This window comes from Acutalibacter sp. 1XD8-36 (assembly GCF_009917525.1).
In the GTDB taxonomy this organism is placed as follows: Bacteria; Bacillota; Clostridia; order Oscillospirales; family Acutalibacteraceae; genus Acutalibacter.
Genome location: NZ_QZDU01000008.1, coordinates 1 through 115,343, shown reverse-complemented (window position 1 = coordinate 115,343; position 115,343 = coordinate 1). Strand labels below are relative to the sequence as shown.

Genomic DNA, 115,343 nt, shown 5'->3' with positions numbered 1-115,343 from the left:
GCCGCCTGCTAACTACCATTGACGAGCTTCTGGATAAGCTGATTAACGGCACCGGCGTTGCCGGACGCTGATTTATATAAATTTTATAAGGAAAGAAGTGACTTAATATGATACAGCGCATTACAACTAATGGGATGATGAACCGCTATAAGACCAACCTCATGAAGTCCTATAACACTTTAGCAACCGCCAGCGAGCGGGTTACCACCGAGCGCAATTTCAATTCCTATGCCGAGAATCCCACCAAGGCTGCCCAGGCCTTCCAGCTTAGGCGTAACCGCTGGAACGTGGAGAACCAGATAGCCAATACCAAGCAGGTTGTTCACAAGTTCCAGCAGGCCTGGGACTGCCTGGACGACACCTATCAGGACCTGGGTGTGAAGCTGGGCAAATACTCGGCCCTTCGCGCCAGCAACGACGCGGACGCCGGCGGGCGCACCGCTCTGGGCCAGGTTTTGAAGGGCGCGGCTGAGTCCGTAATGCAGACAATGAACGCCAAGTACGGTCAGAACTTCGTTTTCTCAGGCGCGGACGGCGAGAGGGTTCCATTTGAGTGGGGGCCCAACGGCGAGGTCATGTATCGTGGTATGCCGGTGGACGTGGCTGTTCCGACAGAGGCTGAGCTTGCGGACGGTTCTTGGAAGACAGCGCTGAACGACCCGAACGACCCAAATTCCGGACTGAAGTACCAGGGCTATATGGATATCGTCAATTCCATTGAGAACGAGCATACATTTGTGGACCTGGGCATGGGCATGAAGGAGGATAACGGTCAGCTTATCGAGGCTAGCGCCTTTGACACGGCCCTCAACGGAGCAGACTTCATCGGCTACGGCCACCGCACTGTCACGCTGAACAGCGGCAAAGAGGTTATGGTGCCAAAGAATATCATCTCTATCCTGAACCAGATGGGGGAGGTTTTCTCCGCCTGCAGCCCGGAAGACGGCTCATACAGTGACACGCCTATTACCACAGCAGACGGCAAGCAGGTCTCCCAGGAGGAGATGGCGGAGGCGCTGGAGAAGGCACTGGAGGCTTCCCTGGACGATGTGCACTCCAAGTGGATAGCCCACGATACCAGGAGCACATTTATCGAGACTAACGCCGACCGTCTGGACTCCCTGGACGATTCATTGAACGAGCAGATAACAACTATCGAGGATATCGACCCCGCCGACGCCATCACCGCGCTGATGTGGGCCCAGTATTCCTATAACGCCGCGCTGCGTATTGGTACCAATCTATTATCACAGTCGCTGATAGATTATATGAATTAAGCAAATTTTTTAGCCATATTCACTGAAAGAGGGGTTTATTGTGGGACCGTTGATTGAGATAACTACTGTGCCTATTGAGATTGAGATGAAGACGACAAACGCCCATCTGGTCTATTCCAGGGGCACAGCTGAGGTGGAAATCTCCCGGGAAAAAGGCGGCCTGAACATTAAGAGCAGGCCTGTCAAGCTGAATATTGACTCATTCCAGGCGCGCAGCTCCATCCGCCCGACCACCGCCCAGAGCGTGAAGCAGGCAGCAGAGGCCGGCAAGCAGGCGGCGTATCAGGCCACGGCTACCTATGCCAAGCGCGGGCAGTTGGTGATGGACGCACAGCTGGGACAGGAGCTTATCACCCAATTTGCCCAGGAGACCCAGGACGCCCACCTTGGGCGCAACCTTAATGACTTCGGGCTGGGCTTCCTGCCTGAGGCGGGTATCAACCTGAACTGGGAGCCGGGCCAGATGCAGATTCGCTACGAGATGGATAAGCTGAATTTCAACTGGAAGACCGGCGGCCAGGGCTTTGAGTTTGTACCCGGGGACATTGAGTTCTCTGTGACCCAGAGGCCCGAGGTTATAATCAAGTACGTTGGCGGGGCCCTGTACGTACCGCCTTCGTCTGACCCCAACCACGAGCCTGTGGACGTAAGGGCCTAAGGCCGGGAGGAGCAGTTTGAAGCTAACAACAAAATATTTTGGCGAGATAGACTATAGCGCAGAAGACGTGCTGCACTTTCCCCGGGGCATATTCGCCTTCGAGGAGGAGCGGGAGTTCCTGCTGCTGCCCTTCTCCGGCAGCGACGGTACCCTGCTGTGCCTGCAGAGCCTCGCGACCCCACAGCTTGCCTTTGTGGTGATGAATCCCTTCACCATGAACCCTGCTTACGCGCCGGTGCTTCAGCCGGAGGAGCTGAGCGAGATGGGAGTTGAAGAGAGCACCGAGCTCTGCTACTATGTCCTATGCGTAGTGAAAAACCCCGTGTCCACAAGCACTGTAAATATGAAATGCCCGGTGGTGATAAACGACCAGACCCGGATTGCAACCCAGGTGATACTGGAGGGCGGGGAATACGGAATGCGGCACCTTCTGTCGGAGTTCCAGGCAGAGGAGGGGTCCTCATGCTGATTCTGCGCAGGAAAGCAGGTGAGTCCTTCCTCATTGGGGAGGACGTAAAGGTGACTATCATTGCCACAAAGGACAAAGAGGTGCAGATAGCCATAGACGCGCCTAAGACGGTGTCGGTGCTGCGCCTGGAGTTGGCGAATGCCATGCGCGAGAATATTGACGCGGCAGACGAGCAGAGCCTGCCTCAGGATTTGCTTGCGGCATTCTCAATGCTTGCGGGCGGCGAGAAATCCGAGGGGGACAAAAAGTAAGAGATTTGCCAGCCTTCGGAGGTTTTCAACAAAAAAAAACGCGGAGCATATGCTCCGCATTCTTTTTATACCGGCATAGGGATTACTCGTCGTTTCTGGGAGCTCCCAGCCGCAGCCGCCCGTCGTGACCGTCAGAATGCCGGGGATGCTCGGCTACTTTCTGGCAGGCCGCAATAAGCTGGGCCGTAACTGCAGCGCTGTACCTGCTTTCATAAATAGACAGCATGGGCACGCTCTCATGCTCAGGCACCACAATATATTTGGCGGGCAGACTGGTAAGCGCCAGGGCAACCACATCGGTGCGGCAGCGATGGCAGTCGCACATCTTAAACTGCTTCATATACTTATCTACACGGTCCTCAACCAGCGCCTGCAGCACGTTCACGTAGGTGATATCATCAATGGGGTCGGGCTCCTGTACCGGCTCCGATTCCAGGGCAGGCTCCGGCTCTGGAGCCTGCTCAGCCTCCAGCACAGGCTCGGGCTCCGGGACAGGCTCCGGAATTGGCTCAGGCTCGGGCTGGGGGACAGGCTTGGCGGCTTGGTGGACAGGTTCCGGCTCGGGAGCAGGCTCAGGCTCAACCTCCTGGGCGGGCTGGGGTACAGGCTCCGGCTCAGGCTGCTGCACGGCGGGCTCGTCCTCGGTGAGCTCGGCAAGCAGGTCCTCCTCAAGGGCGTCGCGGATTGCGCTGGCAACCTCCTCGGAGTTGTCGGGTGTAGGGGTGGGCGCGGAGGCGGGACGCTCGGAGCGGGAGGATTCCTTGGAGGCCTCGCCGGGCTCGGTGAGGAGGTTTAAAACGTGGGCAGTTTTGTTGGAGCGGGAATTTTTGGAATTAGCCATAGTATGGTCTCCTTTCGGTAGTTTTTATATAAAGCTGTGCTTATAGGCTCATGAGCTCGTCCAAGAGCGCCTGGAAGTCCATGGATGGGTTGGAGCGGGGTGCATAGGACAGGACGCTCTCACCATGGGCGGGGGCCTCGGCGACAACTACGCTCGTGCGGATTTTGGTGTCGAGCACCTTGGTATCAAGCTTGCGGGCGATTTCACTGGAGAGCTCCAGCACCTCGCGGTTGAGAGTGAGCCGCTGGTTGTACTTGTTGAGGAGTATGCCCAGCACCCTAAGGTCGGGGTTGTAATATTTCTTCACTGTATTTATGGTGTCCCGAATCTGGGAAATACCAAGAAGGCTCAGTATCTCAGGGGCCATAGGAATAATCAGCGCGCCGGAGGCCACATAGGCGTTGATGGTGAGGACGTTAAGGGCGGGCGGCGTGTCGATGATGATATAGTCGTAGTTACGCTCAACCTTGTCCAGCTCGTTTTTCAGAAGATACTCCCGGCCGGGAGCGTTAAACTCCAGCTCCGCTGTGGACAGCAGGATGTTTGAGGGCAGCACGTCCCCCAGGTCTGTGGACATAATTGTGTCGCGGATATCGGCCGAGCCCTTCATCACCTCATAGACCGTGTCTGCATTCTCAATGTCCAGCCCCGCCGAAAAGCCCAGGCTTCCCTGGGGGTCGAGGTCCACGCCGAGGACCCGGTAATTTCTGAGGCGCAGGGCGTTGATAAGGGAAAGAGCGGTGGTAGTTTTGCCGACCCCGCCTTTCTGGTTGGTAATTGCAATAATCTTTTCCATAGGAAGGCTCCTCTCCAGAAGCAAAATTTTCGCGGAAAGCTCTTATCTTTCCAATACTAGTGTCGATATAAATATAGAAGAAATAATGGCTTCTCTGGGTTTTACCCTTTTTGAGGGCGATTTTCCCGGGGAAACTGCCCCAGAAAACAGTCTATCCATCCCCTCTAGGGATATGTTACCACAAAAAAGGAGTGAATGCAATGGCTTCTATCACAAGTTTGATGAACAGTTCCAGCGGCACCAACAGTTTATACGGCAACCGCAACGTAATCAGCGGCCTTGCCAGCGGTATGGACACTGAGTCCATGATTGAAAACAGCATTTCGGGGTACAAGTCTAAGATAACCTCCCTGCAGCAGAAAATGACAAAAATGCAGTGGAAACAGGACGCATACCGCAGCCTTATCGTCCAGATGAACAATATCCTGGATAAGTACACCTCCTACTCCAGCAGCACAAACCTTTTCAGCTCCAGCTTCTTCACCAAGGCGGTGAACACCATCGCCAACGGCGCCAATGCCGCGGCGGTGAGTGCCATCGGCAAGAGCAGCAGCAATGTGGCTATCAACCGCATTAAGCAGCTGGCCCAGGCCGCAAGCTATACCGTCGGCACCGACCATCTGGTGAGCGAGGGCTCCGAAACCGAGGCTATTGACTGGGATGAAAAGATTGAGACCAGCAACGTTTCCGGTTCAATCTCCCTGAAATACGGCGGCGGCAAGGATGGTAAGGGCAGCACCTTTACCCTGCGCTTCTCTGAGGATGAGGTCTACAAAACTCCCCAGGAGCTGGCCGACGCTATCAATAAGAAGCTAAAGGACAGCAACATCACCACCAGCAGCGGGGCTGTCTCCGCTGATAAGTACATTGAGGCCAGGGTGGGCGAGGACGGAAGGATACAGCTGGTTGACAAGAAGGGCAACTATTTTGCCGTTACTGGCTCTACAGGCAAGATGGGCGAATTGTTTAAGAAGTCCGAGGCTGCCGGTTCTATCATTGCTTCCGAGAAGCCGATAACTGAAGACGACCTGATAGTGAAAAATGACCGTGCCAGCTACCTTGGGGACAAATACATCAATGTGACCCTGGACGGCAAGACCAAGAAAATCCAGCTCAAGGATATCGTTGAAAGCGACGCTTTCAAAAATGCCAATTCAGATGAGGATAAAACCAAAGCTTTGGCCGAGGGCATAAATAAGCAGCTCAAAGAGGAGTTTGGCGGTAAGGTCACCGCTTCTGTGGACGCTACTACCGGCGGCCTGAAGTTTACAGGGCCAAGCGGCAACGGCTCTACCCTGAAGGTTTCAGGCAGCAGTGATGTGGTCAATAAGGCTCTTGGCCTTGGCGAGGGCGGCTTCAGCAATACCCTGCAGACCAGCTGGACTCTTGAGAAGGCGCTGGGCGAAAACTTTAATTGGCAAACAAAAAAAGACGATGACGGCAACGACATAAAGTACTCCACCATCAAGATTAACGGCAAGGAGTTTGAGTTCAAGTCCACCGATACCATCAAGAATCTGATGGATAAGGTCAACGGCGACGATGAGGCTGGCGTTGAAATTAAGTATTCCAGCCTGACCGGGAACTTTGCCATTACTGCAAAGGAAACTGGTTCACAGAGCAGGGTCGATATACGTGGGGATTTGGGTGCAAAGCTGTTTGGCGCACCGCCTAAGGAAATCACTGAAACTACCACATTTAACGATGTTTATGGTGGTAAGATTGCTCCGGGAGATAAGCAGTGGACCACATTTAAATTTAGATTGGGAAATACAAACTATACTCAAAGCTTCAATATCGCTGACAATCAAACGATGGAAGATGTCATTAAGGAATTGAACAAGAATGCAAATCCTGGACAATCTTTCTCTTTCAACAAAGATACGAGTCAATTTGAGGTCACAAACAGTAGTGGTGAGAAGGCTAGTATCAGGGTTCTTACTCCTGAATCGGTTGAAATAGAAGTTGATAAGGCATATTCTGAGTCTAAGGGTAAATTCACCGCCGGGCAGGACGCTATCTTGAGCGTGAACATCAACGGTGAGGATATGGAGCTGACCCGCTCCTCCAACACCGTTGACCTTGACGGTATGCAGGTTACACTGAAGAACACCTTCGGCTATAAGGAAGACGGAAGCATTGACACTTCCGCAGAGAAGATAACCTTTACCAACACTTCAGACTCCGACAAGATAGTGGACGCTGTCAAGAGCTTTATTGAGGATTATAATAAGCTCGTCACAGAAATGCACAACGCCTATAAGACTGAAACGCTGAAGAACTCCAGCGGCAAGCCATATGAGCCGCTGACCGACGACGATATGTCCGGCATGAGCGAGAGCTCCATTGAGGCCTACGAGAAGAAGGCGAAGACCGGCATACTCTTTGGGGACCAAGACATTTCCAACCTTTACAGCAAGCTGACCGAGGCGGTTCAGGGCTCAGGCGAGGTTGGCGCGGCTCTTAGGAGCATTGGACTTACTGTGGACTTCTCCAACGGCCTTTCCACCCTGAGCCTGGACGAGGATAAGCTGCGCAATATGCTGGAAACCGACCCGGACAGGGTAAAGAACGCCTTCACTCAGTCCACGGCCAACGGCGCCTCCCAGGACGGCCTGATGGCAGGGCTGAAGACCACCCTTGAGATGTACGGCAAAACTTCCATCGGCAGCCCCGGCATACTGGTAAGCAAGGCGGGCACAGAGCTCTCCAGCTACTCACTGAGCCATAACGAGATACAGGACCAGATGGACAATCTACAGGAGCAGATAGAGCGCTGGCAGGATAAGATGGGTGATAGGGTGGACTTCTACACCAACAAGTTTACCCAGCTTGAAATGCTCATAAACCAGATGAACTCCCAGAGCTCCATGCTGGCGGGCATGATGGGCGGCTGATAATTATAGAAAAAGAGGTACCTAATGGAACACCACAATCCGATACAGCAGTATAAGGAACAGTCCATAAGCACCATGACGCCAAATGAATTGCTGCTGCTGCTGTACGATGAGCTGGTCAAAAACCTGGTGCGCTGTGAGCTGGCCCTGGACCAGCAGCAGTACGAGCTGCTGGAGGCCTCCGCGGACAAGAGCATGGATATAATCGGATACCTGGACGACACCCTGGACGACAAATACCCTATCAGCCAAAACCTGCATAAGCTGTATGACTACTTTAGCTATCAGCTTACGCGGGTGAAGATAGGGCGTAACAGGAAGGTATTGAATGAGGTCCATGGGATGGTAGCGGACCTGCGGGACAGCTTTAGGCAGGCGGAGAAAAACTGCGCGGAAGAAGCTGACAAAAAGGCCGCCGAGGCGCACGGTTAGGAGGCGGCCGATGGACGGGAAAGTGCTGGATGAGCTGCTTTTAAAGGAAAGGCTCATATATGTAAAGCTGTCTGAGTTTGAAGACCTGACCCGCCAGCTGGGAGAGGCTCTTGACCGCAGGGACGAGGTATCGGTACAGATGCTTCTGAATATGCGGGGCGAGCCGGCTAACCGTATGCAGGAGGTGGACCAGCAGGTGCGCCACCGCATACTGGAGCTGCCGGAGGACGACGCAATCCGCGCCAGGGAGATACTGGAGGGCGGGGAGCAGCGGGGCCCTGAGGAGGGCGCGCTCTGTGGGCAGGTGCTGCAAAACCGCAGGCTGCTTGAGAGATGCCGGACCTTGGATAAGCAGCTGAGCATGAGGATGGGAGGGCCGAGGTCCTTCTATACGAAATTCCGATAGAATGCAGAGGAACGCCGCCAGGAGGAATCCGGGCGGCGTTTTTGCGAAAATCATGTTGTCTAGCGCAGAAAAAAGTGCTATAATAAAAAAGCGCAAAAAAAGCGCGAAACGAGAGGGGAGTCCAGAGGGACAGGTCCCTCTGGCAGGGTCAGGGGCAGAGCCCCTGTTTTAAAGAACACCCCCCTACCCAATCAACCAAACACAAACCCCATCCCCATTGCTGGCCCGGGCCTCACTAAGAATAACCCGGGGGTCCCAAAGAGCCAAGCTATTATCCCTGCTGTTAGGGTCCGCAACCAAAACCTCCCCGCTAAGGGAATACCCGTGGATAAGGATAAAATGCCCGCTGTCAGTAAAATGCCCGGGCCCGACTAAGGCCACAGCCAACCCCCCGCTACGGAGGTGCGCCCGCAAAGCGCCGGGGTCACAATCCTTGGCCTCCCGGCAGTCTATCCCAAAGGCCTTTGAGGTCCCCGCTATAATAGATGGGAAAGACCCGCTTCCCGAGCACCAGTATCCATGCTCATACGCCCAAACTGCCATTTTAGCCGGGTCGGTGTCCGTATCGGTGAGAGTAGCCACGACCATAGCCATAACAGTGGGTCCGCAGGCATATTTGCCTATGTAGTCCGTGCCGAAGGGCTTGTCGCGCCAGGCGGGGTCACCCTGGTTAAAATACACCACCGGGTTGGTGCCTGTAAGTATAATGCGGCCGTCTTCCTCAATGAACTCGGTAATCGCCGGCTCAGCGGGCTCGGGCGGAGGCTCAAGCAGCTCGGGGTGCAGGATGTACTGGGGCCGCTCGGGGAAATATACCGGGCGGGGCTGCCTATATTCAGAGGACAACTCCACTACTTCGGCAAGCACCCTGTTTAAGCGCAGCTCAAACTCCCACTGGCGCAGCTGGGCCTTGGCTGAGTTGACAGCCCGCACCACAGGCTGTACCACCGGGTCGGTTATTTTATGATAGAGCTCCGGAGAGAAATGGGCGCAGAAAGCGAGCTCCATGCCCCCGACGCATAGCAGCGCCAGGAGCATGACAAAGATTATGGGGCTTCTTGGATTTCTCCGAGAGGGGTTTTTCACTGGGGCCTCCTTGGGGCAGGGACTGAACGATTTTAGATTCGACACGATTATACCAAAAAAATATGGTTTTGTAAAGAAGCGCCGCAGCGCTGAAAGCATAGCTGAAAGGAGCCGGACCGGGGATGCCCACTATACGCTTGGAGAATGTTTCAAAAATATATAAGGGTGCAAAAAGGGGCCAGGGTCCGCAGGGCGGGCATAGGGGCTTCGAGACGCTCTCGAAAATAAACCTGCAGATAGGGCAGGGGGAGTTTGCCTTCTTCGTCGGCAGCCGGGGGGCAGGGAGCAGCACACTGCTGAACCTTATCTCCGGAGTGCTCCAGCCGGACGAGGGCGCGGTCTACCTGGACCAGACAAACCTCTCCAAGCTTGGGCGCAGGCAAGAGAAGAAGCTGAAATACATTTTCGGCAGGGTGCCCCAGGAGTCGAGCCTTGTGCGCACGGCGACGGTATTTGAAAATCTCTGCCCACCCGGGCGCTTTGGCAAGATGGGAGGGACGCTTACCGACGGCCCGCTTATAGAAAAGGCTCTGGGTCTGGTGGGCATGGCAGGCAGCGAGGAGAAGTACCCGGGGGAGCTGGGCACCTCGGAGTGCCGGAAGGTGGAGCTGGCGAAGGCCATACTCTACAGCCCGCCCATACTGATACTTGACAGGATAACCGACCATATGGATGACGACAGCATCTGGGATATGATGCACCTTTTGGAGGAGATGAACCGCCGGGGCACGACAGTGTTGATGGCTACCCAGTCAAGGCAGTTTGTGAACATAATGCGCAGGCGGGTCATAACCCTTGTGGATGGGCGCATAGTGGGTGATGTTGCCAAAGGGCGCTTCGGGGATATTGTGTGAAAAAAATTCCCCTCACCGGATTACCCCATATAGTATAGTCCTGTAAGTATACATAAATCTTGTGGTCGGCATAAAAACATCCGATTGACATTTTACGCGCCCGGGTTTATAATGATACGAAAGGCAACTACTGAAAATGCCGGGGATAATTTTAGTCATATGTACTGGTGAAAGCTTATTGACAAACGCAGTACAAAGGCTTATAATTATATGGCAGTTTCAATGCCGCGCATGATGGCCTGCGTACCTGCGGAGAGACGTCTGTTCCCCGCGGCATACGAGTCAATCAAGTTCAATACAGAGAAGGAGGAGCAGTCATGCTCAAAAACATGAAGGTTAAGATGAGCCTCATTATGGGGTTCGGAGTCACAGTCCTGGTCAGCGTTCTTATCGTTATCATATCGCTGGTCATCATGAATGTACAGTCATCAAGTTATCAGGGAATTATCAACACAGAAGTCCGCGGAAGCGCACTTGTAAGGACCTGCCGTCTTCAGGTCAATATGACTGCGCGCTACCTGCGTGACGTAGTTCTGGACCCTGAAGGTGAGAACGCACAGAAGTCCGCAACTAAGACCACCGAGAGCCTTACACCCCTCAGCGACTACATCACGGAGCTGAGAGGGCTGAAAATACTGGAAGGGTCTACCCTCATAGACGATTACATATCTGCCGTTGAGGTCTGGGGCCAGGCAGTACCGGGAATCATGGAGACTGCCTTGGGCGGAGACCAGGAGGCAGCCATAACTATGCTGCAGAATGAGTGTACACCGGCACTCACCAAGGTTGACGAAGTGGCCAACTCTCTGCAGGCCGCTATCACTGCCGAGCAGGATGACATTGTCAAGAGGCAGGAAAATTTGGTTACGATTTCAATTATAGGAATAATTGCAGCGCTGGTTCTGGGAACAATTCTTGTGATGCTGCTGGAGCTGCGCATTATCAGGAGCATAACCGGCCCTGTGGAAGAGGTCCGCACAGCCCTGATTGGCTACAGCGAGGGCAAGCTGGATATTCCGGTTCACTTTGAGAGCAAAAACGAGCTGGGCGATATGTGCCATGCTCTGCGTACCAGTCAGGCCGTTCTGAGCGATGTTATCACCGATACAAACCGCCTGCTGGAGGCCATGGCGGAGGGCGACTTCGATGTCCGTACCCGTGTAGAGGAGTCTTTTGTTGGAGAGCTGACTGGCCTGCTTAAGTCCATCCGCGGAATCAACCGCAGCCTGTCTACCACTCTGCTTCAGATTCAGTCCTCTGCCGACCAGGTATCTTCCGGCGCGGACCAGGTTTCCAACAGTGCACAGACTCTGGCCCAGGGCGCTACCCAGCAGGCCAGCGCTGTTGAGGAGCTGTCCGCTACCATCACCGAGATTGCCCAGGGTGCCGAGGAAGGCGTTTCCCTGGCCCGGGATTCCAGCCAGCTGTCTAACGACGCTTCCGCTCAGATTACCGTGTGCAGCGACCTGATGCAGAGCACAGTTGGCGCTATGAACGACATTAAGGCCGCCGCCGAAGAGGTTGGCACCATTATCGATACTATCTCCAACATCGCCTTCCAGACGAATATCCTGGCTCTGAACGCCGCAGTTGAGGCTGCCAGGGCAGGCGTTGCCGGCAAGGGCTTCGCGGTTGTTGCCGACGAGGTGCGTGTACTGGCGTCCAAGTCCGACGAGGCCAGCCGTGCCACTAAGGAGCGCATTGAGCACGCTATAAGCGCTGTACAGAAGGGCAGCGAGTATGTGGCTGACGTTTCCGAGGCTCTGGATAAGACCGTTGGCATGGTAAACGGCGCCGTTGCCAAGATGGGCGATGTGGCTGACACTACCGAGCACCAGGCCGAGTCCATTGAGCAGATTCGCGAGGGTATCAGCCAGATTTCCGCAGTTGTGCAGAGCAACTCCGCTACCAGCGAGGAGAGCGCTGCCGCCAGCGAGCAGCTGTCCTCTCAGGCTCAGATTATGAATCAGCTCATGGCCAAGTTCCGCCTGCGGGATTACAGCGGCGAGGGCCCCGTGGTCACCGCTCCTGTGAACACCAGCGGCAGCAGCGTGAGTTCCAGCGACAGCTTCAGCGGTGGGGCAGGGTACGACAAGTATTAAGGACTTGCCGCAGGCTGCTGTTAAATAGAGAACATAGCCGGACGGCCTATACTTATTGGGCCGTCCGGTTTCGTTTAGAGAGGTGAGGTTCATGATGAAAGAACAGGACTCAGGTGTAGTATTTGCCCTGGACATCGGCACCCGCAGCATTATCGGTATGCTGGGCCGGGTGGAGAACGGCCGGTTTTATGTGACAGCCATAGAGAAAGAGGAGCATGACCGCCGGGCCATGCTTGACGGACAGATTGTGGAGATAGAGCAGGTGGCCTCAGTAGCCGGAGAGGTCATAAAGAGGCTTGAGGAGAAGTCCGGCATGAAGCTCAGCCGGGTCTGTGTGGCTGCGGCAGGAAGGGCCCTTAGGTCCCAGAGCGCCAGCTTTACGCTGAAGTTTGACGAGCTGAGAAAGGCCGACGCGGACCTTATAGGCCAGCTGGAGGCCGGGGCTGTCACCGAGGCCGAGCGGCTTATAGCCGGGGACAGCGCCGGGCAGGGGCGCTTTTATATGGTGGGATATACCGCCAGGCAGTATGTTTTGGACGGATACCCGATGACAAATCTGATGGACCACCGGGGCCAGGTCTTTGAGGCGGACGTAGTCTCGACTTTCCTGCCAAGCGGCGTGGTGGAGAGCCTGTACGCCGTAACTAACCGCCTGGGACTAGAGGTCTCCAGTCTGACCCTTGAGCCCATCGCAGCGCTGAATGCGGCTATACCCGCCGACATCCGGCTGCTGAACCTGGTGCTTGTAGATATAGGGGCCGGCACTTCGGACATAGCTGTCTGCCGGGAGGGGAGCGTGGTGGGCTACACCATGGCTACCGTGGCTGGAGATGAGATAACCGAGCTGCTAATGCGCAGCCTGCTGGTGGACTTTAAGACAGGCGAGCGTCTAAAGCTGGCCCTGGGCTCGATGGAGCCGATACAGTACCCGGATATCCTGGGGATAAAGCACGAGATAAGTCCGGCAAACCTCAGCGAAGTGATACAGCCTGCCGCCCAGAAGCTGGCGAAGGAGATAGCCGCTCAGATACTTGAGCTCAACGGCGGGGCGCCCTCGGCGGTGTTCCTGGCGGGAGGCGGCAGCAAGCTCCAGGGCCTGACGGCGATGATAGCCGGTGAGCTAGACATGAGCGAGGCAAGGGTTGCACTGGCAGGAAATCACTTTGCCAACAGCGCCTTCTCCGACGAGTATCAGCTGGCGGACCCGGAGTACGCCACGCCACTGGGCATCGGGGCCTCGGCGGCGCTGGGGATGATAAACGACAGCTATATGGTGACCCTGAACGGCTACCCTGCCAAGCTCTTCCGCAACGGCACCCTGAATCTTCGGGATGTGCTGCTGATGAACGGCTTCCACTATGGGGACATGATGGGGCGCACCGGAGCAAATCTCAGCTTTACTCTCAATGACCAGAGGGAGTTCCTGCGTGGAATGCCTGGAGTTGAGTCCAGATTGAGCATAAACGGTGAGGAGGCCCAGTTCAGCACGGTGGTCCAGGCCGGGGACCGGATTGAGTTTATCCCAGCCAGGGCGGGCCAGCCTGCCACAATGACCCTGGGCGAGCTGCTGGGTCAGGGATACCCGGGGACAGTCCTGGTAAACGGTCAGCCCCAGCCTATGGATTACTCTATCCATCAGGGGGACGACGTGACTGCCGAGGGCGCTCCGATACCGCCCCGACCCCAGCGGCGCATCAGGCCAGTTGAGCCTCCAAAGCCGCAGAAGGAGACTCCGCCACCGCCGGTACTTGAAAAAAAGCTTGAAAGGCAGCCGAAAACTACCGAAATAGAAATAAAAGAGGTAAAAAGCGAGCCTGAAATCAAGCCGGAGCCAGCTCCCGCGCCTGAGGCGGAGGAGAAACCAAAGACAGAGCCTGAGGCTGAGCCGAAGGCGAAACCTGAAGCGCAGCCAATTACTGAACAGCCGAAGGAACCTCAGGCGAGGAAGCGCCGGACCACAAAGGAGGAGCCCCAGGAGAAGGCCCAGCCTGAGGAGCCGCTGCCGGGACAGCTGAGCTTTGGGGGGCTGCAGGTTGTGCTCAACGGCGCGCCCCTGCGCCTGGAGGCAAAGCAGGGCGGAGGGGACTACTACCTGATGGACCTGCTGGAGCGTTCCGGGCTGGACTTTTCAAAGCTTGACAGGCCGGTGGAATTGCTTGTAAATGGTGCTGAGGGCCAGTTCAGCCAGGTGCTGAGGGCTAACGACCAGGTGACGATACGTTATCGGGACGAGTGATAGATAAAACAAATATATTATTATAGTAATAGCCATAGGAAAGGAAGATTAGGATGAAATTAGAGAGCCTTGCCTTAGCCGCCTGCACGGTGGCATTAGGACTTATGCTGGCCGGGTGCGGAGGCGGGGGGAACTCCTCCTCGTCGTCCATCACACTGGCCCAGGGCTCAGACCCGGCGGTAAATGGAAGCAGCTCCCAGATAAGCTCCTCTTCCACGGTGGAAACGGATAAGGGCGACGAGCTGCTTATGATGACTGTAGACGAGGCGCTGTCACGATTCAAGCAGCTGAGCCCTGAGGTGCTGGGGCTGCCAGGGAAGGAGATGTCCGAGTATGAGATGTATCCATCGGAGAAAGCAGTGCCGGTTGACGGCATACCCTGCCTGAAAATAATAGTATATAACGAGAGTAAGTCAGGCACAAATGAGCCTGCGGGTGTTTTCCTGCTGGCGAGGGACGGCACGGCGCTATATAAACTGGAGGGCAATCAGGTCACACAGCTTGAGATGGGCTGAGTCGACAGATTTGTGAAAATATTTTACGGCAGTCCTTCATACAATTTCCCATGCCCGGACAGCCCCGGAGTTTAGGGGGAGAGAGGGGTAAAGTTTTCCAAATTAAAAATACTGTATGGGACTTGAAGTTCACACGAAAATATGGTATACTATCTCAGATAGATTTTATAATAGGGAAGAATTTCGAGAAGACTCAGGAGGGAACCCTATGGAAGGTATAACCAATAATAGTATGCGCATGATGGAGCGGTCCATGGAATTTCTCTGGACCAAGCAGACGGCGCTGCTGGACAATATCTCCAATGCGGAGACGCCAAACTACCGGGCAAAGCTCGTTACCTTTGAGGAGGACTTTCAGCGCCAGCTGGAGGCCGCGGACCACGGGCGCAACAAAATCACAAAGCGCACCATGCGGGAGACCATTGAGAACGCGTCCTGGGAGGTTCAGAAGCTCGATGAAATCACCCGCCGGGACGAAAACGGCGTAAACGTCACCGAGCAGATGACCGAGCTTGTGCGCAACGCCTACCAGATGCAGTACGTCTTCCAAAGCCTCACCAGCGACATCACAGCCCTGCGCACAGCCATAAGCGGCTAAAAAGTTTCGTCCACCTTTACAAAGGTGGCAGGGTTTCAGGGGCAGCGCCCCTGAGGTCTCAAACGCGCAGGCAAAGCCAGCGCGGCAAACCAACAGAAAGGCAGTGCACAAAACATGGCATTCCTAGGCACAATAAACATCGTAGGCTCCGGCCTGACCGCCCAGCAGCTACGCCTGGACGTAATTTCCGAAAACATCACAAACCTGAGCACGACCCGCACAGAAAACGGCGAAGGCCCCTACCGCCGCAAAATGGTAGTCTTCGAGGCCGAGGGAGGCCGCAATACCTTCCGCCAGGCCATGGCAAACGCTGCGGTTGGAGCCTCAAACAGAGGGGCGGAGAAGGCCGGCGGCGTAAAGGTCACCGACATTGTCGAGGACCAAAGCGACTTCCCAATCAGCTATGACCCGACACATCCCGACGCAAACGAACAGGGCTATCTTGAAATGCCCAATGTAATACTTGTCAAGGAAATCACCGACGCCATGGCTGCTACCCAGGCGTACTCAGCCAACGTGACGGCATTCTCTACATTAAAAACAGTTATTGCCAGGGGCCTGGAGCTGGGCAAGTAAAGCTAACTACACTTTTTGGCTGAAAACCAGGAGAGAAAAAACTCGAATTTTGTATAAATTTGGGCTTGCCAAGGCCTTGCATTGGTGGGTCCAAAGGATTATAATATAATTGCCTACATACACAAATATACAAGGAACCATACAGGAGGCTTGTTTTATGCTTATAAATGAGATTACCCCTTTGACCCCGCTATGGGGGGACGAGAAGCCCGAGGCCGCCAAAGGGGCCGGCTTTGAGAATATGTTCGGGGGAATTTTCCGCTCTGCCATAGATAATGTGAAGGAGACCGACGCAGATAAGACCCAGCTGCAGTACCTGATGGCGACTGGCCAGCTGGATAACCCAGCGGAGCTTTCCCTGGCGAGCTCAAAATATGAGATGTCCGTGAGCCTCTTGGTGCAGCTGCGCAACCGCGCCGTTGAGGCATATAACGAGATAATGCGCATCAGCCTGTAAAGCTGGAAAATCACCCGCTGCCGGGCTGAGGAGGTCACGGAAAATTGGAAGAAAAGGCAAAAGATATATGGCAAAAGATTAAGGGGACCGTTGGCGGCCTGAGCAAGACCGTGAAGGGTATTGTCATCGCGGGCATTGTTATCACATTGGTAGTGATTGCCATAGTGCTGGCGAACGGCTCCAAGACGGAATACAGAGAGCTCTTCACCGGGCTGACCGATGACGACATGGCGAAGGTATGCGCCTATCTGAATGAAAACCAGGCCACCTTTGAGGTCAAGGGTGAGAACACGATTATGGTGCCTGCGGACCAGGAGGCGAAGCTGAAGGCCGGGGTCATCGCCGGGGGATACCTTACCTCCGGGTCGGGCTATTCGCTGTATCTTGACAATATCAGTTCCCTGTCTACAGAGTCGGACCGGGCACAGCTGAATCTATATCAGCTGCAAGACAGGCTGGAGGAGACTATTCGCAATTTTGTAGGCGTACACGACGCCACGGTGAACATCGCCCTGGGCGAGGACCGCAGGTACGTGCTCAGCCAGGAGAATACTATTGAGGCCAGCGCCTCGGTGGTGGTGACGATGGCTGACGAGGCCCCTATAAACGCAAAGCTGGCTGAGTCGATACGCAACACGGTGGGCTATGCCGTGAAGGGCCTTATTATCGATAATGTGGACATCAGGGATTCCCTGGGAAATCATTATGACGGCACAGACGGCGGGGACATAAGCGATGTTGCCGCCAAGCGTATGGAGATAGAGGATTCCGTGAATAAGCGCCTGACAAAGCAGGTGCTTGGCGTGCTGGAGCCGATTTATGGCGTGGGAAATGTAACTGTCGCGGTAAATACCACCGTGAGCATGAGCAGCGAGTTCTCGGAGAGCACCAAGTACGACCAGCCGGACTGGGCAAAGGAGAATGCCGACGGCGAGGGCATAATCGGCCGCATGGAGTGGAACGGCTTTATCGGCTACGGAGATGAAGCCGAAGGCGGCACGGTTGGCACTGAGACCAACGCTGACTTGAACGAGTATGTTCAGAATCCTGACTTGAACGGCAATGAGCAGGAGCTGCAGGCCAGCGGGAAGAAGGAATTTGAAAACGACAAGACCGTTACACAGTCCCAGCGTATGGCTGGATATATTGAGGATGTTACGGTGTCTGTGACTATAAACAGCAATGTGTCAAACCAGGTGTCCATAGACGCGCTGGTGGACCATGTTGCAAATGCTGTCGGCCTTACAGGGGCTAATGATGCGGATAAGATATCCGTATTGACGGCACCCTTCTGGGCGCCTGAACCCAGTGCCGAGCCGACTATTATCAACCCAATCGAGCAGATATTTGGAGGCATGCCGCTTTGGGTGTACTTAGCACTGCTTGCCGGACTGTTCCTGTTCATGACGCTGTTTGCGGTGTTCGTGCTTTTGGGACGGCGGCGCACCCGCGGCCAGGTACAGCTGGAGCCTGCAGTGGATATGGGCCCGGAGCTTGAATCCATCGTAGAGGAGCTGCCGGAGCCTGCCGGGGCCGACATTATGGATGTACATACAGAAAAGAGCATGGAGCTGCGCCGCAGCGTGCGCGAGCTGGCCGAGAACAACCCTGAGATTGCTGCTCAGGCCATTAAGGCGCTGCTGAGGGGAGATGAAGAAGCCAATGCCTGATAAGGTGAAGACAGAGAAGCCTAAAAAGCTGAAGAAGGGGGAGCAGCCCCCTGAGGAGCCAGCCGCAGAAACGCCTTCGGAGCCGGCAATACCGCCGGGGGTATCCCTGCTGGACGCCATGAGCGGAGCTCAGAAGGCGGCGGCGGTGATTGTCTCCCTGGGTGTAGACAAGGCCTCACAGCTGTACCAGTATATGGACCCCGAGGACGTGGAGATGATAACCCTGGAGGTAGCCAAGCTTGGCTATCTCGACGCGGACGCCACCGAGGCGGTTCTGAACGAGTATTACCAGATGTGCATGACAAACAAGGCCGTTACAGAGGGCGGCCTTGAGTATGCACGGACTGTTTTGGAGAAGGCCTTCGGCGCCCAGACCGCCAACGAGCTGCTGGGCAAGGTGACAAAGTCCCTGAAGAACAGGGAGTTTGCCTTCATGAACAAGGCCGGCGAGAAGGATTTGTTCACCGCCCTGCAGAACGAGCGGCCCCAGACCATCGCGCTGGTGCTCTCATACATAGAGCCGGACAAGGCGGCGGCTGTGATAGCCCAGCTTGAGCCGGACGCGCAGATAAAGGTGGTGGAGCGCATTGCCATGATGGACAGCGCCTCGCCTGCCGCAGTTAAGATAATAGAAAACGAGATGAGCAATAAGTTTGCAAATATCTTCAGCAGCAGCAATGTCCAGGTGGGCGGCATAGACTTCGTAGCCGACGTGATGAACAACGTGGACCGTGTCAGCGAGAAGAGTATTTTCGACGGCCTCACCATGTACGACGCGACCCTTGCCGACGAAATCCGCAAGCGCATGTTCGTATTCGAGGATATCCTTACCATGGACGACCGCTCTGTGCAGCGCTTTGTGCGTGACTGCGACACCCACGACCTGGTGCTGGCGCTCAAGTCCGCAACGGCGGAGCTGTCCAACAAGCTCTACAAGAACATGTCCACCCGTATGGCCGAGAGCATCAGGGACGACCTGGAAATCACCACCAATGTGCGCATGAAGGACGTGGACGACGCCCAGCAGCGCATTGTGGGTATCATCCGCGACCTGGAGGCCAAGAACGAAATCATTATCCTCAAGGGCGGCAAGGACGACATTATCGCGTAATCAAAAGTTTCGCCAGCCTTTACAAAGGCTGCAGGGTGTGGGACAGAGTCCCGCGGCCTTGCAGGCGCGAAGCAGCCTGAAAAAAGTAAACACACTACAACTTCAAGCATAAAGGAGGTCTTCTGTATGCCGGGCATTTTCAAGCGTTTCACCAGCGTGAGCGCGGACAAATACGTTTTCCCGGACGCGGAAGACCTTAATATTCCCGGGGAAACCGCTGCTGAGCCTTTAACTCTGGAGGAGTTCACAGACAGCGAGCTCCCTGCTGACACAGATACCCCTGAGCCCAGGCCCAAGCCGGAGGAGCCTGTAAAGAAGAAGGACCCAAGCCCCATTGACTTTGCCCAAATCCAGGCCGATGCAATACTTGCCGAGGCCCAGCAGGAGGCCAATGAGCTGCGGGAGAAGGCTATGGCTGACCTGGAGGCGGAGCTGGGGGAGCTGAGGAATCAGGCCCATACAGAGGGCTATCAGGCCGGGTTTGCGGAGGGGATGGCTGAGGGCCGCCAGGAGGCCAGGCTCCAGCTGGAGCAGATGGCTGCCGAGCAGGAGAAGGAAGTGGCTGCCTTTCTAAAGGACGCCGTGAGGGTCAGGGACCAGCTTCTTGAGGACAGCAAGCAGGATTTGAAGGAGCTGGCGCTGGCAATCGCCGAGAAGGTCATTCACGTGAGCCTGAAAAGCAGCGGGGACATACTTATAAGAATGATAGAATCAGCCACAGCCAAGAGAAGGCGCTGCGAGTGGGTGCAGGTGTACATTGCCGACAGGGACGCAAGGGCTTCGGCCAACACTGTGCCGGAGCTTACTGAGGCGCTCTCGAGGCTGTCGGACCGGGTGCGGGTGATACCCATGACCGGGGATGAATCCGGCACCTGCATAATCGAAATGCCCGACGAGATAATCGACGCCAGCGTTTCAACCCAGCTGGACAACCTGCGCGGGCTCATCTCCGATGAGCCGGACCGCCAGGGCAGACCTTAGGAGGCGCGCATGTTCCAGGATACCATAAAGCGCGTGCGGCAGGCTGAGACCATCGGCCATACCGGGAAAATAGAGAACATCGTGGGAATGTCCATAGAGGCCAGCGGCGGCAGGGCCGCAGTTGGCGATATCTGCCGCATTTACAGCGGAGAGTCAGGGGGGCAGATACCCGCGGAGGTCGTGGGCTTCAAGAACGACCGGATGCTTTTAATGCCCTATGGGGAGATGACAGGAATTTCCTCGGGGAATTTTGTAAGGAATACAGGCAGGCAGCTCCAGCTAAAGGTGGGCCAGTTCCTAAAGGGGCGCATTATAAATGCGCTGGGGCAGCCGATTGACGATAAAGGGCCCTTTGAGGGCGGCGAAGACTACTATCTGGGGAGCAGCTACATAAACCCGCTGACCCGCCCACCTATCCGGGAGCGTATGGAGTTCGGGGTAAAGGCCATAGACGGGCTGCTCACAATAGGCAAGGGCCAGCGTATGGGAATCTTTGCAGGTTCCGGCGTTGGCAAGAGCACCCTGATGGGTATGATTGCCAAGAATGTGAAGGCCGATATCAACGTGATAGCCCTGGTGGGCGAGCGCGGCCGAGAGGTTTTGGAGTTCGTTGAAAAAGATTTGGGCGAGGAGGGCATGGCAAGGTCGGTGCTGGTGGTGGCTACCTCAGACCAGCCTGCAATGCTAAGAAAGAAGTGCCCCACAGTGGCTACAGGGATTGCCGAGTACTTCAGGGACCAGGGCCTGGATGTGCTGCTAATGATGGACTCCCTGACACGTTTTGCAATGGCCCAGCGTGAGGTGGGGCTTGCAATCGGTGAGCCGCCGGTGGCGAGGGGATATACCCCCTCAATCTATGCGGAGCTCCCAAAGCTGCTGGAGCGCAGCGGCAACTTTAAGAAGGGCTCTATTACCGGCATATATACGGTGCTGGTAGAGGGCGACGACACAAACGAGCCAATAGCGGATACGGTACGCGGAATCCTGGACGGGCATATAGTATTAACGAGAAGCCTTGCCGCCGCAAACCATTATCCAGCTATCGACATCGGGGCCAGCATTTCCCGACTGATGGTGGAGCTGGTGGACGAAAACCACCGGCAGATGGCCTCAAGGCTCAGGGACATTCTGAGCACATATAATCAGAACGCGGATTTGGTGTCCATCGGCGCATACAAGGCTGGGACCAACCCCAAGCTGGATTTCGCGCTGACAAAGATAGACAAAATAAACGAGTTCCTGATGCAGGGCACGCGGGAGGCTTTCACCTATGAAGAATGCCTGGAGCAGCTGAATTTAATCTTAACCAGGTAGCTGTAAGTTTTGGCAGGGTTTTAAGAGGTTGAAGAACTATACGTTGTATAAGTCAATGTGAGGGGCATGGCCCCACGGTCTTAGGAGGTAGGTGCCGATGAAAAAGTTTAAGTTTCAGCTGGATACCGTGCTGAGGTATAAGACCCAGGTGCTGGATATCCGGCTGGCAGAGCACGGGACCGCGCTTGCAAATGTGCGCAGGCAGGAGGGAGTGCTGGAGCAGGCTGTAAAAAACAGGACTGCCTGTGAGGACGAGTACAGGGAGATGAAGGCACTTGGGCTGACAATAGCCGATGCCATGAAGTATGAGACCGGCATTCAGGTGCTGCAGCGCACTGTACTCAGGGAGACAGAGAAGCTCAAGGAGCTCAGAAAGATAGAGGAGCAGAAGCGCGCCGCCCTGGTGGAGGCCAAGCAGGAGACCCAGTCCCTGGAGAAGCTCAAGGAGATGAAGCGCGGGGAGTACGACAGCATGATTGCCAAGGCCGAGGAGAAGGAGATAGACGACCTGGTGATGGCAAGAAGGTCCGCCAGCCTCAGGGAGGCGGAGGAGCTGGCCTAAGTGAATAAAGATAACAAGGCCCGAGGCTTCGGGCATATTATACAGCATATACATTGAAAGGAGGTGAATCAAAATGAACATCGATATGCTATTCCCAACCCTGACCGGAGACATGACTAAGCTGGCGCCGGCGGACCCTATGAGCTCTGACGGCAATGCCCAGGAGTTCGAGGATATGCTTGTGCAGCAGAGCAAGTCCCAGCAGGAGAACAGCCGTCCCCAGAAGAAGACGGAGGATAAGGAAGCCCCGGAGAAGCCGGAGCAGAAGAGCACCCAGGAGGATGAGGCAGCAGAGAAGGGCGGAGAACTTGCCGCGACTCTGGTTACCTCCCAGCCCGTGGTGCCCATTACTGTTTTCGAGGAGGCCGAGGTAAAGGTAGCCGAGGACGGCACAGTTATCCTTGAGCCCGTCAGCATGGAGGGCGTGGCTGTGGAGCAGCCTGTGGAAGGTATAGTTGAGGCCGTAGAGGTCCAGCCCGAGGAAGCTGCCCAGCAGGAGCAGACGGTCGAGGGCCAGTTCCAGGAGGCCGCCGGGACCGTAGTTGAGGCGCCGAAGGAGGAGCAGCCCAAGGCTGAGGGCCAGAAGGTCCAGCCGGAGACAGTGGCAGAGGGCAGGGATAAGCCCGAGGTTACTGTGCAGAAGGCCCAGCCGGACAGCAAGCCCCAGGACGAGGAAATGGACTCAAATGTAGAGCAGGAGAGCCAGCCGGTGTTCCAGGATGTAAAGGCTGCGCCTGTGAAGGTGGGTGACGCCCATCTTGTACACTTTGCACAGGAGCCTGTAGAGCCTGAGAACTCCCAGCAGCTGGCAGGGCTTTTGTCCCGCGCCATGCAGGAGGGAGCCGATGTGGTGCGGGTACAGCTGAACCCCATAGAGCTGGGCAATGTGACCATCGAGCTCAGCCGCACAGCGGCAGGGGAGCTTACCATCGTCATGAATCCGGAAAACGTGCGGGCCGCCAATATCCTGAACGCCCACGCGGAGAACCTTATCGCCAGCCTTGCCGAGAAGGGCGAGAATGTCGTAAGCGTCCAGGTGAACATGCCCGAGGACACTGAGAATGCCGGGATGATGATGAATCCCGACGGGCACAACGGGCAGAACCGCGAGGACGAGGACGACGGGAAGAAAAAGAAGCAGGAGAGCCGTACCGAGGGCGTCAGCGCCGCAGATTTCCTGTCACAGCTGAGGCTTGGCCTCGTTGGGAACGTGGAGTGAGCCCAAGAGAATTTTTTACAGAAAGGCAGTGATATAATGGCAAATGCTGGTATGAACGACCTTGCCAATATTCTGGGTACTGCGCCGCCGGTAAAGAACGCTACCCAGAGCACCAACAAGAAGGCCGGCTCAAGCCTGGATATGACCGACTTCCTGACTTTGATGGTGGCAATGTTCCAGAACCAGGACATCGACAACGCAGCATCTACCACAGACATGATGAACCAGTTTGTCCAGATGTCCGTGGTCCAGGCCATCACAAACATCAGCACCCTTATAGACGACTCCACCGTGCTGACCTATGCCGCGTCCCTTGTGGGCAAGGAGGTCACCATAGGCGAGGTGGTAAATAAGGAAATGGTGGAAACCGTGGGCACGGTTATAGGCACCGGCACCCTGAACGGTCAGCAGGTCATTTTCCTGGATAACGACAAGAGCTATTACCTAAACCAGATTCTGGCTGTGGGACGCCTGCCCGAGATAAAGGACGACGTGGTTCCCGACGAGGGCGAAGGTGAAGGCGAGGACGACAAGGTTGAAGGCGGTGAAAATACCGGCGATACCGGTAAGCCAGAGGCTCCGGACCCGGACACAGACCCGGGGGATAAGCCGGAGGGCGGAGAGAGCACAACACCCTAAAAAGCAGAGAGGATGAGGGGTATGATTGACCGCGTACAGGGCATAGAGGGAGCGGTCCGGCAGCAGCAGAGCCAAAAGGGCGCGTCCCCGGCTTCAGGCTTCGGCCAGATGATGCTGCAGGCCCAGAGCGCTGTTCCCAAGCCCCAGATTCCGCCGGAGCCGCCAGAAGAGGAGGCCCCGGAGCAGTCGGTACAATCGGTTATAAACTTCTCCAAGCACGCAATGAGCCGTGCCCAGGAGCGGGGAATAGAGTTGACCCCGGCTCTAATGGAGGCGCTTTCCGGCTCTGTGGAAAAGGCACAGGAGAAGGGCGCAAAGAACATCCTGGCGTTTAACGCCACCCAGGCCTTCATCATCAACGTCCCTTTCGGCAGGGTGATAACCACCATGAACCAGGACGAGATGAAGGAGAATATCTTTACAAACATTGACGGCGCGGTTTTAATCTGAACCGGACCCACCTGCCCGGAGCACCGGGCGCGGGAGGTTTGGGCGGCAGGCCCGACTGGTCTGCCGCCGTACCCCGCCGTTAAAGAAAAGGAGCATGAACTAATGACAGGAGCTATGTATGCGGCCGTGTCGGGTCTGAAGGCTCATATGAGCGCTTTGAACGTCATCGGCCAGAACATCTCAAACGTAAACACCAACGCCTATAAGGCTACCCGCTACACCTTCCTGGAGGCTCTCTATACCAGCGTACGCGGCGGCAGCGACGGCTCAAATCAGTTGGGCGGTAAGAACCCCGCGCAGGTTGGATATGGCTCTTCTATAGGTACGATAGACCTTGATATGAGTACCAAGAACTATACTCCGACTGGTCATGCAACCGATGTTATGATTGATGGCGACGGTATGTTGATTGTGGGTGACAAAGGCTCGACATTTGGTACAACGACAGGAAATAAAGAGCTGTCAGATATGTACTTGACTCGTCTTGGCAACCTGGAGTTTGACAATCAGGGTTATCTAGTTGATGGGCAAGGGCAGGTTGTATATGGATTTCTGGCAGTCGAAAGTCCGGCATATAAGGCAGCTGTGGCATTTGGTAATAAAAATGCTGCTGACCCAGACAACCCGAAGGGTGTTGACGAACTTAAACGGCTTGACAAGCTTACAGCGGATGAAATAAAAGATGCTTATACTGCTGCTGCAACTGAGCCACAGTTCTTTGTCAACGATAAAGACCAGGTTGTTATGCTGACACCGAAGCCATTAGCAGATGGAGCGACAGCACCAGCAGACCAGACACTGGCTGACTTTACAGTAACGGTGGTGGAGCAGTATGTTGAAGCACCGGCACTTACAGCCATACGTATACCCATGGCTAATGCTGATGGCGGCGCGTCATATCCTAAGTGGGATATGGACCCCGGAAGTGCGACATACGGACAAATCATTGATTCAGATGAAGGATTCGGCCGTATTGTGAAGGACAGTGTCAGCATTGATGAAAATACAGGGCGTATTACCTGTACAACAGAGAGTGGCGAGGCGGTTGTTGTCGGTTCCATCGCCATTGCTAAGGTGGAAAATCCTAACGGTCTTACACATGTTGATGGGCATTACTATCAGGCATTGGGCGGCGCAGGAAGAGTTAGCTTAACTTCCGTCGGGCACGCAGTTGTAAATAGCAGCGACCCGACAAGTATGTTCTATATGTTTGACAAAGATGGTGTCCTCATTCCTGAAGACCAGAGAGGCAAAACCATTGAGGGTGAAACAGCAATCCGTTCTGCCGGCAGTACAAAACTTATCAGCAACGGCCTCGAGAGCTCGGGTACTGACCTTGCTACCGAGATAAGCAATATGATTATGGTACAGCGCGGCTACCAGGCCAACACGCGTATCGTTACCGTTACCGACAGTATGCTCGAAGAACTGGTGAACATGAAGCGCTAAGCTTAATAAGCTGTTAATATGATGTAAAGGGACAAATGCCGGGCCGGGGAGGGCGCAGAGGACGCCCTTCCGGCGGGCCGGCTGATATAAGGAGGAGTTATCTATGATAATGCTCACGAAGACCAGCGGCGAGCGGTTTTTGGTGAACCACCTGCAGATTGAGTGTATCGAGCTGATACCCGAGACGAAGATAGTCATGATGAACCGGGACTTCTACCTGGTGCTCGAGACTGTGCAGGACATCACTGCGCGCATTGCCGACTATAACGCCAAGGTCATGGACGTGCACCGCACTGTGACAATCAATGAAAACCCAAATTCCGGGGCCCCCGCGGCACGGAGTTCTACCCAGCGGCCGGGTTTCAGACGATAAAGCCCTGGGAATAAGGAAATGAAGGTGAAGGACCAATGAATATAGCTTATCTCATAGGCCTTGTGGTCGCCATTATAGTTATGGTGCTGGGCATGGCAAACGGATTCCCGCCATACGAGTTTGGGAAGCTCGGAAACTTCGTTGACGGCCCCAGCGTTATGATAGTTATCGGCTGCTCCGTCGCCATCGTGCTGGCAAGCTTCCCGCTGAAGACTTTCCTGAGCATACCAAAGCACTTTGCCGTTATGCTCAAGAACCCCAAGCAGAAGCCCGAGACCATTATAGACGCACTGGTGGACCTTGCACAGATAGCCCGTAAGGACGGACTGCTTGCCCTTGAGGAGAAGGCCGGCGAGCAGGAGGACCCCTTCTTCAAGCAGGCAATCATGCTCATAGTGGACGCCAACGACCCAGACCGTGTGCGCGCAACCCTGGAAAACGACATAGAGTGCATGTCCGACCGGCATAACGCCGCGGCGGCCCTTTATGATAAGGCGTCGGCAGTATCCCCGGCCTTTGGTATGGTGGGCACGCTGATAGGCCTTATAAACATGCTCAAGAACATGGACCCCACCTCCTCCGACAGCAACATCGGCGCGGACATGAGCGTGGCCCTTGTCACCACCCTGTACGGCTGTATCCTGGCCCATATGGTGTTCGGCCCGGTCGCCAACAACCTGCGTATCAGGGACAGCGAGGAGGTCCTCAATAAAATGATAATCGTTGAGGGCATAACCTGTATCCAGGCCGGTGAAAACCCCAAAATGCTGCGTGAGAAGCTCCTCACCTTCGTTGCCCAGAAGCAGAGGGAGAAGCTGGCAAACAGCGCGGGCGGCTCCGGCGAGGCCTGATATTCAGCCGGAATATACAGCCTCTTGTGTATGCGGTAATATACGTAACAAAAGTTTCCTTCAAAAGCTTCCCCGTGGTACTTGACGCGAGGGGGGTATGTTTGGTATAATAACACGATGGAACGCTCCCTGCGGCCCAGGCCTGGCGGCTTCGAGTGCCGCTTCGCCGGACATGGGCAGGCCCATGTACAGCGAAGCGGTATTGAACGGCGTTTAAATGGGAGCAAGCTAGAAGTCTTAGAAGAAACGGAGGTGTCACGTCAACATGAAAAAGAAGAGCGGCGGCGGCGAAGGCGGCGGCGCGAACTGGATGGACACCTATGGCGACATGGTTACCCTGCTGCTGTGTTTCTTTGTACTGCTCTACTCTATGTCCACAGTTGATGAAAACAAGTGGAAGGCCCTGGTACAGAGCTTCAACCCCAACGCTACTCCGGCGGAGACAGAGATTGAGGCCGGCGACAGCCATGGCCCCTTTGCAGAGGCCAATGACAAGGAGCCGGGCGTTGCCGACCCGGATGTGATAAAGGAAGCTCTTGAGGCAGCTCAGGAGGCGATGCAGGAGCAGATAAACCAGCAGGTGGACCAGCTCTATGACCAGTTGAAGCAGTACATAGAGGAGTCCGGCAAGAATATTGAAATAACAAAAGGCGACGGGTATGTGTTCCTGTCACTGGTGGACACGGTGTTCTTCTACCCGGATAAATACGATATGCTGCCTGAGGGCAAGGCGCTCCTTGACAATATGGGACCTGTGCTTAAAGCGGCAGCCCCGGCCATAGACGAGATACGCATATCCGGCCATACAGCCCAGGCCGACCCCAATGAGGAAAACGACCCTGAGGGGGATAGGATGCTCTCTGCTGAACGTGCGGCACAGGTGACTTATTACCTGCAGCAGCTGTGCCGGCCTACCGGCGACGGCAAGCCCGGTATAGAGCCCGCCCGGATTGTCGGGCAGTCCTACGGACAGCATAGGCCTATAGCGGTGAATGATGACGAGCACCGCAAGGAGAACCGTCGCGTTGAGATGACCATAACAGGCAAGGACCTTGGGAATAAGCTGGGCGATGCGGTGGAGCAGTATTATACCCAGCGCGAGGGCGGCTCACTGAAAGAGGATGACGCCGGGAGCTCCGCCCCCACTGAGGACGACTCCGGCAGCGCGCCGAGTTCAAGCGGTCAGGAGGGTTAATCGGATGCCAGAGGTATTATCCCAAAGCCAGATAGACGCCCTGCTGAACTCCATGAACGGCGGCGGGGGAGGTTCGTCCCCGGCAGAGGAGGAACCGCAGGAAAAGAAATATAGGAAATATGACTTCAGCAGCCCACGGAAGTTTACAAAGGATAGGCTGAAGATGCTGAGCAGTATCTTCGACAACTACTCCCGGGTGCTGACTACCAGGATAAACGGCCTTGTTCACGCCACCTGCGAGATAAGTGTGGAGTCCGTGGAGGAGCAGAGGTACTTCGAGTTCTCCAACGCCCTGAGTGACAGCGCCGTGCTCACAACGGCACACCTGATACTCAAGGAGGAGATGGAGGAGACTCCGGTGCTCTTCTATGCCGCAGCCCCGATTATGGTGAGCATGATGGACCGTATGACAGGCGGCAACGGCGACGTAGACAGCCTGCCGGACGACTACACCTACACTGAGCTGGACCTTAAGCTCTTTGAGGTGCTGATGAAGGACTTTGTCAGCATGATGGGTATTACGTGGGAGAACTACATACAGCTTGAGTTCGAGTTCGGCCGTGTGGAGAACAACCCGACCCTCGTGCAGCTTATCGGCCTTGAGGAGACAGTGGTGCTGATTGACATGAAGGTGGCTTTCTCCAACGTGGAGGGCAGTATCAGCATAGTGTTGCCTGAGGCGGTGCTTATGGAGATATTTACACAGATAAACGCGGGTAGCGCCAGCAAGAAGAGCAACAGCGAGGACCATTCAGACGAGATATTTGACAATCTGCGTGAGTCTACACTGGAGATACGGGCAGAGCTTGCTAGGACCACTTTACGGCTGGACGACGTGTACAGGCTCAATGTAGGCGACGTGATAGACTTAAACCAGAAGAAGGACAGCACCCTAAACCTCTATGTAGGCGGGCAGCGGTGGTTTAACGGATTGATGGGGGTCAGCGATAAAAAGCTGGCCGTGAAGATAAAAGAGGTGTACCATAACGCCGGAAGAAGGGACAGAGTAGTAAATGAGCAATAGTGTTTTTAAACCTATGGAGATTGATGCCATCGGTGAGATCATGAATATCAGTCTCGGATCTTCGGCGACGGCAGTTTCCAACATGTTAGACCACCGGGTCGATATCACTACGCCCTCGGTCGAGGTGGTTGATGTAAAGGATTTTGAGCTGGGCGATATTGAGCCTGCGGTGGGCGTGGAAATCAAGTATGTTTCAGGTCTGGACGGCAGCAATATTATGCTGCTGCGCATGAGCGATATCAAGGTAATAGTTGATATCCTAATGGGTACCGACACACCGCTGGAGGAGTTCGAGCTGGATGAGCTGACTCTCAGCGCCGTATGCGAGGTCATGAACCAGATGATGGGCGCGGCTTCCACGGCCCTTTCGGACTTTTTAGGACGCGTGGTAAACATCTCCACTCCTGAGACCTTTGATGTGTACGACCAGGAGGCCATGAAGCGGGACAGGATGCCCGTGAAGGAGGGCCCGATAGTTGTAGTGCGCTTCGCTCTCAGCATAGAGGACCAGCTGCAGAGCGAGTTTATGAATGTCATATCAGTTGAGCTTGCGAAAGAGCTGGTAAAGGGCTTTGGCCTTGACGACGAGGATATGGAACCTCTGCCGGCCCCAGCTCCAGCAGCACCCGCCCCGGCTCCGGCACCTGCTCCTGCCGCACCGTCAGAGGGCGGCAAGCTCAGCCAGGAAGAGATAGAGAAGCTCCTGGCTGGCGGCGGAGCGGGCACACCTGCTCCGGCACCGGCCCCCGCCCCTGCAGACAGCGGCGGAAAGATGAGTCAGGAGGAGATAGAGAAGCTTCTGGCGGGAGGAGCTGGGGCTTCCGCCCCAGCCGCTACACCGGCGCCGCAGGTTCCGGCAGCACCGGCAACGCCTGCCGGAGTGCAGCAGCCACCAATGGCTCAGCCAGGGGCACAGGCACAGATGCCTGTGATGCCGCCCATGATGCCCATGCCGGGCCAGGAGGGCCAGCAGGCCTATCCGGGCTATCCATACTACCCGCCCTATCCGGGCTATCCATATTACCCGCCCCAGCCGCCTGAGCCAAAGGTGATTGCCACGACCCAGCCCTCCATGCCGAGGCTGGAAAACGGCGAGGAGCTGTCCCAGGAGCAGAGCCAGAACCTGGACCTGATTATGGGCGTGCCCCTAGAGGTCACTGTGGAAATCGGGCGCACCAGGAAGCGTGTGCAGGAGATACTCTCCTTCTCAAAGGGTTCACTGGTGGTGCTCGACAAGCTGGCGGGGGACCAGGTGGATTTGTTCGTAAACGGCAAGTGCATTGCCCGGGGAGACGTGGTGGTGATAGACGACAACTTCGGCATTAGGGTCACTGAGATAATCAAGCGGCCCGAAATCGAGGATATCACCGGCAAGTAAAATGTGAAACCGCTGACAAATCATGTCGCAAAAACATATGAAAAGAGGATGAAACATTATGGCAAAGATTTTACTGGTTGACGACGCTGCTTTCATGCGCAAGGTCATCAAGGACACCCTGACGAAGAACGGCTATACGGACCTCTATGAGGCGGTTGACGGCGCTGACGCTGTGGAGAAGTTCTCCGAAATCAACCCGGACCTGGTGATAATGGATATCACCATGCCCAATATGGACGGTCTGGAGGCCCTCAAGGCCATGCGTGCCAAGAACGGCTCAGCCAACATCGTCATGTGCTCCGCAATGGGCCAGGAGGCCATGGTTATCGAGGCCATCCAGTCCGGGGCCAAGGACTTTATCGTCAAGCCCTTTAAGTCCGACCGAATCATGAAGACAGTCACCTCTATCGTCGGCGCGCCCTGATGTGTGCCGCGGTCCGGCCTTCTGCAGCCTTCAGGACCCTTACCCTTGACCGCAACGCCTTCTCCCTTATAGGGATGCTCGTGACGGTCATACTAATACTGTTCCTGGCCTATTGGGTGACAAAGTTCATCGGTCAGAGGGGACTGCCCGGCTGGGCCAGGGGGATACAGGGCCAGGGTGAGCTGCAGATACTATGGCAGCTGAGCCTGGGCAAGGGGGAGAGGCTGGTGCTGGTACGCCTGCACCGGCGCTGCCTGTTACTTGGCGTGACCGGGGGAGGCATAACCGTACTGACCGAGCTTGAGGAAGAGGAGGCGGCCGAATGGCTGCAAAAACAGGAGAGGGTCACTGAGGTGCCAAGCTTTCTTGAGGTGCTGAAGAGTAACCTGCCCAAAAAGAAATGAGCGTGATAGATTGCCTGAAACTATGGATGGAATAGTCAATATAAATGGGGACAGCGTGCAGGCGCTGGAAATCATTATCCTTACCACCCTTATCACACTGCTCCCATCGCTGGTGATAATGTGTTCCTCCTTCACCAGGTATGTTATCGCGCTCTCATTTTTGCGCAACGCCATGGGCACCCAGCAGACGCCGCCTAATATGGTGCTGGTGGGGGTCGCCCTGTTTCTGACGCTGTTTACCATGGGACCGGTGATAGACCAGGTGAACGAGATAGCCTATGAGCCCTATGTGAACGAGGAGATAGGCCAGGAGGAGTTTTTCGACTTGGCCCAAGAGCCCCTAAAGGAGTTCATGCTCCGAAACACAGAGCCGTCGTCGCTGAATATGTACTGCGATATGGCCCAGCTTGAGCGCCCCGGGGACCCGGAGACAGCCGTGGACCTGCCCCTGCGCACCATAATCCCGGCCTTTATCACAACCGAGCTCAAGCACGCTTTTGAAATAGGCTTCTATCTCTATATACCGTTTTTGCTTATAGACATAGTGGTGGCTTCCACCCTCATGTCAATGGGCATGGTGATGCTACCGCCATCCATGATATCCACGCCCTTTAAGCTCCTTCTCTTTGTGAGCATAAACGGCTGGGAGATGGTGTTCTCCACACTTATACAGACGGTAAAATAGGGACTATACAGAAAGGAACAGGAGGTGGCTGATATATGGATCTGCCGGTTGTGGACGTTTTCCGGGACGCCGTCGGGGTGGTGATAAGGCTTGCCGCGCCAATGCTGCTTCTGAGCATGGTGGTGGGCGTTATCGTGGCCATCCTCCAGGCCGTGACGCAGATACATGAACAGACCATCTCCTTTATTTTGAAGCTCATAGTTGTTGTGCTGTTCCTCATTATGGGGGGCAGCTGGATGATGTCGAACCTTCAGGCCTTCACCATGGAGCTGTTCGAGCTGATGAAGGGGTAGGGCCATGCTGGATTGGGATAGGCTGACGCTGTTCCTGTACATCACGGTGCGTATGTCAGGGTTTATACTGTTCAATCCATTCTTTGGACGCACTAACGTGCCGAACATCTTTAAGGCTGGCTTCAGCCTGGTGCTGGCGGTGGCGGTCAGCTATACGTATCAGGGGGAGCTCACTCCAATGCCCGGGACCCTGCTGGAGCTCGCGGTGAGGATGATACTGGAGCTCGGAGTTGGATACCTGGTGGGCGTCATTATGAATATCTTTCTGTTCGTCCCCGCCTACGCAGGACATATCATGGACGAGCAGATGGGTATGGCAATGGCCCAGACCTACGACCCCAGCTTTCAGGGGCAGGCGACACCTGCCGCAAACGTCCTGAACATCTTCAGCATACTAATCTTCTTTGCAGCCAACGGGCACCACACGCTCCTGCGGCTGATGCTGGACTCAGGCGGCGTTGTTCCCTTCGGCCAGGCGGCCCTGGGCACGGCGGCTGCTGAAAGGGTGGTGGTGCTGTTTATCGACTGCACGCTGCTGGCAATGAAGCTCTGCCTGCCTGTGCTGGGGGCGGAGATGATGGGCCAGGTGGGAATGGGGATACTTATGAAGGCCATCCCCCAGATAAACGTCTTTGCCATAAACATCGAACTGAAGGTGCTGGTGGGCTTGTTTATGCTCTACTTCCTGCTGGCCCCAATGAGCGAGTTTCTGCTCAGCATGGAGAGCAGCATGTTAAAGGAGGTCGAGCAGGCCATAGCCCTGGCTATGGGGGGATAGGCGAAAGTGAGGTGGTCGTATGCCGGGTGAGGATAAAACCGAAAAAGCAACGCCGAAACGACGGCGGGACGAACGAAAGAAGGGAAATATCCTCTTTTGCCAGGACATTATAGCGGTCTCAACGCTTATAGGCAGCGTGGTGATGCTTCGCATTATGTTCGATACCTTTGTGAACCAGCTCACAAACTTCTTTACTCTGTGCTCCGGATTTGCAATAGGCACAATGGAGACAGACCCCAGCTTCTATATGGGTGAGCTGCTCTTTTCCGGGCTGAAAGTCTTCGTCTCAACGGCAGGCCCAATGCTTCTGGCAACGGCTTTAGTGGCCCTGACGGCGACCTTCGCCCAGACCAAATTTCTTGTGGCGGGAGAGATAATCCGCCCCAAATTCAGTAAGATAAGCCCGTTAAGCGGCTTTAAGCGGCTGTTTTCTTTCCGCAGCATAGTTGAGGCGCTGAAGGGGCTTATAAAGATTACCATCCTGATGTTATTCATATATAACAGCTTGATAAGCCTTATGGGCATAGCCTCCGGGTTCATGTACTCCGACATCGGCTCTGCCTGCAAGACCTTTCTTGAGGCCATATACAATATGCTCCTTCAGGTATGCGTGGCTTTCGTTGCGATAGCCTTCTTCGACTATCTGTACCAGCGCTGGGAGCATGAGCGCCAGATGAAGATGTCAAAGCAGGAGATAAAGGAGGAGTACAAACAGACCGAGGGCGACCCGCAGATTAAGAGCCGCATACGGCAGGTCCAGCGGAGCATGGCCCAGTCCAGGATGATGCAGCAGGTCCCTGAGGCCGACGTAATCATCCGCAACCCCACCCACTTTGCCGTGGCCCTGAGATATAAGCAGGGCGTGGACTCAGCGCCTAAAGTGCTGGCAAAGGGCCAGGATGAGCTAGCGGCAAGGATAGTGGCAAAGGGGGAGGAGGCAAAGGTGCCTATAATCGAGAACGTCCCCTTGGCACGGGCGCTGTACGCCCAGGCTGAGGTGGACCAGGAGATACCCCCAGACCTGTACGCCGCCGTGGCGGAGGTCCTAGTGTACGTCTATAAACTTGAAAACAGGTTGGCCATATAGTTAGGCCGTGACAATATATATGACATATAAATTTATCTTGACTGAAACCATCAACCAAAACCTGCGGAAGGAGGAAAGCAGATGAAGCGGATACTGAATAACTCTATCTCACTGTTCGTAGTTGTCGTAGTGCTCTTCCTTATCCTGCCTCTGCCCGCCTTCCTGCTGGACGTCTTACTGGTAATAAACATATCGCTGTCTATCGTGATACTGCTTATCACCATGAATATTAAGGAGACCCTTGAGTTCTCCATATACCCGTCCCTGTTGCTTATCACCACCCTGTTCCGTCTGGGGCTGAACGTATCATCCACGCGGATGATACTCTGGGACGGCTATGCGGGAGACGTTATCGCCGCCTTCGGAAACCTGATTACCAGCGGCAACGTAGTCATAGGCTTCATCATCTTCTTCATCATCGTCATGGTGCAGTTTATCGTTATCACCAAGGGCGCCGAGCGCGTGGCTGAGGTCGCGGCGCGCTTCACCCTGGACGCCATGCCCGGTAAGCAGATGGCTATTGACGCGGACCTTAACACCGGCCTTATCGACGAGCAGGAGGCACGTCTGCGCCGGGAAAAAATACAGCGGGAGGCCGACTTCTACGGAGCCATGGACGGCGCCACGAAGATAGTCAAGGGCGACGCGGTCATGTCCCTTATTATCACCGCCATCAATCTGATAGGCGGCGTTATCATGGGCATGGTCTATAGGGGCCTGGACATCGGTACGGTCTTCTCAGAGTATTCCATAGTCACCATCGGTGACGGCCTTGTGAGCCAGCTGCCCGCCCTGATGATTTCCACAGCCACCGGCATGATAGTCACACGCTCGGTGTCCGACGGCAGCCTGAACACCGACATGATAAAGCAGTTCAGCGCCCAGCCCCGGGCCATTATAACCGCCGGAGCCGCGCTGATATTCCTTGCCCTAATGCCAAACACCCCCCACGTTGCCCTGGGCATTGTGGCGGCGATACTCATAACCGGCGGTCTGCTGCTCAGCCGGAAAATGCGCGCCGAGCGCCAGGCTCAGGAGGCCATGGAGGCCGCGCCCCAGGAGGTGGAGCCCGAGGCCGCGCCCCAGGAGGCCGACTACTACAGGGATGTGAGCAACGTATACCCGCTCCTTGCGGTGGAGCCCATTGAGATGGAGGTGGGCTACAGCCTGATACCCCTTGTGGACGAGAGCAGCGGCGGCAAACTCATAAACCGCATAGTTATCTTCCGGCGGCAGTACGCCCAGGAGATGGGCTTTGTGGTGCCGACGGTGCGAATGCACGACAGCTCGGTTATCGGGACAAACCAGTACACCATAAAGGTGAAGGGCGAGGAAGTCGCGAAGGGCGAAATCCTTGTGGACTACTACCTGGCTCTGGAGCCCTCGAAGCCCTTGGGTGAGATAGACGGCATAGAGACGGTGGAGCCCGCCTACGGTATTCCATCCAGGTGGATTCTGCCTGAAAACAAGGAGATGGCAGAGATATACGGCTACACGGTCATAGACCCCCTGTCCGTTATCCTGACCCACCTCTCTGAAACTATAAAGAAGTACGCCCACGAGCTGCTGACCCGTACAGAGACCATACAGCTTGTGGAAAACCTGAAGAAGACCTCCCCGGAGCTGGTGGAGGAGGCCTGTCCGGCAGTTATATCCTACGCACTGCTTGAAAAGGTCCTTCGCAATCTGCTGATGGAGGGCATACCCATCAGGGATATGCAGACAATCTTGGAGACCATGGTGGACGCAATGGGCACCACCAGGGACCCGGACCTTATTACCGAGAGCGTGCGAAATGCCCTGAGCCGTACCATCACCCGGCGCTTCTGCCAGGACGGACAGCTTAGAGCCATCACACTTGACGCCGAGGTGGAGCGCCGGGTTGTGGCCTCCCTCACGAAGAACGAGCACGGTATCTACCTTGCCATGGAGCCCGACCTTATCCAGGCCCTGATAACCCAGCTTGCAGAGCATATGCCAAAGTTTGCAGAGCTGGGCCAGTCGCCGATACTCCTTACAAGCCAGGTGGTGCGCATATATCTGAGCAGGCTCCTGTCCCAGTATTTCGCCAACCTCTACGTGCTCTCCTTCAGTGAGATAGTGGGCACGGTGCAGATACAGTCCCTTGGCAACGTCACAATGCAGCAGCCCGCAGCCAGAAGGGCGGTGGCAACATGACCCCCGCGGCCACAGGCAAAAACTATGAAGACATGACCACTGAGGAGCTGTTTGAAATATACCGCGAGAGCGGTGACCAGCAGCTCAAGTGGGAAATAGCCATGCGGTACACGGGGCTCATAAAGAGCATTGCCCTGCAGATAAGGGGAGTCTTCTGCAGTTTCACCCAGCTGGACGACATAATAAACGAGGGGCTTATAGTCCTTGCCGAGGCCGTCGACAAGTTCGACCCGGAGCGGGGCCGCTTTGAGGTTTATGTTGCAAAGCGCATCCGGGGGATGATAGTTGACCTTGCCCGCCAGCAGGACTGGGTGCCCCGCACAGTGCGCCAGCGGGCCCAGCGGATAGAGCGGGCGACTACCGAGCTCTATAACGAGACAGGGCAGATACCCACCGAGGCCCAGGTGGCTGAGCGACTGGGGATAAGCATGGAGGAGTACCAGGAGGCAATGGCCAACGCCTCCCTGCACAATATCCTCTCACTCCAGGAGCTTTTCGACAGCAGCGACCTATGGCCCTCAGACCCGGGCACAGAGGGCGGCGCCGAGAGCGCCCCTGAGCAGAAGCTCATGAATGAGGAGCTCACTGAGACCTTGGCCCAGGCCATCAGCACCATGAAGGAGAACGAGCAGCTGGTGCTCTCCCTGTACTATGAGCAGAACCTGAAGATGAAGGATATCGCGGCGGTAATGGACATCACCCCACCAAGGGTATCCCAGATACACGCCCGGGCGGTACAGAAGCTGAAGGTGCTGATGGAAAAGTATCTCAGCGGGGAGTAAAAAAATTTGTAATTTTCTCAAAAAAATCTGATTTACCTAGTGCAATGAGCCACGAATCGTGGTATAATCATATATAAGTCAATGTATGGGGGACAATACTTATGTTTAGCGGCTTTTACAATCTAGCTTCCGGAATGATAACCCACGGCAAGCACCTGGATGTTATATCCAATAATATGGCAAATGTGGCAACCACCGGCTTTAAGGTGGACACCTTCACCGGGCAGACCTTCGACGAGGTAATGTACAGCCTGGTGGGGAACAAGGACAAGAACTTTATAGATATCGGCGAGCGCAGCTATGCCACCGTTCCAAGCCAGCTTTACACCGACTATACCCAGGGCAGCTTCGACGAGACAGGCATGCCCCTGGACTTTGCTATAGACGACGACGGGCGGGGCTTCTTCGCCATCCAGACCGACGCCGGCATACGCTACACCCGGGCGGGTGACTTCTCCCTTGACGAGGAGGGGTATCTGAGCCTGCCGGACCACGGGCGCGTGCTTGACGTAAACGGCGAGGAGATAGCCCTTGTGACCGATAAGATAAGCACGGACGATTTCGGGCGCATGTATACCCAAAACGGCGGCTTTTTGGGCCAGATAGGTGTGTATGTGTTTGAGGATACCGAGGGCCTTGTAAAGGACCCGATGGGCATGTTTGACCCGGGCGGGGCCCAGCCGGAGGCCGATACGGTGCGCCTGCACCACGGTATGCTGGAGCGCTCCAACGTGGGGCTGGCCCAGCAGATGGTAAAGATGATAAGCACCCAGCGGGCCTACCAGAGCTCCGCGACGCTCACAAAGATGTATGACCAGGTAATGAGCCATGCTTCAGGCGACCTGGGCAGATTACAGTAAGGAGGCACAGGGTTAGATGAACCAATCCTTTTATACAGCGGCAGTGGGGGCCTGGCAGCAGCAGGAGCGCCTGAATGTCCATGGCAACAATATAGCCAACATAAACAACTACGGCTTCAAGGCCAAGCGCCCGGTGTTCTCCGACCTGATGTACGCCTATATCCAGGGCGCCCAGCAGGACGAAATGCCCCGGGGCACCGGCGCCTACATGGTGTCCGCCGACACGGACTTCCACCAGAGCGGCTTTGCCGACACCGGCAGGGCCCTGGACTACGCCATAAACGGCGACGGCTTCTTCGCACTGTGGGAGCCCTCAAGCGGAGAGTACACCTATACCCGGGACGGCTCCTTTACCATGTCCCAGTATATGCTTGAGAACGAGGCCGGGGAGATGGAGACCCGCTGGTATCTCTCGGACGGACTGGGGCGCTTTGTAATGGGCCGCGACGGGCGGCTTGTAGAGGTGGACGCCGACGACTCCCAGAACATGGCTGAAATGCTGCCGGTGGGTATCTTTGACTTTGTGAACACCAACGGAATGCTCAGCGTCAGTGAGAACCGTTTTGTGCCCATTGAGAAAAACGGCGGCCTGAGGGTCGGCAGTGGCAAGCTGGTCCAGGGCAAGCTGGAGCAGTCAAACGCGGACCTTGCAAACGAAATATCAAAGGTGATAGAATCTCAGCGGTCCTTCACTTACGCGTTGAAAATGATACAGACCTCTGACGAGATTGAGACAACGGTGAATGATTTGCGCAGATAATTATATAGGCTGGAGGTAATCGGATGACAATAAAAAACTACCAGGAACTTAACAGCCTGGAGATGGACACCCTCAGGGAAATAGGCAGTATAGGCACCGGCAACGCGGCTACGGCACTTTCCGGTATGCTGGGCTGCCCGGTGCATATCACCCTGCCCGAGGTACGCATTATGGAGTTCAACGAGGCCATTGACTGGATAGGCGGCCCCGAGCCGGTGACAGCCGGAGTGCTGGTGCACATCGGCGGTCAGATTAACGGCATAATGCTCTCAGTGCAGCCCCTTGAGTTTATAAATATTATCCTTGAGCGTATGCTATCCGTCTCCATCCAGGACTACAGCCAGCTGGCTGAGCTTGAGCGTTCCGCCCTGGTGGAGGTTGGAAACATCATGATATCCACGTTTATTAACGCCATGTCAAACCTAGCGGACATAAAGGTGGACCTCACAGTGCCCTGCCTGACAGTTGACATGCAGGGCGCGATACTGACGGTGCCCATGGCCGAGTACGGCGGGCAGTCTGATTATCTTATGGCCATCGGGGGTAATTTTTCCTGCGACGGACACGAGCTGCCCTGCCGCCTGATACTGTCCCCCGATATCAGGTCACTCAATTTCCTTTTGAGAAAGCTGGGCGTGGAAGATGGCTAACAGTTCTAAATTAGTTATAGGCATTGCAGACATGAAGATGACAAACCAGGGCAACGAGCTCATCACATACGCGCTGGGCTCCTGCTGTGGAATATGCCTCCTGGACCCAAATGTGCGGCTGGCTGCAATGATACATATAATGCTGCCGCTGAACATGGAGGCAGGCCGCACCAACACAATGAAGTACGCGGATACCGGCATACGCGAGACCCTCAGGCAGATGGAGGCCAAGGGCGCCAGGAAAGTCAGGATAACGGCGAAGGTGGCCGGAGGGGCCAAGATGTTCGCGGTGTCCGGCTCAGGGGCCCTGGGGAACATAGGGCAGAGGAATATTGAGAGCGTACATAAAGTGCTCAAGGCCGAGGGTATCCGGCTGATAGCTGAGGACGTAGGGGGCTCGGTGGCGCGCACGCTGTCATTTGACCCTGCAACAGGCAAGGCTACCATAAAGAGCTACGGCAAACAGGATATCATACTGTAACGAAGGGAGTCAGGAAAATGGCCATAGTAATGAACGACGACATACTGCTGGAGTCCGGTACGAATGAAATGCAAATAATGCAGTTCTCCATTGACGGAGTCCTTTACGGCATCAATGTTGCCAAGGTACAGCAGATAATGATTTCAGAGCCGGTGAAGTTCATGCCCCACACCCACGAGGCGGTGGAGGGCATCTTCAAGCCCAGGGAAGAGGTGATAACGGTCATAAACCTCCCCAAATATCTGGGTGTGAATAATTATGAGCCCAAGCCCGACGACCTGTTTATACTTACCGGCTTCAACAAAATGACCGTGGCCTTCCGCATTCATACGGTGGTGGGCATTGCCACAGTCTCCTGGAAGGACATCCAGAAGCCTGACAACACCATAAGCGGCGGCAACGACGGCGTAGCCACAGGTATAGCCCAGTGCGGCAAGGACTTGGTCACCATACTGGACTTCGAGCGCATAGTGGCGGAGATATCCCCCTCCACATCTATAAAGGTCAGTGAGATAGAGGAGATGGGCGAGCGCCAGCGCAACGAGGTGCCTGTTTTAGTAGCTGAGGACTCTATACTCCTGTCGCATATGATACAGGAGTGCCTGAATAAGGCCGGCTACATAAACCTGCGCATGTTCCCCAACGGGCATGATTTGTGGAACTTCCTGTCCCAGGCCAAGAAAAACGGGACCCTTGATGAGCAGGCGGCCCTGATAGTTACGGATATTGAAATGCCCCAGATGGATGGGCACAGGCTCACAAAGCTTGTGAAGAGCGACCCGGATATGAAGCATATACCCCTCATAATTTTCTCGTCGCTGATAAACGAGGAGATGCGCATTAAGGGTAAGGAGCTGGGCGCCGACGAGCAGATGAGCAAGCCCGAGATTGGCAAGCTGGTCCATGTAATGGACGTGTTGCTTGAAAAGAAAAAGGAAGCCAAGGCAGAACGCCCGGCGGTGTAAGGAAGGTCACAAATTATGAGAGAGAGATACATCGTCCGGCAGCCGGTCAAGAATGATAAAAACCAGATTGTAGCATACGAGCTGCTGTACTATGGGGAGAACCAGGCCTATGGCAACAGCGACGAGAGCTCTAACGAGTTTGCCGTAGCCGACACGGTATACAGCTTCCTTATGCAGAATGTGGAGAAGTCCCTGACAGACGCCCTGCATTTCATGACCTTTACCACTACCCTGCTGATGAAGAAGACCCCTGCGCTGTTCCCCAAGGAGAACCTGGTAATACAGATAGATGACAGCGTGGTGATACATCCCCTTGCCCTGCGTTTTGTGCAGCAGTACGCCAGAGACGGCTATAAGATTGCGGTGAACGAGTTCCAGTTTGCGCCGAGATACCTGTCATTGATTGACTTTATCGACTATATCAAGCTGAATGTAAAGACCACAAACCTTATAAGCGCAAAGAATATCGTCAACCTTGCCGGAAGCATGAACAAGAAGGTCATAGCTACCAACGTCGATGACGAGGAGCTTTATAAAGCCGCCATCGAGCTGGGCGTGTACGCCCTGGAGGGCAGCTATGTTGCAAAGCAGCTGGCTACAAAGGCCCACTCCAGCGGGTATCTCCAGAGCAACTTCTTCAGGCTCATGGTAGCCGTGGTGAAGGAGGAGCCGGACATGGAGGAGATAGAGCAGATTATCTCCATGGACGCCACCCTTACATACGGCCTTCTGCGCGTGGCAAACTCGGCGTACTTCACCACCAATAAGATAACTACGATTCGCCAGGCCCTGGTTAGCCTGGGTATTTCCCAGCTCAAGCAGTGGATATACCTTTTGAGTACCACCAACGCCAATGACGAGATAGACGAGACCGCCGAGGAGTTCCTGAAGGTCTCCTTCATGCGCGCCAGCTTCTGCAGTGAGCTTATGCGCTTCATAAAGGGTATGCCCATCTCCCGCTCGGACGCATACCTAATGGGCATGTTCTCCACCCTTGAGCACCTTATCGACGCCCCAATGGAGGAGATACTCTCCACTGTGCCCATTGCAGAGGAGATAAAGTCGGCTATACTGCTCCACGAGGGCCGCTGCGGTCAGCTGTACGACTTGGTGCTCAGCTATGAGCAGGCGGACTGGGAAAAGATAACCAATTACGCCGAGGAGCTGGGCATTCCCGCCCATACCCTCACCAATGTCTATTTCAACTGCACCGAGTCGGTGAATGCCACCTGGAAGCAGATAATCTCGCCTCAGCAGCCCCCTATGCCGGAGGCAGCCCAATAATAACAGCAGCTCTATGCCCTCATACCGAGGGCATTTTTGCTATACAGAATTGTTTTGGATTTGACTTATAGGAGGGGCGGCAGTATGCCGGAGCGTTTTGGAGAGATAAAGCAACGGCTCTTAAAACTGGCTGAAGCAGACAGCGACATAAAGGCGATAATCGAGATAGGCTCCCAGACCCGGGAGCAGACCCCTGCGGACCAATTCTCAGACCTGGACCTGATACTTGCCACAAGTGAGCCGGAGAGATACCTCTGCGGGGATGCGCTCATATCCCGGCTAGGCAGCCCTCTCATCTCCTTTGTAGAGCCGACACTGGCTGGAGCCAAGGAGCGACGTATACTGTTTGAGGGCTCACTGGACGTGGATATCGTCGTAGTCACGCCCGGCCAGCTGAGCCGGGCCATAGGGGCCGGAGAGCTTGGCGGTATCCTGGCCCGGGGGAGCAGGGTGCTGTTTGACAGGATGGGCGCGGCAGAAAGCCTAAAATTCGCACCGGCCCCCATACTCGGAGGCCCCATGTCCCTTCAGGAGTATACAAACACGGTAAACGACTTCTGGTTCCACATTGTCTGGGCCGCTAAGAAACTAAGGCGCGGCGAGCTCTATACTGCTGTGGCCTGCGTGAACGGCTACATCTCAAGTCTTCTCCTGGTAATGATAGAGCTCTGCGAGAAGTGCCGGCATTCGATGTACTACGACGTATGGCATAATGGACGCCTGCTGGAGCTTTGGGCTGGGGAGGACGTAAGGGAGGGGCTTCGCGGCTGCTTCACCACTTACGACAGCCTGGAGACAGCCGAAGCCCTGCGGGCCCTGGCGAACCTGTACAGCCGCCTAGCCCGGGCCAGTGCCGAGGCACTGCAATATCCCTACCCGGAAAAAGCCGAGCAGTCTGCCCTGAAAATATTAAATAATTTACTTGAAAATCAGTAAAAAACTTTATATAATATATGGTATAGCCTATATTTATTGCCACGAAAGGAAGTTTCCCCATGGAAAACAATCTCCGCCCCCTGGACGTGCATACCCTTGACAAGATAGACACCATGGCAGCCATGAAGCTGCCCAGCAATATCCACCTGGCGCCACTGGATTTTATCGAGTGCAACGGCGTCACATACTCTATACGCCCCGGCTTCTACGAGATAAACGGGGCTACCGCCATCCCAGGCGGCGTAAACTTCACTGTACACTCAAACGGGGCCACCGCCATAACCCTTCTCCTTTACCATCCCGGCGAGGACCATCCCTACGGCGAGATACCCTTCCCCGAGCCCTATAAGATAGGCAACGTGTACTCAATGATAGTCTTCCGCCTGGACATTGCCGAGTTCGAGTACGCCTACCGTGTGGACGGCCCCTATGACCCAAAGAAGGGCCTGATATTCGACCGCAGCAAGCCCCTTCTGGACCCCTACGCCAAGGCCGTCACAGGCCAGAGGGAGTGGGGGGAGAACCAGCCGGGCATGCAGCAGTACAAGGCCAGGGTAGTGAAAAACGACTTTGACTGGGGCAACTTCTCCCAGCCGATGGTGCCCAACGAGGACCTGATAATCTACGAGCTCCACGTGCGCGGCTTCACCAAGGACAGCTCATCAGGGGTCGCCAACCCCGGCACCTTCGAGGGCCTTCGTGAGAAGATACCCTATCTCAAGGAGCTTGGCGTAAACGCCGTAGAGCTTATGCCAATCTTTGAGTTCGACGAAATGCAGGACTACAGAGAGCACGAGGGCAATAAGCTCTATAACTATTGGGGCTACAGCTCCGTCAGCTTCTTTGCCCCCAACACCAGCTATACCGCCACCAACGAGCATAACCGTGAGGGCAACGAGCTCAAGCGCCTTATCAGGGAGCTGAATGAAAACGGCATTGAGGTCTACCTGGACGTGGTCTTCAACCACACCGCAGAGGGCAACGAGCACGGCCCCTTCTTCTCCTTCAAGGGCTTTGACAACAATATCTACTACCTGCTGACCCCAGAGGGCTACTACTACAATTTCAGCGGCTGCGGCAATACCCTCAACTGTAACCACCCCATTGTGCACCAGATGATTCTGGACTGCCTGCGCTACTGGGTCACCACCTACCGCATAAACGGCTTCCGCTTCGACCTTGCCTCTATTCTAGGCCGGAATGAGGACGGCTCGCCTATGGATAAGCCGCCCCTGCTGCAATCCCTGGCCTTTGACCCGATTTTGGGCGGGGTAAAGCTCATAGCCGAGGCCTGGGACGCAGGCGGACTCTACCAGGTGGGCACCTTCCCCTCCTGGAACCGCTGGGCCGAGTGGAACGGGAAATACAGGGACGATATGCGCGCCTATATCAAGGGCGACGGCGGTACGGCAAACCTTGCCGCCCAGCGGATATCAGGCTCCAGGGACATATACGAGTCCAAGGGCCGGAAAAACGCCTCTGTAAACTTCCTCACCTGTCACGACGGCTTCACACTGTATGACCTGTTCGCCTATAACGACAAGCATAACGACGCAAACGGCTGGAACAACACCGACGGCACCTGGAACAACTACAGCTGGAACTGCGGCGCAGAAGGGGAGACCAGCGACCCCCAGGTGAACGAGCTGCGCCTTAGGATGATACGAAACTCCTTTGCCCTATTAATGTGCAGCCGGGGAATCCCTATGTTCCTCTCCGGAGACGAGTTCTGCAATACCCAGTTCGGCAATAATAACGCCTACTGCCAAGACAATATCACCTCCTGGCTGGACTGGCGCAGGCTCGATAAATACAGGGATATGTTCGGCTTCTTCAAGTATATGATAGCCTTCAGGAAGGCCCACAGGGTTCTGCGCGCTGATTTAAGCGGCGGGGTCATGGGCTTCCCGGACGTGAGCTTCCACGGCGTCACCCCCTGGAAGAATGACGGCTTCACTGCTGACGAGCACTATGTAGGCGTGATGTTCGCCGGCTATGAGCGGGATATGGGGGCAGAGGTAGTCTACGTGGCCTCAAACGCCTACTGGGGAGAGCTGGACGTTACCCTTCCCGAGCTGCCCCTATCCATGCACTGGGAAATGGTGTGCAGCACCTGGCAGTCCGAGCAGCACCCGCAGCGCTTCGAGAGCCGCAGCTTCCGCATAGGCCCCCGCTCCGTGATTGTTTTCCTGGGACATTAAGCGTATAATAGTACCCTCCTCATTTTACTGAGGAGGGTACTTATATGTTCATTCCGGCGCTGGTACTGCCTGGTTATCCTTGAGCTTATCCACAAGCTCAGGCTTGCCGACGTACTGCATATGCGGGTATATAACCTGGAGCACCTCGTCGGGGAAGGCCCTGTCAAAAAACTCCTGCACGGCATTTGTGGCAGGCGTACCGCCCATCCGCTCATACTGCCTGTATACCGCCCCGGCGGACACAGCCATGTCAACAGCCATAAATACCGTGAATACCACCGTCAGCACGCGCCCAAGCTTCTTCGGCACCTGCTCAAGCTTTTTAGACACCACCGGGTACAGGTCCTTCACCCACACCAGCCCAAGTATCCCCCAGAAGATGGAGTACATAAGGTTGGTGCGCCCGCCCACATTAAAGGCCGAGTCGCTGTATTCCCAGGACACCGTGCCGAAGGCCGCCTGCTGGAAGAAGCTGCAGAAATACTCAAAGGCCGCGCCCACCATCATGCTGGCTATAAATATCAGAACATCCCTCTGGTTATACATCCTGCGCAAAAACAGGGTTATGGCAACAGCCCCAAAGCCGTATACCAGTATAAACGGCCCAAGCACCACGCTGACACGCAGCTCAAACTGGTGGGGTGGGAGTATCAGCGCGTACACGGTCTCAAGGAAACAGCCCACAATGTTCCCCGACATGAATATCCAGAACAGCTTCTCATAGCAAATCATATACGCAAAGGGCTTCTCCTGCCCCTCCTCTAGATGGGGCTCATAGGCCTCCATAGCCGCCTGGTTCCTGCGCTCAATGGCGTCCCGGTATTCCCTGCCGAATACATTTATGCTCTCCTGCAGGGCCTCAAGCTGCTCGTTATGCCTTAAAGACTTCAGGTCGGGGAAGGCCTTCAGAAGCCTGCGGTGCAGGACGTTTGAGTGCAGGCTTTTCTCATACCGCTCCCGGAGCTTCTCAGCGTCCAGCTGCAAAAGCTCGGCGGTCTTCTTTGCGCTCACAGCCCTGCCGTAGAGCTCGTTGCCCAGCTTATTCGAGCCCTCTCTAAGCCTTGCCGCCACCAGCTCCAGCATTTTCAGCTTGCGGTTTAGCCCAATAATGGCAACTACTGTCACCGCCAAATCCGCCGCCATAAGCCCGCCCATCACCGCAAGCAGCGCCCAGCCAAGGGTCCTTGGCATCAGATGTACAAGGCTGCTGGTAGAGGGCACTATAAACCTTACCACAAATGCCCCCGCAAAGCCCCAGAGCACCGAGAACTTCAGGCAGACATATCCGTTCATATTATGAGGTTCGTGGGAGTAGTCCCACCATTTCTGGTGGAATATCTTCTCAAGGAGAAATCCCGCCGTCCACTCAAGGGCTGTGCCAAGTATCATGGAGCCCAAAAACAGCATTAGGGGGCTCTCCGCAAAGGGGCCCATAAACAGGGCAATCAGCGCAACCCCCACGCCATAGATGGGGCATACCGGCCCGTTGAGAAACCCCCGGTTTACAAAGCGCTTCTCTATAGCCGCCGCGTACAACACCTCCCCGCACCAGCCCAAAAACGCGTAGATAAAGAAACAGTAGAGATAGGTGTAAAGCATAGAACAGTCCTCCGTATGGCAGATATGCGCCTAAAACTCAGACTATTTTAACAGAGTATAACCGAATTGTAAACCCCTTAAGGCCTTTCAAAATCCTTAATAATTTCCGTCAGCATACCGACAATATCCGTAGGCAGCATTCCCCTCTCGGAAAACCTGTCACGGCACATGTCCCCGGCCAGCCCATGTAGGTAAGCGGCCCCCGCAGCCGCCTCAAAGGGGCCGGCCCCCTGGGCTAGGAATGCCCCGGCTATCCCCGCCAGCACATCGCCGCTGCCGCCCTTAGCCATGCCCGGGTTGCCGGTGGGGTTTACGGCGGCCCTGCCATCAGGGGAGGCAATGACCGTAGCCGCCCCCTTGAGCAGCGCCGTGCCGCCTGTAAGCTCAGAGAGCTCAAAAGCGGCGGGTATGCGCTCACTCTGTATCTGCCGCACGCTCCTGCCCAGAAGCCGGGAGGCCTCCCCCGGGTGAGGCGTAACCACATGGGGCACGGCAAGGCTTTTCAGGTCAAACCCGGTCCTGGCGCAGAAGTTCAGCCCGTCGGCGTCTATAAGCAAAGGCGCCGGGCACTCCTCCAGCACCCGCCTTATAACCTCATCCTGCCCGCTCCCAAGCCCGCAGCCCACCACGCAGGCCGAAGCTGCTTTAAGGGCGCGGCGAAGCTCACCGCCGCCGTCCCCACAGGCTATAACTGTAAAAACAGCCTCGGGAACTGCCCCGGCTATAATAGGGTATACCCGCTCCCCGCACACAATATCCAGCAACCCGACCCCGCACCTAAGGGCCGCCCGGGCCGCCATAATACAGGCCCCGGCCATGCCCCAGCTTCCGCATACCATCAGAAGCCGCCCCCGGCTTCCCTTATGGGCCTGGGCCCCGGCCAATTCCAGCAGGGGAGAGAGGCGCTCCGGCCCGGTTATCTCCCAAAGGGTTTCGGCCTTCCCGGTAAGCTCGCCCGGCACACCCACCTGTAAGACCCTGACCTCCCCGCAAAACTCCTTCGCAGGATAGCTGACATGGGCGGGCTTCAGCCCGGTAAAGGCCGCGGTAATATCAGCCTTAAAGGTATCCCTGCAGGCGCGCCCGCTGTCGCACTCAGCCCCGCTGGGCAGGTCCGCCGCAAGCTTATAGCAGCGGGATTCGTTGGCTATCCTCAGGTACCCGGCGGATACCCCGTCCAGCTCGCCTTTGAACCCAAACCCATACACACAGTCCACAATAAGTCCGGCCTCCCTAAGGGCGGCCTCAGCTTCCGCTCCAGGCCCCAGCACCCTGACAGACTCGGGGAGCCTGTTAAATGCCGCCCTGGAGAGCTCAGTCCCCGGCTCGCCGTGGAGGAGGATTACCGTACAGCTAACTCCCATCCCGGCAAGCTCCACGGCGCAGACAAAGCCGTCCCCGCCGTTATTGCCCCTGCCGCAGAGGAGCGCCGCCCTATTGGGGAGCCCCCAGGATTCCACCGCTAACCGGGCAAGTGAGGCTCCTGCCCGCTCCATCATCTCAGAGAGGCTGACGCCTTCCCGCTCCCCGGCCTGCTCCAGCGCCTGTATCTCCGTTTTCCTAAAAAGCTTCATGAACACCCTCCCTCCGCTCTTGACAATCCGTCAAATACATACTATAATTATAGCAGCAAAAGGTCTTCGGGGCAAGGTGAAATTCCTTACCGGCAGTGAAAGTCTGCGAGCGCCTGCCAGGTTTCGGCGGCGTTGAACCGGTGTGATTCCGGTACCGACGGTACAGTCCGGATGAGAGAAGGCTGCGGCGGTGTATTTCCCGCCGCCTGTTCCTGACGCATAGCCCCGGGCGTTTCTACGTCCGGGGATTTTTTTGCGGAAAAGGCCTTTGCAAATTTATAGGAAAGGTCATGGTATTATGGAGCAAGCAAGTCAAGTCAAGAGAGTAAACATCCGGGCCCTGGCGGTCACGGCGGTGCTGGGGGCGGCAGCCTCGGCGCTGATGTTCATTGGCGTACATGTGCCGCTAATGCCCAGCTTCCTTCAGCTGGACTTTAGCGAGCTTCCGGCGCTGATTGCCTCCTTCAGCCTGGGGCCCTTGTCCGGAGTATCCGTCTGCCTTATTAAAAACCTTGTGCACCTCTTTGCCACCAGCACAGGCGGCGTAGGCGAGTTGAGCAATTTCCTTTTGGGAGCGGCATTTGTCCTGCCGGCGGGCATTATTTACAGGGCGAAGAAGACCCGCCTGTGGGCGCTCACAGGCGCGGTTATAGGGGCCGCGGCAATGGCGCTTCTGAGCCTGCCCAGCAACTATTTCATAGTCTACCCGGCCTATGGTCTTGTAATGCCCATGGAGGCGATACTCGATATGTACCGGGCCATCAATCCCAATGTGAGCAGCCTATGGGACGCGCTTATATGGTTTAATATACCATTCACCTTCGTAAAGGGGCTTCTCAGCACGGCGGTCACCTTCCTCATATACAAGCGGATTTCGCCAATTTTAAAAGGCACAAAATAATAAAAAAAGAGCGGTTATCTGCAAATTTTAAGGCAGATAACCGCTGAATTTTACTCTGAAATATCCTCTTTATGGAACTCGTACCCTCCGGGCCCGGTCTCCTTCACCAGGCGGAGCGCCTCCTCTGCCTGGATGTAAAGCTGGTCCGTAAAGCCGCCGGGGGAGAACGCCCCGCCCACGCTGATGGACACCGGCGGCAGCCCGCCCCCCGGATGGGCCAGCCTGCGGTTTATATCCCGGACCTTCTGGCAGACGGCCTCCTGCTTCTCAGGGCTCATCTCGTCCATAACGACGGCAAACTTGTCGCTGTCTATGCGCGCGGGGTAGTCCGAGGCCCTAAAGCAGTCCTTCAGCAGCTTTGCTACAAGCTTCAGCACCTTATCGCCCGCGTCATGCCCGTATCCGTGGTTTATCTGGCTGAATTTATCGATATCAATAAGCAGCAGGGCAATGGGCCGGGGCTTCAGGCGCATCATGTTCTTCAACTGGTCGAAGGCGGCCTGGTTCAGTATGCCCGTGAGCGGGTCGTGCTCGGCTCTGTGCTGCAGTAGCATTTCGTTGGCGGCGCCAAGCTCGTATATGTCGTTGTAGGTTAGGGCCATATACTTAAACTCATAGGCCCCGCTCACTGACATGCGGCTGTCCTCATGTATGCACCTTACATACATTTTAAGGGGCTTAACTATCAGCAGGGATATCATCACAAATATAAGTATGTTCAGAAGGAGCAGCAGGCTGAACGCCACAAGCTGTGTAGTCATGGCCCGGTTTAAATCCGCCATGGACGTCTTCTGGCGGTACTGGGTGCCGGACATCACGTCTTTAATAAACGCCTCCACGTTGTCGTTTATCAGCGCCTTCTTTGCCTGATATTCTTCCCCGAAGACCTTCTCCCGGGCTAAATCTATCTTCTCCTCAGAAGACATGGCCTTATGTCCCGGGAAAAGCTCAACCTCCTGGACCTCCCGTGGCAGTGCCGTGAGCCCGGAGCCCTCGGCGGCAAGGCGTATGGCGTATATCTCCAGCTCCGTAAGCTGGTTCGACCTGTCCAGGGCCTTGCCCAGGTACCCCATGGCGGTCTCACCGGCCTGGCCCTCCAGCTGCTCCAGGGCCAGGTCCCGGCGGCGGTCCACGTTTATCTCATGGAAATAGCTATCCATATACTCGGGCTTTAGGGTAAAGGTGAACATCCGAACCTGCTCTGTAAGGTAGTCAGAGCCGGACGTCACCAGCCCGGCGTTCTCCTGGCAGGAGACATACAGGTCGGTAATGGCCTTCATCTCCCTGTACTCCCCGGCGGCCTGAAAGCTGACTATGAGCAGCGCAGCATACAGCAGCACCGACAGGCCCATTATGCAAAAATTAGCATAGCGGACGTTCAGGCGGCGGATTTTATTCTTTTTCTCCCCGGTCTCCATTTTCCTCAACTCCTAAAAGCTGGACTTCCGTACCCAATAATTATTATTATATGCTGAACATCAGGTCGGCATAGGTGGGATAGGGCCAGTGCTCACGGGCCACGTTCTGCTCAAGCTCATCCACCGTAAGGCGAAGGCGCTCCATAGCTGGGATTATAGTGTCCCGGTAGTGGGTGGCGGCGGTGAGTATGTTCGCGCTGCCGGAGCGGGAGTCGCAGAGGCAGTCCACCAGCTCCTCCACCTGGGCATAGGCCCGGTCCAGCAGGGAGGAGAGCTTCTCTATAAGCCCGCACTCCCCGGCGCAGGGCAGCCCGGAGAGCACCGCGCGCTTGTTCGCCACAGCCTCTGCGAGGGTTGAGATATACCCGCTCACCGCCGGGAAAATCTCCTGGCGCACCATGGCGGTCATTGTGAGGCTTTCAATATTAAGGGTCTTTACATATTCCTCCATGATGGTCTCATACCGGGCCTCCATCTCGGCCTCGGTGTATATCCTGTGGCGCTTGAAAAGCTCCACGTTTTTCTGGTCCAGATACCTTGGCAGGGCGTCCACAGTTGTGCGCAGGTTTAAAAGCCCCCTGCGCCTTGCCTCCTGCACCCACTGCTCGGAGTAGCCGTCGCCGTTGAATATAATGCGCTTATGCTCGCTCACCACATGGCGCACCAGGGCGTTCACCGCCTTTGGCATATCCGTCTGGCCCTCCAGGGCCTCTGAGAACCGCCGCAGCTCCTCGGCGACAATAGTGTTCAGCATGATATTCGGGCAGGCGATGGAGAGTGCCGAGCCCAGGGACCTGAACTCAAACTTATTTCCGGTGAAGGCAAAGGGGGAGGTGCGGTTGCGGTCGGTATTGTCCATATTAAAGTCCGGCAGCACCCGCACGCCGGTCTGCAGCTTCTTCTGCTCCGTATTGCCGCAGGGCTTCCCGGCCTCAATCCCCTCAAGCAGGGCGGTCAGGTCGTCCCCAAGGAACATTGATATTATAGCCGGCGGGGCCTCGTTCGCCCCAAGCCGGTGGTCGTTGCCCGCCGAGGCCACAGATATCCTCAGCAGGTCCTGGTACTCGTCAACGCCCTTCACAACCGCAGCCAGGATAAGCAGGAATGGCAGGTTTTCCCAGGGGCGCCTGCCCGGCTCCAAAAGGTTTTTCCCGGTGTCGGTCTGAAGGGACCAGTTATTATGCTTGCCGCTGCCATTCACCCCGGCAAAGGGCTTTTCGTGCAGAAGGCATACTAAACCGTGCCTATCCGCAACATTCCTCATGACCTCCATAGTCAGCTGGTTATGGTCACAGGCGATATTAGTGGTGCTGAAGATTGGGGCCAGCTCGTGCTGGGCTGGGGCGACCTCGTTGTGCTTGGTCTTGGCCAGGACACCCAGCTTCCAGAGCTCCTTGTCCAGGTCCCGCATAAACTCGGCGACCTTGGGCTTTATGGCCCCGTAGTAGTGGTCCTCAAGCTCCTGGCCCTTTGGGGCCCTGGCCCCAAAGAGGGTGCGCCCGGTGAACATCAGGTCCTGGCGCTTTTTATAGAGCTCCTTATCAATGAGGAAATACTCCTGCTCGGGCCCCACAGTGGTGATGACCTGCTGGGTCTTATCGTCCCCAAGTATCCGCAGCACCCGCACGGCCTCGTTGGAGAGAGCCTCCATAGAGCGCAGGAGGGGGGTCTTCTTATCCAGCACCTCCCCGCTGTAGGAGCAGAATGCGGTGGGTATGTACAGGGAGTCCCCTTTTACAAAGGCATAGGAGGTGGGGTCCCAGGCGGTGTAGCCCCTGGCTTCAAAGGTGGCCCTAAGGCCACCGGAGGGGAAGGAGGAGGCGTCGGGCTCGCCCTTTATCAGCTCCTTGCCGGAAAACTGCATTATCACCCGGCCGTCGCTGGTGGGGGAGATAAAGCTGTCGTGCTTCTCGGCGGTGATTCCGTTCAGGGGCTGGAACCAGTGGGTGTAGTGGGTGGCGCCCAGCTCCACGGCCCAGTCCTTCATAGCCGAGGCCACAGCATTGGCCACAGTCAGGTCAAGGTCCTTGCCCTCGTCGATGGTCTTGCGCAGGGAGCGGTACACATCCTTGGGCAGCCGCTCCATCATCACGTCGTCGTTAAAGACGGCGCTCCCAAAGAGCTCCGGGACGGACTTGCGGTTTTCCGAACAGTTTGCCATAAAAAGACCACTCTTTCTATTGGGTTTCATATCATTATAAGACATTATAAGAAGGAGGGCGAAGAAAGGTTACCCCTTCAACGCCCGGAATTTCAAACTGGGCTCTGCCTGCCCTTCCTATTTTTATATCTATTTTATCAATCTGCTGTGAATTTGTCAACTACCCAAATAGACGGCTGACTTAAAAAAGTGAAAATTACCCCTTGCGCTCCGGCGGCTTTTCCTGTACAATATATGAGATATATAAGACTCCAAGGTTATAAGGAAAGGAATGTGTTGCGCATGGAGCGTACAGGCGAAAAAGCTTATCTTGTGCTGGAGAACGGCCGGGTCTTTGAGGGGCGCAGGTTTGGGGCCCCGGGGGAGCTGACAGCGGAAGTGGTTTTCACAACCGGCATGTCGGGCTATCTTGAGACCATAACGGACCCGAGCTATTGGGGACAAATCGTGGTTCAGACCTTCCCCCTTATCGGCAACTACGGCGTTATACCCGCCGATTTCGAGAGCGATGTGGTTGGCCCCCGGGGATATATTGTAAAGCATTGGTGCCAAGCTCCTTCTAACTTCCGTTCAGAGGGCAGTCTTGACGCCTTTTTTAGAGAAAGGGGCCTGACAGCCCTGGAGGGGATAGATACCCGCACGCTCACAAAGCTGATTCGTGAGAAGGGCGTTATGAACGGCATGATAACCTCAGACCCCACCAAGGCTGATATCGAGGCTATAAAGGCCTATAAGGTGAGCGGCGCGGTGCGGGCGGCCTCCACGAAGGAGCCATATGTCCTGGGCGGCGAGGACGCTAAAGTACAGATAGCCCTGATGGATTACGGCATGAAGAGGAATATCGCGGAGGAGCTGGTAAAGCGGGGAGCCAGGGTGACGGTCTGTCCCTGCGGCACAACAGCTAAGGAGCTGGCAGGGATGAATGTAGACGGCATTATGCTCTCCAACGGCCCCGGGGACCCTGCCGAGAACGTGGAGCTGATAGAAAACCTGAAGGAGATATATAAGCTCGGCAAGCCCATGTTCGGCATATGCCTCGGGCACCAGCTCCTGGCCCTGGCCCACGGAGCCAGAAGCGAGAAGCTGAAGTACGGACATAGGGGCGAGAACCAGCCAGTGAAGGATTTGGAGACCGGGCGGGTCTATATAACCAGCCAGAACCATGGCTACGCCATCGTTGGCAGCAGCATACCGGCGGACATGGGCCGTGAGCTCTACGTGAACGTAAACGACGGCACCTGCGAGGGCATACGCTACACCGACTGCAATGCCTTTACCACCCAGTTCCACCCCGAGGCCTGCGCCGGGCCTTTGGATACGGAGTGGCTTTTTGACAGGTTTTTCGCCGGGATGGGGGAATGACCGTGGAGCAGGGAAGACTTACCGGCGTGCGGCTCAGCGGGAAGGACCGGTACGCGGAGTGCGGCACGCCGGAGGTTATAGACGACCTGAATAAAAGGGAGGATAAATATGCCACTGAATAAGGATATAAAAAAGGTATTGGTAATAGGCTCCGGCCCAATAGTTATAGGCCAGGCCGCGGAGTTCGACTACGCAGGGACACAGGCCTGCCGGGCCCTTCGTGAGGACGGCATTGAGATAGTGCTGGTGAACTCAAACCCGGCTACCATCATGACCGACCGGGCCATGGCGGACCGAATCTATATTGAGCCCCTGAACCTCACCACTGTGAAGCGAATCATCGAGAAGGAAAAGCCGGACAGCATCCTCTCCGGCTTCGGCGGGCAGACCGGCCTTACCCTCTCCATGCAGCTTGCAAAGGAGGGGTTCTTAAAGAAGCACAACGTGCGGCTCCTGGGAGCAGGCCCCGAGACCATAGACAAGGCCGAGGACCGCCAGCTGTTCAAGGACGCCATGGAGCGTATAGGCCAGCCCTGCGTGCCCTCAAAGGTGGTCACCACTGTTGAGGACGCGGAGGCCTTTGCCGGGGAGATAGGCTACCCTGTGATAATCCGCCCGGCCTTTACCCTTGGCGGCACAGGCGGCGGCATAGTGAACGGCCCCGGGGAGCTTAGGGAGATAACCTCCAACGGCCTGGCGCTCTCGCCTATAACCCAGGTGCTTGTGGAAAAGAGCATTGCCGGGTGGAAGGAGATAGAGTTCGAGGTCATGCGGGACGGTGACGGCAACGCCATCACCATCTGCTCCATGGAAAACCTGGACCCGGTGGGAGTGCATACCGGCGATTCCATAGTCATAGCCCCCACTGTCACCCTTGCAGATAAAGAGTACCAGATGCTGCGCACCGCCGCCTTGGACATAGTAAACGAGCTGGGCGTTGAGGGCGGCTGCAACTGCCAGTTTGCCCTGCACCCGGAGAGCTTTGAGTATGCTGTTATAGAGGTAAACCCAAGGGTTAGCCGCTCCTCGGCCCTGGCTTCCAAGGCCACCGGCTACCCGATAGCAAAGGTCGCCACCAAGATAGCCATAGGCTATAGGCTGGACGAAATAAAGAACGCTGTCACCGGCGTGACCTACGCGGCATTTGAGCCCACGATAGACTATGTTGCGGTGAAATTCCCCAAGTGGCCCTTTGACAAGTTTGTCTATGCCAAGCGGGATTTGGGCACCCAGATGAAGGCCACCGGCGAGGTTATGAGCATTGCCGACAGCTTTGAGATGGCCCTGATGAAGGCGGTGCGGGGTGCGGAGATAGGCCTTGACACCCTGAACCTGCCGAAGTTTGCAGATGAGACAGAGGAGGTCCTTCTGCAAATAGCCGGGCGCGCCACCGACGAGAGGCTGTTCGCAGTATACGAGCTCTTAAAGCGCGGCCGGACTGTTGACGAGCTCCATGAGCTTACCATGATAGACTCGTGGTTCCTCTCAAAGCTTGTAAACCTTCTGGACTACGAGGGGGAGCTTGTGAATGGGGCCCTCACAGAGGAGCTGTACACCAAGGGCAAGCGGCTGGGCTATCCGGACGCGGCTATAGCAAGGCTCTCCGGCTGTAAGGTGGACTATGAGCGCCAGACTACCTTCAAGATGGTGGATACCTGCGCTGGCGAGTTCGCCGCCCATACCCCATATTTCTACGCCACCTACGACACCCCCGAAAGCGGCGGGGAGGATGAGGCCGCTGAGTTTATCAGGGAAAAGGGAGCGGCTTCCCAAGGCGAATGCCGGAAGACGGTCATGGTGCTGGGCTCCGGACCCATACGCATAGGCCAGGGCATTGAGTTCGACTATGCAAGCGTCCACTGTGTAATGGCCCTGCAGAAGCTTGGGTACCAGGTGGTAATTGTAAACAACAACCCTGAGACTGTCTCCACCGACTTCGACACCGGCGACAGGCTGTACTTTGAGCCCCTTTCGCCGGAAGACGTGATGGACATTATAAATATCGAGAAGCCCATAGGCGTTGTAGTGGCCTTCGGCGGGCAGACGGCAATTAAGCTTACAAAGACCCTGGCTGCCAACAATATACCAATCCTTGGCTCCTCCGCCGACACCATAGACATGGCCGAGGACCGTGAGCGCTTTGACGAGCTGCTGGAGCGCTCGGGCATAAAGCGTCCGAAGGGCTCCACAGTCATGACCGCAGAGGAAGCCCTGAGCGCCGCGGAGCAGCTGGGCTATCCCGTGCTCATGCGCCCCTCTTACGTGCTGGGCGGGCAGAATATGATAATCGCCACCTGTGCGGAGGACATTGAGGAGTATATGAGCATTATCCTGTCCACAAAGCAGGACAACCCGGTGCTTATTGACAAGTACCTTTCCGGCATGGAGATAGAGGTTGACGCCATATGCGACGGAGAGGAGATACTGATTCCCGGCATTATGGAGCACGTGGAGCGCACCGGCATACATTCCGGCGACAGTATCGCCGTGTACCCGGCCTCTGATATTGACGACGGCATGAGCCAGAAAATAGTCTCAACTACTGAGACCCTCTGCCGGGAGCTCCGCGGCATTGGGCTTATAAACCTTCAGTATATTATTATGGACGGCGAGATATACGTCATAGAGGTGAACCCACGGGCCTCCCGGACGGTGCCGTATATCAGCAAGGTCACCGGCGTGCCTATGTGCGACCTGGCTACAAAGGTGAGCCTTGGGTATAAGCTCCGGGACCTGGGCTTCGGCACAGGGCTTTATAAGCCGTCCCCCTATGTAGCGGTGAAGGTGCCGGTATTCTCCTTTGAGAAGCTTGCGGACGTGGACACACATCTGGGACCTGAGATGAAGTCCACCGGTGAGGTGCTTGGCATAGGCACGAGCCTTGAGGAAGCCCTGTACAAGGGCCTTGTGGCGTCGGGGCACAATATGCGCAAGGGCGGCGGTGTGTTTATTACCGTGCGTGACCAGGACAAGTCGGAGATTGCTGAGATAGCAAAGAAGCTGGACCGTCTGGGCTTTAAGCTCTACGCCACCGGCGGCACGGCGCTGGTGCTCTTTAAGGCCGGCCTGAACGTGACCGTGGTGGATAAAATACACGAGAACTCAGGCCATAACACCATCACCCTCCTGGAGAGCGGACAGGTGAACTATGTTATATCCACCTCTGCAAAGGGCAGGAACCCCGCCAGGGACAGTGTGAAAATCCGCCGCAAGGCAAGCCTGCTGGGTATACCCTGCCTGACGGCTATCGACACGGCGAATGCCCTGGCCGACTCCCTTATGAGCCGCTATACCCCGGAGAACACGGAGATAGTGGATATCAACGACCTTAAAGAGGAGAAGCAGCGCATTAAATTCACGAAGATGTCAGCCTGCTCCAACGACTATATCTACGTGAACTGCTTTGACCCCACAAACCGCGTGGCCTCCCCCGAGTCCCTGGCGGTGAGCCTTTCCGACCGCCACAATGGCGTGGGCGGCGACGGCGTCATACTGATAGGCCCCTCGGACGTGGCCGACGCCAAAATGACTATGTTCAACCGTGACGGCAGCGAGGGATGGATGTGTGGCAACGGCGTGCGCTGTGTGGCGAAGTACCTTTTCGACAACAGCATAGCCCGGGGCACTCCCGCAGGCGTGGGCCGTTGGGTGCTGAGCATTGAGACCAGGAGCGGCGTGAAGGAGTGCACTGTGATAACCAAAAACGGAGTATGCCACCAGGTGGCTGCGGATATGGGCCAGGTGCAGCTGGAGCCAGAAAAGGTCCCGGTAAAGCTCACCGGCGGGCCGGTAATAGGCCGCAGGGTGGAGCTTGCAGGGGAGCAGATGGAGATAACCTGCTGCTCCATGGGCAACCCCCATGTGACGGTGTTCGTGCCCTCGGTGGATAAGGTGGACGTGGAAAGGCTGGGCGCTCTCATAGAGCGGGACCCCTTGTTCCCTGAAAGGGTGAACGTGGGATTTGTGGAGGTAATAGACAGCCGCACCCTAAAGGCCCGCATATGGGAGCGGGGTAGCGGCGAGACCATGGCCTGCGGCACCGGCACCTGTGCGGCAGTGGTAGCTGCCACACTAAACGGCCTCTGTCCCAAGGGCAGGGATATCCGGGTGATACTCAAGGGCGGCGAGCTGAAAATAAACTACACCGACCAGCGGGTGCTCATGACCGGCGGGGCTGTGAAAATTTTTGACGGCGAGGTAGAAGTTTAAAATATTTCGTGATTTTTTGCGACTTGGATAGTAGGAACAACTATACTATTCTAAAAAGGAGCGAGAATTATGAAGAAACTGACAGCCATCTTATTATTGGCGCTGAGCCTGAGCGCGTGTCAGGCGGCAGACCTGGCGGATAGCCCCTTTCCGTTGTGGGAGGACGCGGAGGAGCCGGCGGCAGTCGAGGGCATCGTCATGGAGCTTGTCTCCATGGAGGATATGCACCTGGACCAGGAGCCGGACCAAGAGTCGTATCTCGACTGGAGAGTATTGAAGGTGAAGCTCGACCTTGAGGAGGAACTCTGGAACCCGGAGCCCGGATATTCGAGTCTCGACTATCTTTACAACGGGGCCTGGCACACGGTGTACCGCCCCTGGATTCCAAGACAGTGGACATTAGTGGCCCGGTGTATCGGGCCGGGGGAATGTGAGCGGGAATTTGCCGTACCGGCCTGCGCCCTCTGGCGAAGCGGAGAGTACCGCATTTGCCACGAGGACCTGGGAACCTTTGAGTTTACGATAGAATAGGGGGGTGGGGTCATGAAGAAGATAACTGTGTTTTTTGCCCTTGCGGTCCTTATTGTGGCCACGCTTTCTGGCTGCCTGCCGGTGGACGGAGAGCCGGAGGCGCAGGGGGCCGGAATGGCCGGTGAGGCCGTGGAGGCCTACGAGCCTGAGACCATAGAGGGCTGGGGCGAGGGGGTCAATTCCTTTGCGGCCTACTCCGGGAGCAAGAGCTTGCTGGAGAATCTGCAGGACGAGCTGGACTTGGTGGAGAGCGGGATTGACCTTAGCGGTAGCGAGCTCTGGTGGATAAACGACCAGGCCGTAACCGAGCTCTACGGCGAGGATGTATTTGCCGACGGAGCGTGCTATGAGGGTATATTCCGCTTCATGTTCAGCAGCCGTCAGGAGGACAGCGAGCTGGCGGCCCTGGCGGGGCTTACAGAGGAGGAGCTGAGGCTCTGGGCCCGGGAATGGGACTGGCCCAGCTATGGGTACATGGTCCGGGGCTGGGAGCTAGCGGCGACCTATGAGCCGCTGCCTGAAGGAAAATGGGTCACTCCAAGCTGGTGGCTGCCTCCCGAGGGGCTAACAGGCAGGGGCGAGGAACAGCCGGGTTACCGGGAGATGCTAGGCCTCCATGTTGGCGCCGATGGCAAACCCATCCCAACCCCGGAGCCTACGCCATTCCCTGAGGACCGGCAGGCCGTGGAGGACTTCAAATTCCCCGGCTGGGAGCCAGTGGAGGGCCACGAGGGCTATGAGATATCCACCGTGCACACCGCCGCCGACGGACGGCCCCTGCAGGTGCGCCTGCGCTGGAAGAATGAGGCGGGCTACGGTTTCTGGGCCCAGCTGCCCGCCCATGCCCTTGACAGCTTCTGGGAGCGTGAGGGGGAGTGGTTCGTGAAGGTGACTGTGCCGGAGGGCAAAAAAAGCGGGGACAGTGATTTGAGCAGTGAGGCGGAGAGCTCCACCTCCAGTAAGGTTTATCATCGCAAAGAAGACGGTACAGTAGAGGTCATTGAGGTACCGAGGTACTAAGGAGACAAAATGAAGCTACTTTTCAAGCAAAGACTTTTCTCGTGGCTTGACAGCTACGACATATACTATGAGGACGGCAGCGTGGCCTACACTGTCCAGGGCCAGCTCAGCTGGGGGCACTGTCTGAAGATATTCGACCCCCAGGGCTTTGAGGTGGGCACGGTGAAGGAGAAGGTGCTCACCTGGATGCCTAAGTTTGAGATATACTTAGGTGAGCAGTACATAGGCTCAATCAGCAAGGAGTTCACCGTCTTTAAGCCCAAGTACAATATCGATTTTAACGGCTGGCATATTGACGGCAACTGGACCGAGTGGGACTATACTATCCTTGGTCCCATGGGGGACAGGCTGGCAGTGATAAGCAAGGAGATATGGAACTGGACGGACACCTATATCATCGACGTTATGAGCCCGGATGACGGGCTCTACGCGCTGATGTTCGTGCTTGCCATAGACGCGGAGAAATGCTCGAGAGACTGAGGGGAAGGAAAAATTGGAGGCGATTTCCATGAGCAAGGAGACCTTGCGGTTTGTGAAAATGCACGGCTGCGGGAACGATTATATATACTTTGACTGCTTTAACCAGACTATCGCAGACCCGGAGGGGCTGAGTATACTCCTTTCCGACCGGCATAAGGGCGTTGGGGGAGACGGTATCATATTGGTCTGCCCCTCGGAGACTGCGGACGGAAAAATGCGCATTTTCAACGCCGACGGCAGCGAGGCCATGATGTGCGGCAACGGCATACGGTGCGTGGCAAAGTTCCTGTACGACACTGGGCTGTGCCGGAAGAAGCATTTGGAGATAGACACATTGAGCGGCGTGAAATACTGTGATATAATAGAGAAGGGCGGCGAGGCCGCCGCTGTCACGGTGGACATGGGCAGGGCAGAGCTTGTGCCGGAGCGCATACCTGTCAGCCTGCCCGGGGAGAGCGTAGTGGACCGGAAGATAGCCGTAGCCGGCGGGGAGTACCAGGTAACCTGCGTGTCCATGGGCAACCCACACTGCGTAATATTCGGCGGCGACCCTATGGAGCTGGACCTTGAAGCCATCGGCCCAAGGTTTGAGAAAGATAAAATATTCCCCAATGGGGTGAACACCGAGTTCATAGAGGTGCTGGACAGCCGTACGCTCAAGATGCGGGTCTGGGAGCGGGGCAGCGGCGAGACCATGGCCTGCGGCACCGGGGCCTGCGCGGCGGCGGTGGCAGCCTGCCTTAACGGATACTGCAGGACGGGCGAGGACATAACCGTAAGGCTCCGCGGGGGAGACCTTGTAATAAACTATACCCCGGAGCGCGTCCTCATGACCGGCGAGGCAGTAAAGGTCTTCTCAGGAGAAGTAAAAGTTTCGTCCACCTTTTCAAAGGTGGCAGGGCTTGGGACAGAGTCCCAAGGTCTAAAGCGGTGACGAAGTACACCGCCCAAAAACGAAAGGATGAAAAAATATGGCAAAGTACATTTTCGTAACCGGCGGCGTAGTCTCAGGCCTTGGCAAGGGCATAACAGCAGCCTCCCTTGGCCGCCTGCTGAAGTCCAGAGGCCTGAAGGTAGCCGCCCAGAAGCTGGACCCGTATATCAACGTGGACCCGGGCACCATGAGCCCATACCAGCACGGCGAAGTATACGTCACCGAGGACGGCTTGGAGACAGACCTTGATTTGGGCCACTACGAGCGGTTTATCGACGAGGACCTGAACAAGTTCTCAAACCTCACCACCGGCAAGGTCTACTGGAACGTGCTCAATAAGGAGCGCCGGGGGGAGTACCTTGGAGAAACAATCCAGGTGATACCACATATTACCTCGGAAATAAAGAGCTTTATCTACAGCGTCGGCAGCAAGAACAACGCCGATATAGTCATAACCGAGATAGGCGGTACTGCGGGGGATATCGAGAGCCAGCCATTTTTGGAGGCCATACGCCAGGTAAGCCAGGAGGTGGGGCCTGAGAACTCCCTGTTTATCCACGTGACTTTAGTGCCCTATCTGAAGGGCTCCGGCGAGCATAAGAGCAAGCCCACCCAGCACTCTGTGAAGGAGCTGCAGGGCATGGGCATAAAGCCGAATATCATAGTCCTGCGCACGGATGTGCCCATTGACGACCACAGTATCTTCGAGAAAATAGCCATGTTCTGCAATGTGCGCAAAGACTGCGTTATCGAAAACCTGACAATACCTGTACTTTATGAAGCCCCGATAATGCTGGAAAAGAGCAAGTTCTCCGACATAGTATGCCGGGAGCTGAACCTCACGACCCCTGAGCCGGATATGTCCGAGTGGTTGGGGATGGTGGAGAAAATACGCAGCCGCAAGCGCACCGTGCGCATAGCCCTTGTGGGCAAGTATGTGAAGCTCCACGACGCGTATCTCTCTGTGATGGAGGCCCTGGCCCACGCGGGCTACGGGCACAGCGCCAAGGTGGATATAGACTGGGTGGATTCCGAGACCCTGGACGAGGAGAATATCTCCACCCGCCTGGGCGACTGCCACGGCATAATTATTCCCGGAGGCTTCGGCAGCCGGGGCATTGAAGGCATGGTGCTGGCAGCCAAGTTTGCAAGGGAGCGGGACATCCCGTACCTTGGTATCTGCCTTGGTATGCAGGTAGCCGTTATTGAGTTCTGCCGGAACGTCTGCGGGATTTCAGACGCCAACTCAGGAGAGTTCGACGAATACGGCCTGAATAAGGTAATAGACTTCATGCCGGACCAGAACGCCGATATAAATAAGGGCGGCACCCTGCGCCTTGGCAGCTATCCCTGCAAGATTGTCCCCGGCACAAAAATGTCGGAGTGCTACGGAGAGGAACTTATAAACGAGCGCCACCGCCACCGCTACGAGTTCAATAACGACTTCCGCGAGGCCGTGGAGCAAAACGGTATGACCATAAGCGGCACCTCCCCGGACGGCCGGCTGGTGGAGTCCGTAGAGCTGCCGGAGAAGCGCTTCTTTGTGGCGGGGCAGTTCCACCCTGAGTTCAAGTCCAGGCCCAATAGGCCGCATCCGCTGTTTAGTGGCTTTGTAGGCGCGGCGGCGGAGTACGCCGGGGAAAAGGCTTGACAAGCTGGAAAACTTCTGCTATACTCTTACGATTTATCAAACTATAGCAGGAGGTACAAATAATGACAGGACTAAAGCGCGGCACAGTATCCATTAGTCCCCACGACCCTGACTGGCCCCGCCAGGCCCGGGAGACCATCAACGTACTGTGGGAGGTCTTTGGCGACAGGGCCGAGGACATCCAGCACATCGGCAGCACGGCTATAGAGGGCATACAGGCAAAGCCCATAATAGACATTGCCGTAGGTGTGCTGAATATGGAGGGCCTGCCCATTGACAGGATTCTTGAGCGGGGCTTCCAGGAGAGCTATAACCGATTTTCCAGCAACCTGCTCTATGTGCTGGAGACTGATGACAAGATACGCACACATCAGGTGCATATCCTGCCCTATGACAGTTTACAGTGGCACAACTACGTTGACCTGCGGGACTATATGAACGCCTTCCCGGAGAAGGCCAAAGAGTATGAGGAACTGAAAATCAGGCTGGTGAAGGAGTGCAATAACGTGCAGACGGCCTATACGGACGGAAAGCACGACTATATGGAGAGGACGCTGGCCAAGGCCAGGGAGTACGCAAAAAATAGGGGGAAGAGATGAATGAGATAGTGCGGCTCGCTGCTGAGGAGCTTGAGAAGCTTTCCCGGGCCGTGCCAGAGGGAAAGCATATAGTTACCGGGGACATTCGGAGGCTCTCCGGTAAGCTCTATAGGCAGGCCGGCGTGAAGGACATAGACAGTTTACTGAACCTCTGTGGGGAGCTCCTTGAGCTGCGGGACTGGGCAGCGGGAGTTGTTGCCTTTAACTGGGCGTACCGTGTGAAGGACCAGTATACGGCGGATGTGTATCTGGTATTTTACCGCTGGCTTAAGGAGTACGTGCGGGGCTGGGGGGACTGCGACGACTTCTGTACCCACGCCTTCGGGGAGATGCTACGGCAGCATAAGGAACTTTTTCCCGATATCCTGGAGTGGACGGCGGAAGGCAATTTCTGGATGCGAAGGGCCTCTGCGGTGGTGCTGATACCCTCCGTTATGAGGAATGACTATGCGGGGCTTGAACCCTACGCCATAGTGGACCGACTGCTCACAGACCCCCACGACCTGGTGCAGAAGGGATACGGCTGGATGCTGAAGTGCCTGTCCCAGTTTGACAGCGCCGGGGTGGAGAGATACCTTACCGAACACTGTCACGATATGCCAAGGGTCGCTTTCAGATACGCCCTGGAAAAATTTGACAGGGACACACGGGCCCGATTGATGGCATTATAACAAGAGAGGATTGATACCAATGAAACTGAATTCCAACTTCAAGAACCTTGAGCAGAGCTACCTTTTTGTGACCATCGCAAAGAAGGTCAATGAGTTCACCGAAAAACACCCGGACAACGAGCTTATCAGAATGGGCATTGGCGACGTGACCCTGCCCCTGGCCCCGGTGGTGATAGAGGCCATGCACAGGGCTGCGGACGAGATGGCGGATAAAGCTACCTTCCGCGGCTACTCCCCGGACAGCAACGGCTACCCATTCCTGCGGGAGGCCATAGCGGGCTACTATCAGAGCCTCGGTGTAGATGTTGAGGCCGGTGAGGTTTTTGTGGGTGACGGCGCCAAGTCCGACGTGGGCAATATAGTTGACATCTTCGACAATTCAAACACCGTCCTGGTCCCAGACCCGGTATACCCGGTGTATGTTGACACCAACATCATGTCCGGCAGGAAGATAGTTTATGCCGACGCCAATATGGACAACGGCTTCCTGCCCATGCCCGATGCCAGCCAGCCTGCGGATATAATCTATATCTGCTCCCCCAATAACCCCACAGGGGCAGTATACAATAGGGAGCAGCTTAAAGCCTGGGTTGACTATGCCTTGGACCAGAAGGCAGTGATACTTTTCGACTCTGCCTATGAGAGCTTTGTCTCTCCCGGACTGCCCAGGAGCATTTTCGAGATACCCGGTGCCGGGAAGTGTGCCATTGAGTTCTGCTCCCTCTCTAAGACAGCAGGCTTCACAGGTATGCGCTGCGGCTATACAGTGATAAAGAAGGAGCTTGCCTTTGACGGCGTAAGCGTCTCAGCCCTCTGGCAGCGCCGGCAGGGGAGCAAGTTCAACGGCGTGAACTATATCACCCAGCGGGCTGCCGAGGCCGTCTTTACCCCCGAGGGCATAAAGCAGACCCGGGACGCTGTGGCCTACTATAAGCGCAACGCCCAGGTGATGGTGGCAGCTCTAAAGGAGCTGGGCTACTGGTTCACCGGCGGCGAGAACTCCCCCTATGTCTGGTTCAAGTGCCCGGATAATATGGGCGGCTGGGAGTATTTTGACTACCTCTTAAACGAGAAGCAGATTGTGGGCACCCCCGGTGAGGGCTTCGGGAAGAACGGCGCGGGGTGCATGAGGCTGTCGGCCTTCGGGGACGCGGATAAGACCCGGGAGGCTATGGAGCGGATAAAGAAGGGGTAAAGCCATGGAGATATGGGCAAAAATGTTCGAGGCGGCGAGAGCCGTACAGAATGACAGAAGGATATCGGAGTACGTGGAGGCAGGCGGGGTAGCAGCCGCCATACTCTCAGGCTCCGGCAGGATATATACAGGTGTCTGCATAGACACCTGCTCTACCCTCGGTATCTGCGCTGAGCGCAACGCTATTTTCAACATGATAACCTGCGGCGAGCAGGAGATAAAGCGGGTCCTTGCCATCATGCCCGACGGAAAGTCAGGGCCCCCCTGCGGCGCTTGCCGGGAGCTGATGGTGCAGCTCATGCCGGAGGGCTACAAAAATATCGAGATACTAATGGATTACGAGAACCATAGAGTCGTGACCCTCGGGGAGCTTACCCCTGAATGGTGGATATAAGGAGTGGGGGATATGACTAGCATATACAACGCCTTCGGGTACGCCATAGACTGGCAGGAGCGCTACAGGCTCATAAAAGCGGCGGGCTTTGACGGTGTGATGCTCTGGTGGAGCGACGGCTTCGGGCGGGGGCCTGGATACCGGGAGGACCCGGAGCGTGCCCGGAACGCGGGGCTCGTGGTGGAGAATTTCCACGCGCCGGTGCAGTGGCAGAACGATTTGTCCCTTAATAACCAGGCGGGGGAGAGCCTCTTTGAGCTATACTCCCAGTGCGTGAGGGACTGTGCGGAGTATCAGGCGCCGGCTCTTGTGATACACCTGCCGAACGATGAGTTCCCGCTGAACCACCTTGGCATGGAGCGGCTGGAACGCCTCGTGGACCTTGCTGGGGAGCTGGGAGTGAAGCTGGCAATGGAGAATATCTTCAATACCCGAAACCTTTGTAAGGCGCTGGACAGCTTCCCGAGCCTTGGCCTCTGCTATGATAGCTGCCACTTTGCCAACGACCCGGAGGCTCCCGATTTGCTTCGGATGTATGGCAAGAGGCTCATGGCCCTGCACCTGCACGATAACGGCGGCGGGAGAGGCCAACACCAGCTACCATTTGATGGGGATATAGACTGGACCCGGGTAATGGGGGAGATAGGGGAGGCGGGCTATAGCGGCTCAATCTCCCTTGAGCCCATGAACTGGGGATATGAGGATATGGACATTAAGGAGTTTCTCAGGCTGGCTTATGAGAGAGCGGTAAAACTAAAAAATATAGGAAGCCGGTGAATTTTATGAAGGTCTTTTTGTGCGGCGGCGGTGCAGGTATTCAAACGGTTGAGGCAAATAAAAGATTGAATGAGGTAATTGACCACTCAAAGCCTTGCCTGTATGTGCCGTTGGCAATGGAGCGTACGATGTATGCCGACTGCTTTGAATGGATAAAAGGCGAATTAAAAAATGTTGATATCCCTTATATCGAGATGGTAAACAGCGCGGATGAACTGGCAGCTAAAAACATGAACGATTTTGGGGTAATATTCATTGGCGGAGGCAATACGTTTAAATTGCTGCATGAGTTAAAAGCAAGCGGAGCTTTTGAAAAAATAAAGGAGTACCTGAATAGTGAAGGGGTTGTTTTTGGCGGAAGCGCAGGGGCAATAATCTTCGGGAAGGATTTGGAAGCTTGTAAACTTGACGACGCAAATGAAGTGAATTTAAGTGATATAAATGGATTTGACCTATTAGACGGAACATCGATTTTATGTCACTATACAAATCGGACCGCTGAAGAAGATGAAAAAGCCAGACAATATCTGCTGGAGGTTTCAAAGCACAGGCGGGTTGTGGCCTTGCCGGAAGAAGTAACGCTTTTTATAAATGGTGAGAATTTGGAGGTCATCGGAAACAGACCTTATTTCCTTTTTGAAAACGGTGCAATTATAACACAGAATGAGGAATAAAATCCCAGTTCCAGCCAGCAGCACAGAGCTCTTAAACAGAGAACTAAAAAATTCAGAAAGTCGGTGATAATATGACCCTCGGCAAATACATCCTGGCTATCGACCAGGGCACCACCAGCACCCGCGCCATACTTTTTGACGCTTTGGGCGGCATTGCGTCTGTGGCCCAGCAGGAGTTCCCCCAGATATACCCCCGGCCCGGCTACGTGGAGCACGACGCGGTAAAGATACTCCAGACGGCTATCTACGTTGCCCGCGCGGCTGTTCAAAAGGCAGGTATCACAGCCGGGGACGTGGCGGCAATAGGTATCACCAACCAGCGGGAGACCACCGTGGCCTGGGACAGGCATACTGGAATCCCCGTCTGCAACGCCATAGTCTGGCAGTGCAGGCGCACCGCCCCCGACTGTGAGCGCCTGACAGCCCTGGGGATGGGTGAATACATAAAGGACACCACCGGCCTGCTTATCGACCCGTACTTCTCCGGAACCAAGATGAAGTGGATATTAGACAATGTCCCCGCCGCAAGGGAGCTGGCAGACAAGGGCCGCCTGTGCCTTGGCACCATCGACAGCTGGCTGGTCTTTTCCCTCACCGAGGGCAGCTCCTTTGTGACCGACATCTCAAATGCCTCCCGCACAATGCTTATGGATATAAATAAGCACTGTTGGGACAGCACAATGCTAAAGGAGCTGGGAATCCCCGAAAGTGCCCTTCCAAGGATAGTGGAGTGCGGGGGAGAGATAGGCGTGTGCAGCAAGACGCTCCTTGGCCGCGAGATACCCATAGCGGGCATGGCCGGGGACCAGCACGCGGCGCTCTTTGGACAGTGCTGCTTTGACAAGGGCATGGCAAAGAACACCTATGGCACCGGCTGCTTCGTGCTGATGAACACCGGGGAGGAGCCGGTACATTCAAAAGGCCTGCTCACGACCGTGGCCTGGAAGCTGAACGGCAGGACGGTGTACGCCCTGGAGGGCAGCGCATTTAACGCGGGCTCGGCCATCCAGTGGCTCCGGGACGAGCTGAAGATGATTGAGACCCCCCAGGAGGCCGACCGGCTGGCTGAGACAGTTGAGGACACCGGAGGCGTGAGCTTTGTCCCGGCCTTCACGGGCCTGGGAGCGCCCTATTGGGACATGTACGCCAGGGGCGCACTCTTGGGCATTACCCGGGGTACCCAGCGGGCCCATGTGTGCCGGGCCGTGCTGGAGAGCATTGCTCTAGAGAGCTACGACCTGATACACGCTATGGAGCAGGAGGCCGGCGTAAGCCTTTCGGAGCTGCGCGTAGACGGCGGCGCCTCCCGCAGCCGCTTCCTCATGCAGTACCAGGCGGATATCTCCAACAGGCATGTTAAGCGCCCCGCCTGCCTGGAGACCACTGCCCTTGGCTCCGCCATGATGGCCGGCCTCGCCGTAGGCCTGTGGGAGAGCCAGGACGCCCTTCGCGCCCTCTGGCGCGAGGACCAGACCTTTACCCCCGACTGCACAACGGAGCTCCGCGAGCAGAATTTGGCACGGTGGCATAGGGCGGTGGAGCGCAGCAGGGGATGGGCGGAATAAACTTTGGATACAAGACTAAAATATAGGTAAGGAGGGGTGGTGTAATGGAAAACCCGGCGGAGTACGAGTACAGAGATTTTAAATGGAGAGAAGAACTTATTGACGGCGTGACAGTAGCTATGGCCCCAGGCCCAAGCGTTGGCCATTCCAGAATATCCCAAAATATCTCACGGATGTTTGGCAATTATCTGAGAGGCAAAAAGTGTGAGGCTTTTATTGACGGAGTAGACCTGCACCTTACGGAGAAAGACTGCTTTCAGCCCGACTGTATGATAGTCTGTGACCCGGACAAGGTCAGAGGAGACGGTGTACACGGTGCTGCAGACCTGGTGGTTGAGGTACTGTCCCCGAGCACCGCCGGCAGAGACCGCGGCTATAAGCGGCAGGTGTATGAACAATGCGGAGTCAGGGAATACTGGCTTGTAAGCCCGGGGGACAGGTCAATAGAGATATATTTACTAAAAGAGGGCAAGTTTGAATTGGAAAATGTATATGCCCTTTATCGTGACTTCGAGCTCAACAAACTGACCCCCGCCCAGCGCGCCGCCATCCCAATGAGCTTTAAGTGCAGCCTTTTTGACGACCTGGACATCCATATTGAAGACGTATTCGAGCGCGTGGAATAATAGGTGCGTTTACTAAAAACACCGCCGCCAGAGCTTAATCCGGCGGCGATGTTTTTATAGTAATATCAGGATGGGAATTTACTCTACAAGGTGCTTTTCAGTCCACTCAAATGCGGCGGTGCATACGTCCTTTACGCACCCCTCGTCGATGGGCGAGCGCATATCCACCGAGTGTGCCAGGTCGATAAAGGTCTTTGTGCCGCCCAGCCTGACAAAGTCCATATACTTTCTCCAGGCCTCGTTCCTGTCCTTCAGAGAGAGGGCGAAGAACTGCAGGCTCATGACCTGTGCCAGGCAGTAGTCGATATAGTAGAAGGGGCTCTGGTATATGTGCATCTGCCGCTGCCAGCCGGCGCCGCGGCCGTAGAAGGGCAGGCCATCGAAGTCCAGATACGGGCGGTACATTCTGTCAAGGCGCGCCCAGGTCTCGTTGCGCTCCTGGGGGGTCATCTCAGGATGGCTGTATACCTCATACTGGAAGTGGTCCACAAGGCAGCCGTAGGGGATGAAGCTAAGGGCGTCCTCAGCGTGGGAGAGCTCATACTTGTCGGTCATATCCCCAAAGAACAGGTTATGCCAGGGTGCTGTGAGGAATTCCATGCTCATGGAGTGGGTCTCGCAGCCCTCCATGCTGGGCCAGCGGCTGTCGGGAACAGGGATGGTTCTGTCGGCAATGAAATTGGCGAAGGCGTGGCCCGCCTCGTGGGTGAGCACATCCACGTCCCCGGAGGTGCCGTTGAAGTTTGAGAAGATAAAGGGGTATTTATAGTCGGGCAGGCTGGTGCAGTACCCGCCGGGGGCCTTGCCCTCCTTTGCGAGCACGTCAAACAGCTCGTTCTCCAGCATAAGGTCGATGAACTCGCCGGTCTCTTTTGAAAGCTCATGGTACATCTTCCTGCCGGCAGCCATTATCTCCTCAGAAGTGCCCTGGGGCTTTGCGGAGCCGTCTTTGAACATGAACACATTATCATAGAACTTGAAGTCGTCTATACCGAGACGCTTTGCCTGCCGTGACTTTACCTTGACCGTCAGCGGCACCAGGTCCCGCACCACCTGCTTGCGGAAGCTGTCCAAATCCTCCGGGGTATAGCAGTTGCGGCCCATGCGTATAAAGCCCAAGGGCACATAGTTATCAAAGCCAAGCTTCTTAGCCTGCTCGGTGCGGTTCTTCACCAGCTTATCATAGAGCTCGTCGAGGGCCTCCTGATTCTGGTCAAAGAAGCTGCCCTCGGCCTCAATAGCGGCCTTTCGCACGGACCTGTCCGGGTCCTGCTTATAGGGCCCCAGCTGGGCGATAGTGACGGTCTTTCCCATAAAGTCAATACGGGCGCTGGCGTAGAGCTTCTGATACTCGGTGGTGAGCCTGTTCTCCTCCTGCATCAGGGGTACAATCTCGGGAGTGAAGGATTTCAGCTCCAGCTCGATATTTGTGAACAGCAGCGCCCCAAGCTCATTTTCCAGCTGAGCCCGGAAGGGGGAGGCGACTAAAACCTTGTTAAAGGCCTGCAGCTTCTCGGAGATAAGGGGATACTGCTCGTCAAGATAGGCCTGCTCGTCCTCATAGAACTTGTCCCGGGTGTCAACAGTGTTGCGTATGGAGCAGATACTGGAAAGGGTGCTGAAGTGGGACATAAGCTGGTCCTTCTCCTTAAACAGCTCCAGCTGCGCCTGTGCGCTTGAAGCGGCCTCCAGTTGGGAGGTCAGCTGGTCCAGCCGGGAAAACAGGGCGTCCATATCTGGCCTGGAATAGGGCATTTCAGAAAATTTCATAAATTGGCTCCTTTCATATTTTGTGTACCTATGGCAATTCTACATCAAAAAGGACCAGGGGTCAAGGGGAGAGCCGTAATAAAACAGCAAAATGATTTTGTATAGAGGGGTGCTATATCCCGCAAGAATACTATTCAAGGGAGGCTATTGATATGATAGAGCTGCAGAACAAGAATATATGTCCGACTTTGGAGGAAATAGGCGAATACACCGGCAGCCCGGCTTTTATGCAATTTTGCGGGGAGATAAAGGAGACATATAGCTACGCCGGGAAAATAGAGTACAGCTCATGCAGCATGGAGCCGGGCTGGAACGTGAAGTTTAAGAAAGCGGGGAGGACCCTATGCACGATATATCCGAGAGAAACCTATTTTACTGTTATGGTAGTTGTCGGCCCAAAGCAAAAGGCGCCGGTAGAGGGGATACTGCCGGAGTGCTCAGCTGAGCTCCAGGACATCTATAACAGGACCCGGGAGGGAAACGGCCAGAGGTGGCTGATGATAGACCTGGAGAACAGGGGGCAGCTGTACAGGGATACTTTACGGCTGCTGGAGATACGCAGGAACAGCTAGCAGCCCTCGCTATTTTGCAAAACCAGAAAGTTAAAATAAAAGCTAAATAAAATTCACGGCCAGTTCAGAGAATCTTCATAATTATAGGGTACTATATCATCGTGGCAGGCAGAGCCACAGAACGACTCTTTTTCATCATATCCTCATTTTTAACTCCTTACTTCCTCTTTAAGAAGGCTGCTCTCACCCAGAGCGGCCTTCTGCTTTGCCCGCAGAAAAAATCAAAAAAAGGGGCTTGACATTTCGACTGATTAGAGGTATAATAAACAAGCGCTGAGAGAGCTGCTGGTGTAGCTCAGTTGGTAGAGCAGCTGATTTGTAATCAGCAGGTCAGGGGTTCGAGTCCGTTCACCAGCTCCAGCGGGACGGGCCCGGTTCTCCAAAACCGGGCGCACCGCTTGTATAAAATTGCATAATTTATGGGGGAGTTCCCGAGTGGCCAAAGGGGGCAGACTGTAAATCTGTTGTCGACGACTTCAGTGGTTCGAATCCACTCTCCCCCACCATTGACAAAACCTTGCATGAAAATGTGAGGTTCTTGTTTTGTTTGTACAAATTGTCTTGGCGGTCAAGTTCAGTAAAGAAACTGCATATCAAAATGGATATTGCGGATAGAGTTTCAACTTATTTTTTTGCGAGTTCGGCGTTGCTCTGTCGGCTTTTTGTCCTGACCCACACCGTGACCCACACGCGGAAATAAACGGAAACGGCTGGATACTTCCGGGCAGGAAGTTCCAGCCGTTTTTCTCGTTTGACCCACACTCACATGACCTTGTCCATGAAATTTCCCATCTTTTCTGCGGCCTGCTCCTGCTTTTGGCGGGTGGCGTGGGTGTAGGTTCTCAGCGTGAATCCTGCGTCGTAGTGGCCCAGCATACTGCTGACGGTTTTCACGTCTACACCATTTTGTAGTGCGGCGGTCGCGAAGGTGTGACGGAGTGAATGAAAATTTATATAATTTAATCCTGCTGACTTTAATATTCGCTTGTGGAGCGTTACTATCGAGTCGGGGTAGTACATCTCGCCTGTTCGTGTGGACGGAAACATATAGGGGTTGTCAGGGTGTTTGCTGTGTTCCTGCTGGAGCAGTTTTACTGCTTTCTGCGGGATAGACACCAGCCTGACGGACGTTTCTGTCTTGGGGCGGGTGATGGCAATGTTGCCATTTTCGTCACGCGTGGCCTGTTTGCTGACGCTGATGGTCTGATTCTCAATGTCCAGGTCTGACCAGAGGAGGGCTACCAGTTCGCCTTTTCGTAGGCCGCTGACCAGTTCCAGGTAAAACATGGGGAGGACGTGGCGGCGGTCGGCCTCGTCAAGGTAGGCTTTCATGTCCTCGGCAGGGAGGAACTTCATCTCCTTTTTCTCCAACTTTGGGGCGATTCAGTCATCGGTAGGGTTGCGCTGGATCAAGCGTTCCTTGACTGCCCTGTCTAAAGCGTTGTGGAGCATGAGGTGGATGCCGCGAACCGTGGAGGCGCTCAGGCCGGGGGATTTCTCTTTCTGGACTTCCCGCAAACGTCCATTTTCACGTAAGTCTTGGTATAGCTTCTGTAGGTCACGGCCCGTCAGCTTGTTTAGCTTGATGTCACCGATTCGCGGGTTCACATGAAGTTCGATGCTCCGGCGGTAGTATTCAGCGGTGGAAACACGCACGTTGGGCTTGGCGTAGAGGGTGTACCAGTTGGTGAGCCATGAGCCGACCGTGTAATCATCAGAGCGAGACACGTCCAAATCTTTGACATCGTCCATTGCTAAAGCAAGCTTTTCTTTGACCTCTGCCTGGGTCTTGCCGAGCACATTCTTGATTATGCGCTTGCCGGTAAGTGAGTCGTAACCAGCGGTGTACCGCCCTTCCCACCTGCCATCCTTGCGCTTGCGTATGTTTCCTTCGCCGTTTGCTCGTTTCTTTGCCATATCTTGGCCCCCTTTCTCAGCACACCACAATACCATACCCTGCTGAGAAAGTCCACTGACATTTTTCTTACTTTTTGGGGGTTCCCAAATCCCTTTTCTTTAGTTTAGCGGCGCAAATTTTGAGGGAGTCAATCGTCGTAATATCCGGCTAAAATGTCTTCGAAACTCACCTTGCCACGGGTGCGGCGCACATTGTTTATGGCCTCGCGGCGCATTTCCTCTACCTGTTCAGGCGTGTACTCAGAAAGTTCAGCCAGCACCCGCATCACCATCTCAAGCTGCACCGCATAGCGGAAAAGTCCCTTGGAGATGGCTTTAGCATTATCCTCGGACAGTTTCAAGACGGCCCCGGCAAGTTTGTCGCCCAAGATGTCATTATCCTGCAGAGCGTTGTCTGCCATGAGATTCTCAACCGCTCGCGCGAACAGCTCATTTCGGGAGGAAAAGCCCTGTTCTTTCGCAAATCTATCTGCTCGTTGGACCAGACTTCTGTCTAAATATAGGCTTATCCGCTGCATATTTTCTGGATCCATAAATTACCTCCGAAAATGCAATACACCAACTTGCGACCCCTAAAAATCTCCCAATATTTAGCCATTTCTCCCTACTTGCAACCCCTAGCTTTACACCAAACCTCCATTTGTGACCCTAGTATGACCCCTATCTCACCATGCCCTGCAACTCCCGAAAAAGCCCGTGGTTTCTAGCCATCCCGCCCGGCTCTGCCGGACGGTGTAGACTGCAAAGGCGCCGACATGGCGCCTTGCTTTCTCCTGCTTGTTTTTCGACCATGTTTTTTCTGTTCTCTCTGGCTGAATTATTTTCCATTTCAGTGCATATCTTTGCGACGAGTTTGCGCCGTTGTTCGCGGAGGATTTGTGCCGCGGCTGGAGGTGAGGCAGGTGCCCCTCACAAATCGCCACAAATGCCTCAAAATGGCGTTTTAGGCCGGTGGCCGATTTCTCTCCCCGATCGCCGGCCTAAATTGCCCAACACGGCCCTCACAGGGGCCACAAACGCGCACCTCGATGGTTGGCACTCGTCGTAGTATTTGATTGTCCTCTGAAGTGTTTTTTATGTTTGTAATTGGGTCATGAAAGTGATATAATCAAAGCACTTCTTGCAAAGGTAATTACTCAACGGGAGGCAAATCCATGCTGCAGCCTTATGAACTAATGGAACAGCTTTTATCCGAAATTGAAAAGCACATTATGGAACCGGTAAGTTTGTGATTGCGGAGCAGATGCAGTTTACAAACCTCATGAGCTTTCTGTACGCTGACCTCTACCGTGGTCTGATGCACGGCAACTGCCCTCGCCGCTGTCAGAATTGTGGGAAGTATTTTCTGCTGACCGCTGGCTACAACACCTGCTACTGCAACAATATCGCTCCCGGTGAAACTTCACGCACCTGCCGCAAGGTCGGCGCACACCGTAAAGCGGAACGAGAAAAAGCCTCCGGCACTCCCGCTCAGCGGGAATATCGGAGGGCTTATGACAGGTTGAAGATGAGGAAAGCAAGGCATAAAATCACGGTAGATGAGTGGAACGAGAAGGTCGCGCTGGCACAGAAGCTCAGAGATGATGCGGAGCAAGGCAAGCTGACGGACTTGGAGTTGCGCGACAAACTCAGTGCGCTTTGAGGAAAGGTTTTTCTTTGTTTATGCGGTGTAGATTTTGACTGCCACATAATCCAGTTGTTTCTCAAACGCACAGGTCAGATACTCTTTAATATAAAGCACTCCGCATATCATAAGTATAGTGATCAGAATCAGCAGAGATACGATCATTCCCCGCCAGGAGTAGAGCCTGAGCATTTTTCTACGATGCTCTTTTCGCCTTGCTCTGACGGATGCTTGGCGCTCCCGTACCGTCACGGTTCAAAAACCACCTCCATCCCGTCTGATTTTAGAATCATGGTAACTTTCTTGCCGTCATAGCCAACAGACAGGGCTGGGTCATTTGAAATCTTCAGACTGCCAATGCCATCCCTGCCGCACAGATAAACGCGGTCGGAATCCATACGGTTGATAAAGTACAGCCCCTGCTCAGTCAGGCAGAAGTCGGAAGCAACCACATTCCGAAACGGTCTTTCTTTGTGGGTTTTGGTGTCATACGCTGTCAGCAGAGAATTTTCGTTGATGAAGTAGATCGTCCGCCCATCAAACGCTATATTCCCCCTGGTGGGAATGTCCAGCACTTGCGTTCGCTGGATCGTCCTGCTTACTTCCGTAATCCCATCATTCGTAATAAAAAAGAGGCTGTCGTTGTTCAAGAAAAAGCCATAGCAGTATTGCAGAAACATCCAGGTATCCCCCACGGTATAGTCAATTCCCAGCAGAGATCGCCCGCTGTCCGTTATTTTCTCAAAAATAACCTGTTCCTCAAAGGTTTCTGTATCAAGCTGGACAATGGACACCTGGGTAGCTGTGCTGTTGTAGCTGCCGACCCGATCCACATACTGTTCTGTACGGGAGGTCATATAGTAAATATACGGGGCATCCATATAAACAGCCTTGATGGATTCCCCATCCGAAAAGGCCCCGAACAGCGGAGAGAGGGCCAAATCCGTCAAAGCGCCGGTTGCCCGGTTTTCCAGAGCGTAGGTCCGCGTCTGGTCATCGTAGACCACACTGTAAGTCACACTTTGCGAAGATGAATTGAATATCCCGTTTGCGGATTCTGCGACAGAGCAGCTGGACAGTGAGAGCAACACCAACAGGCAGAGCGCGGCAACCCCGCAGCCTCTGACGAGTTTTCTTCCGGACTGCCAGCAGTTTGTGTTTTGCCGCAGAACCCACCATACCATGAGGGAGCAGCACACAGCGGACAGGCCAAGTAGAGCCAGCAGATCCTGGGGGGAACGCTCTGAAAAAGTCACGATGGGTTCTCCTGTCAGCGAATCCTCCATGGAGGAGGCCCCCTCCAGAAAGCCGGTTGCCAGCAGGAACGGCAGGGGCAGCGGCAAGCGGTAGCAGATCTGTCTGGACAGGCCGATATACGGGATCAAGGTGGATGCCACTCCGATCACCACTGTTAGGGCATATTTCTTCACCAAAACGGAGAGAAAGAGCAGCAGGGCGGCGAGGTACACCGAGCCAAAGCAGCGCAGGACGGTCAAAATCAGATACGCGGCCAGCAGGGAGATGTTTTTTGTACTGCCCCCGAAACTGGCGATACTCTGAACAGGGTACTCCCCATTGGGCAGGCCGTATTTTATTCCGAAGAAAGCAAAGCGAATCAGGGCCAACCCTCCACAGAGGACAAACACAGCGCAGAGGGTCATCACGACTTTGCATCCGGCACTCTTGCGGCTCTGCGGTGCCGTCCGCAAAAGCGCGTCCATCTGGCAGCTATACTCCGAGCAAAAAACCGTAGCGGCCAAAATCAAAATGACAAGGAACAGAGGGAAGTCCAGCGCTTGGGAGGAAAACAGCCCCGCCCAGCCGTTTGTTTTCAGAAAGTAACGATTGCCAGTGTTCTCGCAGATATATAAATATTGCTGATACACAGCTTCAAAGCCATGCTCATGGGCCAAAACCGTGTTGACCTCCGCGATCTGCCGCTCATACTGTTCCTCTGTGATCTGGCCGCTGTAATAGCTTTCCTGGGACCCGGAGCGGGCATAACGGGCCTCCGTGATGGCCTGGGCCTCCTGCTCCAGCCAAGCGGCCTTTTCCTCTGTATACGCCCCGTCCAGCCGTTCCAGATACCACTCGTATTCCTCGCGGTATTCTTCCATCGCGCTGTTCTGCGGCCTATCGGCTGCGGCCAGCCAAACCGTACTGACCAGGAGCGCGGCCAGGATATAGCATAGGCCCCGCTGGTAAATCATCAGTTTTTTCCATTCATAAGAGAAAACACTCATTTTGCCCTCCCAACACAGCGGTGACAGTTTTCCGCTGACAGATAATAGATTGCGGCGGCAAGCACAAGGCCCGCTGTCAAAGAAATCCAAACTGCGGCCTGCCAGGTCAGGATGGGAAAGCCGCCCAGGTTCACAAACTCCGTTTTCCCCAGGAGAACACGGGTTGTCAGCAGAGAATAAGGGTTCAGCACTTTTGTCCAGAAGAAATTGGAGTAGGCGCAGGTGGCTCCGCTGACAATCAGCGCCATACAGAGGGCAAAGTTGATGACAAAGGGGAGCAGGGCATTTTTCCAGAACATCGAAACCAACAGCCAGAGCATCCCAATCATCCATGTACCGGCGCATTTGAGGGCCGAGGACAGGAGGACATACTGAAAAATGCTGAGATTGACGGAGCTTTCCGCAAAGCTCGGAATTGCGAACACCGGCAGGGCCAGCCCTTCCAGGGTCTGAAAGGAGGCCGCAAAGCCAATCAGGTCAAGGAGAGAAAACCACAGCGAGGTCAAAAGCAGAAACAGGGTGGCCGCAATGATTTTCGCCAGGGCTGTTTTTCTGCCGCCGTTGGGACTTATCAGTAACAGCATATCCATCTGCGTTTCCCGCTCGCTCACAAAGGTTCCGATGATCCCATAGAGACAGAGCAGGAGGGTCAGGACGATGGAAAAATCATAGTTCAGATAGTAATTGCACATTTCCCGGTAGGCAAAGGCAGGGATGGTGCGGCCAGCATAAAGATTATAGATCGCGCCGCTCTCCCTCTGCTGATAGACTGCTCCCCGTTCCCCATAGAGCGCGGCGCTTTGCCGCGCTCTGTTTGCCACTTGCTCCGACCGGCCGCTGTATTCATAGAAATACTGCATAGGTGTTACGAAATATTTGTCCAGCAGGTTCCTGTCGCTATACAGGTTCCCGGTCATGGTGTTGGGGTCATCGGTGGCTGTGCTTGCGGTCATATCTGACGTGGCCTCCACAAGAGGCTGATAAACCGCAAGCAAGCCTTCGATCTTCTCCGGGGTGATCTCTCCCCGGTATTCCTCATAAAGCTGCCAATGAAGCGTGTGCCAGCTCCGCTTTCCGTTCCCGTCTGTCAGATAGGAGTAGGATTTGTATTCGCCATAGATTTTGAACAGGTTGGCGAGGCTGAACACCACAAAGAGCACCAGAAGGGAGCGTTTACAGAACTGCTTGATAAACTCATACCGTATCAGACGTATCATGGCGCTCCCCCCTGCAATAGTACAAGAACACATCCTCCAGGTTGGGCTGGACAGGCTGTGCGGTCTTGAGCGGGCATCCATCCTCAACAATGCGGAGGGTAAACTGTCCGTCCTCCTGCTTCATGTTGCTGACACAGTACATATCGGTCAGCAGCGCGGCTCTTTCGGCCCCGGCGGTCACATTCCACACCTTGCCCTCAATGTTTTGTTCCAGCGCGGCGGGCGTTCCCTGCATGAGAAGCGTCCCCTGTTTCAGCAGCAGGATTTCCCGCGCGATGCACTCAACATCGGAAACAATGTGAGTTGCCAGCAGGATTGTCCGGCCCTGGGCAAACCGGGAGATCAGGTTCCGAAACCGTATCCTCTCGCTGGGGTCAAGACCGGCGGTAGGCTCGTCCAAAATCAGAATTTTGGGGTCGGACAGCATGGCCTGCACAATGCCGACACGCTGACGCATACCGCCGGAGAGCGCGCCGATTTTCTTGTCCTGCGCGTCCGTCAGGTTCACCGTGGCAAGCAGCTCCGAAACCCGGTCCTGCGCTTCACGGGAGGGAATGTCTTTCAGCGCACACATATAGAGCAGAAAATCCTTGACAGTAAAATCCCGATAGAAGATAGGATACTGCGGCATATAGCCGATTTGGGATAGGAACATCTTGCCCAGCGTTCTCACATCCTGTCCGTCCACCCGAATCGTGCCGCTGTCCCCGCGCAGGATACCCACAAAGGTATTGATAAGCGTTGTTTTCCCGGCCCCGTTTTCACCCAGCAGGCCGTACACACCCTCGCCCAGCGTGGCGGTAAAGTTTTTCAGGGCATACTTGTTTTTGTATCGCTTCGATACGCTTTCAAATGTGATTTCCATGTTACGCTCCAAACTCAAATGTAGATACCAGCGTATCAATTTCGCTGATACTGCCTCCAAGAACGACTACGGCGGTCTTGGCCGCGTCCAAAAGGTAAATCCTGGGGATGCGGTTGAAATATGTGGGGTCGGAGTTCTCGATCACTTCGGTGGCAACCAATGCGCCGGAGGCCACGTCATAGACGCGAACAGTCAGATTACTGCCCAGAACAGCGGTAGCGACATAGTTCCCCTGCTCCGAGCCGTACACGCCGTCTTTACCCTCACCGCTGGCGGAGAAGGAGAGCGTATTGGCGCTGCCCGTTGCCCGGTCGATCCAAAGCAGTGTGCCGTTGGCCTGGGTAAAGGTCTGCGGGAAAAACAACCGACTGACGCTGCTCTGCATTTCTTCCATTTCATAGTCGGACGGTTTTGTGAGTTTCAGACCGCTGCCATCCACGGCGATGCTCCCGTGGACGGAAAAGCCTTCCTCGCCGTCTACTGCGGGAATCGAGTTGCCGCTGCCAAAGAACACGATCTGGCTGTTATCTTGGGCAAAGGCAACACCATTCAGCATCGAAACACTCATGCTGGCTGTTCCGGCGTTTTGGGCCACGTCCAGGAGGGTAGTAAGGCTCCCGCTTTCCAGGTCATACAGATACAGCCCGCGCATAGCGGCAAACGCCAGCTTCTTTCCGTCCGTGGAGGCCGCTACGCCCCCGGTTTCGCTGACAACAAAATCTCCCTGCAAAAGCTCATTCACCGCGATCTCCTTGTTCAGAGAGAGTGAGCTGTCGTAGATGTACGCCATCATGCCGCTATCGCCCATGCCAGACAGGACGTAGCCCCCGTCAATGGCCTGCGCTTCAAAGTCGCGCAGAGGCGCTTCTGCGGTGGCCAGCACCGAGGAAGTCCCGGTGTCGTAGAGATACAGCTTGTCCGCCAGCACAAAAAGAGTTCCGTTCCCGGCATAGGCGCAGCTCTGGAGCTTACCGCCAAACAGGGCGGGGTCGAAGGTGCAGGATGTACCAGCCTGGGAAATGGGCTGGTTCTGCTGTCCGTCAGAGGGCGGGACAGTGACAACGGATGTATCGGAGGGGACGTTTCCCGAAACCGCAGGGACAGGGACATCCGTCTTGCCGCAGGCGGACAATGCCAGTGTGAAAGGCAGCGCCAATGTGATGCAGAATGTCTTTTTCATGTTCAGTTCTCCTTATACAATAAAATAGAATTGGTCTTAAAGAACGGGCCGGAGGCTCCGCCCTGGGGGACGGCCACACAGTAGAAGGTGTTAAACTGCCCCAGCTTGTCCGGGTCGATCACGGCTTCAAGCTCCATAACGCCGCCTTTGCTCAATGTAATGGAGCAGGAGGTGCTTCCGTCAAATTTCACCGGCTGATGATCCAGGAAAAAAGCGATGCTGTAACTTGTTCCGGCTGTGCCGCACATGGTAAATTGCAGGGGAACAGGAGTGGAAACGCACAGGTTGTCATAGGTGATGCCGCCGTCACAGGAGAAGGTATAATAGATTCCACTGTCCAGCGTGTCCATGCTCACACCGCCCCAGCCGTATTTGGGAAGCTCGTTTTCCACATACTGCGCTGTGGCCTTTTCCTCCCGCACTTCGCTTTGTGAAAAGATTTCCCGGACAGGCGGAAGGTCTGAATGGGCGGCGGGGGCGTCTACGTTGAACTTCAATTCAACATAGGAATCCAGCGTCTTATGATACCAGCCATAGCTGGATGTGGATTCCATATCCGGCTGGAAGTCCGGGTTCATGATGCTCACCACGGTCAGGGTCAGCGTATCGCCGGTACTGCCGGTCACAGGCTCAAAGAGGAAGGAAAAGGTCTGATCCTCTGCTGTGGGGAAGCTGTGGCAATACTCATACTCCGCTGTGGTATCGTTCACCTTGTAGGGCTGGGGCTGGCCGTCCAGAAACAGGAGAAATCCAACGGTATCCATTTTTCCGCTAAGAGAAAACTGGTACTCCAGCCGAAACTCGCCGCCGTCATAGGGGAATGGCAGACGCTCCCCACTCTCGGAGAAATCAGCCGAAGCAGCTTCGTGGGTGAGCATTGCCAGAAACCCGGCATCCTCCTCCGCTGCCTCAAACGGGTTTGCCGCAACAGCCTGTGACGGCGGGGGTGTACTGTCTGGAATGGCATAGTTCCCGCAGGCGGCGAGGGATAAAAGTGCGCCGCATATCAAGAGAACGGCAATCAATCGTTTTCGCATACATGGCCTCCTTTGCTTTGATGGGTCGAGTATAACGGGCAAAGGTCAAAATTCGGTCAAGGAAAGCGAAATGCCGCCCAAGTTTTTTGGGCGGCATCCGGGGGATTTTGCCAGAAAGCAAAAATTCCCTGTGAAACCAGAATTTACACTTTTAAGTTTTCCTTTTCATATGATCTAAAATCATAAAGGTGACTGGTTTGAAAAGAACATAAAGAACATACCCGAGCATTCCGCCAATCACGTTCGTGATTAAATCTGTCACATCCGAAGACCTGAAGCCGCCAATGAGCGGCTGCAGCAGCTCAATACCCAGACTCATCATAAAACAGAAAAATACTGTTATAAAAAATCCGGCGCCTTTCTTTCGGGTCAGTGGAAACAGAAAACCAAATGGCATGGTCATGACAACGTTTAACACAACCTGCTTTACAAAGTCCCCTCTTTCCATCATAACATCAATAAATGGCACCATGTTCATGGGAGTGTAAGGGTGATTCAGAATAAACGGGAGTTCAACTATAATTGGCATAAGCGTGAAATAAAGCACAAAAGAAAGATATATATACATCAGCGTATTGACAAGCAGCACATCGCGGCCTCCGCTTTTCCATTTCTTCAAAAAAACGAACGCATAATAAGAAGGCCAACGCCGTAAAATCGATCAAGTATTTCATAATACCCCTTCTTTTAAATGTCGGTTTATTGTTCCTGCATTATACACCTCTTTCTCCCAAAAAGCAAGCGGCCCCTTACTCATTGCCACAGTGGGGGTTATTCGATCTTGATGGAGGCTTTCACGCAGGCTCCATGGGTCGGTTGATTTGCAAGCTCTATGGCTCCCCCATGCTTCTGGCAAAGCACCCGGCTCACCGCCAGCCCCAGCCCCAAGTGCTGGCCGGAGGTATCCTCGGAGTAGAACAGGGCAGTTTTCTTTTGCAGCAGCTTGTCCGAAAAGCCCGGCCCGTCATCGGTCACGGTGGCCGACAGCGTTCCGTGTTCCAGGTAAAAGGCGAGTTCAATTTGATGTTCCGCAAAACGCAGGGCATTGGAGATCAGGTTTTCCAGAACGCGGTATAACAGTTCCCCGTCAAGGACGGCCCTCCCCTTCGGCACATGGAGGTCACAGGAAAAACGCACCTCGGTATTCTGAAACAGGATAGATAGAGAATCCGCCATGTGCTGTAAAAACTCAGGAAGTTCCACTTCTCTGCGGTGGACTTCTGTTTCTTCGATAGCGCCCAGGTCACGCATGGTATCTGTGTAGCGGCCCATGCGCTCCGCGGTAATGCCGAGATTGGAGAGCGCCTTTTCCAGTTTTTCCTCTGTCAAAGTCCCGCCCCGGTTGTTCTCCTGCAAATACTCCACATAGCCGGTCATAATGGCGATAGGGTTACGCAGATCATGGGCCACGGACGCCTGCAATGCGCGGCGCTCCTCCAGCATACTCCACATCTGACGGCTGTTCTCATATAGGGTCTGCCGCATTTTCTCAAAGGCGGTACAGAGCTGGCCCAATTCATCCTGCCCGTCAAAAGTGATTCGAAAGTTCAAATCCCGGTCTTGAATATGCGTGGTGGCATCCGTCAGGACAATAATCGGTGGCTCCAGCACCTTGTGATAAAACCACCACGCGCACAAAGTAATTCCAATCACAGCAAACAGGAAGGGCAGCAGCACTATACAAATCTGCGAAATGCGGTAGGCCGTTCTCGCTTTCGGGGAAAGCATGGAGTAGCTGGATTCCATACGCTCTATCATGTAGCTCGTCTGTCCCTGATTCTCGTTGTGTTCCTGGCTGTCCGCTACCAGTTGGCCGAATGGCTCTGGTGAGCTATCAAGGACATACCTCATCTTTGCCTCTGTGACCGTACCATCCGGGGCGGTTGTCTGCTGCGTCAGCCAAACCTCATTGGAATCAGGGAGAATGTGTTTTTGAAAGCGGTAACAGCCGAAAATCGCAAGGGCGCTGCAAAAGAACACAATCAGCATTGTGACCGCCACAGCCTTTATAAAGGAGTTTTTCACTGATTGCCTTTTTATTTTTTCCACCGGTAGCCCATCCCCCAAACTGTTTCGATGTACTCACTCCCGCTGGCCTGCATGAGCTTTGCGCGGATTTTTCGGATATGCTCCTTAATCACGTTGCTGTCGCCCTCTGCGTCATATCCCCATACCGTCTCATAAATACGCTCCTTGTCAAAAACCTGATTTGGATTAGATGAGAGAAACTCAATGATGTCAAATTCCCTCTTGGAAAAGGAAAGCTCCTGCTCGTTCCAAAATACTTTTCGATCAGAAAGGTTGATAATCAGCCCCTGGGAGGTCACAACCTCCGGCGGGCGGTTGTTCCGCTCGTCCCGGCGCAGATGGGCCTCGATGCGGGCAACCAATTCCCGCAAGCTGAAAGGCTTGGTGATATAGTCGTCTCCTCCGGCCCGCAGGCCGTTGACCTTATCCTGCTCGGTGATCCGCGCCGTCAGGAAGAGGATAGGGCAGACGATATGATTCCGAATGACCTTGCACAGCTCCAGCCCGTCCATCCCCGGCATATTGATGTCCAGAAGGATGAGATTCGGCTTTGTATTCAGCTTCGCCAAGGCTTCATCGCTGCTGTTGGCTACGGAAACCGTATAGCCGTGATCCTGCAAATGGGTTGAAAGCAGTTCGGTTAGGATAAGCTCATCATCAACGATCAAAATTCTGTATGCCATGCGAACACCTCCAGTCTTTTTCATCATATAGTGAGAAAGTCAAAATTTGGTCAAGGTCATATACATTCTTCGAGATTAGCAGATTTTGTCCGCCAGCCGTTATTCTATCACGGCTGCAAATATATTGCAATGCCACACCATATTAACAGAAGCGGCTACCGAAAATAATGAAAGGAAACAAGCGGTCAAATATGTTACAAAAAGCAGGCAATCACTAATTATGTGTGACTGCCTGCTAAAATAGGAATAGGGATGAGTTGTGTCAACTTATGGCTCGACCTGCTCACTTGGTTCGTCCAGGTCCAAGCTTGGAACGATGGCAGTGTCGGGGTATTCGGCAGACATACTGCCCTTGTCGGGAATGCCCTGTGAACGCCCCACGACAAAATTCTCACTGCATGGCATATTGATGATGGATGCCACGATTTTGATAACTTCCTCCACCTCCAGCCGCTGTGCCAATACCTCGTACTCCACCCCATCCAGCGTGAACGAGGCTGTATAGATGTCGTAATACCCCGCTGGCATATTTGAAAGACCGTCAGCGGCCTTTTTTGTGGAGTCAAAGGGGCCATGCTTCATGGAGCAGTGGTTGAGGGTAACGGCTACTCCGCCAAAGTCGGTAGTACGATCCTCATCTACCGGAAGCAGGCCACAATGAATGATACCCAGCTTGGAAACTGTGATGGTAAAGCCCTTGGGAATTATAATATCGTCATCAGACTTGGGACTCCCGTCCTCCTAGAAATCTGCCCAGAAGCCCCGGCTTACCTGATCTTCAATCACTTTCTCAGTAGTATTGTCTCGGTAGATGGTTGCGGTGACTGCCTGCCCACCGCCGGTCAACCCATCGGGGATATAAGGCACATTCAGTTCCCAGCCATAGTAAGATCCTGCTCCTCCATGTCCCCCTCCACTGTACGAGGCGAGGCCAGACAAAGCATTATGCTATGATTGTGCGGTTTTCGGTGCGTATCTTTACAGCAGATTTGCGCCGTTGCTCGCAGAGAATTTGTGCCGCTGCTGGAGGCGAGGCAGGTGCCCCTCACAAATCGCCGCAAATGCCCCAAAACGGCGTTCTGGGCCTGCTCTCGTTTACTTTCCTCGAGAGCGGCCTCAGTTCGCCTGATAAGGCCCTCACAGGGGCCACAAACGGATCAGACCCGTAACTGGCATGCCTGGTCATGCCGCCATGGGCGCCAATAATAGCGACGACGAACACGCCGCATAGTTCGGGTTCACCAAAACTCTCCCGCATCCGGGTGGCCGGTTCTTTTCTGCTGCTTTTACCCTAAACTGACGTTTGACTAGGGTTTCTTTTTTCAGTTTTCCGAAACGCCGCATTCTCCCTCGTTCCCAGCTTTTGCTCGAACCTGTCCTTACGGGTGTCCTCAGGAATGGGTGTTGGGTAACGCCCGTTGAAACAGGCGGCGCAAATACCGCAGCTCCCCGCCAGCCGGTCAAGGGCGTCTACCGGCAGATAGCCCAGGGAGTCTGCTCCAATGATGGCGGCAGTCTCCTCTACTGTATGCCTGCACGCAATCAGGTTGTCTTGGGAGTCGATGTCCGTGCCATAGTAGCAGGGGTGCAGAAATGGCGGCGATGACACCCTTAGGTGTATCTCTTTGGCGCCTGCCTCCCGCAGCAGCTTGACTATGCGTCCACTGGTGGTCCCTCTCACGATGGAGTCGTCCACCAGCACCAGCTTCCGGCCCTTCACCGCAGACTCTATGGGGCTTAGCTTAATGCGCACCTGGTCCAGACGCTGGGCCTGGATTGGAGAGATGAATGTGCGGCCAATGTACTTGTTCTTAATGAGTCCCATGCCATAAGGGATTCCGGATGCCCTGCTGAAGCCCAGGGCCGCGTCCAGACCAGAGTCCGGCACACCGATAACCAGGTCGGCGTTTGCGGGGCGCCGCGCTGCCAGCAGTTCTCCGGCCCGCTGCCTTGCCAGGTGCACGGGTATTCCGTCCAGCACCGAGTCGGGCCTTGCAAAATAGATATACTCAAAAACACAGAGCCTTTTCGGCTTCCGGCCGCAGTGCTCTCGGTATGACGCCATTCCGCCGGGACCGAAAACCAAAATTTCCCCCGGCTCCAGGTCTCGCTCAAATTCTGCGCCAATGGCCGCCAGAGCGCAGCTCTCTGAGGCCACGGCGTACCCGCCGCCGGAAAGCCTGCCGTAACATAATGGCCGGAAACCAAAGGGGTCCCGGGCGGCTATGAGCTTTTGGGCAGACATAAGCACCAGAGAGTAGGCTCCGTCCAACTCGTCCATGGCCGCGCACAGGGCTGTTTCAATGGAGGAAGCGCGCAGGCGCTGCTGGGTGACAATATAAGCGATAATCTCCGTGTCGCTGGTGGTGTGGAAAATAGCGCCGGAAAGCTCCAGACTGTTTCGGAGCCCGGCGGCATTGCTAAGGTTGCCGTTGTGGGCCAGGGCCATTTTCCCTTTCTGATGGTTCACCTCTATGGGCTGGCAGTTCCTGCGCCCGCTGCCTCCGGTGGTGCCGTAGCGCACATGGCCCACCCCCATGTTTCCTTTAGGCAGGCGGCCCAGCGCCTCTGGGGTGAACACCTCTCCCAGCAGGCCAACGTCCTTATGGGACGCGAAGACGCCGTCGTCGTTTATCACAATCCCGCAGCTCTCTTGTCCCCGGTGCTGAAGGGCAAAAAGGCCGTAATAGCAGAGCTCGGCCGCCTCTGCGCGGTCTGGCAGCCACACACCGAAAATTCCGCATTCCTCATGTATACTCATGCGCGCCTCTCCTTTATTCTCCGCTGGCCCCATAGTTTGCCAGCACTCTTGCCGACGGGTCGTCTACTTTACAGCCCTCCCATTCCGGATTGGGCATCCAAAAACCATCGATTAGCTGTCCCTGGCCAGGATAGTATTTCTCAAACAATTCTCTATACAGCAGGGCTTCTTTCGTAAAGGGCCGGGCGTGGGTATAGGACTTGCTTTTTGCCTCAAACGCCTTGTCTGTGTAAAGCCCCTCGGCATACTCCTTCAAATAGTCCACCATAGAGTGGCCTACCGCGTCGGAAAAAGCCGCTTTTTCCCGCCAGAGAATTTCCTCCGGCAGAAAATCCCCCTGAGCAAAAGCCCTTCGCAGAAGATACTTGCCCTTGCCGTAGGTATTCAGCTTTTTCTCCGGGTCAACAGACATAACGTACTCCACAAAGTCCAAATCGCCAAAGGGCACCCTGGCCTCCAAAGAGTTGACGGAGATACAGCGGTCGGCCCGGAGAACATCGTACATATGCAGCTCCCGGATGCGTTTCTCAGATTCCTTCTGGAAAGCCTGGGCGCTTGGGGCGAAGTCCGTATACTTATAGCCAAACAGCTCATCGGATATTTCTCCAGTAAGAAGAACCCGGATGTCTGTATTCTCATGGATATATTTGCATACCAGGAACATGCCCACACTGGCGCGGATAGTGGTAATATCGAATGTCCCCAGGACCGCCACCACTGTCTCCAGAGCGTCCAGCACGTCTTGTCTGGTGATTATAACCTGGGTGTGGCTGCTGCCGATAAAGTCCGCAGCCTGCCGGGCATATTTCAGGTCTATGGCGTCTCCCTCCATGCCAATCGCAAAGGTGCGGATTGGCGTTTTACAGTACCGCTGCGCCACGGCGCAGACCAGGGATGAGTCAAGACCGCCGGAAAGAAGGAATCCCAGCTTCGCGTCTGAAACCAACCGCTTCTTTATGCCCGCAGTGAGCTTAGCCCGGATGTTTTCGCATATCGTGTCCATATCGTCGTGGCAGACCCTCTCGGTCCGGGAAATATCCCTGTAGGGGACAAACCTCCCGGCTTTGTAATAATGTCCCGGCGGAAAGGGCCGTATCTCCCCGCATAGGCCTATCAGGTCCTTGGGCTCGCTGGCAAAGAGCATGGCGCCGCTTTCCCCCCAGCCGTAGTACAGGGGACGGATGCCGATGGGGTCCCGGGCGGCTATGTACTCTCCTGTGTTTCCATCATATATAACACAGGCAAATTCCGCGTCCAGCAGGTTAAACATGCCGGCGCCATACTCCCTGTAAAGGGGCAGCAGTACCTCGCAGTCAGAGCCGCTTTGAAAGACGTATCTGTCTGCGAGCTGCTGTTTGAACTTTTCAAAGCCGTATAACTCGCCGTTGCAGACCACATAGCTGCCGTCCAGCTCAAAGGGCTGCATGCCCTGAGGGCTTAGGCCCATGATAGCCAGGCGATGGAAGCCCATAAAGCCGTTGCCAGTATCGATAAACCGGGTGTCGTCCGGGCCCCGGGACAAGCTGCGGTCAAAGCATGCCTTTACAAGGTCAGGCTGGTTGCAGGGGCCGCAGCAGCTGATGATTGAACACATAAGAATCCCTCCGTGAAAGCGGAACAGGCGGGGTCACAACGAGCCCCGCTCTCCGCATGGCATATTATTCAACGTCCTGCAGCGCGTCATATCCGGTCTCGCCGGTACGCACTTTCACTACGTCCTCCACATCATAGATAAATATCTTGCCGTCGCCGATATGGCCGGTATACAGCACCCTTTTTGCCGTCTCTACAACCGAGGAGACCGGTACCCGGCTGACAACGATATCCACCTGTATCTTGGGCAGAAGGCTGGCTTCCACCTGCACGCCTCTGTAATACTCGGGCTTGCCCTTTTGTACACCGCAGCCCAGCACATGGGAAACCGTCATGCCGGTGATGCCCAGGGCCATCATGGCGGACTTCAGGGCCTCGAACCGGCTCTCCCGGCAGATAATCTCAACCTTCGTGAGCTTGGGCACGCCGTCAGGAACTAGGGTGGGCTCTTTTTTCACCGGGATAGCTTCAGCGGCCGGCGTGTCTCCGGTAACGGCTATGACATTCCCGCAGCCGTAGTCCAGGCTCTCAACCGCTGGGGCAAAGTCCGCGTAGGCGCTTAGCAGGCCGTGTTCGGTGCTGTCAAGGCCCTTGATCTCCTCCTCCGGCTCAACACGCAGGCCAACGGTTCTTTTGATTATCGCAAACGTGACGGTCATCAGCGCAGCCGTCCAGGCAAGGATTGCCAGGATGCCCAGCAGCTGTACCCACAGCAGGCCGGGGTCGCCGGTGTAGAACAGTCCCCTGAGGCCTGCCGGAGCGTCAGGGTTAGCCAGAAGCCCCACAGCGGCGGTGCCCCATACGCCATTGGCAAGGTGCACGCCTACAGCGCCTACCGGGTCGTCGATGTGCAGCTTGAGGTCCAGGATTTCGACCACCGCAACCACCAGAATTCCGGAAACAATTCCCACAATCACCGAGCCCAGGGCGTCCAGGGCGTCGCACCCAGCGGTAATACCCACCAGGCCTGCCAAGGATGCGTTCAGACACATGGAAACATCCGGCTTACCATTCTTTATCCAGGTAAACAGCATGGTGGTAACCGTGGCCACAGCCGGCGCAATGGTGGTAGTCAGGAAAATAGAGGCCAGGGAGGTGTTGTCCCAAGCGGCCGCGCCGTTGAAGCCGTACCATCCAAACCATAGGATGAAACAGCCCAGAGCCCCCAGGGTGATGGAGTGGCCGGGTATGGCGTTTACCTTCTTCACCTTGCCTTCTTCATCCTCCATGTACTTGCCAAGCCTTGGACCCACCAGAACGGCCCCAATCAGCGCCGTGACGCCGCCCACGGAGTGGATGGCCGCAGAGCCGGCAAAATCATGGAAGCCCAGCTGGACCAGCCAGCCTTGGCTGTTCCAGACCCATCCGGCCTCAACAGGGTATACGAACAGGGAGATTACTCCGGAATAAATACAGTAGGACAAAAACTTGGTGCGCTCGGCCATAGCGCCGGAGACAATGGTGGCCGCCGTGGCGCAGAACACCAGATTAAACACAAAGCTGGAGGCATTTTCTTCAATAAAACCAGGAAAATTACGGAATATATCCAGGTTTGGTATACCGATAAAACCCATCACATAGTCCTCGGCCATCATCAGGCTGAAGCCCAAAAGTACGAACACCACTGTGCCAATGCAGAAGTCCATCAGGTTCTTCATAATAATATTGCCTGCGTTTTTGGCTCGGGTGAAACCGGTCTCCACCATAGCGAAACCAGCCTGCATAAAGAACACCAGGGCCGCGCCAATGAGAAACCAGACCCCGAATACCTGTGTGCTCACAGTTTCCGTCACCAGGGATATAATCTGCTCCGCTCCCATAATATCCACACTCCTTTAAGTTACAATGTTTTTACCTTACGCTGAAAAGTATATCGCCGTAGCTGGGATAGGGCCAGAACTCTTTGGCAGTGATGGTCTCAGCCCGGTCGCATACCATCCGAAGCTCCTTCATGTGCTTTAAGAGCACATCACGCACCGTATAGCCCTGCTCCTCTACCGTGCCAGAGAGCTCTCCGACAGCTTCCTCCAGCAGGCCCGCGCGCTGAGAAATCTCATGGGCCAGCTGTGACAGCTCCTTTATTAAATCCAGCTCATAGGCACTGTCCAGCCCGGCGTCAAGGGATTTCTTTGCCGAGGCGGCCTCCAGCAGCTTTACGGTGTAGGTCTCTACTGCCGGGGCAATCTGGCGGCGGGCCATGCTGACCATAGTGTTTGCTTCTATGGTAACGGTCTTGACATAATTTTCCAGCATAATCTCACAACGGGATTCCAGCTCCGCCCGGCTGTATACCCCCTGGGAGGTGAGCATTGTCACATTTTTTTCGTCCAGCAGATGGGGCATGCAGTCCGGGGTGGTGGGATAGTTCAGCAGGCCGCGCTTTTTAGTGGCCTCCTCTATCCATGAACCGTCATAGCCGTTGCCATTAAAGATGATATTCTTATGGTCCTTTATTGTTTTGCGTATCATCTCATGCAGGGCGGACTCAAAGTCCGCCGACCCCTCCAGCCGGTCGGCGTATATCCTCAGGCTCTCGGCTACAGCGGCGTTCAGCATGATGTTGGCACAGGCAATGCTGTTGGAGGAACCCAGCATACGGAACTCAAACTTGTTGCCTGTGAAAGCAAAGGGCGAGGTACGGTTGCGGTCCGTGGTATCCCGGTTAAACTTGGGCAGCACATCAACCCCCAGCTTCATCTGGGTTTTCTGGGCCCCGGCATAGGGCGCGCCGGTCTCTATGGCCTCCAGAACGCCGTTAAGCTCATCGCCCAGAAATATGCTGACAACCGCCGGAGGGGCCTCGTTGGCTCCAAGCCTATGGTCGTTGCCCGCGGTCGCTACAGCTATGCGCAGCAGGTCCTGGTAGTCGTCCACAGCCTTGATCACCGCGCAGAGAAACAGGAGGAACTGGGCGTTCTCATAGGGGGTCTCCCCAGGGGAGAGCAAATTTACGCCCGCGTCGGTAGAAATGGACCAGTTGTTGTGCTTGCCGCTGCCGTTTACTCCGTCAAAGGGCTTTTCGTGCAGAAGGCACACCAGGCCGTGCCTGGCGGCTACCTTTTGCATAACCTCCATGGCCAGCTGGTTGTGGTCCGTGGCCACGTTGGTGGTGGTATAGATGGGGGCCAGCTCGTGCTGTGCGGGCGCCACTTCGTTATGCTCGGTCTTAGCCAGTATCCCCAGTTTCCACAGCTCGTCATTCAGCTCCTCCATATAGGCCGCCACCCGGGGTTTTATTACGCCGAAGTAGTGGTCGTCCATCTCCTGTCCTTTGGGAGGGCGCTTGCCAAAGAGGGTACGGCCGGTGAAACGCAAATCCGGGCGCTTATCGTACATCTCCTGGGTTATGAGGAAGTATTCCTGTTCGGGCCCCACAGAGGTGCGCACGCACTTTACCTCCTTGTTGCCGAACAACCTGATAATGCGCATGGCCTGATTGTTAAGGGCCGCCATGGAGCGCAGCAAGGGCGTTTTCTTATCCAGAGCCTCGCCGCCGTAGGAACAGAAAGCTGTAGGGATACACAAGGTTTTTCCCTTTATAAAAGCGTAGGAGGTGGGGTCCCAGGCGGTATATCCCCGGGCCTCGAAGGTTGCTCTGAGACCTCCGGAAGGGAATGAGGAGGCGTCGGGCTCACCCTTAATCAATTCCTTGCCGGAAAACTCCATGATTACTCCGCCGTCGGGGGAGGGAGAGATAAAGCTGTCGTGTTTTTCGGCGGTAACGCCGGTAAGCGGCTGGAACCAGTGGGTATAGTGGGTGGCGCCCTTAGATACCGCCCAGTCCTTCATAGCGCTGGCAACAGCGTCAGCCACCCCAGGGTCCAGTCTGGCGCCCCTTTCAATCGTCCTGTGCAAGGACTTATATACATCTGAGGGAAGGTTGGCTTTCATCACCCGGTCATCAAAGACCATGCTGCCGAAATATTCCTGAACCAGTTTCATAATACGCACATCCTCTTTTACAAAAAATAAGGCAGGGGCGCTCTCCGGAGTACCCGCTGTCTGCACTCCCGGAAAGACGCCCTTGCCTTTACCGTGCCCCATTATACGTCAGTAGGAGCTGTTTGTCAACCCTGTTTTGCAATATTTTCTTTTGGTATTTCATTTTTTTGAAAAAAACTCAAGTTTTTTTGGCAAGCTCTTGACATTCTGAAAGATAACGCATATAATAAATTCAAATGAGCAATGGCGTTCATTCCGGCCCAGGGAATCCCTGCGCCCGGGGCGGGCGTTATTTTTTTGAAAATTTTTATTAAGGATATGGTACTATGGAAATCGAAGGTCAGGTCCGCATCCCCTCCGGCTGTGCCATCGCGGCCGTCATCTCGAAAGAGGGCCGCAGAATGCCCGGCAGTATAGTCTCAGAGGCCATGCGCCCCATGCACGAGCGCTCCAACGGCCTGGGCGGCGGCTTTGCCGGGTACGGCATCTATCCGGCTTACCGGGAATTCTACGCCATGCACATGTTCTTTGACTGCAGGGATACCCGCAAGTCCTGCGAGGCCTTTTTGAAAGAGCGCTTTGAGCTGGTCCAGTCAGAGCTGATTCCTACCAGAAAGATGCCCTCTATCACCGGCGAGCCAATCATCTGGCGCTACTTCCTCTCTCCCTTTCCCTCCCTGCTGAGAAGCCTGCAGCTGGACGAGAAAGAGTTTGTGGCCCGAACCGTCATGAAAATAAACGCCGAAATAAAAGGAGCCTTTGTGTTCTCATCCGGGAAGAATATGGGGGTGTTCAAGGCCGTGGGCTATCCCGAGGACGTAGGGGAGTTCTATCGCTTAGAGGACTACGCCGGCTACGCCTGGTCCGCTCATGGGCGGTACCCTACCAATACCCCGGGCTGGTGGGGAGGGGCGCACCCCTTTACCCTGCTGGACTGGTCGGTGGTACACAACGGGGAGATTTCTTCTTATGACGCCAACCGGCGGTATATGGAGATGTTTGGTTATCAGTGTACATTGCAGACGGACACGGAAGTTATTACTTATATAATGGACTACCTGCTGCGGGTACAGGGGTTGAGCCTTGCGGAGGCCGCGTCGGTGGTTGCCGCCCCCTTCTGGAGCACGATAGAGAGCAAAACGGAGCACAGAGAAAAGCATATTTATCTGCGCAGCATGTTTCCCAGCCTGCTTATTACCGGACCCTTTTCCATCGTACTGGGATTTACAGGCGGGCTGATGGCCCTGAATGACCGGCTAAAGCTGCGCTCCATGGTTGTAGGCGAAAAGGACGACAGGGTGTTCATCGCCAGCGAAGAGGCCGCAATCCGGATGATGGAGCCGGAGGCGGAGCATATCTGGGCTCCGGCGGGCGGCGAACCGGTTATTGTGAGAGTAAAGGAGGGGGCGTACTGATGGGCATAGACTTTATCTATCCGGAATATGAGGTCCGGCGGGATGCTGGCCGCTGCACAGGCTGCGGCGCCTGCATAAAACAGTGCTCCCATGAGGTATACGCCATAGACGGCAGAAGCGGAAGAATTACGGCTGACGACACAAAATGCGTCAATTGCCAGCGCTGTGCCAGCTTCTGTCCTGCCCGGGCGCTGAAAATTGTCCGTTCAGATTATGCCCCCATGGGCAACTCCAATTGGCGGCAGTCTGTGGTCCATGAAATCTATAAGCAAGCCAGGACAGGCGGCGTGCTGCTGTCCTCCATGGGCAGTCCTAAGGAAATCCCTGTGTATTGGGATAAACTCCTGCTCAATGCCTCCCAGGTGACAAACCCTCCCATCGACCCTTTACGCGAGCCTATGGAGACAAAGGTTTTCCTGGGCCAGCGGCCGGAACGGGTGGTAAGAAGGCCTGACGGAAGCCTGGATACCACGATGCCGCCCCTGTTGGAACTGTCCATGCCTGTGATGTTCTCCGCTATGAGCTACGGCTCCATCAGCTATAACGCCCATGCCGCCCTGGCAAGAGCGGCGGATGAGCTGGATATCCTATACAATACTGGCGAGGGTGGGCTGCATGAGGATTTCTACCGGTATGGAGCCAACACCATTGTGCAGGTGGCATCCGGGCGGTTTGGGGTACATAAGGGATATTTGAACGCCGGGGCGGCTATTGAGATAAAGATGGGGCAGGGAGCAAAGCCGGGGATTGGGGGCCATCTGCCCGGCGGAAAAATTGTGGGGGACGTGGCCAGGACCCGTATGGTACCCGAGGGCTCCGACGCCATTTCTCCCGCGCCCCACCACGACATCTACTCTATTGAGGATTTGCGGCAGCTGGTGTTTTCCCTTAAGGAGGCCTCCGGGTATCAAAAGCCGGTCATCGTCAAGGTGGCGGCAGTGCATAATATTGCCGCCATAGCCAGCGGCATTGCCCGCAGCGGAGCAGACATTATCGCGATAGATGGTTTCCGGGGCGGCACCGGCGCGGCTCCCACCCGCATCCGGGACAATGTGGGCATCCCCATCGAGCTGGCCCTGGCGGCAGTTGACCAGCGCCTGCGGGACGAGGGTATCCGTGGGCAGGTAAGCCTGGTGGCCGGTGGCAGCATCCGCAGCGCCGCAGATGTGGTAAAGGCTGTGGCATTGGGGGCGGACGCCTGCTATATTGCCACAGCGGCTATGCTGGCCATGGGGTGCCATCTCTGCCACACCTGCCAAACCGGGCGCTGTGCCTGGGGCATTGCCACCCAAGAGCCGGAGTTGGTGAAACGCCTGGACCCGGATGCCGCGGCAAAAAGACTTATAAACCTGATGACAGCCTGGAGGCATGAGATGAAGGAGCTCATGGGGGGGATGGGGATAAACTCTATCGAAGCCCTTAGAGGCAACCGGCTTATGCTTCGGGGCATAGGACTCACCCAAAAGGAACTGGACATCTTAGGCATAAAACACGCGGGGGAATAACATGGAGACGATAAACATACAGGGCCTTGGTTACCATGAGATAAACGAGCGCCTGCGGAAAACCGCCGCCTGCAGGCTCACCGGCTGCTGCGGGGAAAGGTTTCTTGGCGCCGGCATGGACGCCGGAGAACTGACAATAGAAGGCGTGCCCGGGAACGCTCTGGGGGCTTATCTCAACGGCGGAAACATCACCGTATATGGTAACGCCCAAGACGCGGCGGGCGATACCATGAACGCCGGTGAGATAATCGTGCACGGCAGCATTGGGGACGCCGCGGGGTATGCTATGCGGGGCGGGCACATATTGGTGAAGGGAGACGCTGGGTACCGGGCCGGAATCCATATGAAGGCTTATAAGGACAAGGTCCCAGTGATGATAATAGGCGGCAGAGCCGGGAGCTTTCTGGGAGAATACCAGGCCGGGGGGATTATTATTGTGCTGGCGCTGAACGGCGGCAGGCCGGTGGGTAACTTCCCCTGCACCGGAATGCACGGAGGAAAATTGTTGCTGCGGGGCTGCTGGGAGGATATCTCTTTCCCTGCCCAGGTGACCGCGCAGCCGGCAGAGCGGGAGGAACTGGAGGAGGTGCGCGGGCAGCTGGAGGCCTTTTGCGTTGCCTTTGGGTATGATCTTTCCGAGGTGCTGAACAGCCCATTCACCTCTGTGACCCCGGACAATGGGAATCCTTACCGGCAGATGTATGTGATGAACTGAAAGGAGCGGCGACCATGAAATATACGCAAAACGAGGTCCTGCAGTATGTAAAGGAAGAGGATATTAAGTTTATCCGGCTGGCCTTCTGCGACGTATTTGGCCGGCAGAAGAATATTTCCATCCTGCCAGGGGAACTGCCCAGGGCCTTTGCCCAGGGTATTCCCTTTGACGGCTCCGCTATTGCGGGCTTTGGGGACGAGACCTATTCGGACCTGCTGCTGCACCCGGACCCAGATACCCTGACAGTGCTGCCCTGGCGGCCAGAGCACGGCAGGGTAGTGCGCATGTTCAGCAGCATAAGCCTGTCCGGCGGAACAGACTTCCCCGGCGATACCCGGCGGCTTCTGCAAAGGGCAGTGGAAGCGGCGGAAAAGCTGGGGCGCGGCTTTTTCTTCGGGACTGAGCAGGAGTTCTACCTGTTCAACCTGGACCAGAATGGGCAGCCTACTTTGGAGCCCTACGACCAGGCGGGATATATGGACATTGCCCCCGAGGACCGGGGGGAGAATATCCGCCGGGAGATTTGCCTAACCCTGGAACAGATGGGCATTGCCCCGGAGAGCTCCTACCACAAAGAAGGGCCGGGCCAGAATGAAATAGATTTCCGCTACTCTGACCCCCTTACCGCCGCGGACAACGCCATGACCTTCAGAACGGTGGTGAAGACTGTAGCAAGGCGTAACGGTCTCTGGGCAGATTTTTCACCCAGGCCCCTCCCTGACTGGCCAGGAAACGGCTTTCATGTCAATATATCCGTGCGCTCAGAACACAGCAACGACCTCTGTCATATAATTGCCGGAATACTGGAGAAGGCGCCGGAGATGACGGCCTTTCTGAATCCAGTGGAGAACTCATACGCCCGGTTTGGCAGGTTCAAAGCTCCCAGGTATATCTCCTGGTCCAGCGAAAACCGCTCTCAACTGGTGCGCATCCCCTCCGGTTCCGGGGAATACCGGCGTGCCGAACTGCGCTCCCCGGACCCTGAGGCCAATCCTTATCTAGCTTTGGCACTGATGATACAGGCGGGACTCTACGGCATCCGGCAGCGCTTGGACCTGCCTATGGTAGCGAACTTAAACCTGTACAAAGCGCCTCCCGAAGTACTTGCCCGGTACCGCCAGCTACCGGAAAGTTTGCCGGAAGCCCAGCGTCTGGCCTGGCAGAGCGTGTTTATCCGGGAGCATATGCCTGCTTGTGTGCTGGAAAGCTTCTGTGCAAGCAGTAAGCCTTGAAAAAAGAGGGGAAATTATGGCACTGGAAGAGCAGGTCTATCGTATGCTGGTCATATCCGGCCAGGACAAATTCAACAGGGCGCTGGAAGATTTTTTACCTGGCGTATTCCGGGCCCATACCCGTTTCGCCGGAAGCATCAGCCAGGGGCGTAGAATGCTTGCTGAGCGGGTCTTTGATTTTGTGCTGGTGAACTCGCCCCTCCCGGACGGTGCTGGAATGGGATTTGCCGTGGATATTAGCGAATCACAGGAAAGGGTGGTGGTACTTATGGTCCGCGCAGAGCTGTATGGCGAGGTATATGCCAGAACCTCTATACACGGCGTATTTACACTGCAAAAACCCCTATCCAAGGGTGGCATGGACCAGGCTCTTAGATGGATGGTGAGCGCCCGGGAAAAGCTGCGGCAAGTGGAAAAGAAGACCCTTTCCCTGGAGGAGAAGATGGCGGAAATACGCTTGGTAAACCGGGCCAAGTGGATACTGATTGAGTCCTGCGGTATGGATGAACCTCAGGCCCACCGCCATATTGAGAAACTGGCAATGAACCATGGCGTTACAAAAGGACAGGCGGCTCAAATGGTCCTGGAAGGGCAGTTTGTATGAAAATACGGTTTTTACTTGGCCGGGACATCTCTCAATTCCCCGTATGCCCCCAGCGCAATGCGCCCTATAGATAACGAAATTGCTTAACCCCACTACCGGAAAACACAAGTCAAAAGCAAAATAACGAAAACCGAAAGGATAGGGCCCCACCAGCTTGAACCGACCCCGTCAAGAAGGCAGAGAAAAATTTAAAGGAAGTTTATAGCGTAGCGGCGCTGTGGCAAAGAGAGATTCGGGTATGTACCACTGTTAATGTATTCAGGGCTTTTTGTCACCCTGTGATTCCCATTATACCGATTTTTCCTGGCCCACAAGTACACACTTTTTGTGGGGTAGTTACATAAAAGTAACCCACCCTCTTGACAGGGCGGGCCTGATACAGTACAATCAGAGTGTAACATGATATTTTAAAGTATTGGGGGCTGACATATGCTGACCAAAGAGGAACTCCCCGAATGTGACGTGGCCACCACGGTGCAGCTTATCGGAAGCAAATGGAAACTTCTCATTATCCGAAACCTGCGTATGCGCCCCTGGCGGTTCAACGAATTGCAGAAAAATTTGGAGGGACTCAGTCAGAAGGTGCTGACGGATTCCCTGCGGGCTTTGGAGGCGGACGGCCTTGTCACCCGCACGGTCTACACAGAGGTGCCGCCCCGGGTGGAATACGCGCTCAGTGAGCTGGGGGAGACGATACGACCAATTCTGGACGCTATGGAGCAGTGGGGAGCGGGGTATAAGGAGATGGCTGGGGAAAGGGGCTGACCCTATTCTTTGTTATGCGGCACAATTTTTGAGGTTGATTTTAGACTTGGCGCGAGGAATTTCCTCAAATCTTTTCTCCTTCTGACCCACACCCCGACCCACACGCGGAAAAACTGTGTGGAGACAGTGGAGCAGATAGGGCGAGAAACCTTCTGTATGTGTGCAGGAAAGCACTAAAAACTGCCTGAAAGCGCTCAATGTACGCTCCCCACACTGTTTGTAATCAGCAGGTCAGGGGTTCGAGTCCGTTCACCAGCTCCAAACTGGGCGGTCCGGCCCGTGAGTAAGGCCGGACAAGCCTTGTATAAAATTGCATAGTTTATGGGGGAGTTCCCGAGTGGCCAAAGGGGGCAGACTGTAAATCTGTTGTCGACGACTTCAGTGGTTCGAATCCACTCTCCCCCACCATGTTTACACATCTTAACAGATGCCACCCTCGAAAAACCGCGCCGTTGCGCGGTTTTTGAGCGTTCAAGAGGCCAAAAAACGACCGTCACGGCGTGACGTGTTTTTGGGGATGCCACCCTGATTTTTGGGATTCGAACCTGCGTGGTTCGAAAAACGAGGCAGGACAGAGAAAAGTCAATAGCAAAATTATGAGAGGGCCAGGAAGAAATATCCTGGCCCTTTTTCTATTTCTGGAAAAGGAGGATGTAAAGTGCCAAACTTTACAGAGAGCAAGATAGACCGGGCCTACGAAAGTTTTATGAAGCAAGTCCCTGGCTTCCAGCGGGACCCGCCGGAGGCCAGCATCATCCAGCGCGACCTGGATAAGAACGATCAGAAAGGAGATCGGAATGAGAGAAAAACAAAATGAGAGGCCTATGGCCGCTCCTTGACCGCGTATCTGGAAACATGGTTCAATGCGGACAAGAAATTCCATGAAGATTTGAGTGCCGATGATACCTGGCTAAACCTATACGCCACTTATGACCCCTTTAAGGACACGTTGGAAATGCACTATACGGTTGAAACCGATGATTTCAGCAGCACAAACGACTACCATCCTACCGAGAACGAGGAACGCATCGTCAAGGAGCTGATAAGGTCGAAAATACGCGAGGAATACGATCAGAGCCCTCAAGAGTTCTGCCGCGAATTTTCAGAAAACGACATTCAGATGGGAGGCCAAACATGACTCAATACATCTACCCGCAAAACCTCAAGGCCACGGCAAACCTCTGGCTGTGGAGCCTGCGGGACTTCGCAATCATCTGTGTAGGGCTGCTGATCTCGGCCCTGGCGCTTACGCAAATCCATCTTATTGTACCGCTGGCGTTGACCGCCGCCTACGCTTTCCTTTCCATTCGTCTGGAGGAAATCACGGTGCTTGACTACGTCCGTTACGCCGGAAAGTTCCTCCTGTTCAGCCAGCAGGAATACGTCTGGAGGTGTGAAGAATAAGCAGAAAAAAGAAAAAGGGAAACTCCACCCGCGCCCTCATGGGCCTGGAGGGGTTCACCAATTACGGGTTGAAGACCACCGGCGGCGAACTGGTGGTCTTTCTTGTACAGCCCACAAATATCTCGGTACTGTCCCATGCCAATGTGGAGATAAAGATTCGGCACTTGCTCATGGTTCTCTCCCAACACCCCGGCCTGGAGATCGCCTGCCTGGACTCCTGCGAGCGCTTTGACGATAACAAGCGCTTCATAAAGCGACGCTTACAAGAGGAAGATAATCCGGCGGTGCGCAAGGTGCTGGAGCAGGAGATCGGCTACCTGGAAAGCAAGCAGATCGAGATGTCCACGGCCCGGCAGTTCCTGTTCGTCCTGCGGTTCACCAAGGGCGAAAAAGCGGAGCAGGTGTTTCATGACGTCAACACCGCCATGACTACCTTCGCGGGCCAGGGCTTTGAGGTGCGGCGCATGGAGCGGGAGGACATCAACAGGCTGTCCTCTCCCAGCTGGCCGATAGGAGCAATATCACCCTGCGGGTCTACAACCGCATCGTGGACAATATGGAGCAGCGGAAGATCATCCAGAACGCCACTCGCCGCAACAAGCTCATGTCCGGGGGCACAGACGTGCAGGAGACCCTGGAGGCCGAGAACAACCTCAAGGACGTGATCGAGCTGCTGGTGAATCTGCGCAAGAACCGGGAGCCGCTTCTGCATTGCGCGGTGTTCATGGAGCTGAAGGCCCCCACCCTGGAAAAGCTGAAGGAATTGCAGTCCGATGTGCTCATGGAACTGACCCGCTCCAAAATCAATATCGACCGGCTGACCCTGCGGCAGAAAGAGGGCTTTTTATCGGTAGCTCCATTCGGGGCCAACCAGTTTGGGCCGCAGTTTGAGCGGGTGCTGCCAGCGTCCAGTGTTGCAAATCTTTACCCGTTCAACTACTCCGGCAAGTCCGACCCCAACGGCTTTTACCTGGGCCGGGACAAGTTCGGCACAAACATTCTCACCGACTTTGACCGCCGGGCCGACGACAAGACCAATTCTAATATCCTTATCTTGGGCAATTCCGGGCAGGGGAAATCGTATCTTCTCAAGGGCATTATATCCAATCTGAGAGAGTCTGGCAAGTCCATTATTTTGATGGATGCCGAGGCTGAATACCTGGACCTGACCAAGTCTCTGGGCGGCTGCTACCTGGATTTTCTGTCCGGCGACTACACAATAAACCCCTTGCAGCCCATGGCCTGGGAGGACGATGCCGAGCGGGAGGACGATGAGAACACCCCGGAAACCTTCCGCAAGACCAGCACTCTCTCCCGGCACATTTCCTATCTCAAAGACTTTTTCCGGGCCTACAAGGACTTCACCGACCCCCAGCTGGACACCATCGAGTTCATGCTGCAAAAGCTATACCGGCGCTTTGACATGGACGACCATACGGATTTTTCCTCTCTGTCTGCCGGGCAGTTTCCAACCATGTCGGATTTCTATGACTTGCTGGAGGACGAGTACAACCTCTACGACCAGAAGAAAAAGAACCTGTTCACCGAGGAAACCCTGCAGGAGATATGCCTGGCGCTCAATTCTATGTGCGAGGGGGCCGAGGCCCGATTCTTCAATGGGCATACCAATATAAAGGATGACAAATTCCTGTGCTTTGGGGTGAAAGGCGTTCTCAAGCTGAATAAGCGGCTCAAGGATGCGTTGCTGTTCAGCATTTTGTCCTACATGACTAACGCAATGCTGGGGGCAGGCAACTGCGTGGGCGCGGTGGACGAGTTGTATCTGTTCCTTACTAACATGACGGCTATTGAGTATATCCGCAACCTCATGAAACGAGTCCGCAAACGCAATTCCACCGTGCTCATTGCCAGCCAGAATATTGAGGATTTTCTGATACCCAGCATACGCGAGTTTACAAAGCCGCTGTTCAGCATACCGACCCATCAGCTGGGGCTCTCATGGCAACGGTCAATATGCAGATGCAGACCTTTGTATCCCAAGAGCAGCAGGCTGACCCCAACTACCAATATCTCTTGCGCCATAGGGACAGCCTGACCCCCAAGCAGAGCAAAGAACTGTGCGTGGGCGCGGTGCTGGGATATGTGTCTTCGCTGCGGGATTTCATTGCCAGAGATAATCTGGTTGAGATGCGCCGCCACAGAGAGACGGAACGGTATCTGGAATCCTTCCAAGACTGCGCGGACAAGGTGCGGCAGGCGCTGGAAACAGCCGAGCCTAACCTGTTCACCATGGCGGCGGAGGAAGAAAATGATATGCCTGACATGGGTATGACGATGTAAGACGGGAAGGATTATTATTGGGGCCACAATCATTCCGACCTAATGTCCGCCACAAAGGACCTGATAGGACGTGCAAAATGGGAGCTGGAGTTCTGCATGAGGCGCAGAGAACAGGCCCAGGCATCCAAAAAAGGGCCGGAGGATATGTGCCTATGATGAAACTTCCCAACTCCACGCCGTAACCTTATTACAATAAGAAAGGGTGATGCGATTGAATCAGCAAGACCATGGACATATGGAACAGCATGAGGACTTCGGGGAGAAGATCGGCGGCGCGAGAAAAGATTTGTGGAAGGAGCGGGGCCTGTATGTGGAGGACCTGGAGGCCATGAACGAGCGCGAGGCCGACAAGTTTGTAAAAAAAGATAACATATGGAAAAAGCCGGACTATGAGGCTATGCTGGACGAGGGCATACCCCTTGGCGTGGCGTACTATATCAAAAAAGCCCGGGACGCACTGCCCGCCTCACCGCAATATTACCGCAGCGACAGTACACCGGAGAAACGCCCTGCCAGGCAGAAGGAATACATTGAAACCGTCCGGGAGCTGCAAAGGGCTGTTTCGGAAGTCCGCACCGTGGAGGACGCTATAAAAGCCTATGACCGTTTCTTTGTGGAGAACGGGTATTTTGAGCCAGTACAGGGCTGGGCCAGCGGCCCCCACTATAAGGCAACAGAGAAGGCCAGGAAAAACCCGGCTATTACCAACAAACTATCGAATACCCTGTTCGTGCGCACAGAGGGGCAGTTTGACAGAAAATTTACAAAGAAAGCCCAGCAGGAACAGTTTGGCGTTCCCAAGGAGCAGAAGGTGCCGAGAGGCTATGAAATCCGGTATAACGATGGACAGCATACCAATTCCAGAAACAATGACTGGAAACCGGGCACCTACTATGTGACAAAGGGCTACTCCATTGTGCGGATAAATTTTGAAACCAAGGACGCGGCCTTGAAATGGGTGCAGGAGCTGGCGAAGAGCCGGAGCAAAAGCGGAAAGAGCCGGTTTGTGCCTCCCCAGCTTACCCATATAAACCGCAGCGGCCCGGAGTACCGCAGCGGCATGGAGATCACCGGGCAGCACTATCTTGACACATTTGGATTCCGTGGCGGGGAGTTTGGGAACTGGATGAACCGGAATGACCGGCAGTCCTCCCTTAACATGGGCTTTGAGGCCCTAAAGGACTTAGCGTCCGCCCTGAAAATCAGCGATAAGGACATTGCCTATCAGGGTGCGCTTGCCATTGCTTTTGGAGCAAGGGGCAGCGGGAACGCGGCCGCTCATTATGAGCCGCTGCGCAGGGTTATCAACCTGACGAAAATGCACGGGGCCGGTTCTCTGGCCCATGAATGGTGGCATGGGCTGGACGATTACCTGGGCACAAGGATGGGCGCAAAGGGTATGCTTTCGGAACAGCCCTGCCTCTATGCCCCCTTTCAAAAGCTGATAGAAACCATAAAGTATAAAACTGCCAGCCCGGAGCAGAGCGCGGCCCTTAACCAGGCGCAAAAGGAGCGCACCCGTCAAAATGCCGCCCGCTGGCTGGATTCGTTGGTGTTAAACTCCCTGAAACAGTATGGGAGCGAGGAACAGATAAAAACCTATGAGGGACTGAAAGAGGCTTTCCTCTCCGGCGAGGCCGGTGCCGTGGAGCAGATCAGCGCCCTGAAAAAAGCCGCTGCCGGGCGGGTTATCCCCAAAAGCGAGCGGGACCGGCTGGAATTTTGGGAACAGGCGCTGGCTGGGATGCAGGCGCAGGATATGCCGCAGCCCCGGCGGATAGAAACTGATTTCTACCGTAACTCCCTGCGGATGGGAGATGAGTGCGAAAGGGACGGGGGCTATTGGGACAGTAACACAGAAATGACCGCCCGGGCCTTTGCCTGCTATGTCATGGACAAACTGCCCGGAGATTCGGATTACCTGGTGGGCCACGCCGAGAGCGCGGTGACTTTCGTAGCGGGCAGGGACGGTGAACCGGAAATCCTGAAAGCATTCCCGGAGGGCGAGGAACGAAAGGCTATCAACGCGGTATTTGACGAGATCGTGGCAGAACTGAAACGGGAACAAATACTCATCCATTCTAATGAAACACTGCCCCTTGGGGTACAGGCTTTGGTGGAGAATGAGCAGCTTTCCCTGTTCCCCAAAGAGCGGCAATCTGTCGTGGAGCGTGTCAATGGAAAAAAGAGGGCCGGAAAGACCGGGCCTGCCATTGCTCAACCTGCACGGAGCCAAGAGCCGGGGCTTTGAGAGGACGTGACGGATGTCTTTGGAGAAATGTGAAGTGATTTCCGGTTTCCCTGTGTTCGCATTCCCGGAAAAGCCGGATTACCTGCCCATATCCAACGAGGAATTTAAGCAGCGCACATTGGAGGCGTGGACCCACGGCGACGTTAATTCCAGAGTTTCAGCGGCCTTTCGCGGCGGGGAACAGGAATGGGCGCTGCTATGGAATGACGAAAGCTATTCCGTCCGGGGGGCTGTAGCCTGCCGCGCCAGCGAGGAATACCAGCTAATCGTGTTCGATTCAGATGGAGTATTTATTCTTGGAAAAGACGCACTCTTTTCTTGGAAATACCCACTTAAGGCAGTAAAAGGAGGCGATTCTAACATAAGCGCTTATGATATTTCAGATAGTAACTCTAGCACTCCATCAAGATCCAGTGAGCTTTCTAGTGCAGAGAAGTCTGAAGAAGACTCAGATAGCGAAATATATCCAACCGTAAAAGCTTTTCTTGAAGATCCAGATGTACGAGAAGAAATCGATTCCTGGGTAGAGGAAATGATGGATGATGATATATCTGTGTCTGTCCGGGGAACAGAAAACAGCCTAATATATTATTACGAATATAGCGACAGTGCACTATCTACTGTTGATGAAAAAAAGCTTAGTTCCACTTTGAAATCTAACTTGGATAACGAGAGCATCATCGTTACGTTCGGAGGCATCGCGAAATCTATTGATGCGGTAGTAAGCGCAGATCCTGTGAAAGTGGTAGTAGTGTATGCAAAGTCTGATGGAACTGAGTTGGCGAGCAGAGAATATTTTGCAGAATAGCTTGATGTTAACCTAAAAGGTTTGGAGGAACCCATAATGAAAAAGCGAATTATATCTGTCATCCTAACGCTGTGCCTGATGATTAGCTTTACGCCAGGAGCGTATGCGGCCAGTATCAACGACAGCAGCGTATTTCTAAAACAGTCCAAAAGCGACACTTGTACCTACACAGCGGCAGCTATGATGCTTCGCCGTAGAGCAATCATTGATGGTGGAAACTGGTCTGCAATAACAGAGGACTCTGTTAGAAATGCAACTAGAGTACCTAATGTAGGGATGCTTAACAGTTACACTTATAGTGGAATGAGTGTGAAATATCAGTTTTTGAGTAACACATATACAACAACTGAAGCGAAGAAATCTTTTCTAATTTCTCTACTAAAAGATCACCCTGAAGGTGTAGTTGCCTACAATCAAAACCGCGCCAGTTGCGGGCAGTGGCATGCTATACTTATGACAGATTATGATGCGTCTAATGACACTTTCTATTGTGCTGATCCGGCAGGCAGTTCTCGAGGAAGAATCAAATTTGCTAACTCAACAATTAAAGGGAGCGGACAAGATGGGAAGCTATACTATATAAATGGGATATGGTATATTACAAATCGGTCGGGAGGCGGCACGCCTACATTACCATCGAACACTTGGGTAAAAGTTTCATGTGGAGAAACGGGGTATACAACAGACAACATCAAATTAACTTGGGGTGCAACTGACGCAACAAGTTATTGGATGCAAATTTTCAAAGACGGAGAGCTTATCACTAATAAGTCGGTAGGCAGCTCTACTTCCTTGACACAGCAGTATTCTGCTGGGAAATATACTGCATATATTGGTGCTATTAATTCAGCCGGGGACATTCCTGCTGTAAGCGTGAGTTTTATCGTTAAAGAGATCCCCAAACCTTCCAATACGTGGGTGAAGGTTTCATGTGGAGAAACGGGGTATACAACAGACAGCATCCAGCTAACTTGGGGTGCAACTGACGCAACAAGCTATTGGATGCAAATTTTCAAAGACGGAGAGCTTATCACTAATAAGTCGGTAGGCAGCTCTACTTCCTTGACACAGCAGTATTCTGCTGGGAAATATACTGCATATATTGGTGCTATTAATTCAGCCGGGGACATTCCTGCTGTAAGCGTGAGTTTTATCGTTAAAGAGATCCCCAAACCTTCCAATACGTGGGTGAAGGTTTCATGTGGAGAAACGGGGTATACAACAGACAGCATTCAGCTAACTTGGGGTGCAACTGACGCAACAAGCTATTGGATGCAAATTTTCAGAGACGGAGAGCTTATCACTAATAAGTCGGTAGGCAGTTCTACTTCCTTGACACAGCAGTATTCTGCAGGAAAATATACAGCTTATATAGGTGCTATAAATTCAGCGGGTGATATTCCTGCTGTATGTGTGAGTTTTACCGTTGTAGAGCCTCATACTACTCCCACACCCACGCCATCTCCTACAACAAAACCAACCCCAACACCTACAACCACACCCACCGCAGCCCCCACAACCGCACCTACCGCAATGCCTACCACCTCGCCAACCACATCCCCTACTACGTCCCCTTCCACAACACCTGATTTTACAGATGTAAAAGATGACGCTTACTACGCCCGACCGGTAGCCTGGGCCGTCGAAAATGGCATTACCAGCGGCATAGGCGCGGGCAAATTCGGCCCGGAAAACTCCTGCACCCGTGGACAGATTGTGACCTTCCTCTGGCACGCCGCCGGGAGTCCCACCCCTCAAACAACTACAAATCCTTTTACCGATGTGAAGTCCTCGGACTATTACTACAAGGCGGTTTTGTGGGCCGTTGAAAACAATATCACCTCCGGCATTGGAAACGGTAAGTTCGGCCCAGGTAATTCCTGCACTCGTGGACAATCAGTGACGTTTATATGGCGGGCTGTGGGGAGTCCTAACTCAGCTACAGGAAATTCATTTACAGATGTGGCTACAGGGAGCTACTATGAGAAAGCGGTGAATTGGGCCGTTGCGAATGGTATTACCTCCGGCACTAGCAAGACAGCCTTTAGTCCCAGTAAGACCTGCACCCGCGGGCAGATTGTGACTTTCTTGTATCGGGCTAATGGTTGACACATAAAGCCTTAATTTGAATCACAGAGAGGACTAGCCTGCCGCAAGGCTGGTTCTCTTTTTTTGACAAATACCCTTGACAACGGCTTTAGAAGTACCCCTACATCGAGCAGGTGTTTATCTATGCCCAACGCCCGGAGGCCACGGCCTGCGCCAGCTACGATGTGTGGAATAAACGCATGGGCCGGGTCGTGCGGCGGGGGTGTAAGGGTATCGCCCTGCCGGATGCCGGGGAGAACAGCCGTGGGCTGCGGTATGTGTTCGACATAGAGGACACGGTGAGCAGGGATGGGAGCCGCCGCCCCTATGTATGGGAGTACCTGGACGAACACACGGAGCCGGTAACTGCCGCCCTGGCGGATAAGTACAATATCACAGACGAAAGCGGCTTGGCCTACCAGCTGGAGGCCATTGCCCAGGAGTTAGCTGCCGGGTATTGGGAGGACCATATGGAGGACATCCTTGCCAGTGTTCCCGGCTCATTTTTGGAGGAGTTTGACGAGCTGAATATAGAGATGGCTTTCCGGGACGCAGCCAGCGTCAGCACGGCCTATGCCCTGTTCTCCCGGTGCGGTCTGGACCCAAGTGAGCAGTTCTCACAAGAGGATTTTATGCCTGTGTTCGATTTTAACACCCTGGACGCTGTGACCGCCCTGGGCACGGCGGTCAGCGAAAACAGTGAGCAGGTCCTGCGGCAGATTGAAATTACAGTCAAGAATCGCGGGCTGAAAGTGCTGATAAAGAATCCCTATGCCAGTGTCAACAAACAAATCATTCTCAAAGGGGCTGTGGAATATGCCTTTGATGCAAGCGATTCTGATATAGGGAATATCACCCGCATGGACAATGCCCTGGAACGTCTGCCGGAGGAACTGGAAAAAACAAAGGCCAGTTTAGAGAACATAAAGCAGCAGATAGAGAGCGCCAAAGCCGAGGTAGGCAGGCCCTTCCCACAGGAACAGGAGCTGAAAAACAAGCTGGCGAGGATTGCGGAGCTGGACATTGCTTTAAAGATGAGGGATGATGGACCAGAAGAAACGACAGGCCGTTCCGTGCCATCTTTTTCCGCAGAGGAGATCACGCGGTAAGACCTGCCAGACGTTCACAAAGCGTCCTTGATTCGTCCACTTTTTCCTGCTATAATATGTACTGTAAAGAAGTGCAGAGAGGCGGAGCTGGAAACAGCCCCGCCTTTTTTGCGCTCATTTTTTTGAAAGGGAGCGATGCTATGGATGAACAGACCTGCAATGAATTGTACGAAAGGATGAACGCGGAGCAGGAGGCTTACCGGGCTGAACTGCTGGCTATGCCGCCCGATAAAATCTTGGAACATACTTGGGAATACACCGCCAGAGAGGATATTCTTGACGCTGTGTGCAATGGGGTACTGCCGGAAAATCAGGTGCGGGCGCTGCTGAAATCATCCTGCCCACTGGCTGATGTGCTCAAGGAATACCAGGATTTGGACAGCCCCAATGACGATATCCTCGCCGCTGTTGAAATCGCCGCTAACCTATACATGGAGCCGCCCATCTACCGCCAGGACTATAAATATGCCATAGAGCACGGCGAGCGCGACGCCTATTTCGCGTCCCGGAAAGCCTATGAGGGCTGCGCAAGGGCAATCACTGCATCCATCAACAAGCACTTTGACGGTATGCACCTGAACAAGGAATGTCTTCCGGAGGCCATGGAGAAGTACAGCCCAGAACGCATAAGGGATGTACTGGCCTGCACCATTCAGCATAAGGAATGGGATGGGCGGTTTTCACGTAGCAATCGGGAATGGGCAATGAAAGCCGATACTTCACACGTGGGAGAAGAGCCGTACCGGTACATATGCGAGACCCATTCGACCCTGCTGAACAGCTTTGTTTCTATGTTCCGCAGGGAGGTTTTAGAGCAGAAACGTGATGAAAAAGCCACCGTTCCCGCGCAGCAAAAGCCCCGTGAAAGGAGTGATGATTTTGAACTGTGACAACAATTCTGCCGCCAGAGGCCCCCCTGGGGGCTTTTTTCTTTCAATTATAATACGGAATCGAGGTGAAAGCTATAGCAAAAAAGGAAAATTTGGTGACGTTGACCATCTCTTTCCCGGACGATAAGCGGGAGGCTTTGGAGCATTTTTTGGACGAAACCGGCGGCAAAATCGAGGTCTGCCTAGCGGAATCCATGGAGGACTGGTATCGGAAAACCGTGCCGGTCGGGGTGCGGAAGTACCTGGATGCCAAGTGGGAAAAGGAGTGCGGAGCACCGCCGGAGCCTCTTAAAACTCCTGCCCCGGAGCCGGAGGGGAGCACCGACGCCCCCTCTTGGGAGGGCTGACGGGGGGCAAAAGTGGGGCCTGCGGCCCCACCCGTAGAGGGAACGACCGCAGGGCGTTCCCGGTACTAGCCAGCATCGCATTTGTATACACGGTTGTCTACACAACCGTCTACACAAATACCACTGGTTAGGGGACACCCCTAATACCCCGGCTTTTAGAGCGCTCCGCGCTTTACTTTGTAGAAGGAAGTTGTTAAGTTGTGGTTTAATTTCCGCCTGACCGAAAAGGAACATAAGCGGCTGAAAAGGCGGGCCAAGTCCTGCGGCCTTTCCATGTCGGGCTATGTCCGGCAGATCATCAACGGATACAAGCCTAGGGAATCCCCGCCCGCTGATTACTTTGCCTTGAGCCGTGAGCTAAAGGAGATCGGCAGCAATCTTAACCAGTTAGCTTTTGTGGCAAACGCCACCGGCCTGATTGACGAGGCTGCTTACTATGAGAACGTGACTCACCTGCGGGACAGCCTGCGGCGAATCGAGCAAGCGGTAGTGGGTACAGCGGATGGCGCAGACGAAGATATGGCCGGTTAAAAGCCATCTGCCCAGGGCTATCCGCTACATCCTGAACCCGGCAAAAACCCAGGAGGGCAAGCTGGTGACTGGCGTGAATCTGTTTATCCCGCCCAATGACTGGCAACCCCCCGCCAATCAGATGGTAAGCACCAAGCTGCGCTTTGGCAAACAAGGCGGCAGGCTGGCTTACCACTTGGAGCAGAGCTTTAAGCCGGGAGAAGTCACGCCGGAGGTTGCCCACCAGATTGGCGTGGAGCTGGCAAAGGAGCTGTTTGGGGAGAAGTTCGAGGCAGTGGTTGCCACCCACACAGATAAGGAGCATATCCACTCGCACATTATCCTTAACTCGGTTTCCTTTATAGATGGGAGCAAGTTCCACCAGCCCAACGCCATGTACTACGACCGTATACGCAAAATCTCAGACCGGCTTTGCGAAAAATACGGTCTTTCTATCATAAAGGAGGCGAAGTCGCACAAGTATGAGAGCTATCCTGCCCAGCACCATAAGAAACCGCAGCCCTCCCCCACGGTCCACTCCATCATGTACCAGGATATAGACCGGGCAATCAACGCTGCTGCCGGCCTAAATGACTTCTACCGTATCTTAACGCAGATGGGCTACCGGGTCAAGCGGGAGGGTAAGTACCCGGCTATTTCCCCGGAGGGTCACGGCTTTTTCCGGCTGTACAAATTCAAAGACGGATATACGGAGGAAGATATTCGCAAGCGTATTGCCGGAAAGAATCAGGACCGCCGCCCCCGGCAGCAAAAACCCCGGCAGGTCTATGGAGTGTGGAAGAATCAGGAGGAACACCGCGCATACCAAAAGCGGTATACCGGCTACTATGCCCGGAGATATGACCGCCGTGGCCTTAACGCCACCTATCTGCACTACCGGTATATGCTGGTGAGCATCCGGCGGCAGAGCTATCCCCGCTACCCCAGTATGGAGCAGCGCAAGGCCCTGGCCAAGCTGGAAAAGTATTCCCAGGAGGCGCGGCTGCTGGTGCGCAACAAAATACAGACAGGAAAGGAGCTGAGCGCCTATCAGGTTTCGCTAGGTGAAAGAATCCATGAACTGCACAAAGAGAGGTGGTATTTGAAACGGGATTTGCAGAAGAACCCCACTTGGGAGGAAAGGCAGGTGATAGAGCAGAAAATCTCAGGTATTAACCAGCGGCTGAAACCGCTCTACCGGGAGCGGAGTCTTTGCAAGGATATTGCGGAACGCTGTACTTCGGTTACGGCGGCAGTGGACCGGGAAAAGGAGATTGCTCAACGCCAGTTAGGAAGGGAAAGAGGTGACATATAAGGGCATTGCCTATGTGTTCCGAATTATCGAGGAGGCGGCGCGCGCCGGGGAGCGGAACAACGCCCGGCTTGCCGGGGTCATGGCTGGGATGAACCAGCAGGATTACAGTACCCGCAGCGCCATGGAGATGGAGCGGATGATTCAACAGGGCAAGGGCTTCTGCCAGTTTGACCTTATGGAAAAGGATTACAAGACCTTTTATGACGCTGCCATGAGCGCTGGGGTACGGTTCTCCTGTGTGAGCCTGGACAAGATTCATCCAGAGGGTGAGCGGCTGTTTACCATCTTCTGCAGCCCGGACCAGGCGGACATCGTAAACCGCATTATTGAAATCAATGAACTCAACGGCGTGAAGTCTGCGGAGTATGAGCAGGAATCAGCCAGGGAAGTCACACCCCAGGAGGTGGAGGCCATGAGTGAGGAGGAACTGCGCCAGCGCAACCGGGCCAAGAACGCGGATTTTATCACACAGTTTATGGACGAGGTGCAGCCCCACGCCACCCCAAACCCTACTACCCCGGCGGAGCGCGGGAGCGCTGCTCCGTCAGAGGGCTTGTCAACGTCTACCGCCAGCGGGCGGCAGTCGGTCCGGGAGAGGGTTGAGGCAATCCGTCAGGGTGCCGGTAAGGAAACTTTGGGCCAGCCCCCAGTGGCGGGCCACATCCCCAGCAGGGACGATACGGCCCGGCTTTTTTATGAAAAGAATATGCACAATTTGAGCACGGCAACAAGAGAAATCTAACGCAGAAAGGATGGTATCATGAACGGAAATTTTGATTTTAGCCAGTATCTTGCCTACCAGAAAAAGCTCCGGGAGGAAACCGGCAGGCTGACCGCCGAAACCGTGGAGGAGGTTTGGGGCGATATGGAGCAGTTCCCCCGCCTGCTGGACGTGGTGGAGCGTTTCAACCTTGCCAGCGGGACCCTGAGCGGGGGCAGCGCCAATGCCCTGCTGATTTACGCCCAGTGTCCGGGCGCTACCCGGCTTGGCTCCTTTGAGGACTGGAAGAAGGAGCAGGCGTATATCCGCAAGGGCGAGAAGGGCATCCGCATTTACGTCCGCAGCTCCGGCAAGGAGGATTCCAAGACCCACCGGACAAGGTATTCCTGCATCCACCCCATACTTTCCCGTTTTCGTTTGATTTCCCGGGCAAGAGGACGAAAGTCGAATCGGATTTGTTTGTCGTACATTTTCATATCACCCTATGTCATTTTACATTGTATGGGCGGATATGAAAACAAAATGAAATTCTATGTTTGGTACTATTTCATTCTATACCAGCGTTGTCGAAGAATTGAAAAATAGACAACTATTTCACACACATTCCACATTCCCATGTTATACTGCCCCCCAAAGGAGGTGTGCCAATGGCAACACTACTAATTGTTGAGGACGATCACAAGACGAACGATGCGATCTGCGAATATCTCAAGCCCACGGGCCACTCGCTCATTCCGGCCTATGATGGCAGCGAGGCCCTTCAGCTTTTCCGTGAGAACAGCATCGACCTTGTTGTGCTGGACATTATGCTGCCCCATGTCAGCGGCCTGTCTATTCTGCATGAGATACGACGAACGAGCACAACGCTCGTTCTGATGCTTACGGCCATTGAGGACGAGTATACCCAGGTCATGAGTTTTGACGAACAGGCGGACGATTACATGACAAAGCCCTTTTCCATGGTGCTGCTGGGGAAACGGATCGCCGCCCTCCTACGGCGAAGTGGACAGGCCCCGTTACCTCAAACTATAACCTTTGGCGACGTGACCGTTGATTTCTCTGGCTACACCGCCAGCGACAGCGCCGGGAAAATCGACATTATGCCCAAGGAAATTGATTTGCTCCGGCTGCTGGTGGAACATAAAGGACTGGTGCTGACCCGTTCGCAGATTTTGGATGAGTTGTGGGGCGCTGACTATCCAATCATCGACCGAACCGTGGACACCTACATCAAAAATCTGCGGAAGAAGCTGCGGCTTGACCGTATCGTGACGGTCAAAGGCATCGGCTACAAATACGAGGTACAGACATGAAACGATTAAAACTGTTTCCGAAAATCTTTCTCTATACCATGAGCATCATGCTCTTTGTCGTTGTTGTCACACATGGGCTGCCGGGTATCGACTGGAAAGCCTTTACTGTGGAAGTAGACAATGAAACCTACGAGAACGCCGCCGCTCCGCTGGCTACGCTGAATGAATTGGTCGTGACCCTGCTGGTGGTGATCATCGTTGTCAGCGCCATCATTCTGGCCCTGATTTTGACCCTTTGGACAAAGACCCGCATCCATGAGATTGGCGTGTTCCTGTCCGTGGGTATCAGGAAATCGGCCATCATCGGGCAGTATTTGATTGAGGTGCTGCTGATTGCCGTCTTCGCCTTTGGCCTGTCCTACTTCACCAGCAACGCCATAGCGGGGCAGATCGGCAACCACCTGTTGGAGCAGAGTATGCAGACGGAACCGGGGGACGATAACGATGTTGTAGCTGCCGCCGCTGCGGTTGATGTGGGTGCGGATAATCTGCTTCAAAAGCCCCTGCCTACGGAGAACGGCATTCAGGTGTCCGTTGGGCTGGATAATTTGGCCCAGCTTTATCTGATCGGCCTTGCCATCGTCATTGTGACGGTCAGCGCATCGTCCATCACGGTCATGCGGCTGAAACCCCGTGAAATCCTGTCTAAAATGAGCTGAAGGAGGTACTATCATGCCTATGCTGGAATTGAAAAATGTTTCTTACGCCTACGAAAAGGGCAAAGCGGTTTTGCAGAACGTCAGCGCAGAACTGGAAACCGGGAAAATGTATGCCATCCTCGGCCCGTCCGGGTCGGGCAAGACCACGCTGCTGTCCCTGCTGGGCGGGCTGGATGTGCCGAC

At 54.9% G+C, this 115,343-nt stretch carries 112 protein-coding genes, 3 tRNA genes, 1 pseudogene and 1 riboswitch (1 of these 117 running past the window's edge); of the genes and pseudogenes, 92 read left to right on the top strand and 24 right to left on the bottom strand.

Annotation, left to right across the window (positions count from 1 at the left end; all coding sequences use genetic code 11):
• The 5 genes in view from D5270_RS12665 to D5270_RS12645 are tightly spaced (at most 40 nt apart) and all read left to right on the top strand, a layout consistent with a single transcriptional unit that may run on beyond the window.
• Positions 1-71: the 3' end of a flagellar hook-associated protein FlgK gene (locus D5270_RS12665; RefSeq protein WP_166544472.1), read on the top strand. Its footprint begins 1,792 nt before the window's first position; 71 of the gene's 1,863 nt are visible here — the last part of the coding sequence; the start codon falls outside the window, past its left edge; the stop codon is at positions 69-71.
• 36 nt (positions 72-107) lie between these two features.
• Complete coding sequence (locus D5270_RS12660) at positions 108-1,277, top strand: hypothetical protein (protein WP_166544444.1); 1,170 nt, start codon at positions 108-110, stop codon at positions 1,275-1,277.
• Between the two features lie 40 nt (positions 1,278-1,317).
• Entirely contained in the window at positions 1,318-1,935 is a 618-nt protein-coding gene (locus D5270_RS12655) for a DUF6470 family protein (protein ID WP_161473255.1), read from the top strand.
• Between the two features lie 16 nt (positions 1,936-1,951).
• Positions 1,952-2,404 carry a flagellar assembly protein FliW gene (gene fliW / locus D5270_RS12650; protein ID WP_161473256.1) on the top strand — a complete coding sequence of 151 codons (453 nt, stop codon included), beginning with the start codon at positions 1,952-1,954 and terminating at the stop codon, positions 2,402-2,404.
• Positions 2,398-2,655 (top strand): carbon storage regulator, encoded by a 258-nt coding sequence (locus tag D5270_RS12645; RefSeq protein ID WP_166544443.1) that lies wholly within the window; start codon positions 2,398-2,400, stop codon positions 2,653-2,655. Before fliW ends, D5270_RS12645 begins: the two co-directional genes overlap by 7 nt.
• Before the next feature lie 82 nt (positions 2,656-2,737).
• Here D5270_RS12645 and D5270_RS12640 read toward each other — a convergent pair whose 3' ends face one another.
• Together D5270_RS12640 and D5270_RS12635 are read right to left on the bottom strand one after the other, a co-directional pair.
• Entirely contained in the window at positions 2,738-3,496 is a 759-nt protein-coding gene (locus D5270_RS12640; RefSeq protein ID WP_166544442.1) for a late competence development ComFB family protein, read from the bottom strand.
• A 40-nt stretch (positions 3,497-3,536) separates the two neighbouring features.
• The gene (locus tag D5270_RS12635; protein WP_166544441.1) at positions 3,537-4,292 is read right to left on the bottom strand and encodes a ParA family protein; all 756 of its coding nucleotides are present in this window, start codon (positions 4,290-4,292) and stop codon (positions 3,537-3,539) included.
• A gap of 200 nt (positions 4,293-4,492) precedes the next feature.
• On the opposite strand from D5270_RS12635, the gene fliD reads away from it, so the two are divergent.
• From fliD to D5270_RS12620, 3 genes are read left to right on the top strand one after another with little or no spacing between them, the layout of a single operon-like run.
• Positions 4,493-7,189 (top strand): flagellar filament capping protein FliD, encoded by a 2,697-nt coding sequence (fliD, locus tag D5270_RS12630; RefSeq protein ID WP_166544440.1) that lies wholly within the window; start codon positions 4,493-4,495, stop codon positions 7,187-7,189.
• A gap of 24 nt (positions 7,190-7,213) precedes the next feature.
• The gene (fliS, locus tag D5270_RS12625; protein WP_166544439.1) at positions 7,214-7,621 is read left to right on the top strand and encodes a flagellar export chaperone FliS; all 408 of its coding nucleotides are present in this window, start codon (positions 7,214-7,216) and stop codon (positions 7,619-7,621) included.
• A 10-nt stretch (positions 7,622-7,631) separates the two neighbouring features.
• Entirely contained in the window at positions 7,632-8,027 is a 396-nt protein-coding gene (locus D5270_RS12620; protein ID WP_166544438.1) for a hypothetical protein, read from the top strand.
• Between the two features lie 183 nt (positions 8,028-8,210).
• Here D5270_RS12620 and D5270_RS12615 read toward each other — a convergent pair whose 3' ends face one another.
• The gene (locus D5270_RS12615) at positions 8,211-9,113 is read right to left on the bottom strand and encodes a C39 family peptidase (RefSeq protein ID WP_166544437.1); all 903 of its coding nucleotides are present in this window, start codon (positions 9,111-9,113) and stop codon (positions 8,211-8,213) included.
• 122 nt (positions 9,114-9,235) lie between these two features.
• Here D5270_RS12615 and D5270_RS12610 point away from each other — a divergent pair, with 122 nt between their 5' ends.
• From D5270_RS12610 to D5270_RS12430, 38 genes are all read left to right on the top strand, one after another.
• A complete protein-coding gene (locus tag D5270_RS12610) occupies positions 9,236-9,967 on the top strand; it encodes a cell division ATP-binding protein FtsE (RefSeq protein WP_166544436.1) in 732 nt (243 codons plus the stop codon).
• A gap of 210 nt (positions 9,968-10,177) precedes the next feature.
• Positions 10,178-10,300 carry a hypothetical protein gene (locus tag D5270_RS17060; protein ID WP_279286503.1) on the top strand — a complete coding sequence of 41 codons (123 nt, stop codon included), beginning with the start codon at positions 10,178-10,180 and terminating at the stop codon, positions 10,298-10,300.
• Positions 10,285-12,069, top strand: coding sequence for a methyl-accepting chemotaxis protein (locus D5270_RS12605; RefSeq protein WP_166544435.1), 1,785 nt, complete (start codon positions 10,285-10,287; stop codon positions 12,067-12,069). The genes D5270_RS17060 and D5270_RS12605 overlap by 16 nt, the downstream gene beginning before the upstream one ends.
• Before the next feature lie 91 nt (positions 12,070-12,160).
• The gene (locus D5270_RS12600) at positions 12,161-14,305 is read left to right on the top strand and encodes a cell division protein FtsA (RefSeq protein ID WP_166544434.1); all 2,145 of its coding nucleotides are present in this window, start codon (positions 12,161-12,163) and stop codon (positions 14,303-14,305) included.
• Positions 14,306-14,358: 53 nt separating this feature from the next.
• On the top strand, positions 14,359-14,820 hold the full coding sequence (locus D5270_RS12595) for a hypothetical protein (RefSeq protein WP_166544433.1): 462 nt from the start codon (positions 14,359-14,361) through the stop codon (positions 14,818-14,820).
• A gap of 208 nt (positions 14,821-15,028) precedes the next feature.
• Positions 15,029-15,418, top strand: a complete 390-nt coding sequence (flgB, locus tag D5270_RS12590) for a flagellar basal body rod protein FlgB (RefSeq protein WP_161473268.1) — start codon at positions 15,029-15,031, stop codon at positions 15,416-15,418.
• Positions 15,419-15,532: 114 nt separating this feature from the next.
• The gene (gene flgC / locus D5270_RS12585; protein WP_166544432.1) at positions 15,533-15,994 is read left to right on the top strand and encodes a flagellar basal body rod protein FlgC; all 462 of its coding nucleotides are present in this window, start codon (positions 15,533-15,535) and stop codon (positions 15,992-15,994) included.
• 157 nt (positions 15,995-16,151) lie between these two features.
• Positions 16,152-16,451, top strand: a complete 300-nt coding sequence (locus D5270_RS12580; RefSeq protein ID WP_166544431.1) for a flagellar hook-basal body complex protein FliE — start codon at positions 16,152-16,154, stop codon at positions 16,449-16,451.
• A gap of 44 nt (positions 16,452-16,495) precedes the next feature.
• Positions 16,496-18,121 carry a flagellar M-ring protein FliF C-terminal domain-containing protein gene (locus tag D5270_RS12575; protein WP_166544430.1) on the top strand — a complete coding sequence of 542 codons (1,626 nt, stop codon included), beginning with the start codon at positions 16,496-16,498 and terminating at the stop codon, positions 18,119-18,121.
• A 118-nt stretch (positions 18,122-18,239) separates the two neighbouring features.
• Entirely contained in the window at positions 18,240-19,232 is a 993-nt protein-coding gene (gene fliG, locus D5270_RS12570) for a flagellar motor switch protein FliG (RefSeq protein ID WP_161473318.1), read from the top strand.
• A 126-nt stretch (positions 19,233-19,358) separates the two neighbouring features.
• Complete coding sequence (locus D5270_RS12565; protein WP_166544429.1) at positions 19,359-20,213, top strand: FliH/SctL family protein; 855 nt, start codon at positions 19,359-19,361, stop codon at positions 20,211-20,213.
• 9 nt (positions 20,214-20,222) lie between these two features.
• Positions 20,223-21,527 (top strand): flagellar protein export ATPase FliI, encoded by a 1,305-nt coding sequence (fliI, locus tag D5270_RS12560; protein WP_166544428.1) that lies wholly within the window; start codon positions 20,223-20,225, stop codon positions 21,525-21,527.
• A 97-nt stretch (positions 21,528-21,624) separates the two neighbouring features.
• The gene (fliJ, locus tag D5270_RS12555) at positions 21,625-22,089 is read left to right on the top strand and encodes a flagellar export protein FliJ (protein ID WP_161473274.1); all 465 of its coding nucleotides are present in this window, start codon (positions 21,625-21,627) and stop codon (positions 22,087-22,089) included.
• 73 nt (positions 22,090-22,162) lie between these two features.
• A complete protein-coding gene (locus tag D5270_RS12550) occupies positions 22,163-23,308 on the top strand; it encodes a flagellar hook-length control protein FliK (RefSeq protein WP_166544427.1) in 1,146 nt (381 codons plus the stop codon).
• 36 nt (positions 23,309-23,344) lie between these two features.
• Complete coding sequence (locus tag D5270_RS12545; protein WP_161473276.1) at positions 23,345-23,947, top strand: flagellar hook capping FlgD N-terminal domain-containing protein; 603 nt, start codon at positions 23,345-23,347, stop codon at positions 23,945-23,947.
• 21 nt (positions 23,948-23,968) lie between these two features.
• Positions 23,969-24,397, top strand: a complete 429-nt coding sequence (locus tag D5270_RS12540) for a flagellar biosynthesis protein (RefSeq protein WP_243150356.1) — start codon at positions 23,969-23,971, stop codon at positions 24,395-24,397.
• Between the two features lie 102 nt (positions 24,398-24,499).
• The gene (locus D5270_RS12535; protein ID WP_166544426.1) at positions 24,500-25,846 is read left to right on the top strand and encodes a flagellar hook-basal body complex protein; all 1,347 of its coding nucleotides are present in this window, start codon (positions 24,500-24,502) and stop codon (positions 25,844-25,846) included.
• Positions 25,847-25,949: 103 nt separating this feature from the next.
• A complete protein-coding gene (locus D5270_RS12530) occupies positions 25,950-26,219 on the top strand; it encodes a flagellar FlbD family protein (protein WP_161473278.1) in 270 nt (89 codons plus the stop codon).
• Positions 26,220-26,254: 35 nt separating this feature from the next.
• Positions 26,255-27,070 (top strand): motility protein A, encoded by an 816-nt coding sequence (locus D5270_RS12525; RefSeq protein ID WP_166544425.1) that lies wholly within the window; start codon positions 26,255-26,257, stop codon positions 27,068-27,070.
• Between the two features lie 265 nt (positions 27,071-27,335).
• Positions 27,336-28,265, top strand: a complete 930-nt coding sequence (locus D5270_RS12520; RefSeq protein ID WP_166544424.1) for an OmpA/MotB family protein — start codon at positions 27,336-27,338, stop codon at positions 28,263-28,265.
• A 4-nt stretch (positions 28,266-28,269) separates the two neighbouring features.
• The gene (locus tag D5270_RS12515; RefSeq protein WP_166544423.1) at positions 28,270-29,289 is read left to right on the top strand and encodes a flagellar motor switch protein FliM; all 1,020 of its coding nucleotides are present in this window, start codon (positions 28,270-28,272) and stop codon (positions 29,287-29,289) included.
• A 13-nt stretch (positions 29,290-29,302) separates the two neighbouring features.
• Positions 29,303-30,667, top strand: coding sequence for a flagellar motor switch protein FliN (gene fliN, locus D5270_RS12510; RefSeq protein WP_330587530.1), 1,365 nt, complete (start codon positions 29,303-29,305; stop codon positions 30,665-30,667).
• Positions 30,668-30,725: 58 nt separating this feature from the next.
• The gene (locus D5270_RS12505; protein WP_161473283.1) at positions 30,726-31,091 is read left to right on the top strand and encodes a response regulator; all 366 of its coding nucleotides are present in this window, start codon (positions 30,726-30,728) and stop codon (positions 31,089-31,091) included.
• Complete coding sequence (locus D5270_RS12500; RefSeq protein WP_166544421.1) at positions 31,091-31,495, top strand: FliO/MopB family protein; 405 nt, start codon at positions 31,091-31,093, stop codon at positions 31,493-31,495. Before D5270_RS12505 ends, D5270_RS12500 begins: the two co-directional genes overlap by 1 nt.
• A 22-nt stretch (positions 31,496-31,517) precedes the next feature.
• The gene (fliP, locus tag D5270_RS12495) at positions 31,518-32,180 is read left to right on the top strand and encodes a flagellar type III secretion system pore protein FliP (protein ID WP_166544420.1); all 663 of its coding nucleotides are present in this window, start codon (positions 31,518-31,520) and stop codon (positions 32,178-32,180) included.
• Between the two features lie 35 nt (positions 32,181-32,215).
• Entirely contained in the window at positions 32,216-32,473 is a 258-nt protein-coding gene (fliQ, locus tag D5270_RS12490; protein ID WP_202612389.1) for a flagellar biosynthesis protein FliQ, read from the top strand.
• Positions 32,474-32,477: 4 nt separating this feature from the next.
• Positions 32,478-33,251 (top strand): flagellar biosynthetic protein FliR, encoded by a 774-nt coding sequence (locus D5270_RS12485; RefSeq protein ID WP_166544419.1) that lies wholly within the window; start codon positions 32,478-32,480, stop codon positions 33,249-33,251.
• A 19-nt stretch (positions 33,252-33,270) separates the two neighbouring features.
• Positions 33,271-34,338 carry a flagellar biosynthesis protein FlhB gene (gene flhB / locus D5270_RS12480; RefSeq protein WP_166544418.1) on the top strand — a complete coding sequence of 356 codons (1,068 nt, stop codon included), beginning with the start codon at positions 33,271-33,273 and terminating at the stop codon, positions 34,336-34,338.
• Positions 34,339-34,419: 81 nt separating this feature from the next.
• Positions 34,420-36,516: a flagellar biosynthesis protein FlhA gene (gene flhA / locus D5270_RS12475; protein WP_161473287.1), complete on the top strand. Its 2,097-nt coding sequence runs from the start codon at positions 34,420-34,422 to the stop codon at positions 36,514-36,516.
• Positions 36,513-37,298 (top strand): sigma-70 family RNA polymerase sigma factor, encoded by a 786-nt coding sequence (locus tag D5270_RS12470; RefSeq protein WP_166544417.1) that lies wholly within the window; start codon positions 36,513-36,515, stop codon positions 37,296-37,298. Before flhA ends, D5270_RS12470 begins: the two co-directional genes overlap by 4 nt.
• A 101-nt stretch (positions 37,299-37,399) precedes the next feature.
• Positions 37,400-38,158: a flagellar hook-basal body protein gene (locus D5270_RS12465; RefSeq protein ID WP_166544416.1), complete on the top strand. Its 759-nt coding sequence runs from the start codon at positions 37,400-37,402 to the stop codon at positions 38,156-38,158.
• A gap of 16 nt (positions 38,159-38,174) precedes the next feature.
• Positions 38,175-38,918, top strand: coding sequence for a flagellar hook-basal body protein (locus D5270_RS12460; protein ID WP_166544415.1), 744 nt, complete (start codon positions 38,175-38,177; stop codon positions 38,916-38,918).
• Between the two features lie 23 nt (positions 38,919-38,941).
• Entirely contained in the window at positions 38,942-39,568 is a 627-nt protein-coding gene (locus D5270_RS12455) for a chemotaxis protein CheC (protein ID WP_202612390.1), read from the top strand.
• Positions 39,561-40,049 carry a chemotaxis protein CheD gene (locus tag D5270_RS12450; protein WP_161473291.1) on the top strand — a complete coding sequence of 163 codons (489 nt, stop codon included), beginning with the start codon at positions 39,561-39,563 and terminating at the stop codon, positions 40,047-40,049. Before D5270_RS12455 ends, D5270_RS12450 begins: the two co-directional genes overlap by 8 nt.
• Positions 40,050-40,066: 17 nt before the next feature.
• On the top strand, positions 40,067-41,014 hold the full coding sequence (locus D5270_RS12445) for a chemotaxis protein (RefSeq protein ID WP_166544414.1): 948 nt from the start codon (positions 40,067-40,069) through the stop codon (positions 41,012-41,014).
• 15 nt (positions 41,015-41,029) lie between these two features.
• On the top strand, positions 41,030-42,298 hold the full coding sequence (locus D5270_RS12440; protein ID WP_166544413.1) for an EAL and HDOD domain-containing protein: 1,269 nt from the start codon (positions 41,030-41,032) through the stop codon (positions 42,296-42,298).
• Positions 42,299-42,382: 84 nt separating this feature from the next.
• On the top strand, positions 42,383-43,234 hold the full coding sequence (locus D5270_RS12435) for an aminoglycoside 6-adenylyltransferase (protein ID WP_166544412.1): 852 nt from the start codon (positions 42,383-42,385) through the stop codon (positions 43,232-43,234).
• A gap of 59 nt (positions 43,235-43,293) precedes the next feature.
• Positions 43,294-45,435 carry a glycogen debranching protein gene (locus tag D5270_RS12430; RefSeq protein ID WP_442858607.1) on the top strand — a complete coding sequence of 714 codons (2,142 nt, stop codon included), beginning with the start codon at positions 43,294-43,296 and terminating at the stop codon, positions 45,433-45,435.
• A 48-nt stretch (positions 45,436-45,483) separates the two neighbouring features.
• Here the strand turns inward: D5270_RS12430 and D5270_RS12425 are convergent, their stop codons facing one another.
• Complete coding sequence (locus D5270_RS12425) at positions 45,484-47,034, bottom strand: putative ABC transporter permease (protein WP_166544411.1); 1,551 nt, start codon at positions 47,032-47,034, stop codon at positions 45,484-45,486.
• 77 nt (positions 47,035-47,111) lie between these two features.
• On the bottom strand, positions 47,112-48,608 hold the full coding sequence (locus tag D5270_RS12420; RefSeq protein WP_166544410.1) for an NAD(P)H-hydrate dehydratase: 1,497 nt from the start codon (positions 48,606-48,608) through the stop codon (positions 47,112-47,114).
• A 58-nt stretch (positions 48,609-48,666) separates the two neighbouring features.
• Positions 48,667-48,795, top strand: a riboswitch (FMN riboswitch).
• A gap of 111 nt (positions 48,796-48,906) precedes the next feature.
• Here D5270_RS12420 and D5270_RS12415 point away from each other — a divergent pair.
• The gene (locus D5270_RS12415; protein ID WP_166544409.1) at positions 48,907-49,509 is read left to right on the top strand and encodes an ECF transporter S component; all 603 of its coding nucleotides are present in this window, start codon (positions 48,907-48,909) and stop codon (positions 49,507-49,509) included.
• A 50-nt stretch (positions 49,510-49,559) separates the two neighbouring features.
• On the opposite strand, the gene D5270_RS12410 is transcribed toward D5270_RS12415, so the two are convergent.
• Complete coding sequence (locus tag D5270_RS12410) at positions 49,560-50,927, bottom strand: GGDEF domain-containing protein (protein WP_166544408.1); 1,368 nt, start codon at positions 50,925-50,927, stop codon at positions 49,560-49,562.
• A gap of 46 nt (positions 50,928-50,973) precedes the next feature.
• A complete protein-coding gene (locus tag D5270_RS12405; protein ID WP_166544407.1) occupies positions 50,974-53,088 on the bottom strand; it encodes a glutamine synthetase III family protein in 2,115 nt (704 codons plus the stop codon).
• Positions 53,089-53,370: 282 nt separating this feature from the next.
• On the opposite strand from D5270_RS12405, the gene D5270_RS12400 reads away from it, so the two are divergent.
• The 15 genes from D5270_RS12400 to D5270_RS12330 all read left to right on the top strand — a co-directional run bounded on the left by D5270_RS12400 (position 53,371) and on the right by D5270_RS12330 (position 69,776).
• Positions 53,371-54,450 (top strand): carbamoyl phosphate synthase small subunit, encoded by a 1,080-nt coding sequence (locus D5270_RS12400; protein ID WP_166544406.1) that lies wholly within the window; start codon positions 53,371-53,373, stop codon positions 54,448-54,450.
• 108 nt (positions 54,451-54,558) lie between these two features.
• Positions 54,559-58,659 (top strand): carbamoyl-phosphate synthase large subunit, encoded by a 4,101-nt coding sequence (carB, locus tag D5270_RS12395; protein ID WP_166544405.1) that lies wholly within the window; start codon positions 54,559-54,561, stop codon positions 58,657-58,659.
• Between the two features lie 69 nt (positions 58,660-58,728).
• On the top strand, positions 58,729-59,190 hold the full coding sequence (locus D5270_RS12390) for a hypothetical protein (RefSeq protein WP_166544404.1): 462 nt from the start codon (positions 58,729-58,731) through the stop codon (positions 59,188-59,190).
• 12 nt (positions 59,191-59,202) lie between these two features.
• Positions 59,203-60,210 (top strand): hypothetical protein, encoded by a 1,008-nt coding sequence (locus tag D5270_RS12385; protein ID WP_166544403.1) that lies wholly within the window; start codon positions 59,203-59,205, stop codon positions 60,208-60,210.
• Positions 60,211-60,219: 9 nt separating this feature from the next.
• Positions 60,220-60,690: an LURP-one-related/scramblase family protein gene (locus D5270_RS12380; protein ID WP_166544402.1), complete on the top strand. Its 471-nt coding sequence runs from the start codon at positions 60,220-60,222 to the stop codon at positions 60,688-60,690.
• 28 nt (positions 60,691-60,718) lie between these two features.
• Entirely contained in the window at positions 60,719-61,624 is a 906-nt protein-coding gene (dapF, locus tag D5270_RS12375) for a diaminopimelate epimerase (RefSeq protein WP_161473303.1), read from the top strand.
• Between the two features lie 37 nt (positions 61,625-61,661).
• On the top strand, positions 61,662-63,275 hold the full coding sequence (locus D5270_RS12370) for a CTP synthase (protein WP_161473304.1): 1,614 nt from the start codon (positions 61,662-61,664) through the stop codon (positions 63,273-63,275).
• Positions 63,276-63,337: 62 nt separating this feature from the next.
• Positions 63,338-63,874, top strand: a complete 537-nt coding sequence (locus D5270_RS12365; RefSeq protein WP_166544401.1) for a GrpB family protein — start codon at positions 63,338-63,340, stop codon at positions 63,872-63,874.
• Positions 63,871-64,545 (top strand): DNA alkylation repair protein, encoded by a 675-nt coding sequence (locus tag D5270_RS12360; RefSeq protein WP_166544400.1) that lies wholly within the window; start codon positions 63,871-63,873, stop codon positions 64,543-64,545. Before D5270_RS12365 ends, D5270_RS12360 begins: the two co-directional genes overlap by 4 nt.
• A gap of 19 nt (positions 64,546-64,564) precedes the next feature.
• Complete coding sequence (locus D5270_RS12355) at positions 64,565-65,740, top strand: LL-diaminopimelate aminotransferase (protein ID WP_166544399.1); 1,176 nt, start codon at positions 64,565-64,567, stop codon at positions 65,738-65,740.
• Between the two features lie 4 nt (positions 65,741-65,744).
• Positions 65,745-66,134: a cytidine deaminase family protein gene (locus D5270_RS12350; protein WP_166544398.1), complete on the top strand. Its 390-nt coding sequence runs from the start codon at positions 65,745-65,747 to the stop codon at positions 66,132-66,134.
• Positions 66,135-66,146: 12 nt separating this feature from the next.
• Complete coding sequence (locus tag D5270_RS12345) at positions 66,147-66,911, top strand: sugar phosphate isomerase/epimerase family protein (protein ID WP_166544397.1); 765 nt, start codon at positions 66,147-66,149, stop codon at positions 66,909-66,911.
• 5 nt (positions 66,912-66,916) lie between these two features.
• Positions 66,917-67,585, top strand: a complete 669-nt coding sequence (locus D5270_RS12340) for a Type 1 glutamine amidotransferase-like domain-containing protein (RefSeq protein WP_166544396.1) — start codon at positions 66,917-66,919, stop codon at positions 67,583-67,585.
• 71 nt (positions 67,586-67,656) lie between these two features.
• Positions 67,657-69,150 (top strand): glycerol kinase GlpK, encoded by a 1,494-nt coding sequence (glpK, locus tag D5270_RS12335; RefSeq protein ID WP_166544395.1) that lies wholly within the window; start codon positions 67,657-67,659, stop codon positions 69,148-69,150.
• A 44-nt stretch (positions 69,151-69,194) separates the two neighbouring features.
• Positions 69,195-69,776, top strand: coding sequence for a Uma2 family endonuclease (locus D5270_RS12330; protein WP_166544394.1), 582 nt, complete (start codon positions 69,195-69,197; stop codon positions 69,774-69,776).
• A gap of 78 nt (positions 69,777-69,854) precedes the next feature.
• Here D5270_RS12330 and D5270_RS12325 read toward each other — a convergent pair whose 3' ends face one another.
• On the bottom strand, positions 69,855-71,546 hold the full coding sequence (locus tag D5270_RS12325) for a M3 family oligoendopeptidase (RefSeq protein WP_166544393.1): 1,692 nt from the start codon (positions 71,544-71,546) through the stop codon (positions 69,855-69,857).
• Positions 71,547-71,698: 152 nt separating this feature from the next.
• Here D5270_RS12325 and D5270_RS12320 point away from each other — a divergent pair, with 152 nt between their 5' ends.
• The 3 genes from D5270_RS12320 to D5270_RS12310 all read left to right on the top strand — a co-directional run bounded on the left by D5270_RS12320 (position 71,699) and on the right by D5270_RS12310 (position 72,624).
• Entirely contained in the window at positions 71,699-72,118 is a 420-nt protein-coding gene (locus D5270_RS12320) for a DUF3788 domain-containing protein (RefSeq protein WP_166544392.1), read from the top strand.
• Positions 72,119-72,402: 284 nt separating this feature from the next.
• Positions 72,403-72,478 (top strand) — tRNA-Thr (locus tag D5270_RS12315).
• A 61-nt stretch (positions 72,479-72,539) separates the two neighbouring features.
• Positions 72,540-72,624, top strand: a tRNA-Tyr gene (locus tag D5270_RS12310).
• A gap of 256 nt (positions 72,625-72,880) precedes the next feature.
• Here D5270_RS12310 and D5270_RS17155 read toward each other — a convergent pair.
• From D5270_RS17155 to D5270_RS12300, 3 genes are all read right to left on the bottom strand, one after another.
• Positions 72,881-73,474, bottom strand: coding sequence for a site-specific integrase (locus D5270_RS17155; RefSeq protein ID WP_330587529.1), 594 nt, complete (start codon positions 73,472-73,474; stop codon positions 72,881-72,883).
• 27 nt (positions 73,475-73,501) lie between these two features.
• Positions 73,502-74,035: a hypothetical protein gene (locus D5270_RS17150; protein WP_330587528.1), complete on the bottom strand. Its 534-nt coding sequence runs from the start codon at positions 74,033-74,035 to the stop codon at positions 73,502-73,504.
• 128 nt (positions 74,036-74,163) lie between these two features.
• Positions 74,164-74,436 (bottom strand): hypothetical protein, encoded by a 273-nt coding sequence (locus tag D5270_RS12300; protein WP_166544391.1) that lies wholly within the window; start codon positions 74,434-74,436, stop codon positions 74,164-74,166.
• Positions 74,437-75,260: 824 nt separating this feature from the next.
• Here D5270_RS12300 and D5270_RS12295 point away from each other — a divergent pair.
• Positions 75,261-75,677, top strand: a pseudogene (locus tag D5270_RS12295) (DUF6076 domain-containing protein); the annotation flags it as partial.
• Positions 75,678-75,907: 230 nt separating this feature from the next.
• Here the strand turns inward: D5270_RS12295 and D5270_RS12290 are convergent.
• The 13 genes from D5270_RS12290 to D5270_RS12230 all read right to left on the bottom strand — a co-directional run bounded on the left by D5270_RS12290 (position 75,908) and on the right by D5270_RS12230 (position 93,208).
• A complete protein-coding gene (locus tag D5270_RS12290) occupies positions 75,908-77,902 on the bottom strand; it encodes an ABC transporter permease (protein WP_166544389.1) in 1,995 nt (664 codons plus the stop codon).
• Entirely contained in the window at positions 77,899-79,119 is a 1,221-nt protein-coding gene (locus tag D5270_RS12285; protein WP_166544388.1) for an ABC transporter permease, read from the bottom strand. Before D5270_RS12285 ends, D5270_RS12290 begins: the two co-directional genes overlap by 4 nt.
• Positions 79,097-79,984: an ABC transporter ATP-binding protein gene (locus tag D5270_RS12280; protein WP_166544387.1), complete on the bottom strand. Its 888-nt coding sequence runs from the start codon at positions 79,982-79,984 to the stop codon at positions 79,097-79,099. The genes D5270_RS12285 and D5270_RS12280 overlap by 23 nt, the downstream gene beginning before the upstream one ends.
• Before the next feature lies 1 nt (position 79,985).
• The gene (locus D5270_RS12275; protein ID WP_166544386.1) at positions 79,986-81,164 is read right to left on the bottom strand and encodes a hypothetical protein; all 1,179 of its coding nucleotides are present in this window, start codon (positions 81,162-81,164) and stop codon (positions 79,986-79,988) included.
• A 2-nt stretch (positions 81,165-81,166) separates the two neighbouring features.
• The gene (locus D5270_RS12270; RefSeq protein WP_166544385.1) at positions 81,167-82,201 is read right to left on the bottom strand and encodes a hypothetical protein; all 1,035 of its coding nucleotides are present in this window, start codon (positions 82,199-82,201) and stop codon (positions 81,167-81,169) included.
• 151 nt (positions 82,202-82,352) lie between these two features.
• Positions 82,353-82,790 carry a VanZ family protein gene (locus D5270_RS12265; protein WP_166544384.1) on the bottom strand — a complete coding sequence of 146 codons (438 nt, stop codon included), beginning with the start codon at positions 82,788-82,790 and terminating at the stop codon, positions 82,353-82,355.
• 182 nt (positions 82,791-82,972) lie between these two features.
• Positions 82,973-84,226, bottom strand: coding sequence for a sensor histidine kinase (locus D5270_RS12260; protein ID WP_166544383.1), 1,254 nt, complete (start codon positions 84,224-84,226; stop codon positions 82,973-82,975).
• 11 nt (positions 84,227-84,237) lie between these two features.
• Complete coding sequence (locus D5270_RS12255; protein ID WP_166544382.1) at positions 84,238-84,912, bottom strand: response regulator transcription factor; 675 nt, start codon at positions 84,910-84,912, stop codon at positions 84,238-84,240.
• 267 nt (positions 84,913-85,179) lie between these two features.
• A complete protein-coding gene (locus D5270_RS12250) occupies positions 85,180-85,494 on the bottom strand; it encodes a hypothetical protein (RefSeq protein WP_166544381.1) in 315 nt (104 codons plus the stop codon).
• Positions 85,495-86,203: 709 nt separating this feature from the next.
• Positions 86,204-87,673, bottom strand: coding sequence for an amidophosphoribosyltransferase (gene purF / locus D5270_RS12245; protein WP_166544380.1), 1,470 nt, complete (start codon positions 87,671-87,673; stop codon positions 86,204-86,206).
• Positions 87,674-87,686: 13 nt separating this feature from the next.
• On the bottom strand, positions 87,687-89,267 hold the full coding sequence (gene asnB / locus D5270_RS12240; RefSeq protein ID WP_166544379.1) for an asparagine synthase B: 1,581 nt from the start codon (positions 89,265-89,267) through the stop codon (positions 87,687-87,689).
• Positions 89,268-89,331: 64 nt separating this feature from the next.
• The gene (locus D5270_RS12235; protein ID WP_166544378.1) at positions 89,332-91,086 is read right to left on the bottom strand and encodes an ammonium transporter; all 1,755 of its coding nucleotides are present in this window, start codon (positions 91,084-91,086) and stop codon (positions 89,332-89,334) included.
• Between the two features lie 31 nt (positions 91,087-91,117).
• Positions 91,118-93,208, bottom strand: coding sequence for a glutamine synthetase III family protein (locus D5270_RS12230; protein ID WP_166544377.1), 2,091 nt, complete (start codon positions 93,206-93,208; stop codon positions 91,118-91,120).
• Positions 93,209-93,534: 326 nt separating this feature from the next.
• Between D5270_RS12230 and D5270_RS12225 the strand changes: the two genes are divergently transcribed.
• The 26 genes from D5270_RS12225 to D5270_RS12100 form a co-directional block, all read left to right on the top strand.
• Entirely contained in the window at positions 93,535-94,623 is a 1,089-nt protein-coding gene (locus D5270_RS12225) for a class II glutamine amidotransferase (RefSeq protein ID WP_166544376.1), read from the top strand.
• Positions 94,623-96,128 carry a glutamate synthase-related protein gene (locus D5270_RS12220; protein WP_166544375.1) on the top strand — a complete coding sequence of 502 codons (1,506 nt, stop codon included), beginning with the start codon at positions 94,623-94,625 and terminating at the stop codon, positions 96,126-96,128. The genes D5270_RS12225 and D5270_RS12220 overlap by 1 nt, the downstream gene beginning before the upstream one ends.
• Before the next feature lies 1 nt (position 96,129).
• Complete coding sequence (locus tag D5270_RS12215; protein ID WP_166544374.1) at positions 96,130-96,843, top strand: glutamate synthase; 714 nt, start codon at positions 96,130-96,132, stop codon at positions 96,841-96,843.
• 14 nt (positions 96,844-96,857) lie between these two features.
• Positions 96,858-98,075 carry a glutamine synthetase family protein gene (locus D5270_RS12210; RefSeq protein ID WP_166544373.1) on the top strand — a complete coding sequence of 406 codons (1,218 nt, stop codon included), beginning with the start codon at positions 96,858-96,860 and terminating at the stop codon, positions 98,073-98,075.
• 16 nt (positions 98,076-98,091) lie between these two features.
• A complete protein-coding gene (locus D5270_RS12205; protein WP_166544372.1) occupies positions 98,092-98,679 on the top strand; it encodes an ANTAR domain-containing response regulator in 588 nt (195 codons plus the stop codon).
• 429 nt (positions 98,680-99,108) lie between these two features.
• The gene (locus D5270_RS12200; protein WP_166544371.1) at positions 99,109-99,444 is read left to right on the top strand and encodes a winged helix-turn-helix transcriptional regulator; all 336 of its coding nucleotides are present in this window, start codon (positions 99,109-99,111) and stop codon (positions 99,442-99,444) included.
• Between the two features lie 323 nt (positions 99,445-99,767).
• A tRNA-Tyr gene (locus D5270_RS12195) sits at positions 99,768-99,852 on the top strand.
• Positions 99,853-100,102: 250 nt separating this feature from the next.
• The gene (locus tag D5270_RS12190) at positions 100,103-100,261 is read left to right on the top strand and encodes a hypothetical protein (RefSeq protein WP_166544370.1); all 159 of its coding nucleotides are present in this window, start codon (positions 100,103-100,105) and stop codon (positions 100,259-100,261) included.
• Positions 100,262-100,279: 18 nt separating this feature from the next.
• Positions 100,280-100,582, top strand: coding sequence for a hypothetical protein (locus D5270_RS12185; protein WP_166544369.1), 303 nt, complete (start codon positions 100,280-100,282; stop codon positions 100,580-100,582).
• On the top strand, positions 100,579-100,848 hold the full coding sequence (locus D5270_RS12180; RefSeq protein WP_166544368.1) for a hypothetical protein: 270 nt from the start codon (positions 100,579-100,581) through the stop codon (positions 100,846-100,848). The genes D5270_RS12185 and D5270_RS12180 overlap by 4 nt, the downstream gene beginning before the upstream one ends.
• 38 nt (positions 100,849-100,886) lie before the next feature.
• A complete protein-coding gene (locus D5270_RS12175) occupies positions 100,887-101,513 on the top strand; it encodes a hypothetical protein (RefSeq protein ID WP_166544367.1) in 627 nt (208 codons plus the stop codon).
• Positions 101,405-102,904, top strand: a complete 1,500-nt coding sequence (locus D5270_RS12170; protein WP_166544366.1) for a VirB4 family type IV secretion system protein — start codon at positions 101,405-101,407, stop codon at positions 102,902-102,904. Before D5270_RS12175 ends, D5270_RS12170 begins: the two co-directional genes overlap by 109 nt.
• A complete protein-coding gene (locus D5270_RS12165; RefSeq protein WP_166544365.1) occupies positions 102,883-103,149 on the top strand; it encodes a hypothetical protein in 267 nt (88 codons plus the stop codon). Before D5270_RS12170 ends, D5270_RS12165 begins: the two co-directional genes overlap by 22 nt.
• 235 nt (positions 103,150-103,384) lie before the next feature.
• On the top strand, positions 103,385-105,400 hold the full coding sequence (locus D5270_RS12160) for an LPD1 domain-containing protein (RefSeq protein ID WP_243150355.1): 2,016 nt from the start codon (positions 103,385-103,387) through the stop codon (positions 105,398-105,400).
• A 19-nt stretch (positions 105,401-105,419) separates the two neighbouring features.
• Positions 105,420-106,208, top strand: coding sequence for a DUF4854 domain-containing protein (locus D5270_RS12155; RefSeq protein WP_166544364.1), 789 nt, complete (start codon positions 105,420-105,422; stop codon positions 106,206-106,208).
• A 36-nt stretch (positions 106,209-106,244) separates the two neighbouring features.
• The gene (locus tag D5270_RS12150; protein ID WP_166544363.1) at positions 106,245-108,317 is read left to right on the top strand and encodes an S-layer homology domain-containing protein; all 2,073 of its coding nucleotides are present in this window, start codon (positions 106,245-106,247) and stop codon (positions 108,315-108,317) included.
• 113 nt (positions 108,318-108,430) lie between these two features.
• A complete protein-coding gene (locus tag D5270_RS12145; protein WP_166544362.1) occupies positions 108,431-109,405 on the top strand; it encodes a hypothetical protein in 975 nt (324 codons plus the stop codon).
• Between the two features lie 140 nt (positions 109,406-109,545).
• The gene (locus D5270_RS12140; RefSeq protein WP_166544361.1) at positions 109,546-110,295 is read left to right on the top strand and encodes a DUF3849 domain-containing protein; all 750 of its coding nucleotides are present in this window, start codon (positions 109,546-109,548) and stop codon (positions 110,293-110,295) included.
• 95 nt (positions 110,296-110,390) lie between these two features.
• The gene (locus tag D5270_RS12135) at positions 110,391-110,642 is read left to right on the top strand and encodes a DUF6103 family protein (RefSeq protein ID WP_166544360.1); all 252 of its coding nucleotides are present in this window, start codon (positions 110,391-110,393) and stop codon (positions 110,640-110,642) included.
• 198 nt (positions 110,643-110,840) lie between these two features.
• On the top strand, positions 110,841-111,173 hold the full coding sequence (locus tag D5270_RS12130; RefSeq protein ID WP_166544359.1) for a plasmid mobilization protein: 333 nt from the start codon (positions 110,841-110,843) through the stop codon (positions 111,171-111,173).
• A complete protein-coding gene (locus tag D5270_RS12125) occupies positions 111,145-112,467 on the top strand; it encodes a relaxase/mobilization nuclease domain-containing protein (RefSeq protein WP_166544358.1) in 1,323 nt (440 codons plus the stop codon). Before D5270_RS12130 ends, D5270_RS12125 begins: the two co-directional genes overlap by 29 nt.
• On the top strand, positions 112,457-113,209 hold the full coding sequence (locus D5270_RS12120) for a DUF3801 domain-containing protein (protein WP_166544357.1): 753 nt from the start codon (positions 112,457-112,459) through the stop codon (positions 113,207-113,209). Before D5270_RS12125 ends, D5270_RS12120 begins: the two co-directional genes overlap by 11 nt.
• Positions 113,210-113,227: 18 nt before the next feature.
• Positions 113,228-113,773: an ArdC-like ssDNA-binding domain-containing protein gene (locus D5270_RS12115; RefSeq protein WP_166544356.1), complete on the top strand. Its 546-nt coding sequence runs from the start codon at positions 113,228-113,230 to the stop codon at positions 113,771-113,773.
• Between the two features lie 62 nt (positions 113,774-113,835).
• Positions 113,836-114,501 (top strand): response regulator transcription factor, encoded by a 666-nt coding sequence (locus D5270_RS12110; RefSeq protein ID WP_166544355.1) that lies wholly within the window; start codon positions 113,836-113,838, stop codon positions 114,499-114,501.
• Complete coding sequence (locus D5270_RS12105; protein WP_243150354.1) at positions 114,498-115,160, top strand: FtsX-like permease family protein; 663 nt, start codon at positions 114,498-114,500, stop codon at positions 115,158-115,160. The genes D5270_RS12110 and D5270_RS12105 overlap by 4 nt, the downstream gene beginning before the upstream one ends.
• A gap of 13 nt (positions 115,161-115,173) precedes the next feature.
• Positions 115,174-115,343 (top strand): ATP-binding cassette domain-containing protein (locus D5270_RS12100; protein ID WP_166544354.1); only part of this gene is annotated, 170 nt, incomplete at its 3' end.

Excerpts from the sequence above, each read along its gene's own strand:
- D5270_RS12660 (WP_166544444.1), top strand. The coding sequence starts at position 108 with ATGATACAGCGCATTACAACTAATGGGATGATGAACCGCTATAAGACC.
- D5270_RS12645 (WP_166544443.1), top strand. The coding sequence starts at position 2,398 with ATGCTGATTCTGCGCAGGAAAGCAGGTGAGTCCTTCCTCATTGGGGAG.
- D5270_RS12640 (WP_166544442.1), bottom strand. The coding sequence starts at position 3,496 with ATGGCTAATTCCAAAAATTCCCGCTCCAACAAAACTGCCCACGTTTTA.
- D5270_RS12635 (WP_166544441.1), bottom strand. The coding sequence starts at position 4,292 with ATGGAAAAGATTATTGCAATTACCAACCAGAAAGGCGGGGTCGGCAAA.
- fliD (WP_166544440.1), top strand. The coding sequence starts at position 4,493 with ATGGCTTCTATCACAAGTTTGATGAACAGTTCCAGCGGCACCAACAGT.
- fliS (WP_166544439.1), top strand. The coding sequence starts at position 7,214 with ATGGAACACCACAATCCGATACAGCAGTATAAGGAACAGTCCATAAGC.
- D5270_RS12620 (WP_166544438.1), top strand. The coding sequence starts at position 7,632 with ATGGACGGGAAAGTGCTGGATGAGCTGCTTTTAAAGGAAAGGCTCATA.
- D5270_RS12610 (WP_166544436.1), top strand. The coding sequence starts at position 9,236 with ATGCCCACTATACGCTTGGAGAATGTTTCAAAAATATATAAGGGTGCA.
- D5270_RS17060 (WP_279286503.1), top strand. The coding sequence starts at position 10,178 with ATGGCAGTTTCAATGCCGCGCATGATGGCCTGCGTACCTGCGGAGAGA.
- D5270_RS12605 (WP_166544435.1), top strand. The coding sequence starts at position 10,285 with ATGCTCAAAAACATGAAGGTTAAGATGAGCCTCATTATGGGGTTCGGA.
- D5270_RS12600 (WP_166544434.1), top strand. The coding sequence starts at position 12,161 with ATGATGAAAGAACAGGACTCAGGTGTAGTATTTGCCCTGGACATCGGC.
- D5270_RS12595 (WP_166544433.1), top strand. The coding sequence starts at position 14,359 with ATGAAATTAGAGAGCCTTGCCTTAGCCGCCTGCACGGTGGCATTAGGA.
- flgB (WP_161473268.1), top strand. The coding sequence starts at position 15,029 with ATGGAAGGTATAACCAATAATAGTATGCGCATGATGGAGCGGTCCATG.
- flgC (WP_166544432.1), top strand. The coding sequence starts at position 15,533 with ATGGCATTCCTAGGCACAATAAACATCGTAGGCTCCGGCCTGACCGCC.
- D5270_RS12580 (WP_166544431.1), top strand. The coding sequence starts at position 16,152 with ATGCTTATAAATGAGATTACCCCTTTGACCCCGCTATGGGGGGACGAG.
- fliG (WP_161473318.1), top strand. The coding sequence starts at position 18,240 with ATGAGCGGAGCTCAGAAGGCGGCGGCGGTGATTGTCTCCCTGGGTGTA.
- D5270_RS12565 (WP_166544429.1), top strand. The coding sequence starts at position 19,359 with ATGCCGGGCATTTTCAAGCGTTTCACCAGCGTGAGCGCGGACAAATAC.
- fliI (WP_166544428.1), top strand. The coding sequence starts at position 20,223 with ATGTTCCAGGATACCATAAAGCGCGTGCGGCAGGCTGAGACCATCGGC.
- fliJ (WP_161473274.1), top strand. The coding sequence starts at position 21,625 with ATGAAAAAGTTTAAGTTTCAGCTGGATACCGTGCTGAGGTATAAGACC.
- D5270_RS12550 (WP_166544427.1), top strand. The coding sequence starts at position 22,163 with ATGAACATCGATATGCTATTCCCAACCCTGACCGGAGACATGACTAAG.
- D5270_RS12545 (WP_161473276.1), top strand. The coding sequence starts at position 23,345 with ATGGCAAATGCTGGTATGAACGACCTTGCCAATATTCTGGGTACTGCG.
- D5270_RS12540 (WP_243150356.1), top strand. The coding sequence starts at position 23,969 with ATGATTGACCGCGTACAGGGCATAGAGGGAGCGGTCCGGCAGCAGCAG.
- D5270_RS12535 (WP_166544426.1), top strand. The coding sequence starts at position 24,500 with ATGACAGGAGCTATGTATGCGGCCGTGTCGGGTCTGAAGGCTCATATG.
- D5270_RS12530 (WP_161473278.1), top strand. The coding sequence starts at position 25,950 with ATGATAATGCTCACGAAGACCAGCGGCGAGCGGTTTTTGGTGAACCAC.
- D5270_RS12525 (WP_166544425.1), top strand. The coding sequence starts at position 26,255 with ATGAATATAGCTTATCTCATAGGCCTTGTGGTCGCCATTATAGTTATG.
- D5270_RS12520 (WP_166544424.1), top strand. The coding sequence starts at position 27,336 with ATGAAAAAGAAGAGCGGCGGCGGCGAAGGCGGCGGCGCGAACTGGATG.
- D5270_RS12515 (WP_166544423.1), top strand. The coding sequence starts at position 28,270 with ATGCCAGAGGTATTATCCCAAAGCCAGATAGACGCCCTGCTGAACTCC.
- fliN (WP_330587530.1), top strand. The coding sequence starts at position 29,303 with ATGGAGATTGATGCCATCGGTGAGATCATGAATATCAGTCTCGGATCT.
- D5270_RS12505 (WP_161473283.1), top strand. The coding sequence starts at position 30,726 with ATGGCAAAGATTTTACTGGTTGACGACGCTGCTTTCATGCGCAAGGTC.
- D5270_RS12500 (WP_166544421.1), top strand. The coding sequence starts at position 31,091 with ATGTGTGCCGCGGTCCGGCCTTCTGCAGCCTTCAGGACCCTTACCCTT.
- fliP (WP_166544420.1), top strand. The coding sequence starts at position 31,518 with ATGGATGGAATAGTCAATATAAATGGGGACAGCGTGCAGGCGCTGGAA.
- fliQ (WP_202612389.1), top strand. The coding sequence starts at position 32,216 with ATGGATCTGCCGGTTGTGGACGTTTTCCGGGACGCCGTCGGGGTGGTG.
- D5270_RS12485 (WP_166544419.1), top strand. The coding sequence starts at position 32,478 with ATGCTGGATTGGGATAGGCTGACGCTGTTCCTGTACATCACGGTGCGT.
- flhB (WP_166544418.1), top strand. The coding sequence starts at position 33,271 with ATGCCGGGTGAGGATAAAACCGAAAAAGCAACGCCGAAACGACGGCGG.
- flhA (WP_161473287.1), top strand. The coding sequence starts at position 34,420 with ATGAAGCGGATACTGAATAACTCTATCTCACTGTTCGTAGTTGTCGTA.
- D5270_RS12470 (WP_166544417.1), top strand. The coding sequence starts at position 36,513 with ATGACCCCCGCGGCCACAGGCAAAAACTATGAAGACATGACCACTGAG.
- D5270_RS12465 (WP_166544416.1), top strand. The coding sequence starts at position 37,400 with ATGTTTAGCGGCTTTTACAATCTAGCTTCCGGAATGATAACCCACGGC.
- D5270_RS12460 (WP_166544415.1), top strand. The coding sequence starts at position 38,175 with ATGAACCAATCCTTTTATACAGCGGCAGTGGGGGCCTGGCAGCAGCAG.
- D5270_RS12455 (WP_202612390.1), top strand. The coding sequence starts at position 38,942 with ATGACAATAAAAAACTACCAGGAACTTAACAGCCTGGAGATGGACACC.
- D5270_RS12450 (WP_161473291.1), top strand. The coding sequence starts at position 39,561 with ATGGCTAACAGTTCTAAATTAGTTATAGGCATTGCAGACATGAAGATG.
- D5270_RS12445 (WP_166544414.1), top strand. The coding sequence starts at position 40,067 with ATGGCCATAGTAATGAACGACGACATACTGCTGGAGTCCGGTACGAAT.
- D5270_RS12440 (WP_166544413.1), top strand. The coding sequence starts at position 41,030 with ATGAGAGAGAGATACATCGTCCGGCAGCCGGTCAAGAATGATAAAAAC.
- D5270_RS12435 (WP_166544412.1), top strand. The coding sequence starts at position 42,383 with ATGCCGGAGCGTTTTGGAGAGATAAAGCAACGGCTCTTAAAACTGGCT.
- D5270_RS12430 (WP_442858607.1), top strand. The coding sequence starts at position 43,294 with ATGGAAAACAATCTCCGCCCCCTGGACGTGCATACCCTTGACAAGATA.
- D5270_RS12425 (WP_166544411.1), bottom strand. The coding sequence starts at position 47,034 with ATGCTTTACACCTATCTCTACTGTTTCTTTATCTACGCGTTTTTGGGC.
- D5270_RS12420 (WP_166544410.1), bottom strand. The coding sequence starts at position 48,608 with ATGAAGCTTTTTAGGAAAACGGAGATACAGGCGCTGGAGCAGGCCGGG.
- D5270_RS12415 (WP_166544409.1), top strand. The coding sequence starts at position 48,907 with ATGGAGCAAGCAAGTCAAGTCAAGAGAGTAAACATCCGGGCCCTGGCG.
- D5270_RS12410 (WP_166544408.1), bottom strand. The coding sequence starts at position 50,927 with ATGGAGACCGGGGAGAAAAAGAATAAAATCCGCCGCCTGAACGTCCGC.
- D5270_RS12405 (WP_166544407.1), bottom strand. The coding sequence starts at position 53,088 with ATGGCAAACTGTTCGGAAAACCGCAAGTCCGTCCCGGAGCTCTTTGGG.
- D5270_RS12400 (WP_166544406.1), top strand. The coding sequence starts at position 53,371 with ATGGAGCGTACAGGCGAAAAAGCTTATCTTGTGCTGGAGAACGGCCGG.
- carB (WP_166544405.1), top strand. The coding sequence starts at position 54,559 with ATGCCACTGAATAAGGATATAAAAAAGGTATTGGTAATAGGCTCCGGC.
- D5270_RS12390 (WP_166544404.1), top strand. The coding sequence starts at position 58,729 with ATGAAGAAACTGACAGCCATCTTATTATTGGCGCTGAGCCTGAGCGCG.
- D5270_RS12385 (WP_166544403.1), top strand. The coding sequence starts at position 59,203 with ATGAAGAAGATAACTGTGTTTTTTGCCCTTGCGGTCCTTATTGTGGCC.
- D5270_RS12380 (WP_166544402.1), top strand. The coding sequence starts at position 60,220 with ATGAAGCTACTTTTCAAGCAAAGACTTTTCTCGTGGCTTGACAGCTAC.
- dapF (WP_161473303.1), top strand. The coding sequence starts at position 60,719 with ATGAGCAAGGAGACCTTGCGGTTTGTGAAAATGCACGGCTGCGGGAAC.
- D5270_RS12370 (WP_161473304.1), top strand. The coding sequence starts at position 61,662 with ATGGCAAAGTACATTTTCGTAACCGGCGGCGTAGTCTCAGGCCTTGGC.
- D5270_RS12365 (WP_166544401.1), top strand. The coding sequence starts at position 63,338 with ATGACAGGACTAAAGCGCGGCACAGTATCCATTAGTCCCCACGACCCT.
- D5270_RS12360 (WP_166544400.1), top strand. The coding sequence starts at position 63,871 with ATGAATGAGATAGTGCGGCTCGCTGCTGAGGAGCTTGAGAAGCTTTCC.
- D5270_RS12355 (WP_166544399.1), top strand. The coding sequence starts at position 64,565 with ATGAAACTGAATTCCAACTTCAAGAACCTTGAGCAGAGCTACCTTTTT.
- D5270_RS12350 (WP_166544398.1), top strand. The coding sequence starts at position 65,745 with ATGGAGATATGGGCAAAAATGTTCGAGGCGGCGAGAGCCGTACAGAAT.
- D5270_RS12345 (WP_166544397.1), top strand. The coding sequence starts at position 66,147 with ATGACTAGCATATACAACGCCTTCGGGTACGCCATAGACTGGCAGGAG.
- D5270_RS12340 (WP_166544396.1), top strand. The coding sequence starts at position 66,917 with ATGAAGGTCTTTTTGTGCGGCGGCGGTGCAGGTATTCAAACGGTTGAG.
- glpK (WP_166544395.1), top strand. The coding sequence starts at position 67,657 with ATGACCCTCGGCAAATACATCCTGGCTATCGACCAGGGCACCACCAGC.
- D5270_RS12330 (WP_166544394.1), top strand. The coding sequence starts at position 69,195 with ATGGAAAACCCGGCGGAGTACGAGTACAGAGATTTTAAATGGAGAGAA.
- D5270_RS12325 (WP_166544393.1), bottom strand. The coding sequence starts at position 71,546 with ATGAAATTTTCTGAAATGCCCTATTCCAGGCCAGATATGGACGCCCTG.
- D5270_RS12320 (WP_166544392.1), top strand. The coding sequence starts at position 71,699 with ATGATAGAGCTGCAGAACAAGAATATATGTCCGACTTTGGAGGAAATA.
- D5270_RS17155 (WP_330587529.1), bottom strand. The coding sequence starts at position 73,474 with ATGAAGTTCCTCCCTGCCGAGGACATGAAAGCCTACCTTGACGAGGCC.
- D5270_RS17150 (WP_330587528.1), bottom strand. The coding sequence starts at position 74,035 with ATGGCAAAGAAACGAGCAAACGGCGAAGGAAACATACGCAAGCGCAAG.
- D5270_RS12300 (WP_166544391.1), bottom strand. The coding sequence starts at position 74,436 with ATGGCAGACAACGCTCTGCAGGATAATGACATCTTGGGCGACAAACTT.
- D5270_RS12290 (WP_166544389.1), bottom strand. The coding sequence starts at position 77,902 with ATGAGTGTTTTCTCTTATGAATGGAAAAAACTGATGATTTACCAGCGG.
- D5270_RS12285 (WP_166544388.1), bottom strand. The coding sequence starts at position 79,119 with ATGATACGTCTGATACGGTATGAGTTTATCAAGCAGTTCTGTAAACGC.
- D5270_RS12280 (WP_166544387.1), bottom strand. The coding sequence starts at position 79,984 with ATGGAAATCACATTTGAAAGCGTATCGAAGCGATACAAAAACAAGTAT.
- D5270_RS12275 (WP_166544386.1), bottom strand. The coding sequence starts at position 81,164 with ATGAAAAAGACATTCTGCATCACATTGGCGCTGCCTTTCACACTGGCA.
- D5270_RS12270 (WP_166544385.1), bottom strand. The coding sequence starts at position 82,201 with ATGCGAAAACGATTGATTGCCGTTCTCTTGATATGCGGCGCACTTTTA.
- D5270_RS12255 (WP_166544382.1), bottom strand. The coding sequence starts at position 84,912 with ATGGCATACAGAATTTTGATCGTTGATGATGAGCTTATCCTAACCGAA.
- D5270_RS12250 (WP_166544381.1), bottom strand. The coding sequence starts at position 85,494 with ATGAAGCATGGCCCCTTTGACTCCACAAAAAAGGCCGCTGACGGTCTT.
- purF (WP_166544380.1), bottom strand. The coding sequence starts at position 87,673 with ATGAGTATACATGAGGAATGCGGAATTTTCGGTGTGTGGCTGCCAGAC.
- asnB (WP_166544379.1), bottom strand. The coding sequence starts at position 89,267 with ATGTGTTCAATCATCAGCTGCTGCGGCCCCTGCAACCAGCCTGACCTT.
- D5270_RS12235 (WP_166544378.1), bottom strand. The coding sequence starts at position 91,086 with ATGGGAGCGGAGCAGATTATATCCCTGGTGACGGAAACTGTGAGCACA.
- D5270_RS12230 (WP_166544377.1), bottom strand. The coding sequence starts at position 93,208 with ATGAAACTGGTTCAGGAATATTTCGGCAGCATGGTCTTTGATGACCGG.
- D5270_RS12225 (WP_166544376.1), top strand. The coding sequence starts at position 93,535 with ATGGAAATCGAAGGTCAGGTCCGCATCCCCTCCGGCTGTGCCATCGCG.
- D5270_RS12220 (WP_166544375.1), top strand. The coding sequence starts at position 94,623 with ATGGGCATAGACTTTATCTATCCGGAATATGAGGTCCGGCGGGATGCT.
- D5270_RS12215 (WP_166544374.1), top strand. The coding sequence starts at position 96,130 with ATGGAGACGATAAACATACAGGGCCTTGGTTACCATGAGATAAACGAG.
- D5270_RS12210 (WP_166544373.1), top strand. The coding sequence starts at position 96,858 with ATGAAATATACGCAAAACGAGGTCCTGCAGTATGTAAAGGAAGAGGAT.
- D5270_RS12205 (WP_166544372.1), top strand. The coding sequence starts at position 98,092 with ATGGCACTGGAAGAGCAGGTCTATCGTATGCTGGTCATATCCGGCCAG.
- D5270_RS12200 (WP_166544371.1), top strand. The coding sequence starts at position 99,109 with ATGCTGACCAAAGAGGAACTCCCCGAATGTGACGTGGCCACCACGGTG.
- D5270_RS12180 (WP_166544368.1), top strand. The coding sequence starts at position 100,579 with ATGACTCAATACATCTACCCGCAAAACCTCAAGGCCACGGCAAACCTC.
- D5270_RS12175 (WP_166544367.1), top strand. The coding sequence starts at position 100,887 with ATGGGCCTGGAGGGGTTCACCAATTACGGGTTGAAGACCACCGGCGGC.
- D5270_RS12170 (WP_166544366.1), top strand. The coding sequence starts at position 101,405 with ATGGAGCAGCGGAAGATCATCCAGAACGCCACTCGCCGCAACAAGCTC.
- D5270_RS12160 (WP_243150355.1), top strand. The coding sequence starts at position 103,385 with ATGGAACAGCATGAGGACTTCGGGGAGAAGATCGGCGGCGCGAGAAAA.
- D5270_RS12150 (WP_166544363.1), top strand. The coding sequence starts at position 106,245 with ATGAAAAAGCGAATTATATCTGTCATCCTAACGCTGTGCCTGATGATT.
- D5270_RS12140 (WP_166544361.1), top strand. The coding sequence starts at position 109,546 with ATGGATGAACAGACCTGCAATGAATTGTACGAAAGGATGAACGCGGAG.
- D5270_RS12125 (WP_166544358.1), top strand. The coding sequence starts at position 111,145 with ATGGCGCAGACGAAGATATGGCCGGTTAAAAGCCATCTGCCCAGGGCT.
- D5270_RS12115 (WP_166544356.1), top strand. The coding sequence starts at position 113,228 with ATGAACGGAAATTTTGATTTTAGCCAGTATCTTGCCTACCAGAAAAAG.
- D5270_RS12110 (WP_166544355.1), top strand. The coding sequence starts at position 113,836 with ATGGCAACACTACTAATTGTTGAGGACGATCACAAGACGAACGATGCG.
- D5270_RS12105 (WP_243150354.1), top strand. The coding sequence starts at position 114,498 with ATGAAACGATTAAAACTGTTTCCGAAAATCTTTCTCTATACCATGAGC.